This is a genomic window from Nonomuraea ceibae, assembly GCF_019396325.1.
Taxonomy (GTDB): Bacteria; Actinomycetota; Actinomycetes; order Streptosporangiales; family Streptosporangiaceae; genus Nonomuraea; species Nonomuraea ceibae.
In genome coordinates this window covers 54,325-137,632 of the sequence record NZ_JAHKRO010000014.1, presented here as the reverse complement: position 1 = coordinate 137,632, position 83,308 = coordinate 54,325, and the positions used below count along the sequence as shown (strand labels likewise).

Here is an 83,308-nt window from a genome sequence, read left to right as displayed (position 1 = left end):
GGCCTTGAACTCCGGCGTGAACGAGCGGCGAGGACGCGGCTTCTTCTTCCCCATGCTCTCCATCATGGACATCCTTCCCGGGACGAACCCCTGATCTCGGATGTCCGTCAAACCGGATCAAGCCCAGTCCTTGACCGCATCAGCCGCACGCAGGACGGAACAGCCGCTGCGGGCAACACCGTCAAGCGCAAGCGACAGGTGCTCAACAACCTCTTCAAGTTCGCCATAGAGATCAACGCACTAGAACAGAACCCGCTCCACAACGTCACGTGGACCAGGCCCAAGACCGAGGAAGCCGTAGACCCTGGAGTGGTCGCCAACCCCAACCAGGCCCGCGCCCTCCTCTCCGAGGTCGCCAAGGAAGGCGCCATGGGCAAGCGGCTCGCTGCCTTCTTCGGTTGCATGTACTACGCGGCTCTCCGCCCGGAAGAGGTGATTGCCCTGCGCAAAGAGAACATCGTGAAGCTTCCCCCAGGCGACGGATGGGGTGAATTCATCTTGACCAACGCCGACCCTGAGGTCGGAACCAAGTGGACCGACGACGGAAGTGCGCGACAGCGCCGCGGATTGAAGCACCGCGCGCCGAAAGCGAAGCGACCCGTACCCGTTCACCCTGATCTGGTCACGCTGCTGCGTGCCCACCTCGCCGAATTCCCTGTTGGTCGAGAAGGCCGCATCTTCACCGGTCCCCGACGCGGCATTATTCGCGACAGCACTTACCTGCCGGTCTGGCACGCGGCGCGTCAACGCGCTCTCACGCCTGCCGAACGAGCGTCAGGAATCGCCAGGCGACCGTACGACTTTCGGCATGCGTGCGTCTCCGCGTGGCTCAACGCCGGCGTGAATCCGCCCCAGGTCGCCGAGTGGGCAGGGCACAGCGTCGAGGTGCTGCTACGGGTCTACGCCAAGTGCATCTCCGGTGGGCAGGTTGAGGCCATGCGGCGCATCGAGGCAGCGCTACCCCCGACGTCCCCGAAGCCGCCGGACTCCCTTGACCAAATCCGATGATCTTCAGCGCGTATTCAGCGTAGCCACTCGTAGGGGACCGGCGTGCGCCGTAGACGGCCGGACACAACGCGAGAGGCCCGTCACTGCGTTTCCGCTGGTGACGGGCCTCTTCCCGCTGGTGTGGCAGGTGCAAGGTTCGAACTTGCGTAGGCTGAGCCGACGGTTTTACAGAGCGCTGTCCCTCAAAGCATCAAATGTAGCTTGACCTGGGGAGATGTCAGTTACGCCACTCTTCCTACCGTCACGGCGACGCGCATGCGACGCGCATGCTGTCGCCGTGAACACATGGAGCCCTGAGCGCCCCGCTAACAAGACCAACTTTGTCTTGATGCCTTAGGGCGTGCGTCTCGCTCTCAATGGCCACCAGGCAGCCTTTCGGAGCGTGCACCGGTCACCGAGGGCCCCCTCCAGGCAGGGGGCGCAGATCCAAAGGGTTGCGCGCCCCCCTGCTTGACCACTTGGCTATTGATCTAGGATCTGCGGCTTGATGGTGATGGGTTCGTCGGGGTACTCGTACATCCCGGAGAGTGCAGGCGCGAACGCCTGAAGATACTGCCTCCAGCGGTCCCCTAGCGCTTCTCTTGCCGGCCCATCTGTGAGTGTGAGGAATCGGAAGTGCCGCAGGCCGTGCAGTAGGACATCGATGTATCGCGGAACAGGCTCGCCGGTTGGCGGGGTGGGCGTTGGCTTGCCCACCTCTACAGCGAGGTCGGGCGAGATAGGGGCGGCTTCTGGCCAGGACTTCCGCGCCAGGTCAGGGCAGTGAATCGCGGCAATGTACGTCAAAATGACGTGACCATTCTCCGCTCGCCAGCTTGTCGAGTGGATTACTTGTAGTCTTTCTCCGATTTCGTGCTTATCGAGGATGTATTGCACTTCATCGCGCGGACCGAGGTCGTAGGAAACATTTCCGCTACGCCATGCATCGAGTCCACTTGCCAGCCATAGCCCGATTTCGTCTGCTATGACGGGCCAGACCTCTACGCGAACATTCATGTTCTCAGGCATTCTCGCCTCCGGGGGAGTCGCCTTGCGGTTTGGCGGCACGGATGATTTGCCCGGCTCTTGTCTTGCTGACACTCCATCGCTCTGCAAGAACGCTGAGGCTCACCTTTTCCGTTTCGTAAATGCGTTTGGCGACCTGTGACCGTAGCGCTGTTAGGTCCTCGTACAGCTTGCGTACATGCTCGCTCGCAGCGTCGGCACGCTGGAACGCCCGGTCAAGGTCCTGGTCAGCGCGGACCATGCGGTCAGCCCGTTCCGCTGCCACGGAGAACGCGCTGAGCACCGAGGACAGCCGCTTGTCGTCCTCTTCGTTTGTCATGTCCACAGGGTACGTGCAGGGGCCGTTGCCGTAAACCGCCCCTTGCCGGAAAGAGCCCCTTGACGATCCGTGCAGGGGCGGTTTACGGTAGGAGCGTGCAGAGGCCCTGCACGACCCGCACAGCCGGAAGACCTGGGAAGGCGGCGCAAGCCGCACGCCAACGGGCTGGGCACACGTCACTTGATCAACTGAATACAGGGCAAGCCGCCTCCCACCGAAAAAGGCGGGCCGAGCAGGGAAAACGCCCTGCATCGATCTCTGTTCTAGGAGACGACATGAGCTTGTTCGCTCACACTCTCGCCACCGCCGAGCACCTGAGCCAGACGGACCTGGAGGACTTCGCGTCCTTCATGGAGCCGGACCGGGCCGAGGCGTTCTTGCGCGAGGTCAACACCATCCGCAACGACACGTAGATGGTTCGCCCTGATGGTCGCAGGCGGGGTTCGACTCCCCGCCAGGGCACGACCGAGCGCGCCCCTCCGCGCGCACCCCCAACCACGAAAGGAAGCACGTCCGTTCGCACTGTTTGCCGGTGATGGCGCGCCCTACCCGACCAAGAGAAGAACGCGCCGCCGGCTCCACAACAAGGAGACATCCAGCATGTCACAGACTCCGCGTGACAAGGCTTACGACAAAGCGCAGGCCCGGCTTACCCGCGAGGCTGAGAGCCGCTACCAGGCGCCGGACTGGGGCAGCGAGGACCCGCGCGCCCGTGAGGCGTACGACCGCGAGCTGTCGCGGACCACGCCGGTCGGCGGGCAGCGAGGCCGCCGATGAACATCACGTTCACGCACCCCGACGTGTTCGACAAGGGCGTTCGGGAAGGCTGGGCCGACCCGCGCACCGACCCCGCACAGATCGACTGGACCGGCCGCCAGGCCACCGCCGCGATCCCGTTCGAGGTGATCGACGGTCGCCCCGTCAACCCGTGCGAGAAGACGGGCATCCGCTACGGCCGCAACGAGCTGGGCCACTGGGGCGAACAGCTCGCCGCCGATGCCATCGTCACCGTCGACACCAAGGCCGGCCGCTGGCTGGTCATGGTCGAACGCTCGGACGGGCACGGCTGGGCCATCCCCGGCGGCTATGTCGAGCCGGGCGAGGACCCGGAAGCGGCTGCCGTCCGCGAGCTGGAAGAGGAGACCTGCCTGAACCTGTCGAGCGTGTCTCGGCAGGTGCTTCCGGCGCGGTACGTGTCCGACCCGCGCGCCAGCGATGAGGCGTGGATGGTCACCGTGCCTGTCAGGTTCAACCTGGCGGCCGGCGGCTGCAACGACCTGCCCGCCGTGGTCGGGGCCGACGACGCCATGCGCGCCGTTTGGGTTCACGCCGACAGCTACGACGCCCTGGTCGATGACCTCGACATCACCTATGGCGGCCAGGTGTTCCGCGCCCACCAGGCCATGCTGCGCGACTTGCTCGGCTGACCTCGGCTCTACCGCCCCGATGGTCGCAGGCGGGGTTCGACTCCCCGCCGGGGCACGCCCCACACCCACCTATCGAAGGAGATCGTCATGGGCCTGTTCCCCGGCAAGAAGAAGGACGCCACTCCGCCCGCGCCCGTGCGGCGGGACAAGGTCATCGCCATGATCAAGGCCGACCTTGACCGAGAAGACGCGATCGACCGCGAGGACGATCGTGCCTGGCAGCGAGCGAAAGACGCCGGGGACAAGGCGTATCGCGGCGCCACCAAAGCCGAGATCAAAGCCGCAAGCGAAGGCTTCGACCGGGCGACCTCGACGCGCTGGTTCAGGTAACTCACGGACATGCTCGGGCGCCGACTTGCCCGGCTGACCTGTGCTCTACCGCCCCGATGGTCGCAGGCAGGGTTCGACTCCCCGCCGGGGCACTCCGGCATGACGCCGGCCATCCAAGAGGGGAGTTGCCCACATGCAGCCCGTCAAGAGCGTCGGCCGGTTCCTGCCGACGCTGTTCCTGATCTGCATCGTCTTCTACATCTTCACCGACCCGCAGGGCGCCGCCGTGGCGTTCAAGTGGGCCTTCCAGACGGCAACGGCCGGCGTCCAGCACTTCGCCGAGTTCATCCGCGCCGTCGCCGCCTGACCAACCCATCACCCCCCGGGGGCGGCCCCGAATCCGCCAAGACCTGAGCCGCCCCCGGCTCGACTCCCGAAGGAGTACCACCATCATGGTTCGTTCGAACGTTCCGATCCACCCGTCGCGTATGTCGCTCGACCAGGTTGAAGCGCTGTGGCAGGCAGATGGCGACACGCCGTTGCCCGAATGCACCTACGACCCCGACCTGCACACCGGCCCGCGCGCCACGATCGAGACCACCGCCGAGCGCGCCGCCCGCGAAAGCGTGGCCCGCGACGTGTGCTCGACCTGCCCGGCCCGCGCGCTGTGCGGCCTGTACGCGCTGACGGTCCGCCCCGCCTCGGGGATCTGGGCTGGCCATACACCCGCCGAGCTGGCCGCCTACGACGCCATGCCCGTTCTGGGGGTGGCCTCATGACCGGCCCGGCTGTCTTCGCTGCCGTCTTCGCTGCTCTGTACGCCGCGCACAGCTTCGGCGATCACTGGATTCAGACCCACGGGCAGGCATGCGCCAAGGGCGCCCCCACGCGCTCGGGTCGGCTGGCCTGCCTGCGGCACGTGGGCACGCTGACGCTGACCAAGGCCGTAGCCCTCGGCGCGGTCGCTGTGGTCACCGGTCTTGCCGTGGCGCCGCTGTCGCTCCTGCTGGGGCTGGCCGTCGATGCCGCTTCGCACTACTGGGCCGACCGCCGCGCCCCGCTCGCCAAGCTGGCCGCCCTGATCGGCAAGAGCGGCTTCTACCAGATGGGCGCGCCCCGGCCCGGCACCGACGATGCCCCGCACCTGGGGACCGGCGCCTACGCCCTTGATCAGTCCTGGCACCACGTGTGGCTGTTCGTCGCCGCTCTGATCATCACCGGGGGGCAGGGATGAGCCGCATCCGCGCCGCGTTCTGGGACCCGTCCGGCGACCGGCACGGCATCCCCACCTACCCGTGGAAGATGGCCCCGCCGCACCTGCTCACCCTGCGACAGCTCACCGCCGAGGGGCTGCGTCCCGGAGGGCAGGGCGTACAGGCACAGGTGTTGTGGCGCTCGCGCCGCTACAACGCGCCCGGCGGCATCCGTGCCGCTTACCTCTACGACGTGCGCTTCGCCCTGCCCAAGCGCACCGCGACCGCGCGCCAGCGCGTCGCCCTCGGCAAGGCCAACGCCGCCCGCCGCACCTGCCCCGAGTGCCTGCGTGATGTCGGCTATGTGCTGCCGCGCCACCTGGGGATCTGCCTCGACTGCGCCGAGGAAGCCGCCATCCGCACCGACCAGACCGATTGGAGGGAAGCAGCATGAGCACCGCCGCACCCACGCCTGAGCCGAGCCCGGAGGACATCTCCCGGGCGCTGGCCGAGATTGAACGCCACCTGACCGAAGCCGCACCGCCCGCCCCCGCCGCGCTGCCCTCGCCGCTACCGGCCGAGCTGGAGGATTCGGCCGAGCTGAGCGGCGCGGGGGAGACGCGGCGGGTACGGCAGTTGCGCGCCGAGGTCGTCGAGGCTCGTCAACTGGCCGTGCTCCAGACCGACGACACGCCGCTGCTGCTGGACACGCCCCGGCTGCGCAGGCGCCGTAAGAAGGCCCACGAGGCCGCCCGCCTGCACATGCTGGGGCAGGACCCGGCGATGCGGGCATGGCAGGCCGCGCGGATGCGCCGGCTGCTGGTCAGCGCCGCCATGGTGGCGCTGGCGCTGGCGCTGGCCTGGTCAACCGCGGGCGTTCAGCACTTCGCCGCCGGGGGCGCTGAGCCGTGGTCGCCCGGCTGGATCCTCGCCTGGCTGGTGGAGCCGTTCATGTCGCTCGCGCTCCTGGTCGTCGTGGGCGCCCGCGCCTACCTCGGCACCCAGGGGCAGCCGCTCAACGATCGCAAGCTGATCCGCATCGAGTACCTGTTCCTCGGGCTGACCCTCGGCATGAACGCCTGGCCGTACCTGCCGTGGAGCACCGAGGATTTCTCGCTGTGGCGGTTGGTGGTGCACGTGCTGGGGCCGATCGTGGCTGTTGCCATCGTCACCGCCCTGCCCATCATCCTGGCCGCGTTCGCCCGCCTCGACCCCACCCGAGGGACGACCGGCGGCGGGGTTACCGGCCTTACGTACAGCGCAAACACCGGTGATCGGGTAAGGCGAACCGCCGCCGAGGTGGCCCCGCTGATCGAACGCGCACAGATCCTCATCGCCGCCGGCGCCCTGCCCGCCAACCCCAGCGCCAACAAGCTCCGGCAGGCGCTTCACTGCGGCATGGACGACGCCCGCGCCGTCCGTGACGCCCTCACCGAGGAAGCCGCGTGACGACCACGCCGGCCCCGCCCTCATCACGCGAACACGCAGGGTGCGACCACATCCGCCAAGACCCGGTCGCACCCTGCCGCCCCGCAACCTGCGACGGACACGAGGTGATCCCATCATGACGCACGAGCCCTTCCACCCCGCCGATCAGCCCGACGACCAGCCCGACCGGCCTGAACCGGCCGCGAGCGGCACCCCGGCCGCTGACCTCGACCACGCCGGCGAGCCCGCCGAGGCCGGCGACGGCAAGGGCGCCGACATCGTTCACCTGGACGCCGCCCGCGCCGGCCGCCACCCCTCCCGCCCCGACGACCCGGAGCCGACCAGCCCGGCCCCGGCCGGCGACCGCCCGGCCCTGGAAGGGCAGGTCATACGGGTTGACCAGCCGGGCGGGGAGGATCGCGACTGGCGCGCCGAGCTGGAGGCCAAGGTGCGCACCAGCCGCCCGGTGGTGCCGCTGTGGCTGCGCTCGCGCACCGAGGCGATGCAAACCTTGACCTGGCTGGGCAAGCACTACGCTCACGTGGCCGGCTACCAGCTCACCCGCACTCCGCTGTACGCCGGCCGGTTGGTCTTCCGTTCCCCGCGCGGTTTCGTTCGCCTGGTGGGTGGCATGGTGCGCTGGACGTTCGACCTGGAAGGCGAGCCGGTACGGGTGGCCGCCGTGACCAAGGCCGACCCCGAGGCGTACCTGAAGCTGTCGCGTCAGCGTGATTCCCGCGTGCGGCTGCGCGTCCCGGTCATGCTGGTCGTGCTGGTCACGCTGCTGATCGCGGCCATCATCGTGGCCGGCGCGGCGACCGCCGTGCAGTGGGGCGCCCTCGCGGTGGCGCTGGCCGCCCTCGGCATCCTCGGCAAGCCCGCCGACCGGCCGCTGATCGAACGCGCCGTGCTGGCCTCCACCGTGGAGAAGCTGACCAGCGACATCGTCATCCGCGCCCTGATGGTGCTGGGCATCAGCGGCATCACGCAGGCGATGGCCAAGAACCCCAAGGATGCCATCCGGTTCGTCTCCCCGATCACCCGCGACGGTCCCGGTTGGCGCGCTGATCTGGATCTGCCCTACGGCGTGACCGTGGGCGACGTGATGGACAAGCGGGAACGGCTGTCCGGCGCGCTGCGCCGCCCCCTCGGCTGTATCTGGCCCGAGGGGGATTCCTCCATCCATGAAGGTCGGCTGATCCTGTGGGTCGGAGATAAGGACCTGTCCAAGACCATCGTCAAGTCGCCCCTGCTCAAAGTCACATCGCACGACCTGTTCAAGGGCGTCCCGTTCGGCAACGATCCGCGCGGCCGGCTGGTCACCGTGCCGTTCATCCAGCACAACATCCTGATCGGCTCGCTTCCCGGCCAGGGCAAGACCGCCTCGGTGCGCGAGCTGGCCGCCGGCGTGGTGCTCGACCCGACCGCCGAGGGCTGGTTCCACGAGCTGAAGGGCACCGGCGACCTGGACCCGTACGAGAAGGTCTGCCACCGCTACGTGTCCGGCATCCACGATGAGGCCATCGCGTATGCCGCCGACTCCCTGGCGCTGCTGCGTAAGGAGGTCATGCGCCGCGCCGCCGCGCTCAAGACGCTGCCGCCGGACCTGTGCCCGGACAAGCGCGTCACCCGGCAGATCGCCGACAAGCGCTCGCTCGGGTTGCATCCGCTGGTGGCCATCTTCGACGAGTGCCAGAACCTGTTCGCGCACCCCGAGTACGGGGCCAAGGCGGGTGAGGATGCCGAGTTCATCATCAAGTTGGGGCGCGCCCTCGGCGTGGTGCTGATCCTGGCCACCCAGCGCCCGGACAAGGCCAGCCTGCCCACGGGCATCTCGGCGAACGTGTCGATCCGGTTCTGCCTGAAGGTGGCCGGCCAGACCGAGAACGACATGATCCTCGGCACCTCGGCGTATCAGAACGGCATCCGCGCCACCGTGTTCGTGTCCGAGACCGACGCCGGCACCGGCTACCTGATCGGCGCGACCCCGATGCCCAAGGTGGTCAAGTCCGCTTACCTTGACACGCCGCAAACCCAGCTCATCGCCGATCGCGCGTACGCGCTGCGTAAGGCCGCCGGCACCCTGACCGGTCACGCCCTCGGTGAGAAGCCCGAACAGAGCGCGCCGAGCTATGACCTGCTGGACGACGTCCTGGCCGTGGTCGGCGCGTCCGAGGTCAAGGTGTGGAACGAGACCGTCATCGCCCGACTGGCCGACTTGCGGCCCGAGGTCTATGGCGGGTGGGAGGTCGAACAGCTCACCGCGATGCTCAAGCCGCACGGCATCAAGACCGTCCAAGTGTGGGGCACCACCGCAGACGGCAAGGGCGCGAACCGGCGCGGCATCATCCGCGAAGAGATAGCGGAGCGTAGTCGCGGAGCGGTTTCGTAGCCCGGTGATCTCCCGCTAGGTCTAGCGGCATCCCCTGCTAGGCCTAGCACCCCTCCTAGCGACTAAATCCGCGATCTACCAGGGCGCTAGCGTCTAGCGCCCGACCTGCGGCAATCCCGAAATCCGGCCTGGAGGCCGCCTTGGCTACCGTCATCGCCCTGCTAGTCGTTTGCCTACCGATCCTCACTCTCGGTTACGTCTGCTGGTGCTACGCGTCCCCGTGGGGAACCTGCCGGCGCTGCGCCCCCGGCGGCAAGAACCGCACCTGCCGCGCCTGCGACGGCACCGGCATGCGGCCCCGCCTCGGCTGGCAGCTCTACGTCCACTTCCGCCGTCTGCACCGCGACGGCACCCGCTAACCCGCACCCGCCCCCACCGCTCGAAGGGAAACGCCATGCCCAACAAGCTCCTCAGCATCTACGCCGTCACCCCCGGAAGTATCTGGGCCGACCAGCAAGCACAGGGCCGAACCATCGTGGTTGACGCCATCGACGGCACGCACGCCATCTGCACCACCCTGACCAACTCCCACGACGTGCAGCGCGTCATCGACCTGCCCTGCCAGATCACATGCAGCAACCCCCGCGACATGCGCGGCACCACGCACCGCATCAACCTCGACCGCTTCCGCCCGATCCGCAACGGGTTCGCCTTCGTCACCGCGACCGGCGCCCACCTCTCGCCTCGGCTCACCGCCCACTGACAGGAAGGACGACCCGCCATGTCCGGAGAGACCACGATCACCATCATCGGCAACCTGACCGGCGACCCCGAGATGCACTACACCCAGACCGGCACCGCCGTCGCCGGTTTCACCATCGCTTCCAGCGCCCGCACCTACAACAAGCAGGTCGAACAGTGGCAGGACGGCGAGGTGCTGTTCATGCGCTGTAGCGCGTGGCGCGACCTCGGCGAGCACGTCGCCGAATCGCTCACCCGAGGCACCCGCGTCATCGCCTCCGGCCGGCTGCGCATGCGTACCTACGAGACCAGCGACGGCGACAAGCGCACCGTCACCGAGATGACCGTCGATGAGATCGGCCCGTCGCTGCGCTTCGCCACCGCCAAACCGCAGAAGGCCACCCGCACCGGCGGCAACGGCCACGCCGGCGGCGCGCCCACCGACCCGTGGGCAAACGCCGCCCCCGCAGGCGCCAGCACCGGCGGCCAGTGGCAGGGCGACGAACCGCCGTTCTAACCCGCCTCACCGCGCGGCCTCGGCGACCAGCCGCCAAGCACACCCGCCGAGGCCGCGCCCGCCCCCTCCCGAACACTCAAGAGGAAGGCACCCGTCAGCATGACAGCCACCGCCAACCCTGGCCACCGGATCTACCAGGGGCGCGTTTCCCTGGACTGGCACAAGAAACGCGAGCACTGGGGCGGCGGACGCCGCCGCCCGTGCCGCTTCTGCCACCGCCCGAGCTTCCTACTCGACGACGACCGGCGTCCGGTTCACAAGGTCTGCCTCGAACGAGCGCTGACCGCATCCCTGGACACCAAGACCGAAAGGTGGGCGGCATGACCCACACCGCCATACCGTCGCGAGGAGCCGCGCACCCGGCCGACCTCCCGCGCCCCTGGCAGCTTCCGGCGCGCGAACCGAACGGGCTGCGCCTGCTGGACCTGTTCTGCTGCGCCGGCGGCGCGAGCATGGGCTACCACCTGGCCGGTTTCGACGTGACCGGCGTGGACATCGCCCCGCGCCCCGCCTACCCGTTCACCTTCCACCAGGCCGACGCCATCGACTACGTACGCGCCCACGGCCACGAGTACGACGTCATCGCCGCGAGCCCACCCTGTCAGGCCGACTGCACGCTGACCGCCGGCACCAACCAGGACCGCCGCCACCTGCACCGCAGTCTCCTGGCCGCCACCCGCGACGCCCTGATGACCACCGGCCGGCCCTGGATCATCGAACAACCCACCGGCAAGGCCGTGATGCGGCGCGACCTGCTGCTGTGTGGGCTGATGTTCGACCTCAAGGTGTTCCGCCACCGGCAGTTCGAGCTGCACGGCCTGACCGTCCCACAGCCCGCTCACCCGACCCATGACGGGCATCGGGTGCGCGGGTGGCGGCACGGCCGCTACTACGACGGCGACATCGTGGCCGTCTATGGCGACGGCGGCGGCAAGGGCTCCGTCTCCGAGTGGCAGCACGCGATGGGCATCGGCTGGACCGACGCCCGGCGCGAGATCGCCGAGGCCATCCCGCCCGCCTACACCCTGCACATCGGCCACGCCATCGCCCGCGCCCTGACCACGAACCCGGCAGAGAGGCAGGCCGCATGAACGACCGCATCCGCTCCGCGCTGGCCACCGCCGCCCGAGGCTGGCCCGTCTTCCCGATCGCCGCCGGCGACAAGGCACCCCCGCGCGGCTTCACCGACTGGGAGACCCGCGCCACCTGCGACCCCGACCGCATCCACACCTGGTGGCAGCGCGCTCCCTACAACGTGGGCATCGCCACCGGCCCCGCCGGACTGGTCGTGATCGACCTCGACCAGCCCAAGCCCGGCCAGCGTCCGCCCTCGGAATGGGATCTGCCGGGCATCGGCGACGGCGCCGACGTGTTCGCGCTGATCTGCCAGCGCGCCGGCATCCCGTTGGACCTGGAAACCCTCCAGGTCCGCACCCGGCGCGGCGGCCTGCACCTGTACTACACCGCCCCGCCCGGCGCCCGGCTGCCCAGCACCAACGGCAGCCTCGGATGGCTGATCGACACCCGCGCCTGGGGCGGCTACGTGCTCGCCCCCGGCAGCGTCGTCACCCTGCCGGACGGCACCGGCCCGTACACGGTGCAGCACGCTACCGCGCCCGCTCCGCTGCCCCCCTCCCTGTTCAAGCTGCTTCAACCCGCCCCCCTGCCGGCCAAACGGCCCGTACACGTCCCCATTGCCGATGATCGCCATTCCGCCTATCTGCGCGCGGCCCTGGACCGTGAGCTTGCGCACCTGGCCGCCGCCCAACCCGGCCAGCGCAACCGCGCCCTGTTCGGCGCTGCCGCCGCCCTCGGCGAACTCATCGCCGGCGGCGCCCTGCCCGAACAGGAGGTGAAAGAGCTGCTTGAACAGGGAGGGGGTGACCTCGGACTATCCCGCGCCGAAGTCACCCGAACCGTCAACTCCGGGTTGCGGCACGGCGCCCGCCGGCCCCGCCGCCTGGCCACCGTCTGACCGCACGTATGGGAGGCACCATGACCCATCACCCGACCGGCGCACACCTCCTCGACCGGCTACGCGCCGCCCTGACCCGCTACGTCATCCTGCCCAGCCCGGAAACCGCCGACGCCGTCACCCTGTGGATCGCCGCCACTCACGCCCAACTCGCATGGGCGCACGCGCCCCGCCTGGTCATCCGAGGCCCTGAGAAGCGCTGCGGCAAGTCCCGGCTCCTCGACATCGTGGAGGCCACCTGCCACAACCCGTTCATCACCGTCAACTCATCCAGCGCCGCCGTCTATCGCTCCATCACCGACGACCCGCCCACGATGTTGGTCGATGAGGCCGACACCATCTTCGGCCCCAAGGCCGACGGCAACGAAGACCTGCGCGGTCTGCTGAATGCCGGCCATCAGCGCAACCGGCCGGCCAAACGCTACGACGCCGCCACCAACCGCGTGGAAAGCATTCCGACCTTCGCCATGGCCGCACTCGCCGGCATCGGCGCCATGCCCGACACCATCGAAGACCGCGCCGTCGTCGTCCGCATGCGCCGACGTGCACCCGGCGAAACCGCCGCACCCTACCGCCACCGCCGCGACCGCACCCCACTCCGTGACCTGGCCGCTGAACTCCACCAGTGGCTACGCGCTGACCTGGCCACCCTGGAGGAGGCCGAACCCGCTATGCCCGTCGAAGACCGCGCCGCCGACACCTGGGAACCCCTGGTCATCGTCGCCGACCACGCCGGCGGCACCTGGCCCGAGCGTGCCCGTGCCGCCGCGGTGGCGCTCACCGCCGAGGCCGACGACAACGGCCACGCCTCGGCGCGCGTGCGCCTGCTGGCCGCCTGCCGCACCGCGTTCGGCGCTGACACCGCGCTGCCCACCGCCGTCCTGCTGGAACGGCTCAAGGCCGACCCCGAGGCCGAATGGAACGAGCACGGCCCCGCAGGGCTGACGCCCCGAAAACTCGGCATCATGCTCGGCGAATACGAGATCCGTTCGGCCAACATCCGGTTCACCACCGGGCAGGTCAAGGGCTACCAGCGCGCCGATTTCCTGGACGCCTGGGGCCGTTACTGCCCAACCGTGGAACCCGTTCCCGAGGGCGATGTGGTGCCGTTCGCCAAGGATACCCGTCCCACCCGTCCCAACCTCGTCACCGCAGGTCGGCGCGGGACGGAAACCGCGCCTGGGACGGGTTGACCCGTCCCACCCTTTCTACCCGTCCCAGGCTTGACCTGCGGAAATGAGCTTGGGACGGATGGGACGGGTACCTCCTCAGGCCCGCCCTCTCACGCACTGCGCGGCAGCTTCGGCGATCACTTCACGCACCACCATGCCGAGGCATCTTCATGCCAATTACGAAACCCGGAAGGGATACACGCCCAATGGCCACCGCCACCGCCACCGCCACCGGAGCCAAGCATCTCACCGTCGCCGATTTCTGTGCCGAACTGGATATCTCCCGCTCCACCTTCTACGACTGGCGCGCCAAGCGTCGGGCACCCAAGTGCATCACCCTGCCCAACGGCAGTCTGCGCATCCGCCGCGCCGAGTACGAACGCTGGCTCGCTTCCCGAGAGGAGACAGCCTGATGAACACCACGTATGACGTGCGTGTGTGGCGCGTACTCATCAACAGGAACAAGGGAGGACACACCTATACCGTCCGGTGGCTCACCGCCGATAGGCCCTGGCGAGAGACGTTCACGACGCGGGCGCTCGCCGAGAGCTTCCGCGCCGAGTTGCTCACGGCCATTCGGCAGGGAAAGGCGTTCGACCTGGCCACCGGACGCCCCGCCGAGCATGCTGGGCAGCGCGGCCATTCAGTCACGTGGTGGGCGCTGATCTGTGCCTACGTTGACCACCGGTGGGACGATGTGGCACCGAACTCACGCCGCTCAATCGCTGACGCCCTCGCCACCGCGACACTGTCGCTGCTGACAGGCGGGACCGGCCGGCCGGCCAAGTCCGACATTCGCCAGGCCGTGTCCAAGTGGGCTGCTCACAAGCCAAGGCGCGCTTCGGGGGACGTGCCTGATGACCTCGCCCACGCGGTCGCATGGCTGGAAAAGAACACGGTTTCCGTGGCGTCTCTCGCCGATGAGGCTGTAGTCCTGGAGACGCTGAAAGGCATTTCCAGGACCATGAATGGAAAGACCGCCGCAGGGACCACGATCGCCCGTAAACGCGCCGTGTTCTACAACGTCCTCGACTACGCGGTGAGCCCGGCCAAACTCCTGGCAAGCAACCCACTAGTCAGCGTGAAATGGAAGACGCCCAAGGTTGCCGAGGAAGTCTCTCCCCGTCGCGTGGTCAACCCACAGCAAGCCGAGGCGCTGCTTGCCGAGGTTGAAAAGACGATGGCGCAACTGACGGCATTCTTCGCTGTCATGTACTACTCCGCTCTACGCCCAGCGGAGGCCGCAGAGCTCACGGCCGACGAGATCGACCTGCCTGACGTCGAAAGTGACGACCAGTGGGGGTGGTTCTGCCTCGGCGACTCGGCACCGGCCGTGGGAGCCGACTGGACAGAGAACGGAAAACGTCGGGAGTCGCGAGAGCTCAAACACCGCGCGCGTACGGCGGTCCGGCCCGTGCCGATCCCCCCGCCCTTGGTGGCCATCCTTCGCGCCCACCTCACCGCGTATGGCGTAAGCCCAGACGGTCACCTATTCGTAGGAGAGCGGGGCGGCCCGCTCTCGGAAAGCGTCTATGGCCGCGTCTGGCAGAAAGCTCGTAAGGGAGCGCTGAGCACGGCCGAGGCCGCCTCACCGCTCGCGGCCCGCCCGTACGACCTACGGCACGCCTGCGTGTCAACGTGGCTCAATGCCGGGGTTCCGGCTCCTCAGGTCGCCGAGTGGGCAGGGCACAGCGTGAATGTGCTTCTACGGGTCTACGCGAAGTGCATCGTGGGCCAGGACGACTTCGCCCGAAAGCTGATCAGCGAGGCACTCAAGCCTCCCCAGGAGGCCGGCTGATCGCCGACGCACATGCGACGCGAGAGCCCGTAGAGCGCCGTTGACGACCGTGGACAACCGGACACAGAGCGGGAGGCCCGTCACCGCGTTTCCGCTGGTGACGGGCCTCTTCCCGCTGGTGTGGCAGGTGCAAGGTTCGAACTTGCGTAGGCTGAGCCGACGGTTTTACAGACCGCTCCCTTTGGCCACTCGGGCAACCTGCCGTGCCATCCGCTCTCGCGGCGACAGAAAGAAGGATAGCGGACTTCGGAGGTGTACGTGACACCGGTTTGTCCCGCGCCGGATCTTGGCCTGGCGCACCGCCGAAACCCGGTCGGCCGGGCGACCCGGGGACGGGGGCCGGGGTCGGATCCTGCACGGCGGGCAGATGCTGGCTAGGCTCATCCGCTGGGCCCGTGTTCACCGGGCACGGAGGCAGATGTCCCAGATGACACCCAGCAGCTGAGAGGATGTGCGCTTTGGCCGATTCATCTTTCGACATCGTCAGCAAGATCGACCGGCAGGAGGTCGACAACGCGCTGAACCAGACGGTCAAGGAGATCGGGCACCGCTTCGACTTCAAGGGGACCGGGGCGGCCATCAGCTGGTCCGGGCAGAACAACATCGAGATCAAGGCGAACAGCGAGGAGCGGGCGAACGCCGCGCTCGACGTGTTCAAGGAGAAGGTGGTCAAGCGCGGCCTGTCTCTCAAGATTCTCGATGCGGGCGAGCCGAAGCTGTCCGGCAAGGAGTACCGGATGCTGGTCAGCCTCAAGGAGGGCATCGACCAGGAGCAGGCGAAGAAGATCTCCAAGCTGATCCGCGACGAGGGGCCCAAGGGCGTCAAGGCGCAGATCCAGGGTGAGGAGCTTCGGGTCAGCTCGAAGAAGAAGGACGATCTTCAGGACGTCATCACCCTGCTCAAGGGTAAGGACCTGGACATCGCCCTTCAGTTCGTGAACTACCGCTAGCGAGGGTGGCAGAACGCGCTGCCCGGTGGGGAGGCGCGTTCCGCCCAGCGAGGTCTTTCCGCCAGCGAGGTCTTCCCGCCCAGCGCCCTGGCGGCCCCTTCCCGCCTACTGGCCTGTCGATGCCGTCCCCGCCTCACATCATGGCCGCCGCATCATGGCCGCCGCCCGCCGTACCGCCTAGGCAGGTTGCTTGGGGGCTGCTCGCATGCCGATGTACGCGCACTCGGTGCCGTCCGGGAGGGTCGCGAAGATCACCGGCATCCAGTCGTCGCTGAACGACGCGCCGGCCGCCTCGGCGGCGAAGACCGTGTCCGTCACGGGGACCAGGTCCGCCTCCAGCGGCGGGGAGAAGTTCTTCATCCCACCGACGAACTCATACACAAGGTGCCCATCCGCATCAACGGTGATATCCACCCCCTCACGCCGATATTTCCCAGCAAACCGCGAAAAATCCACCGCGACCGGCTCCACCGGCGGCCCGAACGGCTCCGGCATCCGCACCCCCGCCAACTCCCCCAGCAGCTCCGCGAACAGATCCGCGTAGAGCCGCCGCGCACCCCCGCCGTTCGTCAGCAGCGCCACGGCCACCCCGGCCCCCGGAACCGCCCGAAGGTACGCGTACTGCCCGATGGACGCCCCGTCGTGGCCGAACCCCGGCACGCCGGACCAGTCGTACAGCGTCCACCCGAGCCCCCACGCGTCGGCGCTGACGGTCCACTTGTCCGGCACCTCGACCTCGCGCCGCTGCATGGCCGCGACCGTCGCGGGCGCCAGCACGCCGGCGCCGCCCGCGACGTGCATGCCGGCCAGCCTGACGACGTCGCCCGCGGTGGCGATGACCCTGCCGTACGGGCCCGCTGACCTGGGCATGAGGTCCCAGGCGGGGGCGGGCTCCGGGTCGGCGCCGAGGTGGCCCATGGCGGCGCGGAACCGCAGCGCCTCCTCGGGCAGCGTCATCGTCCTCGTGAGCCCGAGCGGGGTGAGGAGCCGGTCCTTCAGCGCGTCGTCCCAGGTCTGGCCGGTGAGCACCTCGACGATGCGGCCGAGCACGTTGTAGCCGACGCTGCTGTACGAGACCGCGATCCCGGGCGGGCAGTCGAGCGCGACGCCCCGGGCGGCTCGGACGTAGCGGGCCAGGCAGTCGTCACCCCGGCCGCCGTCGTAGGTGAAGTCGCAGGTCAGGCCGGAAGTGTGACTCAGCAGCCGCCGAGGGGTGATCAGCGGGGTGGCCGCCGGGTCGGCGGTGGCGAAGTCGGGCAGGACGTCCAGTACGGGCGCGTCGAGGTCGAGCGTGCCGGATTCGGCCAGTTGCATGATGAGCGTGGCGGTGTAGACCTTGGCGATCGAGCCGAGCTGGAACACCGAGTCGGTGGTCGCCTCCACGCCGGTGCCCAGGTGGAGCAGGCCGCTGGCCAGTTCGTGCACCTGGCCGCCGGTGAGCACGGCCAGGGTCGCGCCGGGCACGCGGTGGGCGGCACGCAACTCGTCGAGGCGAGCCTGCCAGCGCGCGTGGTCGAACTGCTGGGCGTTGTCGAAATGCTGGGTGCGGTCGAAACGCTGCGCAATCATGAAATATCCCCCCAAGGGCGTCAGTGAGTGGCGGTCAGTTCTTCCGTGGAACCAGCGGCTGCCGCCGCCGCGCCCCGGCGGTCCCGTAGCAGGGCGAAGGCCAGGACGGCGGCCGCCAGCGCGCCACAGGCTCCCGCGACGAAGCTCAGCGACATGGCCCCGGTGAACGCCTCGCGGGCGGTGTCCACCAGCCCGCCGTCGCCGGTGCGGGCGGCCACGGCGAGCGCGTCGCCGATCGACCGGCGCGCCTGCTCCGGCGCCGATTCGGGCATGGTCGCGGTGAACGTCCCGGCCAGGACGCTGCCCAGCGCCGCCACGCCGAGCGCCGCACCCGCCTGCTGGACGGTGTCGTTGAGCGCCGAGCCGACCCCGGCGTGCTCCGGCGGGACGGCTCCCATGAGCGCCGCGATGGCCGCAGGCTGGGCCAGGCCGCCGCCGATCCCGAACAGCACCAGCGCGACCGCCACCATCCCGAACCCGTCGTCGGCCGACAACGTCGCCAGCACCGCGAACCCGGCGACCAGCACGAGCAGTCCGGCCACGGTCAGCGGCCGGTTGCCCAGCCGCTGGCCCAGGGTGGCCGCGACGGCGTTGACGAGAATCACGGCGAGCGCCATCGGCGCCATGGCGAGCCCGGCCTGGGTGGGCGTGAAGCCGAGCACGAACTGCAGGTACTGGGCCATGGCCAGCAGCAGCCCGCCGTTGCCGGTCTGGACGAGCACGAGCGAGAGGCTGCCGCCGCTGAAGTTGCGGTCGCGGAACAGGTGCAGCGGCACCATCGGGTACGGGGTCCGCAGCTCCCAGATCACGAACGCGGCCAGGCCCAGCACGGCCGCGGCCAGCCCGGCCAGGGTGCCGGGGTCGCCGAGGCCGCGGTGCGGCAGCTCGATGATGAACCAGACGAGCGCGGTCAGCCCGGTCACGGACAGGATCGCGCCGATCGGGTCGGGCTTGCGCCACGGCCCCTTGGACTCCGGCATCCAGGCCAGGGCGGCGGCGATGGCGATGACCACGACGGGGACGTTGATGAGGAACACCGATCCCCACCAGAACTCGGCGATCAGCGCGCCGCCCACGACCGGGCCGCCGACCAGGCCGACCATCAGCACGGAGCTCCAGATCGACATGGCCCTGCGCCGTTCGCCGTCGTCGAAGACGGTGATGAGGATCGACAGCGTGCTCGGCATGACGAGGGCTCCACCGATGCCCATCAGCACGCGTCCGGCGATGAGCTGTCCGGGGCTGGCGGCGTACGTGGCCAGCAGGGACGCCACGCCGAAGAGCACCAGGCCGATGATCATGATGCGGCGCCTGCCGTAGCGGTCGGAGAGGCTGCCGGCGGTGAGCAGGAGCCCGGCGAAGACCAGGATGTAGCCGTCGATGATCCACTGAATGTCCTGGGCGCCGGCGCCCAGGTCCTCGGTCAGCGGCGGGATCGCCACGGTGAGCACGCCGTTGTCGACGACCAGGACGAGCGTGCTCAGGCAGAGCACCAGCAGGATCAGCCAACGCCGTGGATGACGCTCCATCAGGAGCACCCCCTTCTGATTGAACGGTGTGCAGTTAGCATTGCACAGTGTTCAGTTCTTGCACAACATCCAATGACTCGCACAGTGTGCAAACGCTCGCTAAGCTGGGCGGGAGAAGAGGAGGACGCCTTGTCCGAACAGCAGCCGTACCCCTCGGTGTGGACCCGGCCGCGCCGCGCGCGACGCGAGCAGCCATCACTGAGCAGGGAGCAGATCGTGGCCGAGGCGCTGCGGCTGCTGGACTCCGAGGGCATCAGCGCTCTCAGCATGCGGCGGCTCGGGGGGCAGCTCGGCTCCGTCGCCACCGCGATCTACTGGCACGTGGCCAACAAGGACGAGCTGATCGAGCTGGTCGTCGACGAGGTGTTCGGCGAGATCGAGGTGCCCGTCGCCGACGATCCGGCCGGCTGGCGGGAGGCCGCCGCCACGCTCGCGCGCGGCTGGCGCGACATGATCCTGCGGCACCCGTGGACCGTGCACGTGCTGGACGAGGTGGTCTCGTCCTTCCACGGGCCCAACAGCCTGCGACTGTCCGATGAAATGCTCGGACTGTTCGAGAAGGCGGGGTTCGACCTGTTCGAAGCCGATCGCGCTGGGAAGACCCTCATCTCGTACGTGCTGGGCATCGCGATGAGTGAGGCGGCGGCCCTGTCCAGGATGGCGCGCGACAACCGGAGCGAGCACGAGTGGATCAAGGCGCTGTGGCCCTCCGCCGACGAAGCCGCGCGCGACCACCCACGGCTCCTCGCCCTCTACACCGCCTACCGCGACGCCGATCCGGCCAAGAACCGCGAAGACAGCTTCACGTACGGGCTCGACCGGGTTCTCGACGGCATCGAGGCGCGGCTGCCGCGGTCGTAAGCTTGGCGGACGTGACGATGATCCCGTTGCGCCGCTTCACGGCGCGCGTCCTGCCTCTCGACGATCAGGGCAGGGTGCTCCTGCTCCACGGGTTCGATCCGGCGCGGCCGGACGAGCTGTTCTGGTTCACCATCGGCGGGGCCGTCGAGGAGGGGGAGACGCTGCCGGAGGCGGCCTCGCGCGAGCTGTTCGAGGAGGCGGGGCTGCGGGTGCCGGCCGACCGGTTCACCGGGCCCTACCGGACCGAGACCCGCGAGTTCACGTTCGGCCGCTACGCGATCACCCAGGACGAGACGCTCTACGCGGTCCGCGTCGAGGCGGTCGAGGTGTCGTTCGAGCACATGGAGCCGATCGAGAAGGACACCACGGTCGGCCACCACTGGTGGAGCGCCGGCGAGCTCGACGCGACGCGGGAGACGTTCTACCCGGAGGACCTGGCCGCGCTGCTGCGCAAGATCACGACGGCCGGAGCACCCGCGTAGCGCCCGCGATCAGCGCCGTCGCCAGGATCCAGCCCGAGATGATCAGCCCGTACGCGAGCCCCTGCGTCCACCCCGCCGGGTCGAACTGGTCCCGCTGCCCGAACGTCGACAACGGCAACAGCAGGTCGAAGGTGTAGGCGAACGAGTCGAACACCGGGCTCTCGCCGGGCTTGACGGCACGCGGCGGGTTCAGCCCGAACACCACCGTGCCCAGCACGAGCAGCGCCCCGAACCACACCGCCGCCAGCCAGGGCCGGTAGCCGTAGCCGACCGTGGCGTCGAGCAGCCGTCCCCAGAACCGGGTACGCGGCCCGCTGATCCCCCGCAGCCCGCGCATCTTGGCGAGCTGGGTGCGGCGGGCCAGCGCGTCGTTGCCGCCGCGCATGTACCAGTCGGCCAGTTGCTCGTACGGTTGCGTCCGGAAGCCCTCCGGATCGCGGCTCACCCACTCGATCCGGCGCGCGAAGCCGTGGCCGCGCAGGCGGTCGTACGTGAGCCCGTTCAGCCGGAGCTTGTCCGGCCAGGTGGCGACGTCGTCGTGCAGGGTGCCCACGGTGGAGTGGGCCAGCGTCACCACGCCGTCGATCCGCTCGGCCGGCTTGATGAGGAACTCGCGCGCCTCGATGTGGCTGGCGTGCAGCGCGTACGTGGTGTCGGGGCTGCGGACGACGCCGCGGAGCGAGAACCGGCCGTTGATCCGCGAGCCCCGCAGCCGCAGGCAGCCCAGGGCCAGGAAGTCGCCGGTACAGCTCATCGAGTCCTCGACGACCAGGCCGTCGGCGACGAGCGCCTCTTCGCCCGGATTACGGAGCTTGGCGTGGTCCAGTTGGAAGCCGCCGTTGAGCCGCGCGCCGACCAGGCGTACGGCGCCGGAGAAGTCGGCGTTGCGCATGTGCGTCACCGAATCCACCACCATGGCGTCGGCGTAGAACGCCGGATCCCCCTCGGCGGCGACGACCTTCGTCCCGGCCAGCCACAGCCCGGTCTCGAACTGCGCGCGAGCCACCCGGACCGTGCCCTGGACGTACGAGCCCGACAGGCTCAGATGGCCGGCCACCCGCATGCCGCCGCCGCTGAAGCCGGGTAAGCGGCAGTCGGTCAGGCGGATGGTCCGCGTCGTCGTGCCGCCCATGAGGACGGGATCGTCCAGGTAGCAGCCGTGCAACACCAGCTCGTGGTCGACCGTGCCGCCGACGATCTCCAGCGGGCCGGTGATCCGCGCGCCCGTCAGCCGCACCGCCGGGACCGTCCCTGTGCCCGTCTCGCGGGCGCCCAGCAGCAGCTTCGCGATCACCTCGGCGCGTACCGTGCGCTCGGGACCCCAGGTGTGGCCGTCCAGAGGCGCGTTGGCTCCGGCTGAACAGTCAGGGCCCGGCTCGAAAGGGGCGAACGTCACCATGCGGCCGGTCGGGAAGGCGTCCCAGAGCTTCCGTTCGGCCTCGGTCAGCCGCGAAGATCGTCGCATGGTCCCGATTCTCGCGTCAGCGGCGGTAGCCCGCCATGCGCTCCAGCCGGGCCACGCGCTCGGAGGTGGGCGGGTGGGTCGAGAACAGGCGGCCCAGGCCGGCGCCGCTGAACGGGTTCGCGATCATCAGGTGGGAGGCCGAGGTCAGGCGGCTGTTCTCGGGCAGCGGCAGCCTGCGCGCGCCCATCTCGATCTTGCGCAGCGCGGACGCGAGCGCGAGCGGGTCACCCGTGAGCCGCGCCCCCGCCTCGTCGGCCTGGAACTCGCGGCTGCGGGAGATCGCCATCTGGATCATCCCGGCGGCCACCGGGCCGAGCAGCATCATGAGCAGCGCCCCGACGAACCCCGGGCCCTCGTCGTCATCCGACCCGCCGAAGAACACCGCCACATAGCTCACCCAGGTGATCATCGTGGCCAGGGCGCCGGCGACGGACGAGATCAGGATGTCGCGGTTGTACACATGGGACAGCTCATGCCCGATAACGCCCCGCAGCTCGGCTTCGTCGAGCAGCTGGGTCAGGCCGTACGTCACGCACACGGCGGCCCGGCGCGGGCTGCGGCCGGTGGCGAACGCGTTCGGCTGCACGGTCGGCGACACGTACAGGCGGGGCATCGGCTGGCGGGCCTCGGTGGAGAGCTCTCGGACGATCCGGTAGAGGGTGGGCTGCTCGACCTCGCTGACCGGCCGGGCGCGCATCGCCGACAGGGCGATCCGGTCCGAGAAGAAGTAGGCGAAACCGTTGGTCACCAGGGCGAGCACGAACGCGATCTGCAGACCGGTGCCGCCGCCCAGCCACGCGCCCGCGGCGAGGATCAGCGCAGACAGGCCGCCGAGCAGGATCGCGGTGCGCAGACCGTTGTGGTGCAAGGTTCCCCCCTTCGTGGTCCGGGTTCACCTGGTACAACGACGATGCCCTGCTCCAGCGTTCCCCGCCGCCCCCACCGGTCACGCACGAGACGAAACCCTGCGTAAGGGCGGCCCCTCGGGCGAGCGTGAGACGAATCGGCGGCTTCAGGTCACCGTCGTCAGGTCGAGCACCAGTTGCGGCGCGGCCGAGAACAGGACCGCCACCGCCACCGCCACGCCGATCGCCACCCACACCGCCGGAGCCGACCGGGGCGCGACCACCGCCTGAGCCGCCCCCTCCCGAACGGCTCCCCCTATCGCAGTCACAGGGACGAACAGCCGTGCCGTCCAGGCGACGTAGTAGTACAGCCCGATCACCGTGTTGACGGCCATCACCACCGCCAGCCACCCGGCCCCGCCGTCGACGATCTCGCGGAACACCACGATCTTGGCGAACAGCCCCGCCAGCCCCGGCGGCAACCCCGCCAGGCACAGCAGGCAGAACGCCAGCGCCAACGCCGCCACCGGGCTGCGGAACGCCAGCCCCCGGTAGTCGTCGAGCTCGTTGCGCCGGGCCACCCGGGAGACGAGCATGACCACGGCGAACGCCCCCAGGTTCATGGCGGCGTACATGACCAGGTACGCCACCGAGGCCCCGGCCCCGGTCCCGGCGGGCGCCACCGCGAGCGGGGCCAGGATGTAGCCCGACTGGGCGACCGACGACCAGGCCAGCAGGCGTACGGCGGAGCGCTGGCGCATGGCCAGCAGGTTGCCCGCCGTCATGGTGAGCGCCGAGAGGATCGCCACGATCGGCACCCAGGCGCCCGCCTGGCCGGGCAGGGCGGTGACCAGGACGAGGATGAGCCCGGCGAACCCGGCGGCCTTCGAGATCACCGACAGCAGCGCGGCCACCGGGATCGGCGCGCCCTGGTAGACGTCCGCCGCCCAGGCGTGGAACGGCACCGCCGCGATCTTGAACGCGAACCCCGCCACGACCAGGACCACCCCGACGGTGACCACTCCCGGCAGGCCGTGCTCGGCCCCCAGCACGGACGCCCCCAGGACGGACGCCCCCGCGCCGGGCCGGCCTGGCGCCGCCGCTTCACCGCCGAGCACCGCGCCGAGCCGGTCCAGGAAGACGCTCCCCCCGATCCCGTACAGCAGCGACACCCCGAACAGCATGACGGCGGTCGACACCACGGACACCAGGAAGAGCTTGACCGCGGCCTCCGAGGAGCGGCCGTCGTAGCGTTTCAGCGCCGTGAGGGCGAAGACCGGGAGCGAGACCAGTTCGAGCGCCACGACGAGCATGATCAGGTCACGCGAGGCGGGCAGTATGACCGCGCCCACGAGGGTGCAGAGCAGGAGGAAGTGCCACTCCCCCACCGGGATGTCGCCCCTGGCCAGCTCGGTCATCGACATCAGCACGACCACCACGGCCGCCACCAGCACCAGCCCGGCGAGGATCAGCGTGAACCGGTCGACCACGTACGAGCAGCCCCCGCCCGGGGCGTTCAGGCCGGGCGGGACGCAGAACGTCGACAGCGCCGAGCCGCCCCTGACCGCCTGCGCCACCACGAACCCCAGCGCGACCAGCACCCCCGCCAGCGTGACCAGCCCCAACGCCGGCCTGACCCGCGGCCGGGCGGGCAGGAAGGCGTCGAGCACCAGCACCAGCCCGGCGAAGAGGGCCAGCGTGAGGGGCGGCGCGATGGCGAAGTAGTCGATCTCCTGGATCATGACAAGGCCCCCAGCAGGTTCTGCACGGCGGGCGTGGTGAGCGAGAGCAGCAGCTTGGGCCAGAGCCCGAACAGCAAGGTCAGCACGATCAACGGCACCCACGCGACCAGCTCGTACCGCTGCACGTCGAGCATCCCCGCGGCGGGCGAGCCGTCGTCACGTCCAGGTGACCGGGCCTGCTCCGGCTGCGCTTCCAGCGGTTGTACGGGGCGTTCGTCCGGCGTCTCCCACCCGGCCGCGTCCCCGGTCACCTCGGCAGTCGCCGAAACCGCGGCGGCCCGCTCGTCAAGCCCCGCACCGGCACCCGCGCCCGATACCACCGCGCCGGCCCCCGCGCCCGTCGCCCCCGCGTCGCTGCCTGCGCCCGATACCACCGCGTCGCTGCCCGCGCCCGTCGCCACCGGGGCGGGGCCTGGATCTGCGGGGACGGCAGGGACTGTGGGCACAGCGTGGACACCGGGAACGGCAGGGGCGGCGGGGACTGAGGGGACGCCGTGGGTGACGCGGGACAGCATCACCAGGAAGTACGCCGCCGTCAGCACCGCCCCCAGCCCACCGATGACCATGAACGTGAGGAACAGCCCCCGAGGCAGCCCCCCGCCCGGCTGGAAGGCGCCCAGGAGCGCCAGCATTTCTCCCCAGAACCCCGCCAGCCCCGGCAGCCCGAGCGACGCGATCGCGGCGAACGTGAGAACGGCCCCGAGGTGCGGCAGCGTCGCCAGCATGCCGCCACCGAGCGACGGCATGTCGCCCGTGTGATAGCGGTCCTTGATCCCCCCGGCCACGAAGAACAGCAGCCCGGTGATCAGCCCGTGCGCCACGTTGGCGAACAGCGCGCCGTTGATCCCCACCGTGGTCAGCGTCGCGAACCCCAGCAGCACGAACCCCATGTGCCCGACCGACGAATAGGCGATCATGCGTTTGAGGTCGCGCTGGGCGAGGCAGGCAAGCGCCCCGTAGACGATGCCGACCACCGCCAGCGCCCCCAGCCAGGGCGCCACAGCCACCGCGCCCTCGGGCAGGATCGGGATCGCGATCCTGGCGAACCCGTAGGTGCCCATCTTCAGCAGCACCCCCGCCAGCAGCACCGAGCCGACCGTGGGCGCCTCGGTGTGCGCGTCGGGCAGCCAGGTGTGCAGCGGCCACATGGGCGTCTTGACCGCCAGCCCGATCCCGATCGCGGCGAACGCCAGCACCTGCACCGCCCTCGGCATGCCCGCGCCGTGCGCGTCGCCGAGCGCCACGATGTCGAGCGTGCCGGTCTGCGCCCAGACGAGCAGCAGCCCGAGCAGCATGACGACCGAGCCGAGCAGCGTGTAGAGGATGAACTTGACCGCCGCGCGCCGCCGCCCTTCGCCGCCCCAGACGGCGATCAGGAAGTACATGGGCACGAGCACGATCTCGAAGAACACGAAGAACAGGAGCAGGTCGAGCGCCAGGAAGGTGCCGATCATGCCGACTTCGAGCACGAGCAGCGTGAACACCAGCGCCCTCGGCCGCGCCCCTCCCGGCCGCGCGCTCAGGAGCTGCCCTGGCCGCCTGCCGCCGCCCCAGCCCAGGTAGGCGAAGCAGAGGAACGTCAGCAGCGCCGTCAGCACCACCAACGGCAGCGAGATCCCGTCGACGCCCAGGTGGAACCGCAGTCCGAGCCCCGGGATCCACGGCTGGTCCACCGCGAACTGGGGCCGCGCCGCCTGGCCCTGGTCGAACGCGGCCAGCATGACCACGGCCAGCACCAGCGTCACCCCGGACACGATCGGCCCGTAGATTCGCAGCACCGGCCGGAGCGCGTCCGGCGCCACCAGCAGCGCCACGGCCCCGGCCAGCGGCACCGCGATCAGCGCGACCGACACCCAGCCCATCATGCGACCACCGCCCCGCCGGGCGGGACGGCCAGGTCAGGAGTCATGTGAACACCACCGCCCCCACCGCGATCAGCAGGACACCGGCCAGCAGGCCGCTCACGTAGAGCTGCACGTTGCCGTTCTGGGCGAGCCTCAGCATCCCCGACAGCCCGTACGCCGACCGGCCCGAGCCGCGCACCGCGCCGTCGACGACCGTGTCGTCCGTCCTGACGACGAGCCTGGACAGCCACACGACAGGGCGTACGAAGATCGCGGCGTACAGGCTGTCGACGTAGAAGGCCCGCTCGCACGGCACCCGGAGCGGCCCGAGCAGGCGCGCCGGGTCGGCCACCGGGTCGGCGCGCCAGGCGGCGTACACCACCCCGGCGCCGAGCAGCGCGAGGGCGACGCTGGTGGCGGCCACCGGCACGTCGAGGTGCACCCCGCCGGCGAACCCGAGCAGCAGGGCCGGCACCGCGAGGATCACGACGGGCACGAGCATGGTGGGCGGCGCTTCGCGGGTGTCGATGACGCGGGCGGTGCCGGGTTCGGGCTCGGGGAGCGCGACGGTGCGCGTCGGGCCGAAGAAGGTACGCAGCCAGGCCCGGGTGGCGTAGGCGCCGGTGACGGCGACGGTCGCGAGCGCGCAGCCGTACAGGAGCAGCGCGGCGGCGTCGGTGAGGCCGCCCGCGAGCGCGCCCTCCATCGTGACCAGCAGCGCGTCCTTGCTGAAGAAGCCACTGGCCGGAGGCAGGCCCATGAGCGCGGCGAACCCGACCGTCGTCGCCGCGAACGTGACCGGCAGCTCGCGTCGCAGCCCGCCCATCCGCGTCATCAGGTTGGAGCCGACGTGGTGGATGACGACGCCCGCGCACAGGAACAGCAGCGCCTTGAACGCTCCGTGCGTGATCAGGTGGAAGATCGCGGCGGTGTCGGAGCCGGCCGCGAGCCCGCCGGCCATGTAGGCGAGCTGGCTGACGGTCGAGTAGGCGAGAACGCGTTTCAGGTCGTCCTGGGCGAACGCGGCCAGCGCCGCGCCGAGCATGCCGAGCGCGGCCAGCACCGCGAGCACGTCGAGCGTCGGGCGGGCGGCGGCGAAGGCCGGGAACAGCCTGGCCACGAGGAAGATGCCCGCGGCGACCATGGTGGCGGCGTGGATCAGCGCGCTGATCGGCGTCGGTCCCGCCATCGCGTCGGGCAGCCAGGTGTGCAGCGGCACCTGCGCGCTCTTGCCGGCGACGCCCGCGAGCAGCAGCATCGTCGCGGTGACCAGCGTCGCGGCGGACATCTCGGGCACCCGCGCGAGCACGTCGCCGATCCGGAAGCTTCCCGCGCCCATCCCGAGCACGAAGATCCCGAACAGGAACCCGACGTCACCCAGCCGCGTCACCAGGAACGCCTTGACCGCTGCGCGCGAATTGCCGCGATCTTCCCACCAGTGCCCGATGAGCAGGTACGAGCACAGGCCCATGACCTCCCACCCGACATAGAGGACAAGAAGGTCACCCGCGTAGACCACCAGCAGCATGGCGGCGGTGAACAGGCTGATGAACGCGCTGTAGGACGGGTAGCGGGGATCGTCGCGCAGGTAGCCGATCGAGTAGACCTGCACGGCCAGCGCCACGACCGTCACCAGCACCCCGAGCAGGCCGGACAGGGCGTCCGCCTGCAGGGTGAGCGAGATGGGCACGCCGCCGGTCTCGATGGTCCCGTACGTCTCACCCACGGCTGCCGACGTTCCCGTGCCCGTCAGGAAACCGAACCCGTGCCCCCACGCCACCCACGCGGCCAGCACCGCCGAGGCGGCTGTAGGCACGACCGCGATCCACCCGGCCCGCTGGTTGGCTCGCCGATCGGCCGGCGCCGATGAGCCCGCCGCGTCGTTGCCGCCCCGGCCGTCATGGCCATGCCCTGGGCTTGGCGCCCCGGCTGGGGATACGCGGCCGTGGGGCCATCGGGACAGCAGGAGGCCCGCGGCGGCGGCCAGGAAGGGCAGCAGCGCGGCCAGCAACGGGAAGGTCGTCACGGCGTATCCCCTCCTCGATCGACCCGACGCCCATCGCCCCGCACAGCCGAGCCGCCCTCGGGGCCGCCCGGAGCCGGTTGATCGTTCGTGCGCCGCGGGGTGCTGTCCGGACGTGGGGCATCCGCGCCGGTCAGGCCATCACCCGGCACCCCTGGACCGGCCGGCCCGCCCTCCCGGGGCGCCGCACCGGGTGAATCACCTGCCGGAAGGTCCGCGCCAGGCGGGCTGTCGGCACGGGCGCTTGCGCTGGTCAGGCCGCCGCTGTGGGCGGCCGAGCGGACGAGGCGGTCGTCGGCGGGGGCTTCTTCGTACGTCTCGGCGGGCGGGTCGGCAGGCTCCGCGAGGTCGCGCAGGTGGTCGATGTCGACGGTCCGCCGGTTGCGGTAGAGGGCGAGCACGATCGCCAGCCCGACCCCCACCTCGGCGGCGGCGATCACGATGACGAACAGCGTCAGCACCTGCCCGCTGTGCAGCAGATCGCCGAGCCACACGTCGAACGCGACCAGGTTCAGGTTGACGGCGTTGAGCATCAGCTCGACCGACATCAGCACCAGGATCGTGTTGCGCCGGGCCAGCACACCGTAGACGCCGATGGAGAACAGCAGCGCCGCCACGACAGCGGGGTAGACGATGTGCATCAAAGCCCCCCGTCCATGCGGTGCGGCCCGTCGGCTGCCTCTCCTCCGGGCGGAGCCGCGGAGGCGTCGGGGCGTCTCAAGGTGCCGGGCTCGGAGGGGTCCGAAGGGGCGGACGGGTCATCCGTACGGGATCCGCCGGAGTTGCCGGAGATGTCGGTGCGGGACAGGACGATGGCGCCGATGAGAGCCGCCAGCAACAGCACGGAAAGCGCCTCGAACGGCAGCACCCACGTGCTGAAGATGCTCCCGCCCAGCTCACTGGCCGCGCCCGCGCCGGGGGTGAGCGGCGAGTAGGCCATCCGGAACCCGTCGATCACCACCGTGACCAGGACCGCCGCCGTCGCCACGGCCACCACGGCCGCCGTGACCTTGTTGCGGCTGTCGAGGTCGGTCGAGGGGCCGATCGGCGCACGGGTCAGCATGATGCCGAACAGCAACAGCACCACCACGGCGCCCACATAGATGAGCACCTGCACCCAGGCCACGAACTCGGCCGTGAGAACGAGGTAGCAGCCCGCCAGGGCGCCGAAGGTCAGCACCAGCCAGAGGGCGGCATGGACGAGTTGCCGCGTCGTGACGACGAGCAGCGCCGATCCGACTGCCACAGCGCCCAGGAGCAAGAAGATGATCTCCTGCCCGGTGGGCGACAGGTAGGAGGGCACCGCTTCGGTCACTACTCCTCCTCGGTCTCCCTCGACTGGTCAGGGTCGAGCCGCCCAGGTGGACGGATGGAGCGTGGATCGGCCATCCTGCGCCTGCGTGGGCTCGCGCCAGAAGTTTGCCCCGGTGGACCGGACGCCGGGCCCGATTCCTCCGCGCCTGTGGAAAACTCTCCCTCGGCGGGCGCGCCTGTGGATGACGCCTCGCCGGTCGCCGCCTCACCTGTGGATGAATCGCCGCCGCCGGACGCATCGCCGGTGGCGTCCCTGTCCGAGGACGAGCCCGTGCCGGCTCCCGGCGTGGCGGGCGCTTCCCCTTCCGCAGACCCGGCCGCAGGGGCTTCCCCTTCCGCCGAACCGGGCGCTGTTTCCTCTCCCGTCGGCGCAGGTGCGGAAGTCTCGCCTGTCGCAGGAGGGCGGGCGGGGGGCTCGCCTGGCGCAGGGCGGCGGGCGGCGGTCTCGTCGGTCTCCGGACCGGGCTCGTCGGGCGTGGGGCTCTCGGGACGGGACGGCAGCGCGCCAGGGGGGCGGATGCCGCGTACGTTCGCCATGGAACGGCGCGAACGGCCACGGGCGGGCTGGTCCTGGCCGGGCGGGGTGCCGGCCCCAACCTCGTCCTCGCCTGGAGTGGGCTGTTCGGGCGCTTCCTGCGAGGCCGCGCCGGTGGTGTCCTGGCGGGGTGCGCCCGCCTCGGAGCGTAGGCCGTCACCGGCGTCTCGCGCGGGTGCGGCATCGCCGGTGACCTGGGAGGACTCCGCGTCGCCGGGCTGGGGACGGCCGCTCGGACCGGCGGCTTCTCCCGACGCATCGCCGCGCCCGGCAGGGCGTCCGGGGCCTGCGTCCGGCGCCCCGGGCGTGCCACGTCGAGCGGCGCCCGGGGTTCGGGCCGTTCCCGATGGGCCGTCCGAGGCTTCGGGCGCTGCCGGGGAGGCGCCCGGGGTTCCGGTCGCGCCTGACTTGTCCGCGGTTCCGGCCGTTCCCGGGCGGGTGGCCTCGGCGCCGCCCGTACGAGCGCGGGGGGCGGCGGGTTCGCGTACGGGGCGGCGGGGGGCGGCCGTGAGCTCCTTGGGGGGCTCGGCGCCTGGATCGTGGGCGGGAGGCGGCGGGACGGTTTCGACCCAGGTGGCGAGCCTGTCCTTCTCGTGAAGAAGGTTGCGGATGTCCCCCTCGGCGTACTCGAACTCCGGCGACCAGAACAGGGCGTCGAACGGGCACACCTCGATGCAGATGCCGCAATACATGCACAGGGCGAAATCGATGGCGAACCGGTCGAGAACGTTGCGCTGGCGGGCACGGCCGCCTTCAGGGGCCGGGATGGTCTCCTTGTGGGAGTCGATGTAAATGCACCAGTCGGGGCACTCCCTCGCACACAGCATGCAGGAGGTGCAATTCTCCTCAACGAGGGCGATAACTCCTCGGCTGCGCGGCGGCAGGGCGGGCTTGACCTCGGGATACTGCTGAGTGACGGATTTGCGCAGCATGTGGCGAAGGGTGATGGTCAACCCCTTTGCCAGCCCTACGCCGGGAATCCGCGCCATGGTTCAACATCATGGCGCACTTGGCCGCGCACGTGAATGAGCAAGCGCGTTGTCCCCAGGTTTTCCACAGCTATCCACAGGCTGGCGGACAGTTATCCACAGGAAGGCGTCACGCCGGATTTGTGCAAGTAGGGAGCGATAGTCTCTCGCCATGTCGTACGGCCATCCGATCCGTCCCAGCGCAGGCGCCTGGACCGCTTCCGTGGTGTGGGCCGTTCTGTCGCTGATCTCGTGTGGTCTGGCGACTCCGTTCACGATCGGGTTCGCGGCGTTCTGGCTGCGGAGCGTGTGGCAGTTCGTCGCCGCGTGCGCCTACGGCGTCTGCATCGGCGCGTTCGTGGTGTCGCTGATGACGTACGACCAGGTCGAGGACATGCCCGAGCCGCTGGGCACGATCATCTCGCTGATGTTCGTGGGCGCGTGGGTGAGCGGGGTGATCCATTCGGGCATCCTCGTGCCCGCGATGGCCAAGGCCCGCCACTACCGGCCCGTCCAGCCCCACCCTCCGTCCTACGCGCAGCGCGGCCCCGCCCACCACCCGCACGGGCCCACCCTCCAGCAGCACGGCCCTGCTCACCGGCAGCACGGGCTGTCCATCCACCAGCGCACCACCTCGCCCTCCTACCAGCACCGCCCCGGCGAGCCCGAGTGGATCGGGCACTATCGGGTGGTGCGTTCGCTCGGGCGCGGCGGACAGGGCGCCGTCTACCTGGCGACCGCGCCCAACGGGGTACGGGTGGCCGTCAAGGTGCTGCACGACCTGGTCGACGAGACGGCCAGGACCCGGTTCGCCAGGGAGGTGGACTCGGCCCGCCGGGTGGCGACGTTCTCCACGGCCCGGGTGCTGGATGTGAGCATTTCGGGGCAGTTCGCGTACATCGTGAGTGAGTACGTGGACGGCCCGTCCCTGGAGCAGCTCGTACGCAACCACGGCCCCAGGGATGAGGACAGCCTGACGCGGCTGGCGTTGTCCACAGCCGGTGCGCTGGCGGCTATCCACAAGGCGGGGGTCGTCCATCGTGACTTCAAGCCGAGCAACGTGCTGATCGGCAACGACGGGCCGCGGGTGATCGACTTCGGCATCGCGCGGGCGCTCGACCAGGTGACGATGACGTCCGGGAAGATGGTCGGCACGCCGCCGTACATGTCGCCCGAGCAGCTGTCCGGTGAGCAGGTGGGGCCCGCGTCGGACGTGTTCAGCTGGGGCGTGACGATGATGTTCGCGGCGACGGGGCGACCGGCGTTCGGGGAGGACAGCGTGCCGGCGGTCTTCAACCGGGTGCTCACGCATCATCCGGACTTGTCGCCGTTACCGCCGTCCATTCGCGGGGTCGTGGGCTCCTGCCTGGCCAAACGCCCCGACGACCGGCCCAGCGCCTCGGACGTGATGCTGGCCATCGTGCACTGACCCAACCAGGAGGTCAGGGCTGTGGGGCTCGGTGCCGTGGGGCAGGGGCTCGGGGCTGGGGCTCGGGGCGGTGGCTGGGGGCTGGGGCTCGGGGCGGTGGCTGGGGCTGAGGCTGGGGCCCGGGCGCGGGCGCGGGCTGAGCGCCGGGCTGAGACTGGGGACCGGGCTTGGGCTGGAGTTCAAGCTCGACGCCGCCTCGCCCGAGCATGCCGGGTGCGACCTGCCCGGCGGGCTGCACGTGATGCTCGACACGGAAGGGTTCCGTACGCCGTTCCTGCCGGGCTGGAGGGCTCCGGAGGGCGGGCCGCGTACGCTGCTGTGCTTCGAGTTCGATTCGCCCGCCGAGGTCGACGCCAAGTACGCCGAGCTGGTCGGGGCCGGTTACCAGGGGATCGCCGAGCCGTTCGACGCGTTCTGGGGGATGCGATACGCCACGGTGGCCGACCCGGACGGGGGCGGGGTCGACCTGTACGCCTCGCTTGCGGCGCAGGCCGACTGACCTCGTACCGACCGATGTTCGGTCAGGAGGGGGTCGGTCAGGAGGGGGTCGAGTGCCAGGGGGCCTGCGGGTCGGTGCGGCGGGCGTCGGCCTGGACGCTGACGGCGTACGTGGGGCGGTCGTTGCCGGGGACGGGGCCGAGGTAGTGGTGGCCGGTCAGGTGGCACCAGGCGGGCAGGTCGATCGGCGCGGCCGGGTCCGTGGCGATCAGGTGGACGACGGTGCCGGACGGCAGGTCCGTCACCAGGCGGCGCAGCTCGATCAGCAGTTGGACACAGCGGCGGTCACCGCCGTCCAGCACCACCGGTCCGGGCTGGGACTCACCGCCGCCGCTCACCCTGGAGTCGTCGCCGCCAGCCGGGGCGTCGTCGTTCATGGGGGTGTCGTTCATGCCGCTTTCGGTCATGGGGTCCCTTTTCGTACCGGCACCGATTCTGCCCTGCTGGGCTCCATCCTGCCGCCGCCCGTCAAGCCGTCGCCGCCCGGCCCACCGCCGTCCGTCCCCGCGTAGCGCTGGCGGGTGCTGGGCCATTGTGATCACGTACCCGGTCCCGGTGGCACCCACGTGGCTGGTGGGGGTGCGTCGCGGCGTGCGGATGCGGGGTGCGGGTGCGTCGGGGCGCGGGTGCTGGACTACGGGTGCGAGTGCGGGCGGTGCGGTGACCGGCGCGCGAGTGGTGGGGCGGGGCGTCAGGGGTGCCAGGTGTACGGGGTGGTGGTGGCCAGGTGGTGGAAGCCGAGGCGTTGCAGGATGGGGCGGCTGTCGTCGGAGGCGTCCACCTGGAGGTACTCGTAGCCGCGTTCGGCCGCGATGGCGGCGCGGTAGGCGATGAGCGACCGGTAGATGCCGCGCCCGCGCCAGGCTTCGACCGTGCCCCCGCCCCAGAGGCCGGCGAAGTGGGTGCCGGGGTTCAGTTCGAGGCGGGCGGCGCTGACCGGGGTGTCGCCGGCCATGGCGAGGACGGCGAAGACCCGGTCCGGCTCGTCGGCGAGCTGCGCGGTCAGGCTCGCCATGAGGCGCGCCGAGTCGGTGCCGAACGCCTGGTCGTGCACGGTGGCCATCAGAGCAACGTCGTCCGGGCGGGTCACGGGACGCAGGTGGATGCCGTCGGGGACGGTGGCATCCGGCAGGTCCGCGACGCGGGCGACCATGAGCGCCTCCGGCGGCTCGGCGGTCAGCCCGGCTGCCAGGAGCCGGTCCGCGAGGTCGGCCGGACGGTCGTAGTCGTAGAGCTTCCACTCGAACGGACGGCCCAGCTCGGCGAAGTACCGGAGCTGGGCCGCTATCGTGGCATCCGCGGTGGAGGTGTCCAAGTCTGACCAGATGATGCCGTTCCAGGCGTCTCCGGTCGTCCGGATCACGCCGCCGATCCGCTCCACGCGGCTGCCGGGGCCGTCCGGTTGCGCGCCCTGCCGGAGTTCGCGGTCGAACAGGGCGAGCGTTTCGTCACGATCCATCCGCTCACTTCAGCAGGAGGGCGGCGGCGGCGGCAACCTGATTTCCAGCGGCCACGGCGGCCTCGGCCTCGTCGAGGATCCGGCTCACGTGGGCGTCGTCGGCGGCGGCGTCCGGGACGGTGGCGTAGACGAGGTGTACGGACGCGTCCGGGATGCCGCAGAAGGCGGAGATGCCCTGGGCCAGCTGCTGGGTGAGCAGCTTGTCCCAGCCTGCCGAGGTGAAGTGCTCCTCGGAGTAGCCGGCCAGGCCGATCCAGGTCATCCGTTTGCCGGCCAGGCGGCCCGGGGGACGGACGCCGTACGCGAAGCCGTAGTTCCACACCCGGTCGATCCAGCCCTTGAGCATCGCCGGCAGGCTGAACCACCAGACGGGGAACACCACCACGATGGTGTCGGCCGCCTCGATCCGGCGCATGTGCGCCTCGGTGTCCGGGGTGTACGTCTTGCCGCGGTCGTTCCAGTCGGGCTCGTCCTCGACGGGCATGCGGGGGTCGAAGCCCTCCGCGTACAGGTCGAGCAGGTCGACCTCGTACCCGTCCCGTTCCAGGCGGGCCCGCGCCCGCCCGGCGGCGCGCGCGGTGAGCGAGGTGGCGCGCGGGTGCGCCACCACGAGCAGCGCACGCGGCGCACCGGCGGGCCGAGCCTCCGGCACCTCCGACGAGATCGGCGCAGCAGTCACGGAAGGAGTCGGCGCAGCTTCCGACGAGGTCGGCGCAGCTTCCGGAGGAGTCGGCACCGAAGAGGCCGGCGCGGTTGGGGCGGGCATCAGAGCTTCACCAGCATCTTTCCGGTGTTGGCGCCGCGCATCATCGCCAGGAACGCCTCCGGCGCCTCCGCCAGCCCCTCGACCACGGTCTCTTCGGTGTGGAGCGAGCCGTCGGCCAGCCAGCTGGCCGCCTTGCCGATCCACTCGGGGAACAGGTGCAGGTAGGAGCTGATGAGGATGCCGCGCAACGTCGCGTTCTTGGCCGCCAGGCTGAACAGGTTGTGCGGCCCGGGGACGGGCTCGGTGGCGTTGTAGGCGCTGATCGCGCCGACCATGGCGATCCGGCCGCCCTCGCGGAGCGCGTCGATGGCCGCCACCAGGTGGTCGCCGCCCACGTTGTCCACGTACACGTCGATGCCGTCAGGCGCGGCCTCGGCGAGCTGGGCGGCCACGGACCCGGCCCGGTAGTCGATCGCGGCGTCGTACCCGAAGGACGACACGAGCTTGGCCGTCTTCTCCGGCCCGCCCGCCGAGCCGATCACGCGGGAGGCGCCGAGCTTGCGGGCGAGCTGCCCGGCGACGGTGCCGACGGCCCCCGCAGCGGCGGAGACGAACACCACGTCGCCCTCCCGGACGGGGGCGATCTCGGTCAGGGCGGCGTACGCGGTCAGCCCGGTCGTGCCGAGCGCCCCCAGGTACGCCTGCGCCGGGGCGAGCGTCGTGTCGGCGACGGTCGCGGCGGCGGCGTCCATGATCGCGTACTCGCGCCAGCCGAGGAAGTGCACGACGGTCGCGCCGATCGGGACGTCCGCGGAGCGGGAGGCGACGACCTCGCCGACGGCCGCCCCGTCCATGGGCGCGCCGAGCTCGAACGGCGGGATGTACGACTCGGCGTCGTCCATCCGGCCACGCATGTACGGGTCGACGGACATCCAGGTGTTGCGCACCAGGATCTGCCCGTCGGCCAGGTCGGGCACCTCGGTACGGGCCAGCTCGAAGTCGGAGAGGACGGGCTCGCCGACGGGACGGGCGGCCAGGCGGATCTCACGGTTGACGAGGGACATGGTGATATCTCCAGTTCATGGGAAGGGTGTCGCGGGCGGCCCGCAGCGCGCGGGCCCACCAGAGGAGTCGGTCGAGCAGGTGTTCGGCGGCTGCGACGGGAGGCGGCCTGCCGTGGCGGAAGGCGAGCCCGCCGCTGACGGTGACCGCGTCGAGCGCGGCGAACACCGGGCGGAGCTGCTCCACAGCCGCAGTCCCACCGCCGTCGTCCCCGTACGAGACGAACGCGACGGGCTTGGCCCGCCACTCGTCCCGGTACCAGTCGACGGCGTTCTTGAGCGAGGCCGGGAAGCTGTGGTTGTGCTCCGGGGTGACGATCACGAACGCGTCCGCCGACGCCAGCCACGGCGCCAGGTCCCGCACGGCGGGCGGCGCCACGGAGGGCCGCTCGCACGGGACCGGCGGCAGCCACGCCTCGGCGAGGTCGAGGACGTCCACGTCGACGTCCACGCCCATAACTACGGCCGGGGCGGCTGCCTGGTCCCCGGGCGGGTGCTTGCGCAGGCCCGCCCGGCAGGTCAGCCAGTCGGCCGCGGCCGGGCCGAACCGGTCGGGCCCGACGCCGCCGATGACGATCGCCATCCGGATGTTCATGGCCCTACTGTGCGAGCCGGCGCGCACGGTTCACTGCGGGTCCGCTGGGGGTCCGCTGGGGGCTCACCGGGATCGGGGCCCTGCCTGCTGTAATAGCGTGGTCTGATGGAGTTCGGGGTGCTTGGTCCGCTTGCGGTGTGGGCGGCGGACGGACGGCAGGTCCGGGTGCCGGAGCTGAAGGTACGCGCGCTCCTCGCCGACCTGCTGGTCCACGAGGGGCGCCCGGTGCCGGCCGACAGGCTGGCCGACGACCTGTGGGGCGAGAACCCGCCGGGCAATCCCGGCAACACGTTGCAGACCAAGGTCTCGCAGCTCAGGCGGGCGCTGGAGCAGGCCGAGCCGGGAGGCCGCGAGCTGGTCTCCTACCAGCCCGCCGGGTACGCGCTCGGCACCCGGTCGGTGGACGCGCTGCGGTTCGCCGAGCTGGTGGGCCGGGCGCGGGCCGCCGGTGACGCGCGGACCAGGGCCGACCTGCTGTCCGACGCGCTGGCGCTGTGGCGGGGACCGGCGTACGCGGACTTCCGGGACGAGGAGTTCGCCAGGGTGGCGGCCGGGCGGCTGGACGAGCAGCGGCTTACGGCCGTCGAGGAGCAGGCCGAGGCCCGGCTTGAGCTCGGCGAGCACAGCCTGCTCGCGGACGAGCTGGCCGGGCTGGTGGCCGAGCATCCGCTGCGCGAGCGGCTGCGGGCGGCGCACCTGCGGGCGCTGTACCGGGCGGGGCGGCAGGGCGAGGCGCTGGCGGGGTTCGGGGAGCTGCGCCGGGTGCTGGACGAGGAGCTGGGGCTGGACCCGAGCCCGGAGCTGGCGGCGCTGCACCAGGCGATGCTGCGGCAGGATCCGGCGCTGGCCGCCGCCCCGGCGCCCGCGACCTCGGCGGCGCGGCCCCGCTCGAACCTGCCCGTCCCGCTGACGGAGCTGGTGGGACGTGACGACGAGGTGAACGCGGCGGCGGGGCTGCTGCGTGAGGCCCGGCTGGTCACGCTGACCGGGCCGGGCGGGGTCGGCAAGACGCGCCTCGCGCTGGCCACCGCCGCGACGGTGACCGGCGCGTTCCCCGACGGGGTGTGGCTGGTCGAGCTCGCCGGGGTCTCCGGCGGGACGGAGGCCGTGGCCGAGGTGCTGGCCACCACCCTGAGCATCCACGACGAGCCCCCGATCAACCCCAGCCCCACCGCACGGGACGAGGCCACGGCCGACCCGCGCCCCGCCGCACCGGGCGAGGCCCGCGGGGGGCTGGTGCGGCGGGTTGCCGGAGCGTTGCGGGGGATGCGGACGCTGCTGGTGCTGGACAACTGCGAGCACCTGGTGGATCAGGTCGCCGAGCTGGCCGGGCTGCTGCTCGGCGCGGCGTCGGAGGTGCGGGTGCTGGCCACGAGCCAGGAGCCGCTGGCCGTGCCCGGCGAGGTGGTGCAGGCGGTGGCCCCGCTCGACCTGCCGCCGGACGGCGGTGCGGTGCGGGAGTCGGCCGCGGTCCGGCTGTTCGTGGCGCGGGCCGCGGCGGCGGCGCCGGGGTTCACGCTCGACGCGGGGAACGAGAAGTGGGTGGCGGCGATCTGCAGGCGGCTCGACGGGCTGCCGCTGGCGCTGGAGCTGGCCGCGACCCGGGTGCGGGCGCTCGGCGTGCGCGGGCTGGCCGAGCGGCTGGAGGAACGGCTGGACGACCGGTTCCGGGTGCTGGCCGCCGCCGGGCGCGGGCTGCCGGCCCGGCAGCGGACGCTCCGCGCGGTGATCGACTGGAGCTGGGAGCAGCTCGGCGAGAGGCAGCGGCTCGCGCTGTGCCGGCTGGCGGCGCACCCGGGCGGCTGCCTGCTGGAGGCGGCCGAGGCCGTGTGCGCGGGGCCGGGGCTGGACGTCGAGGACGTGCCGGACGTGCTGGTGCAGCTCGTCAACCGGTCGATGGTCGTGGCCGAGGAGCGGCCGTCGGGCGAGACGCGCTACCGGCTGCTGGAGTCGGTCGCCGCCTACTGCCTGGAGCGGCTCGCCGACGACGATCCCGTGTGGGCGCGGCGTGACGGCTACTACGTGGAGCTGGCCGAGCGGGCGGCGCCGCAGCTGTACGGGCACGGGCAGCGCAGGTGGCTGCGGCGGCTGGACGACGAGGTCGTCAACCTGCGGGCCGTACTGGACTCTCAGGTCGAGGGCGGGGGCGGCGGCGATGGCGCGGGCGGGGCGCGGCTGGCCGACGCGCTGGCCTGGTACTGGTACCTGCGCGGGCGGCACACGGAGGCGCATCGGGCGCTGTCCAGGGTGGCGGACGAGCGGACGGCGGCGTGGGAGGCCGGGTTCGCCCTGCTGACCGGCGACGGCGCCGGGCTGGCGGCGCGCAGCCGGGCCGCGCTGGCGCGGACCCGCGACCCCAGGAAGCGGTGGTTCCTGGCGCTGGCGCACCTGAACTTCGGCGACGTGGCGGCGGCCGGGCCGCTGCTGGGCGAGGTGCTGACGGAGTTCCGGGCCCTGGACGACCGGTGGGGCGAGGCGGCGGCGCTGGCGTTGCGCGCCAAGCAGGCGGTGTTCCAGGGGGACTTCGCCGCCGCCGGGCGGGACGGGAGCCGGAGCCTGGAGCTGTTCACCGAGCTGGGCGACGGCTGGGGGCGGCTGCAGGCGGCCGACATGCTGGGGTACGTGGCGGAGATCGCCGGTGACTACGCGGAGGCGGGCCGCCTGCACCGGGAGGGGCTGCGGGTGGCGGAGGACCTGCGGCTGTGGACGGACGTGTCGTACCGGCTGTCCAGTCTGGGCCGGGTCGCGCTGCTGACCGGTGACCTCGCGCGGTCCCGGGAGTTCCACGAGCGAGGGATGCGGCTGGCGGGCGAGCAGTCGAACCGGTTCGCCGAGGAGTTCGCCCGGGTGGGGCTGGGGCTGGTGGCGCGGCGGGCCGGTGATCTGGACGGCGCGCAGCGGCTCTTCGAGGAGTCGCTGGCCTGGAACCTGCGGCTGGAGGCCGACTACGGGGTGCCGTTCTACGGGCTGACGCTGCTGATGGCGGAGCTGGGGTTCGTGGCCGAGCTGCGGGGCGACGCGGAGGCGGCCGGGGCGTACCACCGCCGGGGGCTCGCGGCGGCGCGGGAGGGCGGCGATCCGAGGGCGATCGCGCTGGCCCAGGAGGGGCTGGCCGGGGTGGCGGCGCTGGAGGGCGCGTACGAGGAGGCGGCGCGGCTGCTGGCGGAGGCCGCCGCGCTGAGGGAGTCGGTGGGCGCGCCGCTCCCGGCGGCCGAGCGCGGCGACGTCGACAGGATCGCCGCCCGCGTCCAGGAGCGTGCGCGGACCGTCAGCGGTCCGTGAGGGCCGGACGAGAGGCTCGTCGCGTCGATGAAACCTGGCCGAGAGAACGCGGCCGACGCGGCACGGCCGGCGAAGCACGGCCGACGCGGCACGTGAGAAGGAGCGACGATGCGAGCCCTCGTCTACGACCCGGCGGCGCCCCACCGGCTTTCCCTGGGGCAGGCGCCCGATCCCGAGCCGACGCCCCGGCAGGCGCTGGTGGAGGTCGCGGCGGTCTCGTTCAACTACGGCGAGATCGCCTTCCGGCCGGCCGACGGGCGGCCGGGGCACGTCTCCGGGTGGGACGCCGCCGGAGTGGTGGTGCGGCCGGCCGCCGACGGGTCGGGGCCGCCCGCCGGCACGCCCGTGGTCACGTTCGGCTGGTCGGGCGCCTGGGCGGAGTTGCGGGCGGTGGACACCGATGAGCTGGCCGTGGTGCCGGACGGCGTCGACCTGGGGACGGCGGCCGCGCTCCCGGTGGCCGGGGTGACCGCGCTCCAGGCGGTGCGGCTGCTCGGGCCGCTGGTCGGGCGGCGGGTGCTCGTCACGGGCGCCTCCGGCGGCGTGGGCCGGTACGCGGTGCAGCTCGCCGCGCGGGCGGGCGCGAGCGTGGTGGCGTCGGTGGGCAGCCCGGCCCGCGGGGAGGGGTTGCGCGAGCTGGGGGCGGCCGAGATCGTCGTGGGGCCGGCGGCGATGGCCGGACGGGTGCACGGCGTGGTGGACAACGTCGGCGGGCAGCAGCTCGCCGAGGCGTTCAACCGGCTGGCGGACGGCGGCGTCGTCCAGGCCGTCGGGATGGCCTCGCGGGAGCCGACGCTGATCGACTTCGAGGAGGCGCGGACCCGGGTGGACCGGGGCCGGTTGGAGACGTTCAACCTGGCCACGCCGCTGGGGGACGACCTGGCGTACCTGGTCGGGCTGCTGGCGCGGGGCGAGCTGGACGCGCAGGTCGGCTGGCGGGGGCCGTGGGAGCGGGCGCTGGAGGCGGCGGACGCGCTGGTCGGCCGGCGCGTCGCGGGCAAGGCAGTGCTGGACCTGCGGGGTTGACGCATCCCCAAGAGGTTGACGCACCCTGCCGGATTGACTCACCCCTGCTAGGTTGACGCATCCTTGACGGCCTGGCGCGTCCGGGCCGGTCGGGCTGCGGGTATGCGATCAGGTGATGTCCACGAAGATGCCCCGCGACCCGCGAGGGGTGCGGGAGCTGTGGTCGGCGTTCGTCAACTCGCCGTTCCTGCCCGCGACCGTGCTGGTGTTCATCCTGGCCGCCGCGGCGGGCCTGTTCGCGGGCTCGTACACGTACGCGATGGCCAGGCCGGCGCCGCACCGGATCCCGGTCGCGGTCGTCGGCACGGGTGACGCGGTGAAGCGGGCGGCGTTCGTGGCGGGGATGGACGGGGCTCTGGACGCGGCGCTCGACCTGCGGGAGTTCCCCACGTACGCGGGGGCGGCGCGGGCCGTGGAAGAGCAGCGGGTGTTCGGCGTCGTGCGCGTGTACGGGGACCGGGCATGGCTGGACGTGGCTGGGGCGGCGGGCGCGTCGGTGGCGCAGTTGCTGGCGGAGGCGGCGCCGAGGGTGGGGGCGCGGATCGGCGTGGCAGTGACGGTGCGGGACGTCAAGCCGCTCCAGCGGGGCGATCCGCGCGGGCTGGCGCTGTTCTACATCTCGCTGGCGGCGGTGATCATCGGGTTCGTGGGGGCGATCCAGCTCAGCGTGCACGCGCGGGGGCTCAAGCCGCTGGAGCGGATCGGCTTCACCGCCGCCTACGCGGTGGCGGGCGGGTTCGCGATCGCGGCCGTCGTGGACTGGTTGCTGGGGGCGCTGTCGCTGCCTTTCGTGGAGTCGTGGCTGATCCTGGCGTTGACGATGTTCACCTCCGGGATGGTGTTCACCATGTTCAACACGCTCATGGGCCGGTGGGCGATGGTGCCCACGTGGGGCGTGATGGTGCTGATCGGGAACCCGTCGTCGGGCGGGGCGGTGTCGTGGCCGCTGCTGCCGTCGCCGTTCGGCGCGATCGGGCGCTGGCTGCCGCCTGGCGCGTCGGTGAACGCCCAGCACACGGCGGTCTACTTCGGCGGGCACCAGCACCCGCTGCCGTTCCTGGTGCTGGCCGGGTGGGCGGCGGTGTCGTGCGCGGTGTTCTGGACGTGGCGGCACCGGCACCCGGGCGGGCGGTGATCAGGGCAGCGCCGGGCTGAGCGCCATCCCCAGCCATTTCACCTCGAAGTGGTCCACCACCGCCCTGAAGACCGTCGCCGCGGCCCGCCAGGCGACGTAGCCGCCGACCGAGACGAGGTATTCCGTCCCAGGTCAGCTCCGTGAGCGGACGCTGCCGCCGCCCGTGCAGGGTCAACCGCACGCTTGATCACCCCCACCCTCACGACGTACGGGAGGAGCCGGAAGTTTCAGATCAGGACCTTGACCACGCCGGTGAGGGCGAGCTGGAGCAGCGCCAGGGGCACCAGCACGGCCCAGGCGAGCTTCTGCAACTGGTCCTCGCGCAGGCGGGGGAACGTCACCCGCAGCCAGATCACCACGAACGCCAGCAGGAACATCTTGACCAGCGTCCACGCCCAGCCGGGCAGCAGCGGCCCGTGCCAGCCGCCGAGGAACAGCACGGCCGTCAGGAACGACAGCACCACGATCCCGGCGTACTCGGCCAGCATGAACAGCGCGAACCGCATGCCGGTGTATTCGGTCATCGGCCCCATGATGATCTCGGACTCGGCGATCGGCATGTCGAACGGCGGCCTGCGCAGCTCGGCCAGCCCCGCCAGGAAGAACACCACGCCGCCGACGGCCTGCCACGGCAGCCACCACCACTGCCACGCCTCGACGATGCCCGGCAGCGACAGCGTGCCCGCCGCCATCGCCACGGAGGAGGCGGCCAGCACCAGCGGCAGCTCGTACGCGACGAGCTGGGCGGCGGCGCGCATGCCGCCGAGCACCGAGTACTTGTTGGCCGACGCCCAGCCCGCCATGATCGCGCCGAGCACGCCGACGCCCATGACCGCGAGCACGAAGAACAGCCCCAGGTCCAGGTCCACGCCCACGAACCCGTCGTCGAACGGGATCGCGATCAGCACCAGCAGGTAGGGCACCAGCGCCACCCCGGGCGCGATCATGAACACCCGCCGGTCGGCGGCGGCCGGGACGACGTCCTCCTTCTGCATGAACTTGACGCCGTCGGCGATGAGCTGCGCCCAGCCGTGGAAGCCGCCCGCGTACATGGGGCCGAGCCGCGACTGCATGTGCGCCATGACCTTGTGCTCGGTCTGCCCGACGATCAGCGGCAGCGCGAGGAAGGCGATGAGGATGACGGCGAAGTGCAGCACCACGTCAAGCATCGGGCGTCGCCCCCCAGTCGGCCGGGACTCCCGGCGGCAGCGTCTTGCGGCGGCTCGGGGCGCCGTGGCCGGACTCGCCCGGCTCCTTCGCGCCGGGCCACTGCTTGGCGACCCGGGCGGCCAGGATGAAGTCCTTGCGCAGCGGATGCCCTTCGAACCCGTCGGGCAGCAGCAGCGGCACCAGGTGGGGGTGTCCTTCGAAGATCACCCCGAACATCTCGTACGTCTCGCGCTCGTGCCAGTCGGCGCCCCGGTAGACGCCGACGGCCGTCGGCAGGCGCGGGTCGGCGCGCGGCACCCGGGTGCGCAGCAGCAGCCGTTCGCGGGTGGCGGGGTTGTAGACGTGGGCCACGACGTGGAACTCGTCGGGCGGCTCGTCGACGCCGGTCAGCCAGTCGAAGAAGGAGAATCCCAGCTCGTCGCGGACCCGGGTGAGCAGGGCGATCCAGTCGCCGGGCGCGACGTCGACGACGGTGTCGCCGAAGGAGTCGGTGACCTGGGCGTGCTCGCCGAAGCGGGTCACCTCGCCTCCCCGGAGGGCAGGTAGCGGTCGCCGAGCCGTTCGCCGGCGATCTTCTCCTGGAGCTTCATGATGCCGTAGAGGAGGGCCTCGGGCCGGGGCGGGCAGCCGGGCACGTAGACGTCGACGGGGACGATCTGGTCGACGCCGTTGGTGACGCAGTAGGAGTCCCAGTAGGGGCCGCCGGTGTTGGAGCAGGCGCCGAACGAGATCACGTACTTGGGGTCGGGCATCTGCTCGTAGAGCCGTTTGACGGCCGGGGCCATCTTGTCGGTGACGGTGCCGGAGACGATCATCAGGTCGGCCTGGCGCGGCCCGTTGGCGAACGGGATCACTCCGAACCGGATGAAGTCGTGCCTGCTCATCGAGGTGGCGATGAACTCGATGGCGCAGCACGCCAGCCCGAAGTTGAACACCCACAGCGAATAGCGCCGTCCCCAGTTGAGCACGAACCGCATCGGCTTGGGCGCCAGCCGGGAGATCGGCCCCACCGTGGGCATCGGAAGATCCGTCGCTGCCATGTCTGCCATTGTTGCGCGGATCGGGGGCGAGAGCTATGTCCAGGTCAGGACGCGCTTGCGCCAGGCGTAGAGGATGCCGAGGGCGATGAAGCCGAGGAAGACGAACATCTCGGCCAGCGTGGTCAGGCCGTAGCCGGGCGCGTCGAAGATCGTCGCCCAGGGGAAGAGGAAGACCGCGTCGACGGCGAAGACGACGTACAGGTAGGTGAAGACGTAGTAGCGGACCTGCGACTGGGCCCAGCCGTCGCCGACGGGGTCGACGCCGCACTCGTAGGAGGTGAGCTTGTCGGCGGTGGGGCGGGCGGGGCGGAGCAGGCGGTTGATCAGCATGGCTCCGGCCACGATCGCGACCCCGATCGCGAGCAGCGCCGCGACCAGCAGGTAGGACCCGTAGTAGCCGTCCATTCCGCGATGGTAACCCAGTCAAAGCTAACGCCCCATCCCCCCAAAATAGGGCAAACAGCATGATCCGCCGCATAGTGTGCATGCATGCCCAGATTGCGATTGCTCGGTGGGATCGCGCTGCTGGCCGTCTCCGCCACTGGATGCGGGATGGCCGCGGCCGCCCCCGACCGGGAGGCCACGGTCCCCGCGGAGCCCACCAGGATCGACTTCGTCGACCCCGCGACCGTGGCCGGGCTGGCCCCGCGCACGCTCACGGAGGGCGAGAGCGCGGGACGCCACGTGCACATCAGCTACCCGGAGCTCCCGGGCGCGGCGCGGCTCAACGCGCTGCTGCGCCAGGAGGCCGAGCGCGAGCTGCGCGACTTCCACGACACGACCTCCGCCGTCGACAGCCTGCCCCGCCCCGAGCTGAACGTGGACTGGCAGCTCGCCGCCGCCGGCGACGTGGTGGGCGTGCGGCTGCGCACCGGCGAGTACCGGGGCGCCGACTGGGGCAACGCCACCCGCACCTTCTGGTACGACCGCCACACCGGCCGCGCCACCGGCTCGGCCGGGCTGCTGGCCGGGACCGACGCGCTGCGCGAGGTCTCCCGCCTGGTCAGGAACGGCCTCAAGGAACGCGGCCCGGACGTGGACCGCGACCAGGTCTCGGCCGAGCGCGGGAAGCTCGACTCGATGGCCTTCAACGCCGACGGCGACCTGGTGGTGGAGTTCGACGACTGCCAGATCGGCCCCTGCTCGCTCGGCCGCCTCGCCGTCGCCGTCCCGGCCGCGAAGGTCACGCCGCTGCTGTCGCCGACGGGCCTGCGCGCCCAGCAGTCCGTACGGGAGTCCGCGCGGCAGGTGGCGCGGGCCGCCTACACGCCCAAGCGGTCGGTGCCCGCCGCCGCCAGCGACCGCGCCGGCACCGTGGACTGCGCGGCGGTCAAGTGCGTGGCGCTGACCTTCGACGACGGGCCGGGGCCGTACACCGCCGAGCTGCTCGACGTGCTGCGCGAGGCCGGCGCCAGAGCCACGTTCTTCCCCGTCGGCAGCGGCGTCGCCGCCGAGCCCGAGCTGCTGCGGCGCATGCGCGACGAGGGGCACCTGGTCGGCAACCACACGTGGGACCACCGCGACCTGTCCAGGCTGCCCACCAGCAAGATCGCCGACCAGCTCGGCCGGGCGGGGGACGCCGTCGCCGCGGCCATCGGCCAGCGCCCCACGCTGGTGCGGGCGCCGTACGGGGAAGTGAGCCTGGACGTCAGGAACGTGGCGCGCGAGCGGAAGCTGTCGCTGGTCGGCTGGGACGTCGACAGCCGCGACCGGCAGGGCGGCGAGCCCGCGGAGATCGCCGCGCGGACGGTCCGCCAGGCGCATCCGGGGGCGATCGTGCTCATGCACGACCTCGACCGCACCGCCGTCGACGCCGTACCGGGCATCCTGGAAGAACTTCAGGGGAAGGGATACGCGTTCGTCACCGTTCCAGAGTTGTACGGAACGGCCGGCATGCAAGCTGGACGCGTCTACACGTCGGGAATCGGGCCCTCACGCAAGGAACCCCTGACGTAGGAGAACCGACGGGGGGACGTATAGTTGGCGGCTGTGACCCGAACCGTCCTCTTCGAACGTCTGCATGTGGATCTCTGCAGGCTCGCGTCAGGGCTGTGTCGTCGTTCTCCCACCTCTCCCTGAATTCCCACCGCGTCTACCCGCTTCGCGCGGGTGGCAAACGCGTGACCTCCCGAGGATCTAGCATGGAACAGAGAACGCGCCAGAAGCGACCGCGCCCCGGCGCGTCGAGGAGGACTGAGCTGTGACGAAGCAGGTCCAGCAACTCGATCGCGTGATCATCAGGTTCGCCGGAGACTCCGGCGACGGCATGCAGCTCACGGGCGACCGGTTCACCGCCGGCACCGCCGAGTTCGGCAACGACCTGTCGACGCTGCCCAACTTCCCGGCGGAGATCCGCGCCCCCGCCGGCACCCTGCCGGGCGTGTCGAGCTTCCAGCTCCACTTCGCCGACCACGACATCCTCACGCCGGGCGACGCGCCGAACGTGCTGGTGGCGATGAACCCGGCGGCGCTCAAGGCCAACCTCGGCGACCTGCCGAGGGGCGCCGACATCATCGCCAACACCGACGAGTTCACCAAGCGCAACCTGCAGAAGGTCGGCTACGCGGCCAACCCGCTGGAGGACGACTCGCTCGGCGAGTGGCGACTGCACGCGGTGCCGCTGACCTCGCTCACGGTCAAGGCGCTCGAGGGCTTCGACCTGTCCAAGAAGGACGCCGAGCGCTCCAAGAACATGTTCGCCCTCGGCCTGCTGTCGTGGCTCTACCACCGGCCGACCGAGCAGACGATCAAGTTCCTGGAGCAGAAGTTCGCCAAGAAGCCGGAGCTGGCCAAGGCCAACATCGCGGCCTTCCAGGCGGGCTGGAACTACGGCGAGACCACCGAGTCGTTCTCCGTCTCCTACGAGGTCAAGCCGGCCAGGCTGGCGCCGGGCGTCTATCGCAACATCTCCGGCAACCAGGCACTGGCCTACGGGCTGATCGCGGCGAGCGTGCAGTCCAAGCTGCCGCTGTTCCTCGGCTCCTACCCGATCACCCCGGCCAGCGACATCCTCCACGAGCTGTCCAAGCACAAGCGGTTCGGCATCCGCACCTTCCAGGCGGAGGACGAGATCGCCGGCGTCGGCGCGGCGCTGGGCGCGGCGTTCGGCGGCGCGCTGGGCGTCACCACGACGTCCGGGCCTGGCGTGGCGCTCAAGGCCGAGACGGTCGGCCTGGCGGTCACCACCGAGCTGCCGCTGATCATCGTCGACGTGCAGCGGGCCGGGCCGAGCACCGGCATGCCGACCAAGACCGAGCAGACCGACCTGCTGATGGCCATGTTCGGCCGCAACGGCGAGTCGCCGCTGCCGATCGTGGCGCCGATGTCGCCGAGCGACTGCTTCGACGCGGCCGTCGAGGCGGCCCGGATCGCGGTCAAGTACCGGACCCCGGTGATGCTGCTGTCGGACGGCTACCTGGCCAACGGCTCCGAGCCGTGGCGGCTGCCCGAGGTGTCCGAGCTGCCCGACATCTCGCAGGAGTTCACGACCGAGCCCAACGGCGAGGACGGCGCCTTCCTGCCGTTCAAGCGCGACCCGGAGACCCTGGCCCGCCCCTGGGCCATCCCCGGCACCGCCGGCCTGGAGCACCGGATCGGCGGCATCGAGAAGGCCGACGGCACCGGCAACATCTCCTACGACCCCAACAACCACGACCTGATGGTCCGCACCCGGGCCGCCAAGATCGACGGCATCGACGTGCCCGAGCTCGCGGTCGACGACCCCGACGGCGACGCCAAGGTGCTCGTCATCGGCTGGGGCTCGACCTACGGCCCGATCGCCGCCGCCGTGCGGCGCATCAGGAAGAGCGGCGGCAAGGTCGCCCAGGCGCACCTGCGCCACCTCAACCCGCTGCCCGCCAACACCGGCGAGGTGCTCAAGAGCTACGACAAGGTGCTGCTGCCCGAGATCAACCTCGGCCAGCTCGCGCTGCTGCTCCGGGCCCGCTTCCTCGTCGACGTCATCAGCTACAACCGCGTGCGCGGGCTCCCGTTCAAGGCGGAAGAGCTGGCCGGAGTCATCCAGGACGTGATCGACAGTGACTGAGCTTGTCAACGGGAAGGGCCTGTCGCTCGTCCCCAAGACCGACGCCAAGCAGGGCCTGAAGGACTTCAAGTCCGACCAGGAGGTGCGCTGGTGCCCGGGCTGCGGCGACTACGCGATCCTGGCGGCCGTGCAGAGCTTCCTGCCGGAGCTGGGGCTCAGGCGCGAGAACATCGTGTTCGTCTCCGGCATCGGCTGCTCGTCGCGCTTCCCGTACTACCTCAACACCTACGGCGTCCACTCGATCCACGGCCGCGCGCCGGCGATCGCGACCGGGCTGGCGGCCAGCCGGCCCGACCTGAGCGTGTGGGTGATCACGGGTGACGGCGACGCGCTGTCGATCGGCGGCAACCACCTGATCCACGCCCTGCGGCGCAACGTCAACCTCAACATCCTGCTGTTCAACAACAGGATCTACGGCCTGACGAAGGGCCAGTACTCCCCCACGTCCGAGGTCGGCAAGATCACCAAGTCGACGCCGATGGGGTCGCTGGACAAGCCGTTCAACCCGATCTCGCTGGCGCTGGGCGCCGAGGCGAGCTTCGTGGCGCGCACCATCGACTCCGACCGCAAGCACCTGCAGTCGGTGCTGCGCGAGGCCACCGCCCACCGGGGCGCCTCGCTGGTGGAGATCTACCAGAACTGCAACATCTTCAACGACAACGCCTTCGAGCAGCTCAAGGATCCGGAGATCCGCGACGACATCACGCTGCGGCTGGAGCACGGGCAGCCGATCGTGTCGGCCTCCAAGGCCGTCGTCAGGAGCGCCAACGGCGGCATCGAGGTGGTCGCGCGCGACACCGTGACCGAGGACCAGATCCTCGTGCACGACGCGCACCACCCCGACCCGTCGGTGGCGTTCGCGCTGTCGCGGCTGGACGAGCCGGCCTTCGAGCACGTGCCGGTGGGCATCTTCCGTCAGGTCGACCGCCCCGCCTACGACGTGCTGATGTCCGAGCAGCTCGACGAGGCGGTGGCCCAGCAGGGTCAGGGCGATCTGGGCGAGCTGCTCATGGGCGGCGACACCTGGCGCATCGGCTGATTCCTGCGCGACGATGCCGGGGTGGCGAAGACGTGGTCGTATGTCATAGCCGCGGTCGCCGCCCTGGCCCTCGCCGTGACGATCGCGCAGGGGCTCGGCGAGCCCTCGGGTGAGGCCACCCCGAGCCCAGCGCCCGTGAGCCCCACGTCCCTGCATCCCGCGCCCGTGCGCACCGTCCCGGCGGGGTTCCCCGACGCGGCCTCCACCGGCGTCCGGCCCGGCACGAAGCTCACCGTCGTCACCGGCGACCAGGTCTTCGCCACGGACGGCGAGGTCGTCCAGGGCCGGGAGTTCCGCGGTTTCGTCGAGGTGACGGCGCGCGGCGTGACCTTCCGCGACTGCGTCTTCCTCGGCGGCGTCGCCGACCGCACCCGCCCGCTGCTCGACACCGAGCACGCCGCCGACACGGTGATCGAGGACTCGGAGTTCCGCGCGGCGCATCCGTCACCGTCGATCGACGGCGTCTGGGCGGCCCGCACGAAGATCTACCGGTCGGAGTTCTCCGGCACCGTCGACGGCGTCAAGGCCCACACCGGCACCCTCGTCCAGGACTCCTACATCCACGACCTGAGCTGGTTCGGCAGCGACCCCGACCAGGACGGCGGCCCCACGCACAACGACGGCGTCCAGGCGTTCGCCGAGCAGACCGGCGTGAGGCTGGTGCGCAACACCATCGACCTGTCCACCACCACCGACCCGAACGCGGCCGTCCAGTCGTCGGCCGACGACCTGCGGGTGGAGGGCAACTATCTCGACGGCGGCGCGTGCGTGGTCAACATCGACCACACGCCGCTCGGCCGCCCGCTCAAGGGGCAGCGCGTCACCGGCAACCGGTTCGGCCGCGGCTCCGCGCACGACTGCCCGGTCCTGCTGAGCACCCGCGCGGAGCTGGTCAGCGGCTCGGGCAACGTCTGGCACGACACCGGCGAGCCGATCCCGGAGCCGGAACGACACGACTAGCGGGAGAGCGACATGTGGCAGGACACGCGGGTGCTCGTCACGGGGGCGACCGGGTTCATCGGCGCCCATCTGGTCAGGCGGCTGGACGGGCTCGGCGCGCGGGTGCACACGGTCAGCCGCCGCCCGCAGGACGGGCCCCGCGCCCACCGGGCCGACCTGAGCGACGCCGCCGCCACCGCCGCGCTGGTCGCCGAGGTCGCGCCCGAGGTCGTCTTCCACCTGGCGAGCGAGGTCACCGGCGTGCGCGACCCGGCCGTGGTGGCGCCCACGCTGGCGGGCAACCTCACCGCCGCCGTGAACCTGATGACCGCGCTCACCGGCACGCCGGTGCGCAGCGTGGTGCTCGCCGGCTCGGTGGAGGAGCCGCGCGACGGCCTGCCGCCCGGCTCGCCGTACGCCGCGGCCAAGGCCGCCGCGACCGGCTACGCCCGCATGTTCCACGCGCTGTGGCAGTTGCCGGTCTCGGTGCTGCGGGTGGCGATGGTGTACGGCCCCGGGCAGCCCGACACGGCGCGGCTGGTGCCGTACGTGACGCTGTCGCTGCTGCGCGGCGAGGAGCCCCGGCTGACGTCCGGGACCAGGATGGTGACCTGGGTGTACGTGGACGACGTGGTGGACGCGTTCGTGCTGGCCGGGGAGGGCGGGAAGGCGGCCGGGGAGGTGCTCGACATCGGCACGGCCGAGCCCGTCTCCGTCCGCGAGACCGTGGAGCTGCTGGCCGGGGTGGTGGGCGGGCCGGCCCGGCTCGCGTTCGGGGCGGTGGACGCGCGCCCGCTGGACCGCACGCAGCGCTCCGACATCGGGCCCGCCGAGCGGGTGCTCGGCTGGCGGCCGTCGACCGGGCTGGAGGAGGGGCTGCGCCGCACGGTCGCGTGGTACGCCGAGCACCTGTAGTGGTACGCCGGCGCCTGTAACGGTCTAATCAGGGCCGCGATATCACTCCTGGCGGCTTTCTCACCAGGGGGCGGGATGCGGGCGGTAACCAACCTGACCGTGCACGGGATCGGGGAGGCGCCCCGCGAACTCGATCCGGGCGAGGACCTGACCTGGGTGAGCGTGGCGCAGTTCGAGCAGGTCATGGACGCGGTCGCCGGGCGGCCCGACGTGCGCGTCACGTTCGACGACGGCAACGCCTCCGACGTGGAGATCGCGCTGCCCCGGCTGGTGGAGCGCGGGCTGAAGGCCGAGTTCTTCGTGCTGGCCGGGATGCTCGGCGAGCCGGGCAGGCTCGACTCCGAAGGGGTGCGCGAGCTGCTGGGGGCGGGCATGCGGATCGGCTCGCACGGGTGGGCGCACCGCGACTGGCGCGCGCTCGACGCGCGGCAGGCGGCCGAGGAGCTGTCGGCGGCGCACCGGCTGCTCGGGCAGCTCACCGGGGAGCCGGTGTCGAGGGTGGCGATCCCGTTCGGCTCCTACGACCGCGACGTGCTGCGGCGGCTGCGGCAGGCGGGCGTCACCCGGGCCTACACCAGCGACGGCGGCCGGGCCCGCGCCGACTCCTGGTTGCAGGCGCGCAACAGCCTGCGCAGCGACCTCGACGGCGGCTGGATCTCCCGGGTGCTCGGCGGCGGGCCTTCGCTGCCGCGCCGGGCGGCCAAGCTGGCCATGCGGCTGTACAAGCGGGTGCGCTGATGCCCAGGGTCGCCGTGGTGATCGTCACCTACAACAGCGCGGACGTGCTCGAAGGCTGCCTGGCGTCGCTGCCCGCCGGGGCCGAGGGTGTGGAGCTGGCCGACGTGGTCGTGGCGGACAACGCCTCCAAGGACGGCTCCACGGCCATCGCCGACCGCGCCGACCTTCCGGTCAAGGTAGTGCAGCTCGGGCGCAACGCCGGTTACGCGGCGGGGATCAACGCCGGGATCGCGGCGCTCGACCTGGACGGGCTCGACGCCGTGTACGTGCTCAACCCGGACTGCCGGCTGCGCCCCGGGGCGATCGCGCCGCTGGTGGCGTGCCTGGCCGAGCATCAGGCGGGGCCCCGGACCGGCATCGTGGCGCCGTACATGGTCAATCCGGACGGGTCGCTGCAGCCGTCGCTGCGGCGGGCGCCGACGGTGGCGCGGGCGCTCGTCGAGGCGGTGATCGGTGGCGACCGGGCCGGGCGGCTGGGCTCGCTGGGCGAGCTGGTGACGGACCCGCGCGACTACGCGCGCCCGGGGGCGTTCGCCTGGGTGACGGGGGCGGCGATGCTGCTGTCGGCCCGGATGGTGCGCGAGGTCGGGCCGTGGGACGAGTCGTTCCTGCTCTACAGCGAGGAGACGGACTACTGCCTGCGGGCCGCCGACCTGGGCTGGCGCACCTGGTACGAGCCCGCGTCGGTGATCGAGCACATCGGCGGCGACTCCGGCGTCAACCCGATGCTGGCGGCGATGCTGGTGGTCAACAAGGTGCGGCTGTATCGCCGGCGCAACGGCGTGGTGGCCGGGGCGGCGTACTTCGCGGCGGTGCTGGCGGGCGAGGCGGTCCGGGCGCTGGCGGGCCGCCGCACGGCGCGGGCGGCCGTGACGGCGCTGCTGCGCCCGTCGCGCCGGACGAAGGCGCTGCCCCAGTGATGCGGATGGTGGCGTTCGACCGGCTCGGCACGGCCGAGCTGGACGCCTGGCACGCCCTGCACGCCGGCAACCCGGCGCTGGACAGCCCCTACTTCCACCCCGGTTTCGCCGCCGCCGTGCACGCGAGCGGGCGGGAGGTGCGGGTCGCCGTCGGTGACGGCGTGCTGGTGCCGCACCACCGGGAGGGCCGGACGCTGCGGCCGGTCGGCTGGCCGGGCGCGGACTTCCAGGGCCCGGTGCTGGCGGCCGGGGCCGCGTTCCGGCCGCTGGACCTGCTCGGGGGCGGGGCGGCGGCGTACGCGTTCGACCACCTGGTGGACGGGGCGCCCGGCTTCGAGCCGTGGGTGATCTCGCGCAGGCCGTCGCCGTACCTGGACGTGACCGGCGGGCTGGACGGCTACCTGGGCCGGGCCTCGCGCAGCGGCAGGGACAACATGGCCCAGGCCCGGCGCCGGGCCGGCAAGGCGGCGCGCGAGCACGGCGAGGTCCGCTTCGAGGCCGAGTCGGCCGACGCCGACGCGCTGGCCCAGGTGATCGCGCTGAAGCGGGCCCAGTACGCGGCCACCGGGGCCAAGGACCACTTCGCAGAGCCGGACCGGGTGCGCCTGCTGGAGAGCCTGCTGCGCACCCGCGACCGGTCGTTCGGCGGCGTGCTGTCGACGCTGCACGCGGGACCGCGGCTGCTGGCCGCGCACTTCGGGCTGCGCGCGGGCGGGGTGCTGCACTGGTGGTTCCCGGTGTACGACCCGGAGTTCGCCCGGCTGGCTCCCGGCTGGATGCTGCTGCGCGAGCTGGTGTCGGCCGCGCCGGCGCTCGGCGTGACGCGCATCGACCTGGGCCGGGGCGAGGACGAGTACAAGCGGCGGGCCAAGACCGGCGAGACGCAGGTGTGCCAGGGCGTGGTGACGCGCAACCCGGTGCGCCGGGCGGCAGCGTCGGCGGAGACGCGGGCGCGGGCGTTCGTGAGAAGTGTCCGGTCCCGGACAGGTCAGTAACGTTCCAATCGGCATGCCCGACATATCCGTTGGAGGCGGGGGGAAATGATCGCTGCCCTCCACGGTCCAATCGGCGGAGGGCAGCTATGCGGATCAGCGTCTTCGGGCTCGGCTACGTGGGGTGCGTCTCGGCGGCCTGCCTGGCCTCGATGGGCCACGAGGTCGTCGGCGTCGACGTCAACCCGGTCAAGGTGGACCTCATCAACGACGGCCGCGCCCCCATCGTGGAGGAGCGGATCGGCGAGCTGGTGGCGAAGGCCGTGGCGGACGGCACCCTGCGGGCCACCACCGACGCGGCCGAGGCGGTGGGGGCCGGCGACGTGTCGCTGGTGTGCGTCGGCACCCCGTCCGCGCCGAACGGGAGCCTGTCCACGACCTTCCTGGAGCGGGTCGCCGAGCAGATCGGGCGGGCGCTGCGGCAGCGGCACGTGGTGGTGTTCCGCTCCACGATGCTGCCGGGCACCTGCGCGGACCTGCTGGTGCCGATCCTGGAGCTGGCCTCCGGGATGCGGGCCGGGGTGGACTTCGGCGTGGCGGTCAACCCGGAGTTCCTGCGCGAGGGCAGCAGCGTGCGCGACTTCTTCGCACCGCCCAAGACCGTCATCGGCGAGTCCGACCCGGCGGCCGGGGACGTGGTGGCCGCGCTGTACGAGGGGCTGCCGGGCGAGGTGTTCAGGGTGCCGATCCCGATCGCCGAGATGACGAAATATGCGGATAACGCGTTTCATGCGGTGAAGATCGGGTTCGCCAACGAGTTAGGCGCGGTCTGCCAGGCCCTGGGGCTCGACTCGCACCAGGTCATGGACGTGTTCCTGGCGGACCGCAAGCTCAACGTCAGCCCCGCCTACCTGCGGCCGGGGTTCGCCTTCGGCGGCTCGTGCCTGCCGAAGGACCTGCGCGGCCTCGTCTACGCCGCCAGGAAGGCCGACGTGGCCGTGCCGCTGCTGTCGCACGTGCTGCCCGCCAACGACGCGCACCTCCAGCGGGCCTTCGACCTGGTGACCGCGCCCGGCAGGCGGAAGATCGGGCTGTTCGGGCTGTCGTTCAAGCCCGGCACCGACGACCTGCGCGAGAGCCCCCTGGTCGAGCTGGCGGAACGGCTCCTGGGCAAGGGCTACGACCTGCGCATCTACGACGCCAACGTGTCGCTGTCGCGGCTCATGGGCGCCAACCGCGCCTACATCGCCGAACGGCTGCCGCACCTGGGTGACCTGCTCGGCGACTCGGTGGAGGACGTCCTGGCGCACGCGGAGGTGTGCGTGGTCGGCTCCACCGACCCCGCCGTGCTGGAGGCGATGGAACGGGCCGACGGCAAGGCGATCGTCGACCTCGTGCGGATGCCGGGCGCCGCGGCGCACCGCCACAGAAGGGACTACGCGGGCATTGGCTGGTAGAGCGCTCATCCTCGTCGAGAACCTGTCCGTGCCCCTCGACCGCCGCGTGTGGCAGGAGTGCACCGCCCTGCGCGAGGCCGGCTGGGAGGTGCACGTCATCTGCCCGCAGGGCGCCAAGCAGGACACCGAGCCCGAGGCCGTGATCGACGGCGTCCACATCCACCGCTACCCGCTGCGCGCCGCCACCGGCGGGCCCGCCGGCTACCTGCGGGAGTACGGCTCGGCGCTGTGGCACACCTTCCGCATCGCCCGGCAGCTCGGCCGCTTCGACGTGGTCCACGGCTGCAACCCGCCCGACCTGTTCTTCCTGGTCGCGCTGGCCATGCGGGGCAAGGGCACGCGGTTCGTGTTCGACCAGCACGACCTGGTGCCCGAGCTGTACCTGTCGCGGTTCGGGCGCGGGCGCGACCGGCTCTACCGGGCCGTGTGCTGGCTGGAGCGGCGCACCTACCGGGCGGCGCACGTGGTGATCGCCACCAACGAGAGCTACCGGCAGGTCGCGATGACGCGCGGCGGCAAGAAGCCCGGCGAGGTGTTCGTGGTGCGCAGCGCCCCGGTCGTCGAGCGCTTCCACCAGGTGCCGCCCGACCCGTCGGCCCGGCGCGGCAAGCCGTACCTGCTGTGCTACCTGGGCGTCATGGGGCCGCAGGACGGCGTCGACTACGCGCTGCGCAGCCTGGCCAAGCTGCGCGACGAGCACGGGCGCGACGACTGGCACGCGGTGTTCGTGGGCGGGGGCGACACCTTCGACGCGATGGTGGCGCTCTCCCGCGAGCTGGGGCTGGGCGAGCAGGTGGAGTTCACCGGCCGCATCCCGGACGAGGACCTGATGCGCTACCTGTCCACGGCCGACGTGTGTCTGTCACCGGACCCGCTCAACCCGCTCAACGACGTCTCCACGATGAACAAGGTCATGGAGTACATGGCGATGGCCCGGCCGATCGTCTCCTTCGAGCTGCGCGAGGCGCGGGTGTCGGCGGGCGAGGCGGCCGTGTACGCACCGGCCAACGACGAGTCGGAGTTCGCCAAGCTGATCGCCCGGCTGCTGGACGACCCGGCCGAGCGGGAGCGGATGGGCGAGATCGGCAGGCAGCGGGTGGCGGGGCCGCTGTCGTGGGAGCACTCGAAGGCGGCGCTGCTCCGGGCCTACGACGCGGCCGTCGGTTCGTTGTGACGGCTGCTCGCGTCCGTGCCCCAGTCCTGCCGGTCGCCGCGCAGCCGGGTGAGGAGGCGGTCGACGGCCAGGACGGCGAGGTAGCAGGCGACGTTCAGCGGGCCGGCGGCCCCGGAGCGGATCACGCGGCGCAGGCTGCCCGCCTCCAGCGGGCGCAGGGGGCGGCCCAGCGCGGCGAGCTGCCGGTTGCCCTGCCGGACCCGGACCCGCCTGGCCAGGTGGGCGCGGACCGTGCGGGCCGGGCGGACGACCGAGCGGGCCCCGGTGACCACGACCCGCTCGTCCCCGGTGAAGAAGCTGTCCACGTAGCCGTCGTCGGAGATCACGTCCGGCAGCGGGAAGACCCGGCTGTGCCCTTCGGCGGTGAGCGCGTACACGCCCACACCGGCCAGCGCGCGGCCCGGCCGGATCAGCGCCTCGTGCACGGCGAGCACCCGGCGGACCAGCGGGCCGACGCCGGTCAGGTCCCACGAGACCTGCGGCGCGCACGCCAGCACGCCCGGCGAGCCGGCCGCCGCGACCAGGGCGCGCAGGGACCCGGCGTCGAGTCGCACGTCGGCGTCCAGGTAGACGCGCGGGAACGTGCGGCAGGCGGCGTCGCCCAGGCGCAGCGCGTGCGCCTTGCCCGGCGTCGCCGTCTCCAGCACCCGCACCCCCGGCCGGGCGGCGGCCCGCGCGGTGCCGTCGGAGCAGCCGTTGGCCACCACGACCACGTCGAACTCGCCGGGTTCGGCGCCGGCCAGCAGCGTGTCGAGGCCGGCGGCGATGACCGCCTCCTCGTTGTGCGCCGGGACGACGACACTGACCGTCGGCTTCATCAGACCGCCTTGAGTAAGGACGACACATGCGAGTGGATCGGGGCGAGATCGAGGGCGTGCTGCTGTTCAAGCCCGCGCCGCACCGGGACGGGCGCGGCCTGTTCACCCGGACGTTCGACGCGGCGGTGGCCGCCGGGGCGGGGCTGAGGCCGGAGGCGTTCATCCAGGACAGCCAGTCCAGGTCGCGCCGGGGCGTGATCCGGGGCCTGCACGGCCGGGCCGGGAGCGGCGAGGCCAAGCTGGTGCGCTGCGCCCGGGGCGCGATCCACGACGTGCTGGTGGACGCCAGGCCGGGCTCGCCGACGTTCGGGCGGCAGATGGCGGTACGGCTGGACGACGAGGAGTTCGTCACCCTGTACGTGCCTCCGGGGCTGCTGCACGGCTTTCAGGCGCTGACCGAGCAGGCCGACACCTGCTACCGCATCGACCGCGAGCACGATCCGGCCGAGGATCTCGCGGTCCGCTACGACGACCCGGATCTGAAGGTAGCGTGGCCCCTGCCGCCCACCGAGGTCAGCGGGCGCGACCTGAGCGCGGGCTCGTGGGCCGAGCTGCTGCGCCGGCTCGGCGGCTGAGAGGTGACGGCGATGCGCGTGCTGTTCGCGGCTGTTGCGGTGCTCGTGCTGACGGCGTGCCAGGCCACCCCGGCCGTGCGGCCGTCGGACCCGCCGGTGGCCGCCCCCACCCCGTCGCCGGGCATCGTCCGGCCCGACGGCAGCTCCTGCCCCGACCACCCCACCCCGGCCTGCACCGGCGCGCCCAAGGCGGTCAAGCTGACGCCGGTCGCGCCCAACCTCGACGGCGTCGCCTACCGCGTCAAGACGCCCGGAGCCGTGCTCGACGGCGTGCACGTCCCCGGCCCGCTGGTGATCCACGCCGACGACGTGACGGTCCGCAACAGCGTGATCGACGGCCACGTCACCAACGCCGACGGGGCCAAGACCTTCCGCTTCTCCATCTCCGACACCACGGTCGGCACCACGAAGACGTGCGGCCCGCTGCCCGCGATCGGCCAGGACAAGTACACGGCCAGCCGGGTGCTCGTCCAGGGCCACAGCGACGGCTTCCGCGTCTCCGGCGACGACGTGCGCATCAGCGACTCGTTCGTGAAGCTCTGCTCCAACCCCGGCGACCACTCCGACGGCATCCAGGCGTACGTGGGCGGCACCGGGCTGCTCTTCCACCACAACACCGTCGACCAGCGCGCGGCCAAGGACATCACCGCGCCGATCTTCCTGGTGGACGAGAAGTCGCGCGACGTCGTCGTCACCGACAACCTGGTGATGGGCGGCACGTTCAGCATCCAGGTGCGCAACGCGAGCGGCAAGCAGGTGGTGCGCGGCAACAAGCTCGTCGACAAGTCGTGGGTGTACGGGCCCGTCGACTCCGAGTGCGGCCGGACCGAGTGGGCGGGCAACGAGCTGGTCACCATCGACGCCGATTATCGGGTCACCTCGATCGTCGGCCCGCTGCGCTGCGAGGGCGCGAGCTGATCCTCCTTGACCGCGCGCAGCAACGCCCCGGCGGCCCCGACCAGCACGAACGACAGCCCGGTGACGGTGGCGAACGACAGCAGGTCGAAGGTGAACGACCCGACGAGCGGCACCACCAGGCAGGCGGCGACGGTCAGCCCGAGATCCCGGGTGCCGGGGTCGGCGCTCAGGTGGCGGGCCCGCAGCGCGGTGCAGAACGCCACCACGAACAGCGCGGCGAACGCGAGCGTGCCGACCAGCCCGGTCTCCACCATCGACAGGATGTACTGGTTGTCGAAGATCTGGTGCTTGGGCGCGTACCAGGTGCCGAGGCCGCGGCCCAGCCAGAAGTGCCTGCCGATCTCCTGGGCGGCCACCGCGTAGTCGTGCGTCCGGTACTGGATGCTCTCGTCGTTGGACAGGTTGGAGAACAGCCCGAAGATGGCGCCGAGCAGCTCCGGCACGGTGACCCAGATGACGACGAGGAACCCGCCGGCCACCGCCGCGGCCCCCAGGCGCCGCCGCGCCTGCCAGCCGAGGAACAGCACCAGCCCGACGGCCCCCAGGCTGAGCATGGCCGAGCGCGACACCGAGAACATCAGCCCCAGCCCGATCAGCAGCGCGCACGCCCACCAGCGCAGCGACGGCTCGGCCCGCATCCGCGCCTTGGTCGCCAGGTGCACGGCCAGCGGGAGCAGCATCGCCGTCGTCACGCCGAACTCGATCGGGTGGCCGGTGGTCGCGGCCACCCGGCGCAGGTCGGCCCGTTCCAGCACGAACGAGTCGCCCTCCGAGGTGTAGCGCAGGATCGGCAGCTCCAGGAACCGGGTCAGGTCCCAGTGCAGGACGAACTGGAAGGCCCCGATCACCGAGATGATCGCGCCGCCGACGACCAGCGTCTTGATGACGAAGTCCAGCCGCCGGAACCCGCGTACGCCGTCGCACATGGTCAGCCCGATACCGACGGACGCGATCGCCAGCACGAACGCGTGGTCGGTCAGGTTGAGCTCGTCGGAGTCCATGTAGCCCCAGGTCGAGAACCCGTAGGTGGCCAGCATGGCGGTGAAGTAGGCGAACAGCGCGGTGCGCACCGGGTTGCGGCCCTTGGCGACGCCGAGCGTGAGCGTGAACTGCGCGCACAGCCAGAGCAGCGCCGCCGCCAGGCTGACGACGTTGGCCGGGGTCAGCGACAGCGGCAGGTACTTGAGCACGAGCCGCGCGGGCACGACGAGCAGCGCCAGGGCGAAGACCACCGCCACGGTCGCCCCGTCGGCCCTCCCAGCGAGCGGCGACCGCGCGCCCAGCGGGCCGATGCCCGCGACGGAGCCGGTGGCCACGCCTCAGGCTCCCTTGCCGGCCGTGGCCGGCTCCCGTGCCTCGCCGGCGGCCTCCGGCGCGGGCCGTCGCCGTCGCAGGCGGCCGGAGACGCTCTCCGCCGCGAACGACGCGCACAGGGCGGCGATCAGGCCCAGGCCGAGCGCCGCCGCGGCCGAGCGGAGCTTCCTGCCCTGCTGCGGCACCGGCGTGGTCGGCGGCACCGCCTCGCTCGTCGTGATGTACGTCTCCTCGGGCGCCTGCACCTGGCGCTGGCGCTTGTCCAGCTCGCGTCTGGTCCGGTCCAGCACCTTCAGCGTGATCGCGGTCGCCGCCTCCGGCGTGAGGCTCTCCCCCTCGACGAACACCAGCGGCCCGGTGGCCAGCGACTCCAGGTTGTTGGTGCCGTTCGTGACCGCGTACTTGGTGTCGCCCTCCGCCGTGCCCATCTCGGCGACCATGTCGGGCGTGCTCATCGCGCTGATCAGCATCGAGGCGGCGACGCTGAGCCCGTGGTCGAAGTTGAGCAGCGGGTTCACCCGGGGAATCGGCTGGTCGGGGTGCGGTGGGAGCACGCCGCCGCTGGTCGGCGCGGTCAGCACCAGCACCGCCGTCGTCGTGTAGGTGGTCGGGACCGTCGAGTACGCGTAGAACGCCCCGCCCACAGCCAGCGCGAACGCCGGTAAGGCGACGAACCACCGCCGCAACAGGACGAGGATGGTCCCCCAGAAATCCACGCGCCCTCCCCTGCGAGTCTCGCCTCATGCATGTCGCGCGAACCGGGGTGGAGCGTTACACGGCGGGCTGTAACGCCGCCATCCGCAGCCCGATATGGCTTACAGGGCGTTTTCACCCGCGCCGGGGGACTGGAGATCAACCTTCATGAGCGAACTGGCCGTCGTCACGCCCACCTATGGCCCCGACGCCGAGCTCTTCGCCCACCTGCACCGCTCGGTCCTGGAGCACACCTCGGACGACACGGTGCACCACGTGATCGTGCCGCCGGCCGACCGGTCGCTGTTCGCCCGCTACGCGGGTCCGCGCTGCCGGCTGTGGACGTACCCGGAGATCCTTCCCCGGCACGTCGTGCACGTGCCGGGCACGAACCTGTGGGTGAACGCGCGGCGGCCGTGGCCGCCGCTGCGCGGCTGGGTGGTGCAGCAGGCCGTCAAGATCGCCGTCACGGCGCTGCTGGACGCGCGCGTCGTGCTGGTCGCCGACTCCGACGTGGTCCTCGTCCGGCGGGCGCTGCCCGAGCACTTCGTCCGCGACGGCCGGGTGACGTTCTTCCGCGCCGACGACGGCGTGCACGACGGCATGGCCGACCACGTCGTCTGGCACCGGGCCGCCCGCGCGCTGCTCGGGCTGCCCTCCGGCTTCACGCTGCCGCAGCCCGACTACATCAGCTCGCTGGCGATCTGGGAGCCGGCCGTCGCGCGGGCCATGCAGGAGCGCGTCGCCGAGGCCACCGGGCGCGACTGGCTGGCCGCCTTCACCTCCCACCTCCAGGTGTCGGAGTTCATCGTGTACGGCGTGTTCGTCGACGAGGTGCTGAAGGCGTCGCCGCCGGTCGACACCATGATCTGCCACAACCGATGGGAACGCACCCCGCTGGACCCGGCCGGGGCCGTCGCCTTCGCCGACCTGCTGGACCCCCGCGCGATCGGCATGATGATCTCCGCCAAGTCGCGCACGCCGATGGCGGCCCGGCTCGCGGCCATCCAGCGGTGCGCCCAGGTCACCGGACCCGATGGGAGCCATCCTTGAGCAAGCTGGCGGTCATCACCCCGTCCTACGCCCCCGACGCCGAGCTGTTCGCCCTGTTGCACCGATCCGTCCTGGAACACACCTCCGACGACACCATCCACCACGTCTTCGTGCCGCCCGGCGACCGGGAGGCGTTCGCGCGCTTCCAGGGGCCGCGCTGCCACGTGTGGGTGCGCTCGGAGCTGCTGCCCCGCCGCTACGTGCGGGTCCCGGCGACCGACCTGTACGTCAACTGCCGGCGGCCGTGGCCGCCGCTGCGCGGCTGGGTCATGCAGCAGACCGTCAAGATCGCCGCCGCCGGGCTGATCGACGCCGACGCGCTGCTCATCGTCGACTCCGACGCGGTCCTGGTACGGCCGGCCGGCGTCGAGTCGTTCAGCGTGGACGGGCGGCTGTGCCTGTACCGGCTGGAGAACGGCGTCACCGCCGGGATGGAGCGGCACGTGCTGTGGCACCAGGTGGCGCGCAAGCTGCTCGGCCTGCCACCCGCGCCGCCGCCTCCGCTGCCCGACTACGTGACCGCGCTGACGTACTGGGACCCGGTGATCGTGCGGGCCATGCAGCGGCGCATCTCCGAGGTCACCGGGCGCGACTGGATCGACGCGTTCAACTCGCAGCTGCACATCTCGGAGTTCATCCTGTACGGGGTGTTCGTGGACGAGGTGCTGAAGGCGTCGCCGCCGGTCAACACCTCGATCTGTCACCTGAGCTACAACCACGAGCCGTGGGACGAGGCCACCGCCGTGGCGTTCGCCGACCGGCTCGGGCCGCAGGCGGTCGGCATGATGATCTCCGCCAAGTCGCACACGCCGATGGAGTCGCGGCTGGCGGCGATCCGGCGGTGCGCTCAGGTGGTGGAGTCGAGCTGATCGTCGTGGGGCACGACGACCTCGATCGGGCCCGTGTCGTCGTCCGACCCCAGCTCCGTCACGGTCATCGGGAACACCGGCGCGGCGGGGGCGTGCGTCCCGTTGCGCACCCGGAACTCGACGGTCCCCTTGACGTCCTCGGCCGGGGCCGGGGCGGGCCGGGGCTGGGAAGCGGGCTCCGGCGCGGGTTCGGGGGCCGGCTCCGGCGCGGGTGCCGGGGCGGCCTCGGGCTCGGGGGCGGGCAGGGGCTCGCGGCGGGCGGCCGGGCGCAGGCGCGGGATCGCGTAGGCGACCGCGAACCCCGCCAGCACGCCCAGCAGGCCGCCGCCCGCCGCCGCCATGAGCCGGTCGGAGACCACGGCCCTGGGGCTGGAGGCGGGCATCACGTCGAGGATGCCGATGTGCGTGCTGACCGGCGCTTCGAGGTCCACCTGGCGTTTGGCCAGCTCCAGCCGGACCCGCTGCTGGGCCTTGCGCATCACGTCGCGGACGACCTGCGGCGAGGTGGACTCCACCTCGACGTACACGAACGGGCCGTTGGTGCTGATGCCGAGCAGGTCGGGGTTGGTGCGCCCGTCGTTGACGGTGACCGAGGTCGGCCCGTCCTCGGTGACGCCGATCTCGGCGGCCACCTCGGGCGTGTTGGTGGCCAGGATGAGGATGCCGGCCGTGGTCCGCAGCGCGTCGTTGAAGTGCAGCAACGGGTTGGTCAGGCTCGGCTTCTCGCGCCGTTCGGTCTCCAGCGTGCCGCCGGTGGCGGGCACGGTGAGCACCATGGACGCGGTCGAGACGTACCTGCTCGGCATGAGGAAGTATCCGGCCAGTGCCAGGATGATCGCCGCCACCGCGATGGGCGGTCCAACGAACTTCTTCCGGGCCAGACCAAAGATGGTCGTCCAGAAGCCCACTATTTCCGCCCCCGTCAGATTTCTCGGTACAAACAGGAAATCGCGCTGTTCATCTGCCGCGTTACACCAACCGGGCCATGGCCAGCAGCTTCCGGCTCCGGTGCGCCACAGTGCGCCGCTGCCGCCTCACGTACATCCTGAGCACCGCCGCGCGGGCCCGCCGGCGCTGGTCGGCGGTGAGATCGCAGTCCCGCACCCACGCCAGCAGCTCGCGGCACTGGAGGGTGTTGGCCAGCCGCGACTGCCACGACGGCACGTCCAGCCGCCGCGCCACGCCGGAGATGCGCTCCTGCCGCCAGTTGCGGTGCGCCAGCACCTCGTTGACGTGCGCCCACGGCCCGGCCAGCGCCAGCTTGGCGGCGAACACCTCGTCCTCGCGCAGCATGTTGCGCCGCGGGATGCCGGTCGCCGGCCCGCGCCTGAGCATGCCGTAGAGCGGGTCGATGAGCAGGTGGCTCTCGTTGAGCAGCCGCAGCATCTCGGTGAATCGTTCCACCGGGTCGCCGGAGGCCAGCGCGGTCCCGTCGTACGCGGCGGTCCTGACGACGCCGTCGGGCCCGGTGTAGGCGACCTGTGTGGTGACCAGGATCGTCCGCTCGTCCTTGGCGAACTCGGCCAGCCCGCGCGAGACGCAGCCCGGGTCGAGCCGGTCGTCGTCGCCGATCCAGCGCACGAACGCGCCCCGGGAGATCCGGGCGGCGTGGACGAAGTTGTTGAGCAGCCCGACGTTCTCCGGGTGCCGGTGGTAGACGACCCGCGGGTCGCCCGCCGCCAGGTCGCGGCAGAGCTCCTCGGTGCCGTCGGTGGAGGCGTTGTCGGAGATGACCAGCTCCACGTCGGGGTGGTCCTGCGCCAGCACCGACCGGACGACGCCTTCCAGACGGTCCGCCCCGTTGCGCACCGGCAACGCGATCGAGACCAGCTCAGAGCCGGGCATGTGCCCTCCTTTGACGCACCAGTTGCATGAGTACGGCCCGCGGCACGGCGACCAGCGCGAACGCCAGCACGCCCGCGCCACCGGCCACGCAGAGCTGCGCGAACGGCCCCTCGACGACCAGCGACAGCCCGGCCATGACGGCCGCCGCGACGCCCGCGCCCAGCATCGGCCTGGCCAGCCCGTACACGACCAGGCGCAGCGGCACCCGCGAGCGCCGCAGCGTGATGCCGAGCAGCGGCAGCGCCACCGTGACGGCGATGACGGCGTGCGCGACGGCGGCGCCCTGGATGCCGCCCGCGCGGGCGCCGACGAGCAGCGCGGGCACCAGCGCGAGCGCCCAGCCCAGGTTGACCCACATCATCGACCGGGTGGCGCCGAGCCCGGCCAGGATGTCGGTGATCAGCAGCGTCAGCATCCGCACGGCCATGACCACGGCCAGGAACTGCAGCACGCCGGCCGCGGGCAGCCAGCGCGGCTCGTACAGGAGCCCGACCAGGGCGGGCGCGAGCGTGCCCATGAGCACCGCGATGGGCAGCACGATCGCGCCCAGCAGCGGCACGGCCTGCCGCACCCCGGCCTCCATCGACTCGCGCCCCTCCTCGGCCAGCCGCGAGAAGCTGGGCAGGGCCACGTAGCGGACGGCGGTGCCGATCAGCCCGGGCACCCAGCTCGCGATGTTGAAGGCGAGCAGGTAGAGGCCGAGCTGGTGCGGCCCCAGCACGTCGCCGACGATGACGATGTCGACGTTGAGCAGCAGCCCCTCGACGCCGAGCCCGACGCAGAGCGGCAGCCCGAACTTCAGCAGCCGCCTGGCGATCTCCCGGTCGAACCCGGCGGTGAAGCGGACCCGGGCCAGCACGAGCACCAGCACACCGGTGACCGTGGCCCCGGTGAGCTGCCCCCAGGCGAAGCTGTAGGCGCCGGCCCCGTTGGCGGCCAGCGTGATCGACACCGACGCGTTGGCGGCGAACCCGGCCAGGTTGGCCCAGGCCAGCTTGTCCTGCTCGAACCGGCGCATCAGCGCGGCGCTGCGCACGGCGGTGAGCCCGTAGACGAGGTTGGTCGCCATGAGGATGCGGATCACCCAGGTGGCGTCCTCGCTCCCGGCGAGCTGGGCGTAGAACGGCGCGATCACGAAGAAAAGCGCGTACAGGGAGACGCTGGAGGCGAGCGCGACCACCGTGGCGGTGGGCGCGACCTCCTCCAGCTCGCCGCGCCACTGCACGACGGCGGAGATGACCCCGGCGTCGTTGATGAAGATGACGAACTGGCTGACCGCGAGCGCGATCGCGAACACCCCGAAATCGGTCGGCAGGAGCAACCACGCCAGCACCAGGCTCATGCCGAACGAGCCGGCCTTCATCACCACGTTGCCCAGCAGGCTCCAGCGCAGCCCGCGTCCTGCCTTGCGGCCGATCTCGCCGATGTCGCTCACGTACCGTCCTCGACCCTTTCCAGCCAGATCTCCCGCCAGAACGGCACGAACTCGCGGGGACAGTTGGCGTTGTAGACGCCCTCGCACACCAGGTCGTCGAGGATGATGCTGGGCGTCTTCATGATCAGCATCTCCCCGGTCCGCTCGTCGAGGCAGCGCTCGACCCTGGCCCGCACCCGCGCGGTCCTGCCGCAGTAGCGGGCCATCTCCTCCTCGAAGCCCAGGCCCCGGTTGAGCAGGTCGCCGTTGAGCGTGTCGAGGATCTGGTCCTTCGTCTTGATCCTGACCAGCTCGCCCGGCTTCAAGTCGAGCTTGGCCGTCGGCGTGCTGGCACCGGCCCGGCCCTCGACGAACCCCCACCGCAGCCCGCGCCGGAACCACAGCCGCCTCGGCAGCACCTTCTTGCTGACCTCCTGGAGGCGGTTGAACAGCCCGACCAGGAACGTGCGCGCCACCCGCGAGGGCGAGGCGTTGCCGCTGCGCACGTCGGCGACGTACTGGCCGGCGTCGCGGAACGGCAGGCAGGCGGGCGCCGCCCGCAGCAGCTCCGTGGCCTGGCAGGAGTAGGCGCCGCCGCCCTTGCGCGTGTTGAGCCGCAGCAGCGGCAGCAGCTCGGGCGACGGCTCGGCGATCGGCTGCGGCTCGTCCGGATCGACCTTCCGCAGCCACGCCTCCTTCCAGTAGAGGGAGCAGGCGGTCTGGCAGCCGCCGTGCTCGCCGCCGTCACAGCGGGCCGCCTTGAGGTGCACGGCGCGCTCCATCCGCCGCATGCCGCTGCGGCTGATCGTGTCGCACAGCTTGTGCGCGACCTTGTGCACCGTCATCCGCTGCCCGCAGAAGCGCAGCATCTCCGGCATGAACGGCAGGCTTTCCAGCTCGCCCCGCTCGTCGAGCGTGGCCAGGATCTCAGCCTGACCGCGCACCTCGACGAGGTCCCCCACTCGGAGGTTCATCCGCTTTCCCCCACCCGCTTCAGCAAACCGGCACCTTCCAGCGCGTCGGCCGCCTCGGCGACCGCCTGGAAGGGCAAACCCGACCTTTCCGCGACGTCCAGCAGGCTGTGGCCGCCGTCTGACTGGTTCAACACCCATAACATCGCCAGCTGGGCTTGTTTCGTGTCACTCCGGCCGCCGAGAGAGCCGTAGAGCCCGCGCCTGCCGAGTTGCGGCTCGCCGTAGGGGCTCAGGTTCTCGTAGCGGCCGTCGCGCTCCAGCACCTGTACGGCCTGCCAGAGGGTTTCCAGGGTGTCGGCCAGGGCTTCGGGGGTGACGAAGCCCGGGTCGTCGGCCGAGGTGTGATATTCCGGGTAACCGGCGTACGGGGTCCTGGTCAGGCTGCCGACCGGCAGGTCGAAGCCCGGCGAGCAGAACTGCCGCTCGTCGTACCCGTACGGGGAGAAGTCCACAACCGTGTGCGGTCTGCCGCGCAGGACGTGCGTCATCACCCGGTCGATGCGGGTGTCGCCGCGTCTGCTCCGCTTGTACGTGAGCGCGCCGCGGTCGCCGGCGCAGGCGAGCGTGAGCCCGGCCGCGATCCGGCCGACGCGGTCGCGGTTGCGGGCCAGCCAGGTGATGGCCCCGATCGTGCCCGGCGCGAACAGGAACCGGTACGTCAGCCGGGGCCGGTCCAGCCGGGCGGCGAGCGCGGCGGCGACCGCGATCCCGGCCAGGTTGTCGTTGGCCAGCGACGGATGGCACACGTGGCAGGAGATGAGCACCTCATCAGCGCTGCGCCCCGGCACGACGTGCTCGGCGTAGGTGAGGGAGCCGTCGGCCAGCGTCGAGTCGATCACGACCTCGTACGGCCCCTCCCCCAGGCCGTCGAGCACCCGCTGCGCCAGGCAGAACCCCCACGTCTCGGCGTAGTAGCTGGTCCGGTACGGCACCAGGTCCGGCTGGCCGGGCAGCGTGTGCAGGTGCGGGCGCAGCTCGTCGAGCGTCATCGTGGCCGACACGGGCACGCTGTAGCCCACCACGTGCAGGTTGGAGCGCCGGAAGTCGACGACCCGGTTCCCCTCGGGGTCCTTGATCCAGGCGTCGCGGATGTTCCACTCCCTGGGCACCGTCCAGTCGAGCACCTGGGTCCCGGTCGGCACCTCGTGGACGGTCAGCGGCAGCCGCTCGCCGACGATCTCCAGCGTGCGCCGCACTCCGTCGCCCGTGATGGAGCGGCACACCGGGAAGAGCCGCTCCACCAGGGCATGCATGTCCTCCCCGGTCACGTCCTGAGCTCCGGCGAGACCGTACCCGCCTCGCGGCGGTCGGCCAGCCGGGCCAGCCGGATGAACCGGCGCCGGAAGTCGTGCGCGGTCAGCCCGTGGTCGCGGTAGGCGTCGGCCAGCTCGACCGCGCCCGCCTTGACCGTCCAGCGGGCGTGGTAGCCGGGCAGCGCGGCCTCGATGCGGGAGAAGTCCACCCGGTACGAGCGCGGGTCGGCCCCCGTCTCGCCGGTGATGACCAGCTCGGAGCCGGGCACCGCCTCGACCACGTGCTCGGCGATCTCGGCGACGGTCAGGTTGTTCTGCTCGCCGCCCACGTTGAACGCCCGGCCGTGCACCGCCTCGCGCGGCGCGGTCAGCACGGCGGCGAACGCGTCGGCGATGTCGGCGGCGTGCACCAGCGGCCGCCACGGCGTGCCGTCCGACAGCACCAGCACCTTCCCGGTCAGGTGAGCGTGGCCGACGAGGTTGTTGAGCACGATGTCGGCCCGCAGCCGCGGCGAGAACCCGAACGCGGTGGCGTTGCGCAGGTAGACGGGCGAGAAGTCGGCGTCGGCCAGCTCGTCCAGCTCGTCCTCCACGCGCACCTTCGACTCGGCGTACGGGGTGACCGGGCGCAGCGGCGCGTCCTCGTCCAGCAGCTCGTCGCCGCCGGACGCGCCGTACACCGAGCACGTGGAGGCGTACAGGAAGCGGCGCACGCCCGCCTCGCGCGCCAGCCTGGCCAGGCGGACGGAGGCGTGGTGGTTGATGGCGTAGGTGAGCTCCGGCGCGAGCGCGCCGAGCGGGTCGTTCGACAGGGCGCCCAGGTGGATCACCGCGTCGATCCCGTCGAGGTGCGCCTCGGTGACGTCGCGCAGGTCCACCCGGTGGCCGGGCGGGTCGTCGGGGGCCGGGCCGAGGACGCAGTCGGCGAACAGCCCGGAATCCAGTCCGGTCACCTCGTGCCCGGCTCTGGTGAGCACCGGCGCCATCACGGTGCCCAGGTAGCCCTGGTGCCCGGTGAGCAGAACGCGCATGTCGATCAGCCTCCTGCGAGGTCGAGAGTGAGTTTGCGCACGTAGAAGGCCTCGGCATAACGTGCGTGGCATTCGATGCCGCGGACCCGGGCGAGTCCGAGGAATGCCTCCCTGTCGAACCAGTGGCGGCGGCGCTGGGAGGGGTAGTGCTCCCACAGCAGCGCGACCTTGCGCTCGGCGAGCGCCAGGTCGAGCGGCTGGTAGGCGTTGGGCCGGCCGAGGTCGCCGTCCCATTTGACGATCTCGTAGCCGAGCGTGAGATGGTCGCGGAAGGCCGTCGGCACCAGCTCGGCCAGGCCCCGGTGGTCCTGGTGGGCGTCGCCGGGCTGCGGAGCCAGGATCAGGTCCGGCACCGTGCGCAGCCGCAGCTCCTCCACCGCGCGCTTGGCCTCCTCCCAGTGCGCGGGCAGCCGGCCGTCGGGCAGCTTGCCCACGGTGACCCGCAGGTCGGCGCCTGGGCAGAAGGCGGCCAGCGCGGCCCGCTCCTCCCGCTCCCGCTCTGTGCCGCCGCCCGACAGGATCAGCGCGTCCACCCTGATCCCCGGGTGGGCCGTGCACATGGCCAGCAGCGTGCCCCCGGCGCCGATCGCGAGGTCGTCGCAGTGCGCGGCGACGGCGGCGACCCTGCGCAGGCTGCCGGGCAGGAGGTCGATCATGCCGCGGGCTCCCACACGGCCCACGGCCGCTCGCCCCTGGCGTAGGCTCGGTCCAGCTCCAGCCGCTGGTTGACGGTGTCGGTCGGCCGCCAGTAGCCGCGGTACGGGTAGGCCAGCAGCCGGCCGCGCTTGGCCAGCTCCCGGCAGCCGTCGACGAGCAGGTCGCCGCCCGCCGGGATGTGCTCGAAGATCTCCTGGCGCAGCACGAAGTAGCCGCCGTTCACCCAGAGCGGCATCTCCGTGACAGCCGTGATCTGGCCGACGAGCCCGCCCTCGGCGACCTCGACGCAGTGGAAGGTGCCCGGCGGCGGCACCACCATGAGCGAGGCGCCCGCGTCGGAGGCCGCGAACCGGTCGATCATCTCGGGCAGCGGCGCGTCGCTGAGCACGTCGGCGTAGTTGGCCAGGAACACCTCCTCACCGTCCAGGTGCTCGCGCACCCGGCGCAGCCGCTCGCCGATCGACGACTCGATGCCGGTGTGCACGAACGAGATCGTCCAGTCGGAGATGTCGCTGGCCAGCAGCTCCACCCTGCCGCCGCGCAGCACGAAGTCGTTGGAGGCGGTCTCCTCGTACCGCAGGAAGAAGTCCTTGATCTGGTCGGCGCCGTAGCCGAGGCAGAGCACGAACTCCTTGTGCCCGAAGTGCGCGTAATAGCGCATCACATGCCAGATCAGCGGTCTGGGGCCGACGAGCTGCATCGGCTTGGGCGCGTCCCCGGGAGCGCCGCTGCGCATCCGCGTGCCGTACCCGCCGCAGAAGAGGACGACCTTCACACGACCTCCAGGGAAGGGATGGGGAAGACCAGCCGGCCGCCCCACTCGTGGACGTAGGAGAGCTGCTCGGCCAGCTCCTCGCGCAGGTTCCAGGGCAGCACGAGCACGTAGTCGGGCCGGTCCGCGGCGATCCGCTCCGGCTCGAACACCGGAATGCGCGCCCCCGGCGTGAACCTGCCGTGCTTGTACGGGTTGCGGTCCACGGTGTAGGCGAGCAGGTCCGGCCGCACCCCGCAGTGGTTGAGCAGCGTGTTGCCCTTGCCCGGGGCGCCGTAGCCGACGACGGTCCGGCCCTCCTCGGCCGCGCCCACCAGGAAGCCGAGCAGGTCACGCCGGACCTTGGCGACCCGCGCGGCGAAGTCGATGTAGCCGGAGATCTCGTGCAGCCCGGCCGCCTTCTCCAGCGCCAGCACGTCGGCCACCCGCGCCGACGGCTCGCCCGACGGCCTGGCCCACAGCCGGATCGAGCCGCCGTGCGTCGGCAGCAGCTCCACGTCCACCAGCGTGAGCCCGCCGGAGGCCAGCGCCCGCTGCGCCGAGGCGACCGTGTAGTACTGGAAGTGCTCGTGGTAGATCGTGTCGTACTGGTTGCCCTCGATGAGCGTGAGCAGGTGCTGCACCTCGATCGACACCCAGCCGTCGTCCGCCACCAGCGTGCGCAGCCCCCGGGTGAACCCGATCACGTCGGGGATGTGCGCGTAGACGTTGTTGGCCACCACGTAGTCGGCCGGGCCGTGCTCAGCGACGACCTGCCTGGCCGTCTCCGGCGTCAGGAACGCGGTGACCGTCGGCACCCCGCGCTTCCTGGCCGCCTCGCCCACGTTCACCGACGGCTCGACGCCCAGGCAGCGCACGCCCCGGTCCACGACGTGCCGCAGCAGGTAGCCGTCGTTGCTGGCCACCTCCACCACGAACGTGTCCGGCTTCAGCTCCAGCCCGGCCACGAACGCGCGGGCGTGCTCCACCCACGACGTCGAATAGGACGAGAAGTACGCGTAATCGGTGAAAGTATCCTCAGGCGTGATCAGCGGCGGGATCTGCGCCAGCCAGCACGCCGTGCACACCCGCAGGTGCAACGGGTAGGTCGTCTCAGACTCGTCGAGCTGGGCGGCGGTCAGAAACCGCTCGCAGGGCGGGGTGGCGCCCAGGTCGACCACCGAGGCGAGGTCGCCCGATCCGCATAACCGGCAAACAATCATTCGCACGCTCCAAGGCCGTGGGATATTTCGCTCGGACTGCCGCACTCGTTACTGTGCGCGTCATGGATCCCCTCGGCATCGACGGCGCCTGGTGCCACACGCCTCGCGTCCACACCGACCCGCGTGGCGCGTTCCTGGAGGCGTACCGGGCCGCCGACCTGCCACGCCCGTTCGACGTGGCCCAGGTGAACTGCTCGGTCTCCGCCCGGGGGGTGCTGCGCGGCGTGCACTTCGCCGACGTGCCGCCCGGCCAGGCCAAGTACGTCATGTGCGTGCAGGGCAGCGTCATGGACGTGGTCGTCGACCTGCGTACGGGCTCGCCGTCGTTCGGCCGGTGGGAGGCCGTGACGCTGGACGACCGGGAGCGCCGGGCGGTGCTCGTCGCCGAAGGGCTGGGCCACGCGTTCCAGGCGACGAGCGAGCAGGCCACGGTCGTCTACCTGTGCTCCCAGCCCTACAACCCGGGCCGCGAGCACGGCGTGCACCCGCTCGACGCGGACCTGGCGATCCCGTGGGGGCCCGAGCCGCTGCTGTCGGACAAGGACGCGGCGGCGCCCACGCTCAAGGAGGCGATGACCGCCGGCCTCCTGCCCGACTTCGAGGCGTGCCGGCGGTTCTACGCGACGACGCACTGACGGCCCGCCTTCCCCGCCAGCACCGGCCAGGCGGCGTGCAACGCCTCGCGCCAGGGGCGCATCAGCTCGCACCGGGTGCCGGCCAGCACGCTGTAGGCGGGCCGGGGCGCCGGGCGCGGGAAGGCCGCCGCCGGCACCGGGCGCACCCGGGCCGGGTCGGCGCCGAGCAGCGTGAAGACCTCCGTGGCCAGGCCGTGCCAGGTCGTCTCGCCCGAGCTGGTGCCGTGGTAGACGCCCGGCGGCAGGTCCGACTGGGCCAGCCGGACCAGGAAGTCGGCCAGGTCGGCCGACCAGGTGGGCTGGCCGCGCTGGTCGGCGACCACGTCCACGAACGGGCGGCTCCCGGCCAGCTCGATCATCGTGCGGACGAAGTTGCGCCCCGTGGCGCCGTACAGCCACGCCGTCCGCACCACGTAGTGGCCGTGCCCCAGCGCCGCCAGTTCGCCCGCGAGCTTGGTGCGCCCGTAGGCGTTGAGCGGCGCCGTCGGCGCGTCCTCCGCGTACGGGAGCACCCCGGCGCCGTCGAAGACGTAGTCGGTCGACACGTGCACCAGCCGCGCCCCCACGCGCTCGCACGCCTCGGCCAGCGTGCGCACCGCGTGACCGTTGACCGCCAGCGCCTCGGCCTCGCGCGTCTCCGCCTCGTCCACGGCGGTCCAGGCGGCGCAGTTGACCACCACCCTCGGCCGGTAGGCGGACACGAAGTCGCGCACCGCCCTGGCGTCCCGCAGGTCCAGCTCCGACCGGCCGAGCGCGAGCACCGGCTCACCGGTCAGCCCGATCCTGTCGAGCACGTCGGCGGCCAGCATCCCGCCGCCGCCCGTGATCAGCCACCTCATAACCCGTCCCACCAGTCACGGTTGTCGGCGTACCACCGCACGGTCTCGCGCAGCCCCTGGTCGAACGGGATGCGCGGCGCGTAGCCGAGCGCCCGCAGCTTGCGGTCGTCCAGCGAGTAGCGGCGGTCGTGGCCCTTGCGGTCCTCGACGGGCGTGACCATGGCCCAGCTGTGCCCGGTCGCGTCCAGCAGGCGGCCGGTCAGCTCCTTGTTGGTCAGCTCGGCGGTGCCCGCGATGTGGTAGACCTCGCCCGGCTTGCCCACCTCGGCGACCAGGCGGATGCCCGCGCAGTGGTCCTCGACGTGGATCCAGTCGCGCACGTTGCCGCCGTCGCCGTACAGCGGGACCTTCCGGCCGCGCAGCAGGTTCGTGACGAACAGCGGGATCACCTTCTCCGGGTACTGCCGCGGCCCGTAGTTGTTGCCGCACCGGGTGATCGACACGTCCAGCCCGTACGTGACCGCGTACGAGCGGGCGATGAGGTCGCCGCCCGCCTTCGCCGCCGCGTACGGCGACCTCGGCTGGAGCGGGGCGGACTCGTCCCAGGAGCCGATGTCGATGGACCCGTACACCTCGTCCGTCGACACCTGCACCACCTTGGGCACGCCCGCGTCCAGGCACGCCTGCAGCAGCGTCTGGGTGCCCAGCACGTTGGTGCGGACGAACTCGCCGGCGCCCGCGATCGAGCGGTCGACGTGCGACTCGGCGGCGAAGTTCACCACCAGGTCGTGGCCCGGCACCACCTCGGCCAGCAGCGCGCCGTCGCAGATGTCGCCGTGCACGAACGTGTGCGGCGCGCCTTCGAGGTTGGCCCGGTTGCCCGCGTAGGTGAGCTTGTCCAGCACGGTCACGTCCGCACCGGACAGCCCGTGGACGAAGTGCGAGCCGATGAAGCCCGCGCCGCCCGTCACCAGGATTCTCTTCATGAACTGATCTGTACCTTGCTGTGATCGCCCAGCACGAGACGGTGGGCTCTGGGCGTGTTGGGAGCCGGGGTGACCTCGACGTCGTGGCCGATGAGCGACGACTCGATCCGGCCCACGCCCTCGATCGACGCCCTGGGCAGCACGATCGAGTACTCGATCTCGCTGCGGGTGACCGCGCACCCGGCCCCGATCGAGGTGAACGGGCCGACGTAACTGTCACGGACGACCGCGCCGGACCCGACGATCACCGGGCCGACCAGGCGCGAGCGTTCGACGACCGCGCCCGGCTCGACCAGGACCCGGCCGACCAGCTCGCTGGCGTCGTCGACCGAGCCGAGCACTCCGGCCTCGAGCGATTCGAGCACCAGCCGGTTGACCTCCAGCATGTCGGTGACGTTGCCGGTGTCTTTCCAGTAGCCGGTGATCACCGACGACTCGACGGGCAGACCGGCTTCGAGCAGCCACTGGATGGCGTCGGTGATCTCCAGCTCGCCCCGGCCCGACGGCTTCAGCTCGGCCACCGCCTCGTGCACCGCCGGGCTGAACAGGTAGACGCCGACCAGCGCCAGATCGCTCTTCGGGCGGGCCGGCTTCTCCTCCAGGCCGACGACCCGGCCCCGGTCGTCGAGCTCGGCCACCCCGAACTGGCGGGGATCGCCCACCCGGGTGAGCATGATCTGCGCGGCGGGCCGCTCCCGGGCGAAGCGGTCCACCAGGCCGGTGATGCCGCCGACGATGAAGTTGTCGCCCAGGTACATGACGAAGTCGTCGTCGCCGAGGAAGTCCCGGGCGATCAGCACGCCGTGGGCCAGCCCGAGCGGCGCCTCCTGGCGCAGGTACGTGACCTCCAGCCCGAACGCGGAGCCGTCGCCGACCGCCGCCTCGATCTCCGCCTGGGTGTCGCCCACGACCAGGCCGAGCTCGCGGATGCCGGCCGCCGCGATGGCCTCCAGCCCGTAGAACAGCACGGGTTTGTTGGCGACGGGCACGAGCTGCTTGGCCGAGGTGTGGGTGATGGGCCGGAGCCGTGTGCCCGACCCTCCGGCGAGCACGAGTGCTTTCACGGTCAGTAGGCCCCTTCTCCACGGGTGACGACGGACCAGGTCTTCCAGAGAATCTGCAGGTCCAGGATGAGCGACCAGTTCTCCACGTACCGCAGGTCGAGCCGGACCGACTCCTCCCAGGACAGGTCGGAGCGCCCGCTGACCTGCCAGAGGCCGGTCATGCCCGGCTTGACGACCAGGCGGCGGCGCACGTCGGTGCCGTACTGGGCGACCTCCTCCGGCAGCGGCGGGCGCGGGCCGACGAGCGACATCTCGCCGCGGACCACGTTGAGGAGCTGCGGGAGCTCGTCGAGCGAGTAGCGGCGCAGGAACGCTCCCACGCGGGTGATCCTTGGATCGTTCCGAATCTTGAACAGCACCCCGTCGAACTCGTTCGAATTGATCAAGGAGCCTTTCAGGCGTTCCGCGTCCACCACCATCGTGCGAAATTTCACGACCTGGAATTCCTTGCCCCGCCTGCCCACTCTTGTCTGGTGGAACAGCGCCGGGCCCTGGCTGGTCATCCGGATGAGCAGCGCGATCGCCAGCAGCGGCAGCGCGAGCAGCAGCACCGCGGCCCCCGCCACCACCCGGTCGAACACGCTCTTGACGAACTGCCGACCGCCGTCGAACTCGGGATGTTCCACGTGAAGCAGCGGCATCCCGGCGACCGGCCTGATGCTGATGCGCGGCCCCGCCACGTCCATGAGCGCGGGCGCCACGAACAGGTCGGTGCGCGTGGCCTCCAGGCTCCAGGCGAGCCGGCGCAGCGCCGACCCGTCGAGCTCCGGGCAGGCCAGCACGGCGACCGCGTCGGCCCGGGTGTGCGCCACCACGTCCGCCACCTCGGCGAAGTCACCGAGGACCGGGATCCCGTCCAGGTCGGCGTCCATCCGGTCCTGCGGCAGGCAGGCCCCCACGACCCGCATCCCGTGATACGGCTGACGGCGGAACTGCATCACCAGGTCGAGAATCGACTCCCGATGCCCGACGGCGATGACCTGGCGCATGTAGTCGCCGACCGCCCGGCGGCGATGCAGGCGCTTGCGCATCCGATATCTGAAGTAAAGCGTGGAAAGCAGCGCCAGCGGCAGCATCGCCATCACGAAGCTCCGCGCGATCGCGGTCTGCGTGGCATATGCGCCGATGGCGACGGCGGCCATCAGTCCCACCCCGCCGTTGAACACCGCCTTGAACTCGTCCGTTCCCTCGCCGTTCGCGCGCTGGCGATACGCGCCGCCGACCCTGAGCGCCACCGGCCAGGCCGCCACCAGGGCGAATCCCAGCAGGAACTCCTCCGGCGGAATGTAGGCCCCGTAGAGCAGCCGGACGCTCAGCACGCAGACGCATGCCAGTAATGCGCAGATCGTGTCCCCGGATAACAGAAGCCGTAGATACGCCCGTGTCCAGATGCTGGACGCATGGCGTGGCACGGCCTCGAGGAGCACGACAGCGGACCCCTCAGTCCCCACCCTCATAGCACCACCCAGAACTCATGTGCACCGCGTTAACGTGACGTTCCTTGAACCCCATGGGTTGACAACACCCCATGCACAATCAAGGGCGGCGGCCCCCACTAAAGAGTAAAGATCCAACTTGTAATGGGGAATATCGACTTTTGGCCACAATCGGACGGCCGGCGATCCGGCTCCAGGGCTTGACGGAACGGTCCACCAGTGATGCGGCACAGTTCGGGAAAATGCGAGGTTTATGCCGGTATTTCGGCAGGTGACAGGCTAGTCATACTCAAGATCGGGCAATGCGGACGGCGGATCGGGGCTCCGCCACACGACCACAACGCCGTCATGCGCCGAATCCGACGCCGTGGTCAACCTGTCGAGGTCGAAATCAGGAAGATAGCGGAGGCGCGCCAGAAAAGTGGCGTCGGTTGCCGAACGCGGCACCACGCACCCTTCGCCCTCCCGATCGAGCAGGATGTAGAGGACGTCGGCCTCCGGCTCGGTGGCCACACGGACCTCCACGACGTCCTCCCATGCGAGGGCCTCGACGCTCCCGTCCGCGTAGTGACGGGTGACGCCCTCCTCCGTGACATACACATAGGAGTCCGGCACTGGTTCGCCGTGCATGGCCGCGATTCTTGCGAGTTACGGGGCAGTCCCGCAAGGGTTCGCGCTGCTTTGGGAGTGACCCCACGAATGGCTGAGATGCGCCGCCACCGCCGCCCTGGCCGCCTCGGCGGGCCCTTCGGCGATGGCGTCGAGCAGTTCGCGATGCTCACGCACGAGCACGTCACGCTCCTCGTAGACCTGCCGCAGCCGCACCAGCCCGAGCCGCGTCTCGGCCGCCAGCGCCCCGTAGAGCCGCTCCAGCCGAGGGCTGCCGACCGCCTCAATCAGGGCCTCGTGCAGCGCCATGTGCTCGGCGACCGAATCCGACCAGGGCGCGTCGGCGGGCAGCGCCGCCATCCGCGCCAGCGCCGCGTCGGCCTCCGGCACCCGCCGCCCGGCCACGGCCGTGGCCATCAGGTCCTCCAGCGGCCTGCGCACGAACATCAGGTCGTCCAGGTCCGAAAGCGTCACCTCGGCGACATGCGCGCTGCGGTTGCGCTCGCGCCTGAGCAGCCCCTCGTGCACCAGCACGGCCAGCGCTTCGCGCACCGTCGGCCTGGCCACGCCGTAGGCCGCGGCGATCTCCTGCTCGGGCAGCGGCGTGCCCGGCTCGATCTCGCCGGAGAGCACCCGGCGGCGCAGCGCGTCAGCCAGCGCGCCGACAGCGGACACAGGCCGGATCGGCGACTGGGTCGGCTGGGTCGACTGGACCGGCTGGGTTGGCCGGACTGGATGGCCGGGCTGGGTGGGCGGCGTCACGCGTGCGACTCTAACGCGCCCCGGCGGGCGTTTTCTCCCGTACGTCCACCCGGGCCGGCCTCTCGGGCAGCGCCACGGCCACGAGGCTGACCCCCAGCAGCACCAGCCCGCCGATCGAGACCGGGGCCAGCCGCTCACCGAGCACCACCAGGCCCAGCAGCGCCGCGACAGCCGGCTCGGCCAGCGCCAGCGTGGCGGCCGTGGCCACCGGAGTGGTCCGCAGCCCGCGCCCGTACAGGAAGTAGGACAGCGCGGTGGTGCCCAGGCCCAGGTAGAGGACGGCGAGCAGGACGATCGGCTCGACCGGCCAGGAGGAGCCCGGCCCGAGCAGGCCGGAGCCCCGCCAGATCAGGACCGGCAGCATGATGACCGCCGCGCCGCCGAACAGCACGCCCATCACCGCGTTCGACGAGCTGCCGCCGCTGATGGCGCGGGCCGCGCTGACCGCGTAGAAGGCGTAGAGCAGGCCGCCCAGCAGCGCGAACAGCACACCGGACACCACCTGGCCACCGGCCTGCGCGCCGCCGCCCGCGATCAGCGCCGCGCACCCGGCCACCGCCGCCGCCGTCGCCGCCGCCCACCGGGCGCTCGGCCGCTGCCCGTGCATCAGCCAGGACAGCAGCCCGGTGAACACCGGCCCGCTGCCGATCGCCACCACCGTGCCGATGGCCACGCCGGTGCGGGCGACGGCGGCGTAGAAGCAGAGCTGGTACGCGGCGACGGCCACGGCGGCCAGCAGCAGACCGGGGCGCACCGCCTGCCGCAGCCCGCCCCGGGCGAGCAGGGCCAGCGCCGCGCCGCCGATGACGAGCCGGGCGGCGGCCAGCGCGACGGAGTCGTCCGAGACGAGCATGCCCGCGGTGCCGGCCGTGCCCCACAGCACGGCGGCGGCCACGACGGCGAGCGGTCCGTTCCTCATACGGACATTGTCTGACAACTAGACAATTTCGTCCAGTAGCTGGTCCAGCAGCCGGCCTGTGGGCTGCGCCACGTCCGCCGCGTACTCGTCCAGGACCGCCAGGGCGTCGCCCAGCTCCACGGCGGTCCGGCGGGGCAGATCGAGCAGCGGCTCACCGTCGAGAGTGACCGCGCCGTCGACCTGCAGCACGCCGCCGCCCGATGCGGCGACGGAGACCGCGACGGTGACCTCACGGCCGTCGGGCAGGGTGAACATGACGCCGGTACGGGCCCCGGCGGGCGGGAGGAAGGCGGCGAACGGCGCGCTGCGCACGAACGGGTGATGTAACTCGGCGAGGATTCCCGAGGCCCGGCTCAGGCCCGCCAGGAGCGCGGCCGCGGCCAGGCTGTCGCTGTCCACCACAAAAGCGTAGATCACCCCGCCCCCAAATAACCAGGCGATCCCATTTACCCCGCCGGATCCTACGGATCCCACAGATCCCGCCAACTACCCCCGGCCCCCGGCGATCCCCTCAGCGCCCCGGCTCCCCGAGCCCCGGAGCACCTCAGCTCCGATCCCCGGGAAGCCCGGGACCCCCGAATCCCCCAGCCTCCCCAGATCCCCCCGCCCCCGTGACCCTCCGTCCCGCCACCCCGGGGCGGGGCGGGCGCATCCGGAAGGCGCCCGCCGGTCGGTGGAGGACGCCGCATCCGGGAGGCACCGCCACTCAGCGGCGAGGCGCCCGCACCGGAAGGCGGCGTGTTCCGGAGGTGATGTCAGTCGGTGGCGAGGCGGGCGTGGCGTTCGACGTCGTAGCGGATCCCGTCGTAGTGGAGCTTCCCGCGCTCGACGCCCTCCGGGCGGAAGCCCGCCTTGGTGGCCACCCGGCACGAGGCCGGGTTGTCGGTGCGGTGCCCCAGCTCCAGCCGGAACAGCCCGCGCTCCCCGAACGCCCATCGGGCCAGCTCGGCGGTGGCCGCCGAGGCGACGCCGCGCCCCCGCACCTCGGGCACCGTCCAGTAGGACACCCAGCCGTTGTCGTGCCTGTCGATCCCCGTCACCGCCACGTTGCCGACGACCCGCCCGCCGAGCGTGACGGCGAACGCGTGACCCACGCCGGTCCAGGAGGCGATCCAGCCGACCGCGTCCTGGAGCGTGACGACCGGCCAGGACGCCTGAGTGGCCATGTCCGGCGACCGGAAGGCACGCAGCACCGCCGGAGCGTCGTCCTCACGCCACTCTCTCAGCCCTATCTGTCCCATTACTGACCGATTTTATGGGCCTCCTCGAAAGCGGTGACGAGGTGCTTGGGCGCGGTCAGGCACCACGCCTCGGCGGTCAGCTCGAACAGCTCGTCCATCTCGATCCTGTCGAGGTGGACGACGACCCACCCGAACCGCCCGGCGGTGAACTGGATCTCGAACACCTCGGGCCGCTCGGCCACGAGCGCGAGCTGCTCCTCGATGGTGGACTTGAGCCCGACGGTCTCGGTCTCCTCCCACAGGTAGCCGAAGCCCTTGTCACGCACCTTGAGCGCGACCCAGCTCCCGCCGTCGCTCGTGCGCACCTCCGGCAGGCTGTCCAGCATGGTGAGGAATTCATCGACGGTCACACCCATGTGCTCCTGTGTAGCAAACGCCGCCGACAGTTCCTAAGGGATCAGCAGCCCCCAGTAGAAGGCCCACGGGACGAAGACCAGGCCGCCGGCCAGCAGCACGCCGAGCCGGACCTTCTCCCCTCCGGCCGGCGTCCGCCGCCAGGCGAGCGCGGCGAGCACGGTGGCCGCGACGACCGCCACCGCCAGCACCTGGAGCGCCAGCCAGATCACCGGCCGCCCCGCCAGCAGGGGACCGGGTGAGGCAAGCTTCCCTCCGCTCATGACCACGCTGAACAGGTAGCCGAACCCGCCCAGCACCGCCACCAGCCCGCCCGCGCTGACCAGGCGCGCGGCCCGGCTGGCGGGGGCCCGCGACGCCCCGCGCAGCCGCCTGACCAGCGCGACCACCGGGTAGGCGAGGAACGCCACGACGAACAGCACCAGCGCGGCCGTCTGCACCGAGGCCGACTCCCACCAGGCAGGCGGCTCGACGGGCCGGGTGCGTGACGCCTGCTGCGGCTCGGGGCCTGACACGTCGGCCGTGGGCGCCTTGCCGGCGACGACCTGCTCGACCCAAGCGCCGACCGCGTCGGCGTAGCCTGGGGCGAGCTCGGGCAGCCGCGTCACGCCGCCGTCGGGGGTCCGGTGCGCGGCGTGGTCGGCGTCGGCGACGAAGCGGAACGCGTACTGCCGGTTGCCGCCCTTCTCCAGGGCGGCGGCCATCACGGGCGGGCTCTCCTGCGGCGGCGTCAGCAGGTCGTTCGTGCCCCAGATCGACAGCACCGGCTGGCGCACCGCCGCGAGGACCGCCTCGGCGTCGTGGTACGGCTCGGGGAACAGGCCGCCGTCGGCGATGGCCCGATACAGGTTGTGCTCGGCCCGGTCCACCAGCGACCCGGACACCCCGGCCTTGCGCAGCCCGGCGGCCACGGCCCAGGTCTGCTGGCGCAGCGGCTGCAGGGAGTTCGCGCCGACGAGCACCACGAACGCGATCTCCGGCGACCGCGACGCCGCGATCGGGGCGACCCAGCCGCCCTCGCTCAGGCCCCAGATGCCGACCTTGCCGACCCCGTCCTGCTCGCCGAGAGTGGCGACGGCGCCGAGCGCGTCCTCGGCCAGTTGCTCGTAGGAGCGCTCGAAGAGCGAGTAGCCCTCGGAGCGCTTGTCGTAGATCAGCACGGCCATGCCGCGGCGGGCGAACTCGACGGCCTCGCCCATCAGCTTGGTCCTGGGCGTGCCCGTACCGGCTCCGTGCACGAGGACCATCCCGGGGCGCTCGCCGGGGGTGCGGGGGGACAGGACGGTGCCGTGCAGGGTGAGCCCGCCGCTGCCGCGGAAGCTCACCTCCGTGGCGGCCAGGTCGGACGGGACGGCCGGCTCCGGCTCGTCGGCGATGGCCGCCGCGGGTGTGGCGACCAGCGCCAGCACGACCGCCAATGCGGCGAAAAGTCGTCTCATATCGCCGAATATAATCTGCAGAGACTTCTCGGCAGAGAATTCTCTGCAAATCTCACTCGCAAGGACTAGACTGATCGTCATGAAGGATGAGGAGCCCGAAGAGCCTTCCCTGCTCGACCCGGAGAGGCTCAAGGCCCTCGCGCATCCCATGCGCCGGCTGATGCTGCGCCACCTCGGCATCCACGGCCCCGCCACCTCCACCACCCTCGGCGAGCTGCTCGGCGCCAAGACCGGCACCACCAGCTATCACCTGCGCCAACTGGAGAAGCACGGCCTCATCGAGGAGATCCCCGAGCGCTCCGCCGGCAGAGAGCGCTGGTGGCGCAAGTCCGACAGCCCCCGCGACCTGCGCCTGCCGACGGCCGACCAGCTCGCGCCCGAGGACCGGCCGGTGCTGGCGGAGTTCCAGCGCATGGGCCTGGAGGAGGACCGCGAGCTGCTGGAGCGCTTCCCGGCCGCCTATTACCGCGACCCCGACTGGGCCAAGGCGTCGCGCGGCATGGGACGCATGACCAAGGAGGAGTTCGCCGAGTTCTTCGACGCCTACATCGCGCTGCTGCTGAAGTACAACCACCGGCCCGAGGACGCCCCGCCCGGCGCCCGGCCCATCCACGTCCGCCTGTTCGCCCTCCCCGCCGACGAGGACTGACCACGACCACGACGGAGCGGATCACCGGCCCCATATGGGGGCCCTCGTCGTCGCCCTGATGTTCGACCGCTGATCAGGGGCGCGGCTGCGGGATCGTCACGACGCCGAGCGTGATCTGCCGCCGCCCCTCGGCCGGCTCCTTCTCCAGCAGCGGGCCGATCAGCTCGCGCAGCCC

Annotated in this window: 88 protein-coding genes, 1 tRNA gene and 1 pseudogene (1 of these 90 cut by a window edge); 44 read left to right on the top strand and 46 right to left on the bottom strand. The window is 71.6% G+C overall.

Going from position 1 to position 83,308, the window contains the following annotated elements; all coding sequences use genetic code 11:
* A partial coding sequence (locus KME80_RS12965) for a tyrosine-type recombinase/integrase (protein ID WP_281426978.1) occupies positions 1-1,008 on the top strand: 1,008 nt, incomplete at its 5' end.
* A gap of 462 nt (positions 1,009-1,470) precedes the next feature.
* Here KME80_RS12965 and KME80_RS12960 read toward each other — a convergent pair.
* Together KME80_RS12960 and KME80_RS12955 are read right to left on the bottom strand one after the other, a co-directional pair.
* Positions 1,471-2,016: a hypothetical protein gene (locus KME80_RS12960; RefSeq protein WP_219504692.1), complete on the bottom strand. Its 546-nt coding sequence runs from the start codon at positions 2,014-2,016 to the stop codon at positions 1,471-1,473.
* On the bottom strand, positions 2,009-2,332 hold the full coding sequence (locus KME80_RS12955) for a hypothetical protein (protein WP_219504690.1): 324 nt from the start codon (positions 2,330-2,332) through the stop codon (positions 2,009-2,011). The genes KME80_RS12960 and KME80_RS12955 overlap by 8 nt, the downstream gene beginning before the upstream one ends.
* A 275-nt stretch (positions 2,333-2,607) precedes the next feature.
* Between KME80_RS12955 and KME80_RS12950 the strand changes: the two genes are divergently transcribed.
* The 18 genes from KME80_RS12950 (at position 2,608) to KME80_RS12865 (ending at position 15,185) form a co-directional block, all read left to right on the top strand.
* Entirely contained in the window at positions 2,608-2,745 is a 138-nt protein-coding gene (locus KME80_RS12950; protein ID WP_219504680.1) for a hypothetical protein, read from the top strand.
* 187 nt (positions 2,746-2,932) lie between these two features.
* A complete protein-coding gene (locus tag KME80_RS12945; protein WP_219504678.1) occupies positions 2,933-3,109 on the top strand; it encodes a hypothetical protein in 177 nt (58 codons plus the stop codon).
* Positions 3,106-3,759, top strand: coding sequence for an NUDIX domain-containing protein (locus tag KME80_RS12940; protein ID WP_219504676.1), 654 nt, complete (start codon positions 3,106-3,108; stop codon positions 3,757-3,759). The genes KME80_RS12945 and KME80_RS12940 overlap by 4 nt, the downstream gene beginning before the upstream one ends.
* 87 nt (positions 3,760-3,846) lie before the next feature.
* Complete coding sequence (locus KME80_RS12935) at positions 3,847-4,089, top strand: hypothetical protein (protein WP_219504674.1); 243 nt, start codon at positions 3,847-3,849, stop codon at positions 4,087-4,089.
* 133 nt (positions 4,090-4,222) lie between these two features.
* Positions 4,223-4,396, top strand: coding sequence for a hypothetical protein (locus KME80_RS12930; RefSeq protein WP_219504672.1), 174 nt, complete (start codon positions 4,223-4,225; stop codon positions 4,394-4,396).
* 85 nt (positions 4,397-4,481) lie between these two features.
* Positions 4,482-4,808 carry a WhiB family transcriptional regulator gene (locus tag KME80_RS12925; RefSeq protein ID WP_219504670.1) on the top strand — a complete coding sequence of 109 codons (327 nt, stop codon included), beginning with the start codon at positions 4,482-4,484 and terminating at the stop codon, positions 4,806-4,808.
* Positions 4,805-5,263 carry a transcriptional regulator gene (locus KME80_RS12920; RefSeq protein ID WP_219504668.1) on the top strand — a complete coding sequence of 153 codons (459 nt, stop codon included), beginning with the start codon at positions 4,805-4,807 and terminating at the stop codon, positions 5,261-5,263. Before KME80_RS12925 ends, KME80_RS12920 begins: the two co-directional genes overlap by 4 nt.
* Entirely contained in the window at positions 5,260-5,676 is a 417-nt protein-coding gene (locus KME80_RS12915; RefSeq protein WP_219504666.1) for an RRQRL motif-containing zinc-binding protein, read from the top strand. The genes KME80_RS12920 and KME80_RS12915 overlap by 4 nt, the downstream gene beginning before the upstream one ends.
* Entirely contained in the window at positions 5,673-6,671 is a 999-nt protein-coding gene (locus KME80_RS12910; protein ID WP_219504664.1) for a hypothetical protein, read from the top strand. Before KME80_RS12915 ends, KME80_RS12910 begins: the two co-directional genes overlap by 4 nt.
* Before the next feature lie 115 nt (positions 6,672-6,786).
* Positions 6,787-9,042, top strand: coding sequence for an FtsK/SpoIIIE domain-containing protein (locus KME80_RS12905; RefSeq protein ID WP_219504662.1), 2,256 nt, complete (start codon positions 6,787-6,789; stop codon positions 9,040-9,042).
* A 140-nt stretch (positions 9,043-9,182) separates the two neighbouring features.
* A complete protein-coding gene (locus KME80_RS12900; RefSeq protein ID WP_219504660.1) occupies positions 9,183-9,401 on the top strand; it encodes a hypothetical protein in 219 nt (72 codons plus the stop codon).
* A 35-nt stretch (positions 9,402-9,436) separates the two neighbouring features.
* Positions 9,437-9,745 carry a hypothetical protein gene (locus KME80_RS12895; protein ID WP_219504658.1) on the top strand — a complete coding sequence of 103 codons (309 nt, stop codon included), beginning with the start codon at positions 9,437-9,439 and terminating at the stop codon, positions 9,743-9,745.
* 18 nt (positions 9,746-9,763) lie between these two features.
* Entirely contained in the window at positions 9,764-10,240 is a 477-nt protein-coding gene (locus KME80_RS12890; RefSeq protein ID WP_219504656.1) for a single-stranded DNA-binding protein, read from the top strand.
* 320 nt (positions 10,241-10,560) lie between these two features.
* Positions 10,561-11,331 carry a DNA cytosine methyltransferase gene (locus KME80_RS12885; RefSeq protein ID WP_246644704.1) on the top strand — a complete coding sequence of 257 codons (771 nt, stop codon included), beginning with the start codon at positions 10,561-10,563 and terminating at the stop codon, positions 11,329-11,331.
* Positions 11,328-12,215: a bifunctional DNA primase/polymerase gene (locus tag KME80_RS12880; RefSeq protein WP_219504654.1), complete on the top strand. Its 888-nt coding sequence runs from the start codon at positions 11,328-11,330 to the stop codon at positions 12,213-12,215. Before KME80_RS12885 ends, KME80_RS12880 begins: the two co-directional genes overlap by 4 nt.
* A 20-nt stretch (positions 12,216-12,235) precedes the next feature.
* Entirely contained in the window at positions 12,236-13,408 is a 1,173-nt protein-coding gene (locus KME80_RS12875; protein ID WP_219504652.1) for a DUF3631 domain-containing protein, read from the top strand.
* 185 nt (positions 13,409-13,593) lie between these two features.
* Positions 13,594-13,800: a helix-turn-helix transcriptional regulator gene (locus tag KME80_RS12870; protein ID WP_219504650.1), complete on the top strand. Its 207-nt coding sequence runs from the start codon at positions 13,594-13,596 to the stop codon at positions 13,798-13,800.
* A complete protein-coding gene (locus tag KME80_RS12865; protein ID WP_219504648.1) occupies positions 13,800-15,185 on the top strand; it encodes a tyrosine-type recombinase/integrase in 1,386 nt (461 codons plus the stop codon). Before KME80_RS12870 ends, KME80_RS12865 begins: the two co-directional genes overlap by 1 nt.
* A gap of 121 nt (positions 15,186-15,306) precedes the next feature.
* On the opposite strand, the gene KME80_RS12860 is transcribed toward KME80_RS12865, so the two are convergent.
* Positions 15,307-15,388: transfer RNA gene (locus KME80_RS12860), tRNA-Tyr, on the bottom strand.
* A gap of 255 nt (positions 15,389-15,643) precedes the next feature.
* Between KME80_RS12860 and KME80_RS12855 the strand changes: the two genes are divergently transcribed.
* Positions 15,644-16,135 carry a YajQ family cyclic di-GMP-binding protein gene (locus tag KME80_RS12855; RefSeq protein ID WP_246644702.1) on the top strand — a complete coding sequence of 164 codons (492 nt, stop codon included), beginning with the start codon at positions 15,644-15,646 and terminating at the stop codon, positions 16,133-16,135.
* 177 nt (positions 16,136-16,312) lie between these two features.
* Here KME80_RS12855 and KME80_RS12850 read toward each other — a convergent pair whose 3' ends face one another.
* Positions 16,313-17,704, bottom strand: a complete 1,392-nt coding sequence (locus KME80_RS12850; protein WP_219504643.1) for a serine hydrolase domain-containing protein — start codon at positions 17,702-17,704, stop codon at positions 16,313-16,315.
* 20 nt (positions 17,705-17,724) lie between these two features.
* Positions 17,725-19,233: an MFS transporter gene (locus tag KME80_RS12845; protein WP_219504641.1), complete on the bottom strand. Its 1,509-nt coding sequence runs from the start codon at positions 19,231-19,233 to the stop codon at positions 17,725-17,727.
* Between the two features lie 129 nt (positions 19,234-19,362).
* Here KME80_RS12845 and KME80_RS12840 point away from each other — a divergent pair, with 129 nt between their 5' ends.
* Positions 19,363-20,094, top strand: coding sequence for a TetR/AcrR family transcriptional regulator (locus KME80_RS12840; RefSeq protein WP_246644700.1), 732 nt, complete (start codon positions 19,363-19,365; stop codon positions 20,092-20,094).
* Positions 20,095-20,111: 17 nt separating this feature from the next.
* Entirely contained in the window at positions 20,112-20,576 is a 465-nt protein-coding gene (locus tag KME80_RS12835) for an NUDIX hydrolase (protein WP_246644747.1), read from the top strand.
* On the opposite strand, the gene KME80_RS12830 is transcribed toward KME80_RS12835, so the two are convergent.
* From KME80_RS12830 to KME80_RS50235, 8 genes and pseudogenes are all read right to left on the bottom strand, one after another.
* The gene (locus KME80_RS12830; protein WP_246644698.1) at positions 20,551-22,041 is read right to left on the bottom strand and encodes a hypothetical protein; all 1,491 of its coding nucleotides are present in this window, start codon (positions 22,039-22,041) and stop codon (positions 20,551-20,553) included. The two genes, KME80_RS12835 and KME80_RS12830, sit on opposite strands and share 26 nt — an antisense overlap.
* 16 nt (positions 22,042-22,057) lie before the next feature.
* Positions 22,058-22,909, bottom strand: a complete 852-nt coding sequence (htpX, locus tag KME80_RS12825) for a zinc metalloprotease HtpX (protein WP_219504636.1) — start codon at positions 22,907-22,909, stop codon at positions 22,058-22,060.
* A gap of 144 nt (positions 22,910-23,053) precedes the next feature.
* Entirely contained in the window at positions 23,054-24,628 is a 1,575-nt protein-coding gene (locus KME80_RS12820) for an NADH-quinone oxidoreductase subunit N (protein WP_219504634.1), read from the bottom strand.
* Positions 24,625-26,493: a complex I subunit 4 family protein gene (locus KME80_RS12815; RefSeq protein ID WP_372455354.1), complete on the bottom strand. Its 1,869-nt coding sequence runs from the start codon at positions 26,491-26,493 to the stop codon at positions 24,625-24,627. Before KME80_RS12815 ends, KME80_RS12820 begins: the two co-directional genes overlap by 4 nt.
* 40 nt (positions 26,494-26,533) lie before the next feature.
* Entirely contained in the window at positions 26,534-28,498 is a 1,965-nt protein-coding gene (locus tag KME80_RS12810; protein ID WP_219504632.1) for an NADH-quinone oxidoreductase subunit 5 family protein, read from the bottom strand.
* A 314-nt stretch (positions 28,499-28,812) separates the two neighbouring features.
* Positions 28,813-29,136, bottom strand: a pseudogene (nuoK, locus tag KME80_RS12805) (NADH-quinone oxidoreductase subunit NuoK); the annotation flags it as partial.
* A complete protein-coding gene (locus KME80_RS12800) occupies positions 29,136-29,810 on the bottom strand; it encodes an NADH-quinone oxidoreductase subunit J family protein (RefSeq protein ID WP_219504630.1) in 675 nt (224 codons plus the stop codon). The gene KME80_RS12800 and the pseudogene nuoK, both read right to left, overlap by 1 nt.
* Positions 29,810-31,171: a 4Fe-4S binding protein gene (locus KME80_RS50235; RefSeq protein WP_246644741.1), complete on the bottom strand. Its 1,362-nt coding sequence runs from the start codon at positions 31,169-31,171 to the stop codon at positions 29,810-29,812. Before KME80_RS50235 ends, KME80_RS12800 begins: the two co-directional genes overlap by 1 nt.
* Before the next feature lie 313 nt (positions 31,172-31,484).
* On the opposite strand from KME80_RS50235, the gene KME80_RS12790 reads away from it, so the two are divergent.
* Both KME80_RS12790 and KME80_RS12785 read left to right on the top strand, forming a co-directional pair.
* Complete coding sequence (locus tag KME80_RS12790; RefSeq protein WP_219504628.1) at positions 31,485-32,741, top strand: serine/threonine-protein kinase; 1,257 nt, start codon at positions 31,485-31,487, stop codon at positions 32,739-32,741.
* A 70-nt stretch (positions 32,742-32,811) separates the two neighbouring features.
* Positions 32,812-33,240, top strand: coding sequence for a VOC family protein (locus tag KME80_RS12785; RefSeq protein ID WP_219504627.1), 429 nt, complete (start codon positions 32,812-32,814; stop codon positions 33,238-33,240).
* Between the two features lie 37 nt (positions 33,241-33,277).
* Here the strand turns inward: KME80_RS12785 and KME80_RS12780 are convergent, their stop codons facing one another.
* The 5 genes from KME80_RS12780 to KME80_RS12760 all read right to left on the bottom strand — a co-directional run bounded on the left by KME80_RS12780 (position 33,278) and on the right by KME80_RS12760 (position 37,060).
* Positions 33,278-33,646, bottom strand: a complete 369-nt coding sequence (locus KME80_RS12780) for a sulfurtransferase TusA family protein (RefSeq protein WP_246644695.1) — start codon at positions 33,644-33,646, stop codon at positions 33,278-33,280.
* 284 nt (positions 33,647-33,930) lie between these two features.
* Positions 33,931-34,698, bottom strand: a complete 768-nt coding sequence (locus tag KME80_RS12775; protein ID WP_219504624.1) for a GNAT family N-acetyltransferase — start codon at positions 34,696-34,698, stop codon at positions 33,931-33,933.
* Positions 34,699-34,702: 4 nt separating this feature from the next.
* Positions 34,703-35,377, bottom strand: coding sequence for an NAD(P)H oxidoreductase (locus KME80_RS12770; RefSeq protein WP_308125729.1), 675 nt, complete (start codon positions 35,375-35,377; stop codon positions 34,703-34,705).
* An 86-nt stretch (positions 35,378-35,463) separates the two neighbouring features.
* The gene (locus tag KME80_RS12765) at positions 35,464-36,468 is read right to left on the bottom strand and encodes an NADP-dependent oxidoreductase (RefSeq protein WP_219504621.1); all 1,005 of its coding nucleotides are present in this window, start codon (positions 36,466-36,468) and stop codon (positions 35,464-35,466) included.
* Complete coding sequence (locus KME80_RS12760) at positions 36,449-37,060, bottom strand: NADPH-dependent FMN reductase (protein ID WP_219504619.1); 612 nt, start codon at positions 37,058-37,060, stop codon at positions 36,449-36,451. The genes KME80_RS12765 and KME80_RS12760 overlap by 20 nt, the downstream gene beginning before the upstream one ends.
* A 117-nt stretch (positions 37,061-37,177) precedes the next feature.
* Here KME80_RS12760 and KME80_RS12755 point away from each other — a divergent pair, with 117 nt between their 5' ends.
* The 3 genes from KME80_RS12755 (at position 37,178) to KME80_RS12745 (ending at position 42,503) form a co-directional block, all read left to right on the top strand.
* Positions 37,178-40,342 (top strand): AfsR/SARP family transcriptional regulator, encoded by a 3,165-nt coding sequence (locus tag KME80_RS12755; protein ID WP_308125728.1) that lies wholly within the window; start codon positions 37,178-37,180, stop codon positions 40,340-40,342.
* A gap of 108 nt (positions 40,343-40,450) precedes the next feature.
* Positions 40,451-41,368, top strand: coding sequence for a zinc-binding dehydrogenase (locus KME80_RS12750; protein WP_219504614.1), 918 nt, complete (start codon positions 40,451-40,453; stop codon positions 41,366-41,368).
* A 115-nt stretch (positions 41,369-41,483) separates the two neighbouring features.
* Positions 41,484-42,503, top strand: a complete 1,020-nt coding sequence (locus tag KME80_RS12745; RefSeq protein WP_246644693.1) for an ABC-2 transporter permease — start codon at positions 41,484-41,486, stop codon at positions 42,501-42,503.
* Positions 42,504-42,730: 227 nt separating this feature from the next.
* On the opposite strand, the gene nuoH is transcribed toward KME80_RS12745, so the two are convergent.
* The 4 genes from nuoH to KME80_RS12725 are packed head-to-tail and all read right to left on the bottom strand — an operon-like array spanning position 42,731 to position 45,118.
* The gene (nuoH, locus tag KME80_RS12740) at positions 42,731-43,672 is read right to left on the bottom strand and encodes an NADH-quinone oxidoreductase subunit NuoH (RefSeq protein ID WP_219504611.1); all 942 of its coding nucleotides are present in this window, start codon (positions 43,670-43,672) and stop codon (positions 42,731-42,733) included.
* Positions 43,665-44,195 (bottom strand): NADH-quinone oxidoreductase subunit C, encoded by a 531-nt coding sequence (locus tag KME80_RS12735; protein WP_219504609.1) that lies wholly within the window; start codon positions 44,193-44,195, stop codon positions 43,665-43,667. The genes nuoH and KME80_RS12735 overlap by 8 nt, the downstream gene beginning before the upstream one ends.
* Positions 44,192-44,713 (bottom strand): NADH-quinone oxidoreductase subunit B, encoded by a 522-nt coding sequence (locus tag KME80_RS12730; protein WP_443681282.1) that lies wholly within the window; start codon positions 44,711-44,713, stop codon positions 44,192-44,194. Before KME80_RS12730 ends, KME80_RS12735 begins: the two co-directional genes overlap by 4 nt.
* A gap of 33 nt (positions 44,714-44,746) precedes the next feature.
* The gene (locus tag KME80_RS12725) at positions 44,747-45,118 is read right to left on the bottom strand and encodes an NADH-quinone oxidoreductase subunit A (RefSeq protein ID WP_219504607.1); all 372 of its coding nucleotides are present in this window, start codon (positions 45,116-45,118) and stop codon (positions 44,747-44,749) included.
* 84 nt (positions 45,119-45,202) lie between these two features.
* On the opposite strand from KME80_RS12725, the gene KME80_RS12720 reads away from it, so the two are divergent.
* The 11 genes from KME80_RS12720 (at position 45,203) to KME80_RS12675 (ending at position 56,872) form a co-directional block, all read left to right on the top strand.
* Positions 45,203-46,669 carry a polysaccharide deacetylase family protein gene (locus KME80_RS12720; protein WP_219504605.1) on the top strand — a complete coding sequence of 489 codons (1,467 nt, stop codon included), beginning with the start codon at positions 45,203-45,205 and terminating at the stop codon, positions 46,667-46,669.
* Between the two features lie 33 nt (positions 46,670-46,702).
* Positions 46,703-46,792: a putative leader peptide gene (locus KME80_RS53170; protein WP_357584620.1), complete on the top strand. Its 90-nt coding sequence runs from the start codon at positions 46,703-46,705 to the stop codon at positions 46,790-46,792.
* A 121-nt stretch (positions 46,793-46,913) separates the two neighbouring features.
* Positions 46,914-48,758, top strand: coding sequence for a 2-oxoacid:acceptor oxidoreductase subunit alpha (locus KME80_RS12715; protein ID WP_219504603.1), 1,845 nt, complete (start codon positions 46,914-46,916; stop codon positions 48,756-48,758).
* Entirely contained in the window at positions 48,751-49,797 is a 1,047-nt protein-coding gene (locus KME80_RS12710; protein ID WP_219504601.1) for a 2-oxoacid:ferredoxin oxidoreductase subunit beta, read from the top strand. The genes KME80_RS12715 and KME80_RS12710 overlap by 8 nt, the downstream gene beginning before the upstream one ends.
* Before the next feature lie 21 nt (positions 49,798-49,818).
* Positions 49,819-50,757 (top strand): hypothetical protein, encoded by a 939-nt coding sequence (locus KME80_RS12705; RefSeq protein ID WP_219504600.1) that lies wholly within the window; start codon positions 49,819-49,821, stop codon positions 50,755-50,757.
* 12 nt (positions 50,758-50,769) lie between these two features.
* Positions 50,770-51,651 carry an NAD-dependent epimerase/dehydratase family protein gene (locus KME80_RS12700; RefSeq protein WP_219504599.1) on the top strand — a complete coding sequence of 294 codons (882 nt, stop codon included), beginning with the start codon at positions 50,770-50,772 and terminating at the stop codon, positions 51,649-51,651.
* Positions 51,652-51,726: 75 nt separating this feature from the next.
* The gene (locus tag KME80_RS12695; protein ID WP_219504598.1) at positions 51,727-52,389 is read left to right on the top strand and encodes a polysaccharide deacetylase family protein; all 663 of its coding nucleotides are present in this window, start codon (positions 51,727-51,729) and stop codon (positions 52,387-52,389) included.
* Entirely contained in the window at positions 52,389-53,309 is a 921-nt protein-coding gene (locus tag KME80_RS12690; protein ID WP_219504597.1) for a glycosyltransferase family 2 protein, read from the top strand. Before KME80_RS12695 ends, KME80_RS12690 begins: the two co-directional genes overlap by 1 nt.
* Positions 53,310-53,314: 5 nt before the next feature.
* Positions 53,315-54,304 (top strand): GNAT family N-acetyltransferase, encoded by a 990-nt coding sequence (locus KME80_RS12685; RefSeq protein ID WP_246644691.1) that lies wholly within the window; start codon positions 53,315-53,317, stop codon positions 54,302-54,304.
* An 86-nt stretch (positions 54,305-54,390) separates the two neighbouring features.
* On the top strand, positions 54,391-55,698 hold the full coding sequence (locus KME80_RS12680) for a nucleotide sugar dehydrogenase (protein WP_219504596.1): 1,308 nt from the start codon (positions 54,391-54,393) through the stop codon (positions 55,696-55,698).
* The gene (locus tag KME80_RS12675; protein WP_219504595.1) at positions 55,688-56,872 is read left to right on the top strand and encodes a glycosyltransferase family 4 protein; all 1,185 of its coding nucleotides are present in this window, start codon (positions 55,688-55,690) and stop codon (positions 56,870-56,872) included. The genes KME80_RS12680 and KME80_RS12675 overlap by 11 nt, the downstream gene beginning before the upstream one ends.
* Here KME80_RS12675 and KME80_RS12670 read toward each other — a convergent pair.
* Positions 56,845-57,690: a glycosyltransferase family 2 protein gene (locus KME80_RS12670; protein WP_219504593.1), complete on the bottom strand. Its 846-nt coding sequence runs from the start codon at positions 57,688-57,690 to the stop codon at positions 56,845-56,847. The two genes, KME80_RS12675 and KME80_RS12670, sit on opposite strands and share 28 nt — an antisense overlap.
* A 26-nt stretch (positions 57,691-57,716) precedes the next feature.
* Between KME80_RS12670 and KME80_RS12665 the strand changes: the two genes are divergently transcribed.
* Together KME80_RS12665 and KME80_RS12660 are read left to right on the top strand one after the other, a co-directional pair.
* A complete protein-coding gene (locus KME80_RS12665) occupies positions 57,717-58,265 on the top strand; it encodes a dTDP-4-dehydrorhamnose 3,5-epimerase family protein (RefSeq protein WP_219504591.1) in 549 nt (182 codons plus the stop codon).
* A gap of 12 nt (positions 58,266-58,277) precedes the next feature.
* Positions 58,278-59,183 carry a hypothetical protein gene (locus KME80_RS12660; protein WP_219504590.1) on the top strand — a complete coding sequence of 302 codons (906 nt, stop codon included), beginning with the start codon at positions 58,278-58,280 and terminating at the stop codon, positions 59,181-59,183.
* On the opposite strand, the gene KME80_RS12655 is transcribed toward KME80_RS12660, so the two are convergent.
* Entirely contained in the window at positions 59,132-60,499 is a 1,368-nt protein-coding gene (locus KME80_RS12655; protein ID WP_308125727.1) for an O-antigen ligase family protein, read from the bottom strand. The genes KME80_RS12660 and KME80_RS12655 overlap by 52 nt on opposite strands.
* A 3-nt stretch (positions 60,500-60,502) precedes the next feature.
* Entirely contained in the window at positions 60,503-61,213 is a 711-nt protein-coding gene (locus KME80_RS12650; protein ID WP_219504588.1) for a hypothetical protein, read from the bottom strand.
* A gap of 145 nt (positions 61,214-61,358) precedes the next feature.
* Between KME80_RS12650 and KME80_RS12645 the strand changes: the two genes are divergently transcribed.
* A complete protein-coding gene (locus tag KME80_RS12645) occupies positions 61,359-62,243 on the top strand; it encodes a DUF6492 family protein (RefSeq protein WP_219504586.1) in 885 nt (294 codons plus the stop codon).
* Entirely contained in the window at positions 62,240-63,112 is an 873-nt protein-coding gene (locus KME80_RS12640; RefSeq protein WP_219504584.1) for a DUF6492 family protein, read from the top strand. The genes KME80_RS12645 and KME80_RS12640 overlap by 4 nt, the downstream gene beginning before the upstream one ends.
* Here KME80_RS12640 and KME80_RS12635 read toward each other — a convergent pair.
* The 9 genes from KME80_RS12635 to KME80_RS12595 form a co-directional block, all read right to left on the bottom strand.
* Positions 63,091-63,957 (bottom strand): hypothetical protein, encoded by an 867-nt coding sequence (locus tag KME80_RS12635; protein WP_219504582.1) that lies wholly within the window; start codon positions 63,955-63,957, stop codon positions 63,091-63,093. The two genes, KME80_RS12640 and KME80_RS12635, sit on opposite strands and share 22 nt — an antisense overlap.
* A 124-nt stretch (positions 63,958-64,081) precedes the next feature.
* Positions 64,082-64,921 carry a glycosyltransferase family 2 protein gene (locus KME80_RS12630; protein ID WP_372455355.1) on the bottom strand — a complete coding sequence of 280 codons (840 nt, stop codon included), beginning with the start codon at positions 64,919-64,921 and terminating at the stop codon, positions 64,082-64,084.
* Positions 64,922-64,943: 22 nt separating this feature from the next.
* Positions 64,944-66,392, bottom strand: coding sequence for an oligosaccharide flippase family protein (locus tag KME80_RS12625; protein WP_308125726.1), 1,449 nt, complete (start codon positions 66,390-66,392; stop codon positions 64,944-64,946).
* Positions 66,389-67,345 carry a hypothetical protein gene (locus KME80_RS12620; protein WP_219504578.1) on the bottom strand — a complete coding sequence of 319 codons (957 nt, stop codon included), beginning with the start codon at positions 67,343-67,345 and terminating at the stop codon, positions 66,389-66,391. The genes KME80_RS12625 and KME80_RS12620 overlap by 4 nt, the downstream gene beginning before the upstream one ends.
* The gene (locus KME80_RS12615) at positions 67,342-68,613 is read right to left on the bottom strand and encodes a DUF4910 domain-containing protein (protein ID WP_219504576.1); all 1,272 of its coding nucleotides are present in this window, start codon (positions 68,611-68,613) and stop codon (positions 67,342-67,344) included. Before KME80_RS12615 ends, KME80_RS12620 begins: the two co-directional genes overlap by 4 nt.
* A complete protein-coding gene (locus KME80_RS12610; protein ID WP_219504574.1) occupies positions 68,610-69,629 on the bottom strand; it encodes an NAD-dependent epimerase/dehydratase family protein in 1,020 nt (339 codons plus the stop codon). Before KME80_RS12610 ends, KME80_RS12615 begins: the two co-directional genes overlap by 4 nt.
* Positions 69,630-69,634: 5 nt before the next feature.
* Positions 69,635-70,285, bottom strand: coding sequence for a PIG-L deacetylase family protein (locus KME80_RS12605; RefSeq protein ID WP_219504572.1), 651 nt, complete (start codon positions 70,283-70,285; stop codon positions 69,635-69,637).
* Complete coding sequence (locus KME80_RS12600) at positions 70,282-71,061, bottom strand: glycosyltransferase family protein (protein ID WP_219504570.1); 780 nt, start codon at positions 71,059-71,061, stop codon at positions 70,282-70,284. The genes KME80_RS12605 and KME80_RS12600 overlap by 4 nt, the downstream gene beginning before the upstream one ends.
* Complete coding sequence (locus KME80_RS12595; protein WP_219504699.1) at positions 71,058-72,260, bottom strand: class I SAM-dependent methyltransferase; 1,203 nt, start codon at positions 72,258-72,260, stop codon at positions 71,058-71,060. The genes KME80_RS12600 and KME80_RS12595 overlap by 4 nt, the downstream gene beginning before the upstream one ends.
* Positions 72,261-72,322: 62 nt before the next feature.
* On the opposite strand from KME80_RS12595, the gene KME80_RS12590 reads away from it, so the two are divergent.
* Positions 72,323-72,895 carry a dTDP-4-dehydrorhamnose 3,5-epimerase family protein gene (locus KME80_RS12590; protein ID WP_219504568.1) on the top strand — a complete coding sequence of 191 codons (573 nt, stop codon included), beginning with the start codon at positions 72,323-72,325 and terminating at the stop codon, positions 72,893-72,895.
* Here KME80_RS12590 and rfbD read toward each other — a convergent pair.
* The 11 genes from rfbD to KME80_RS12535 form a co-directional block, all read right to left on the bottom strand.
* A complete protein-coding gene (gene rfbD, locus KME80_RS12585; RefSeq protein ID WP_219504566.1) occupies positions 72,877-73,734 on the bottom strand; it encodes a dTDP-4-dehydrorhamnose reductase in 858 nt (285 codons plus the stop codon). The genes KME80_RS12590 and rfbD overlap by 19 nt on opposite strands.
* Complete coding sequence (gene rfbB / locus KME80_RS12580; RefSeq protein WP_219504564.1) at positions 73,731-74,660, bottom strand: dTDP-glucose 4,6-dehydratase; 930 nt, start codon at positions 74,658-74,660, stop codon at positions 73,731-73,733. Before rfbB ends, rfbD begins: the two co-directional genes overlap by 4 nt.
* Positions 74,657-75,724, bottom strand: coding sequence for a glucose-1-phosphate thymidylyltransferase (locus tag KME80_RS12575; protein WP_219504560.1), 1,068 nt, complete (start codon positions 75,722-75,724; stop codon positions 74,657-74,659). Before KME80_RS12575 ends, rfbB begins: the two co-directional genes overlap by 4 nt.
* A gap of 2 nt (positions 75,725-75,726) precedes the next feature.
* Positions 75,727-77,181, bottom strand: coding sequence for a sugar transferase (locus KME80_RS12570; RefSeq protein ID WP_219504559.1), 1,455 nt, complete (start codon positions 77,179-77,181; stop codon positions 75,727-75,729).
* A 258-nt stretch (positions 77,182-77,439) separates the two neighbouring features.
* Positions 77,440-77,790: a hypothetical protein gene (locus KME80_RS12565; protein ID WP_219504557.1), complete on the bottom strand. Its 351-nt coding sequence runs from the start codon at positions 77,788-77,790 to the stop codon at positions 77,440-77,442.
* A gap of 18 nt (positions 77,791-77,808) precedes the next feature.
* The gene (locus KME80_RS12560; RefSeq protein ID WP_308125725.1) at positions 77,809-78,444 is read right to left on the bottom strand and encodes a GntR family transcriptional regulator; all 636 of its coding nucleotides are present in this window, start codon (positions 78,442-78,444) and stop codon (positions 77,809-77,811) included.
* A 97-nt stretch (positions 78,445-78,541) separates the two neighbouring features.
* Complete coding sequence (locus tag KME80_RS12555) at positions 78,542-79,450, bottom strand: DMT family transporter (RefSeq protein WP_219504555.1); 909 nt, start codon at positions 79,448-79,450, stop codon at positions 78,542-78,544.
* A gap of 18 nt (positions 79,451-79,468) precedes the next feature.
* A complete protein-coding gene (locus KME80_RS12550; RefSeq protein ID WP_219504553.1) occupies positions 79,469-79,849 on the bottom strand; it encodes a hypothetical protein in 381 nt (126 codons plus the stop codon).
* A gap of 356 nt (positions 79,850-80,205) precedes the next feature.
* Positions 80,206-80,691 (bottom strand): GNAT family N-acetyltransferase, encoded by a 486-nt coding sequence (locus KME80_RS12545; RefSeq protein WP_219504551.1) that lies wholly within the window; start codon positions 80,689-80,691, stop codon positions 80,206-80,208.
* Positions 80,691-81,047, bottom strand: a complete 357-nt coding sequence (locus tag KME80_RS12540) for an MmcQ/YjbR family DNA-binding protein (RefSeq protein ID WP_219504548.1) — start codon at positions 81,045-81,047, stop codon at positions 80,691-80,693. Before KME80_RS12540 ends, KME80_RS12545 begins: the two co-directional genes overlap by 1 nt.
* Positions 81,048-81,080: 33 nt before the next feature.
* Positions 81,081-82,484, bottom strand: a complete 1,404-nt coding sequence (locus KME80_RS12535; protein ID WP_219504546.1) for an alpha/beta hydrolase family protein — start codon at positions 82,482-82,484, stop codon at positions 81,081-81,083.
* Positions 82,485-82,563: 79 nt separating this feature from the next.
* Here KME80_RS12535 and KME80_RS12530 point away from each other — a divergent pair, with 79 nt between their 5' ends.
* A complete protein-coding gene (locus KME80_RS12530; RefSeq protein WP_219504544.1) occupies positions 82,564-83,133 on the top strand; it encodes an ArsR/SmtB family transcription factor in 570 nt (189 codons plus the stop codon).
* Between the two features lie 73 nt (positions 83,134-83,206).
* Here KME80_RS12530 and KME80_RS12525 read toward each other — a convergent pair whose 3' ends face one another.
* A protein-coding gene (locus KME80_RS12525) for a helix-turn-helix domain-containing protein (protein ID WP_219504542.1) crosses the window boundary here: on the bottom strand, positions 83,207-83,308 show its 3' end. Its footprint extends 423 nt past the window's final position; the window shows 102 of its 525 coding nt (coding positions 424-525); the start codon falls outside the window, past its right edge — the gene reads right to left on this strand; the stop codon is at positions 83,207-83,209.

Coding starts and splice junctions, on each gene's coding strand:
- KME80_RS12820 (WP_219504634.1), bottom strand. CDS start 24,628: ATGATCCAGGAGATCGACTACTTCGCCATCGCGCCGCCCCTCACGCTG.
- KME80_RS12815 (WP_372455354.1), bottom strand. CDS start 26,493: ATGATGGGCTGGGTGTCGGTCGCGCTGATCGCGGTGCCGCTGGCCGGG.
- KME80_RS12645 (WP_219504586.1), top strand. CDS start 61,359: ATGAGCGAACTGGCCGTCGTCACGCCCACCTATGGCCCCGACGCCGAG.
- KME80_RS12790 (WP_219504628.1), top strand. CDS start 31,485: ATGTCGTACGGCCATCCGATCCGTCCCAGCGCAGGCGCCTGGACCGCT.
- KME80_RS12875 (WP_219504652.1), top strand. CDS start 12,236: ATGACCCATCACCCGACCGGCGCACACCTCCTCGACCGGCTACGCGCC.
- KME80_RS12725 (WP_219504607.1), bottom strand. CDS start 45,118: ATGGACGGCTACTACGGGTCCTACCTGCTGGTCGCGGCGCTGCTCGCG.
- KME80_RS12595 (WP_219504699.1), bottom strand. CDS start 72,260: ATGATTGTTTGCCGGTTATGCGGATCGGGCGACCTCGCCTCGGTGGTC.
- KME80_RS12730 (WP_443681282.1), bottom strand. CDS start 44,713: ATGGCAGCGACGGATCTTCCGATGCCCACGGTGGGGCCGATCTCCCGG.
- KME80_RS12920 (WP_219504668.1), top strand. CDS start 4,805: ATGACCGGCCCGGCTGTCTTCGCTGCCGTCTTCGCTGCTCTGTACGCC.
- KME80_RS12885 (WP_246644704.1), top strand. CDS start 10,561: ATGACCCACACCGCCATACCGTCGCGAGGAGCCGCGCACCCGGCCGAC.
- KME80_RS12945 (WP_219504678.1), top strand. CDS start 2,933: ATGTCACAGACTCCGCGTGACAAGGCTTACGACAAAGCGCAGGCCCGG.
- KME80_RS50235 (WP_246644741.1), bottom strand. CDS start 31,171: ATGCTGTGTGCGAGGGAGTGCCCCGACTGGTGCATTTACATCGACTCC.
- KME80_RS12895 (WP_219504658.1), top strand. CDS start 9,437: ATGCCCAACAAGCTCCTCAGCATCTACGCCGTCACCCCCGGAAGTATC.
- KME80_RS12915 (WP_219504666.1), top strand. CDS start 5,260: ATGAGCCGCATCCGCGCCGCGTTCTGGGACCCGTCCGGCGACCGGCAC.
- nuoH (WP_219504611.1), bottom strand. CDS start 43,672: ATGCTTGACGTGGTGCTGCACTTCGCCGTCATCCTCATCGCCTTCCTC.
- KME80_RS12930 (WP_219504672.1), top strand. CDS start 4,223: ATGCAGCCCGTCAAGAGCGTCGGCCGGTTCCTGCCGACGCTGTTCCTG.
- KME80_RS12780 (WP_246644695.1), bottom strand. CDS start 33,646: ATGACCGAAAGCGGCATGAACGACACCCCCATGAACGACGACGCCCCG.
- KME80_RS12535 (WP_219504546.1), bottom strand. CDS start 82,484: ATGAGACGACTTTTCGCCGCATTGGCGGTCGTGCTGGCGCTGGTCGCC.
- KME80_RS12935 (WP_219504674.1), top strand. CDS start 3,847: ATGGGCCTGTTCCCCGGCAAGAAGAAGGACGCCACTCCGCCCGCGCCC.
- KME80_RS12610 (WP_219504574.1), bottom strand. CDS start 69,629: ATGCGCGTTCTGCTCACCGGGCACCAGGGCTACCTGGGCACCGTGATG.
- KME80_RS12540 (WP_219504548.1), bottom strand. CDS start 81,047: ATGGGTGTGACCGTCGATGAATTCCTCACCATGCTGGACAGCCTGCCG.
- KME80_RS12565 (WP_219504557.1), bottom strand. CDS start 77,790: ATGCACGGCGAACCAGTGCCGGACTCCTATGTGTATGTCACGGAGGAG.
- KME80_RS12940 (WP_219504676.1), top strand. CDS start 3,106: ATGAACATCACGTTCACGCACCCCGACGTGTTCGACAAGGGCGTTCGG.
- KME80_RS12750 (WP_219504614.1), top strand. CDS start 40,451: ATGCGAGCCCTCGTCTACGACCCGGCGGCGCCCCACCGGCTTTCCCTG.
- KME80_RS12905 (WP_219504662.1), top strand. CDS start 6,787: ATGACGCACGAGCCCTTCCACCCCGCCGATCAGCCCGACGACCAGCCC.
- KME80_RS12910 (WP_219504664.1), top strand. CDS start 5,673: ATGAGCACCGCCGCACCCACGCCTGAGCCGAGCCCGGAGGACATCTCC.
- KME80_RS12835 (WP_246644747.1), top strand. CDS start 20,112: ATGATCCCGTTGCGCCGCTTCACGGCGCGCGTCCTGCCTCTCGACGAT.
- KME80_RS12880 (WP_219504654.1), top strand. CDS start 11,328: ATGAACGACCGCATCCGCTCCGCGCTGGCCACCGCCGCCCGAGGCTGG.
- rfbD (WP_219504566.1), bottom strand. CDS start 73,734: ATGAGGTGGCTGATCACGGGCGGCGGCGGGATGCTGGCCGCCGACGTG.
- KME80_RS12605 (WP_219504572.1), bottom strand. CDS start 70,285: ATGATCGACCTCCTGCCCGGCAGCCTGCGCAGGGTCGCCGCCGTCGCC.
- KME80_RS12545 (WP_219504551.1), bottom strand. CDS start 80,691: ATGGGACAGATAGGGCTGAGAGAGTGGCGTGAGGACGACGCTCCGGCG.
- KME80_RS12670 (WP_219504593.1), bottom strand. CDS start 57,690: ATGAAGCCGACGGTCAGTGTCGTCGTCCCGGCGCACAACGAGGAGGCG.
- KME80_RS12870 (WP_219504650.1), top strand. CDS start 13,594: ATGGCCACCGCCACCGCCACCGCCACCGGAGCCAAGCATCTCACCGTC.
- KME80_RS12530 (WP_219504544.1), top strand. CDS start 82,564: ATGAAGGATGAGGAGCCCGAAGAGCCTTCCCTGCTCGACCCGGAGAGG.
- KME80_RS12720 (WP_219504605.1), top strand. CDS start 45,203: ATGCCCAGATTGCGATTGCTCGGTGGGATCGCGCTGCTGGCCGTCTCC.
- KME80_RS12845 (WP_219504641.1), bottom strand. CDS start 19,233: ATGGAGCGTCATCCACGGCGTTGGCTGATCCTGCTGGTGCTCTGCCTG.
- KME80_RS12960 (WP_219504692.1), bottom strand. CDS start 2,016: ATGCCTGAGAACATGAATGTTCGCGTAGAGGTCTGGCCCGTCATAGCA.
- KME80_RS12865 (WP_219504648.1), top strand. CDS start 13,800: ATGAACACCACGTATGACGTGCGTGTGTGGCGCGTACTCATCAACAGG.
- KME80_RS12680 (WP_219504596.1), top strand. CDS start 54,391: ATGCGGATCAGCGTCTTCGGGCTCGGCTACGTGGGGTGCGTCTCGGCG.
- KME80_RS12745 (WP_246644693.1), top strand. CDS start 41,484: ATGTCCACGAAGATGCCCCGCGACCCGCGAGGGGTGCGGGAGCTGTGG.
- KME80_RS12590 (WP_219504568.1), top strand. CDS start 72,323: ATGGATCCCCTCGGCATCGACGGCGCCTGGTGCCACACGCCTCGCGTC.
- KME80_RS12700 (WP_219504599.1), top strand. CDS start 50,770: ATGTGGCAGGACACGCGGGTGCTCGTCACGGGGGCGACCGGGTTCATC.
- KME80_RS12760 (WP_219504619.1), bottom strand. CDS start 37,060: ATGAACATCCGGATGGCGATCGTCATCGGCGGCGTCGGGCCCGACCGG.
- KME80_RS12660 (WP_219504590.1), top strand. CDS start 58,278: ATGCGCGTGCTGTTCGCGGCTGTTGCGGTGCTCGTGCTGACGGCGTGC.
- KME80_RS12690 (WP_219504597.1), top strand. CDS start 52,389: ATGCCCAGGGTCGCCGTGGTGATCGTCACCTACAACAGCGCGGACGTG.
- KME80_RS12570 (WP_219504559.1), bottom strand. CDS start 77,181: ATGAGGGTGGGGACTGAGGGGTCCGCTGTCGTGCTCCTCGAGGCCGTG.
- KME80_RS12955 (WP_219504690.1), bottom strand. CDS start 2,332: ATGACAAACGAAGAGGACGACAAGCGGCTGTCCTCGGTGCTCAGCGCG.
- KME80_RS12830 (WP_246644698.1), bottom strand. CDS start 22,041: ATGCGACGATCTTCGCGGCTGACCGAGGCCGAACGGAAGCTCTGGGAC.
- KME80_RS12925 (WP_219504670.1), top strand. CDS start 4,482: ATGGTTCGTTCGAACGTTCCGATCCACCCGTCGCGTATGTCGCTCGAC.
- KME80_RS12890 (WP_219504656.1), top strand. CDS start 9,764: ATGTCCGGAGAGACCACGATCACCATCATCGGCAACCTGACCGGCGAC.
- KME80_RS12665 (WP_219504591.1), top strand. CDS start 57,717: ATGCGAGTGGATCGGGGCGAGATCGAGGGCGTGCTGCTGTTCAAGCCC.
- KME80_RS12765 (WP_219504621.1), bottom strand. CDS start 36,468: ATGTCCCTCGTCAACCGTGAGATCCGCCTGGCCGCCCGTCCCGTCGGC.
- KME80_RS12950 (WP_219504680.1), top strand. CDS start 2,608: ATGAGCTTGTTCGCTCACACTCTCGCCACCGCCGAGCACCTGAGCCAG.
- KME80_RS12850 (WP_219504643.1), bottom strand. CDS start 17,704: ATGATTGCGCAGCGTTTCGACCGCACCCAGCATTTCGACAACGCCCAG.
- KME80_RS12685 (WP_246644691.1), top strand. CDS start 53,315: ATGGTGGCGTTCGACCGGCTCGGCACGGCCGAGCTGGACGCCTGGCAC.
- rfbB (WP_219504564.1), bottom strand. CDS start 74,660: ATGAAGAGAATCCTGGTGACGGGCGGCGCGGGCTTCATCGGCTCGCAC.
- KME80_RS12555 (WP_219504555.1), bottom strand. CDS start 79,450: ATGAGGAACGGACCGCTCGCCGTCGTGGCCGCCGCCGTGCTGTGGGGC.
- KME80_RS12695 (WP_219504598.1), top strand. CDS start 51,727: ATGCGGGCGGTAACCAACCTGACCGTGCACGGGATCGGGGAGGCGCCC.
- KME80_RS12775 (WP_219504624.1), bottom strand. CDS start 34,698: ATGGATCGTGACGAAACGCTCGCCCTGTTCGACCGCGAACTCCGGCAG.
- KME80_RS12620 (WP_219504578.1), bottom strand. CDS start 67,345: ATGAACCTCCGAGTGGGGGACCTCGTCGAGGTGCGCGGTCAGGCTGAG.